This is a genomic window from Rhizobium sp. ZX09 (assembly GCF_017357485.1).
GTDB classification, from domain to species: domain Bacteria; phylum Pseudomonadota; class Alphaproteobacteria; order Rhizobiales; family Rhizobiaceae; genus Agrobacterium; species Agrobacterium pusense.
This window is the reverse complement of record NZ_CP031364.1, coordinates 342,684-458,026: the sequence shown is the minus strand read 5'-3', so window position 1 is coordinate 458,026 and position 115,343 is coordinate 342,684. Positions and strand designations below refer to the sequence as shown.

Annotated in this window: 98 protein-coding genes (2 of these 98 cut by a window edge); 58 read left to right on the top strand and 40 right to left on the bottom strand. The window is 60.1% G+C overall.

The window, feature by feature from the left end; translation table 11 throughout:
• The 5 genes from BTN45_RS16700 to BTN45_RS16680 all read left to right on the top strand — a co-directional run.
• Window positions 1-972, top strand: partial view of a M20 aminoacylase family protein gene (locus BTN45_RS16700; RefSeq protein WP_207590087.1) — the 3' portion only. Its footprint begins 234 nt before the window's first position; 972 of the gene's 1,206 nt are visible here — the last part of the coding sequence; its start codon lies beyond the left edge, outside the window; its stop codon occupies window positions 970-972.
• A gap of 27 nt (window positions 973-999) precedes the next feature.
• On the top strand, window positions 1,000-2,589 hold the full coding sequence (locus BTN45_RS16695) for an ABC transporter substrate-binding protein (RefSeq protein WP_207590085.1): 1,590 nt from the start codon (window positions 1,000-1,002) through the stop codon (window positions 2,587-2,589).
• Between the two features lie 442 nt (window positions 2,590-3,031).
• Window positions 3,032-3,382 carry a DUF3088 domain-containing protein gene (locus BTN45_RS16690; RefSeq protein WP_125271251.1) on the top strand — a complete coding sequence of 117 codons (351 nt, stop codon included), beginning with the start codon at window positions 3,032-3,034 and terminating at the stop codon, window positions 3,380-3,382.
• Between the two features lie 39 nt (window positions 3,383-3,421).
• Window positions 3,422-5,017 carry an ABC transporter substrate-binding protein gene (locus BTN45_RS16685; RefSeq protein WP_207590084.1) on the top strand — a complete coding sequence of 532 codons (1,596 nt, stop codon included), beginning with the start codon at window positions 3,422-3,424 and terminating at the stop codon, window positions 5,015-5,017.
• Between the two features lie 39 nt (window positions 5,018-5,056).
• Entirely contained in the window at window positions 5,057-6,409 is a 1,353-nt protein-coding gene (locus tag BTN45_RS16680; RefSeq protein WP_173615203.1) for an LLM class flavin-dependent oxidoreductase, read from the top strand.
• A gap of 16 nt (window positions 6,410-6,425) precedes the next feature.
• Here BTN45_RS16680 and BTN45_RS16675 read toward each other — a convergent pair whose 3' ends face one another.
• From BTN45_RS16675 to BTN45_RS16645, 7 genes are all read right to left on the bottom strand, one after another.
• Window positions 6,426-7,397 (bottom strand): LysR substrate-binding domain-containing protein, encoded by a 972-nt coding sequence (locus tag BTN45_RS16675; RefSeq protein WP_207590083.1) that lies wholly within the window; start codon window positions 7,395-7,397, stop codon window positions 6,426-6,428.
• A gap of 37 nt (window positions 7,398-7,434) precedes the next feature.
• Window positions 7,435-8,673: an acyl-CoA dehydrogenase family protein gene (locus tag BTN45_RS16670; protein ID WP_207590082.1), complete on the bottom strand. Its 1,239-nt coding sequence runs from the start codon at window positions 8,671-8,673 to the stop codon at window positions 7,435-7,437.
• 68 nt (window positions 8,674-8,741) lie between these two features.
• A complete protein-coding gene (locus tag BTN45_RS16665) occupies window positions 8,742-9,797 on the bottom strand; it encodes an aldo/keto reductase (protein WP_035206891.1) in 1,056 nt (351 codons plus the stop codon).
• Between the two features lie 18 nt (window positions 9,798-9,815).
• On the bottom strand, window positions 9,816-10,751 hold the full coding sequence (locus BTN45_RS16660) for an oligopeptide/dipeptide ABC transporter ATP-binding protein (protein ID WP_006698435.1): 936 nt from the start codon (window positions 10,749-10,751) through the stop codon (window positions 9,816-9,818).
• Entirely contained in the window at window positions 10,729-11,727 is a 999-nt protein-coding gene (locus BTN45_RS16655; protein ID WP_004445479.1) for an ABC transporter ATP-binding protein, read from the bottom strand. Before BTN45_RS16655 ends, BTN45_RS16660 begins: the two co-directional genes overlap by 23 nt.
• Window positions 11,724-12,719 (bottom strand): ABC transporter permease, encoded by a 996-nt coding sequence (locus tag BTN45_RS16650; RefSeq protein ID WP_004445477.1) that lies wholly within the window; start codon window positions 12,717-12,719, stop codon window positions 11,724-11,726. The genes BTN45_RS16655 and BTN45_RS16650 overlap by 4 nt, the downstream gene beginning before the upstream one ends.
• On the bottom strand, window positions 12,716-13,705 hold the full coding sequence (locus tag BTN45_RS16645) for an ABC transporter permease (RefSeq protein ID WP_207590081.1): 990 nt from the start codon (window positions 13,703-13,705) through the stop codon (window positions 12,716-12,718). The genes BTN45_RS16650 and BTN45_RS16645 overlap by 4 nt, the downstream gene beginning before the upstream one ends.
• 269 nt (window positions 13,706-13,974) lie before the next feature.
• Here BTN45_RS16645 and BTN45_RS16640 point away from each other — a divergent pair, with 269 nt between their 5' ends.
• The 3 genes from BTN45_RS16640 to BTN45_RS16630 all read left to right on the top strand — a co-directional run bounded on the left by BTN45_RS16640 (window position 13,975) and on the right by BTN45_RS16630 (window position 17,898).
• The gene (locus tag BTN45_RS16640; protein WP_207590080.1) at window positions 13,975-15,582 is read left to right on the top strand and encodes an ABC transporter substrate-binding protein; all 1,608 of its coding nucleotides are present in this window, start codon (window positions 13,975-13,977) and stop codon (window positions 15,580-15,582) included.
• Window positions 15,583-15,691: 109 nt separating this feature from the next.
• Window positions 15,692-16,723, top strand: a complete 1,032-nt coding sequence (locus BTN45_RS16635) for an ABC transporter substrate-binding protein (protein ID WP_207590079.1) — start codon at window positions 15,692-15,694, stop codon at window positions 16,721-16,723.
• Window positions 16,720-17,898 carry an acyl-CoA dehydrogenase family protein gene (locus BTN45_RS16630; protein ID WP_207590078.1) on the top strand — a complete coding sequence of 393 codons (1,179 nt, stop codon included), beginning with the start codon at window positions 16,720-16,722 and terminating at the stop codon, window positions 17,896-17,898. Before BTN45_RS16635 ends, BTN45_RS16630 begins: the two co-directional genes overlap by 4 nt.
• Window positions 17,899-17,955: 57 nt before the next feature.
• Here BTN45_RS16630 and BTN45_RS16625 read toward each other — a convergent pair whose 3' ends face one another.
• The gene (locus BTN45_RS16625) at window positions 17,956-19,026 is read right to left on the bottom strand and encodes an LLM class flavin-dependent oxidoreductase (protein ID WP_207590076.1); all 1,071 of its coding nucleotides are present in this window, start codon (window positions 19,024-19,026) and stop codon (window positions 17,956-17,958) included.
• A 396-nt stretch (window positions 19,027-19,422) separates the two neighbouring features.
• Between BTN45_RS16625 and BTN45_RS16620 the strand changes: the two genes are divergently transcribed.
• The 5 genes from BTN45_RS16620 (at window position 19,423) to BTN45_RS16600 (ending at window position 23,469) form a co-directional block, all read left to right on the top strand.
• Window positions 19,423-20,025 (top strand): alpha/beta hydrolase, encoded by a 603-nt coding sequence (locus tag BTN45_RS16620; RefSeq protein WP_064263464.1) that lies wholly within the window; start codon window positions 19,423-19,425, stop codon window positions 20,023-20,025.
• Between the two features lie 189 nt (window positions 20,026-20,214).
• Entirely contained in the window at window positions 20,215-20,412 is a 198-nt protein-coding gene (locus BTN45_RS16615; protein ID WP_004445462.1) for a hypothetical protein, read from the top strand.
• 168 nt (window positions 20,413-20,580) lie between these two features.
• A complete protein-coding gene (gene ssuD, locus BTN45_RS16610) occupies window positions 20,581-21,750 on the top strand; it encodes an FMNH2-dependent alkanesulfonate monooxygenase (protein WP_064263547.1) in 1,170 nt (389 codons plus the stop codon).
• Window positions 21,751-21,930: 180 nt separating this feature from the next.
• Window positions 21,931-22,476, top strand: coding sequence for a flavin reductase family protein (locus tag BTN45_RS16605; RefSeq protein WP_004445459.1), 546 nt, complete (start codon window positions 21,931-21,933; stop codon window positions 22,474-22,476).
• A 48-nt stretch (window positions 22,477-22,524) separates the two neighbouring features.
• Window positions 22,525-23,469, top strand: coding sequence for an acyl-CoA dehydrogenase family protein (locus tag BTN45_RS16600; protein ID WP_207590075.1), 945 nt, complete (start codon window positions 22,525-22,527; stop codon window positions 23,467-23,469).
• Window positions 23,470-23,499: 30 nt separating this feature from the next.
• Here BTN45_RS16600 and BTN45_RS16595 read toward each other — a convergent pair whose 3' ends face one another.
• A complete protein-coding gene (locus BTN45_RS16595; protein ID WP_207590071.1) occupies window positions 23,500-23,949 on the bottom strand; it encodes an Rrf2 family transcriptional regulator in 450 nt (149 codons plus the stop codon).
• A gap of 302 nt (window positions 23,950-24,251) precedes the next feature.
• On the opposite strand from BTN45_RS16595, the gene BTN45_RS16590 reads away from it, so the two are divergent.
• The 7 genes from BTN45_RS16590 (at window position 24,252) to BTN45_RS16560 (ending at window position 32,306) form a co-directional block, all read left to right on the top strand.
• On the top strand, window positions 24,252-25,256 hold the full coding sequence (locus BTN45_RS16590) for an LLM class flavin-dependent oxidoreductase (RefSeq protein WP_207590070.1): 1,005 nt from the start codon (window positions 24,252-24,254) through the stop codon (window positions 25,254-25,256).
• 23 nt (window positions 25,257-25,279) lie between these two features.
• Window positions 25,280-26,620 (top strand): LLM class flavin-dependent oxidoreductase, encoded by a 1,341-nt coding sequence (locus BTN45_RS16585; RefSeq protein WP_004445454.1) that lies wholly within the window; start codon window positions 25,280-25,282, stop codon window positions 26,618-26,620.
• A 78-nt stretch (window positions 26,621-26,698) separates the two neighbouring features.
• On the top strand, window positions 26,699-27,886 hold the full coding sequence (locus BTN45_RS16580) for a M20 aminoacylase family protein (protein WP_207590069.1): 1,188 nt from the start codon (window positions 26,699-26,701) through the stop codon (window positions 27,884-27,886).
• A 21-nt stretch (window positions 27,887-27,907) separates the two neighbouring features.
• Window positions 27,908-28,462, top strand: a complete 555-nt coding sequence (locus tag BTN45_RS16575; protein WP_037091330.1) for a GNAT family N-acetyltransferase — start codon at window positions 27,908-27,910, stop codon at window positions 28,460-28,462.
• A gap of 13 nt (window positions 28,463-28,475) precedes the next feature.
• Complete coding sequence (locus tag BTN45_RS26655) at window positions 28,476-30,281, top strand: amino acid ABC transporter permease/ATP-binding protein (RefSeq protein WP_113381780.1); 1,806 nt, start codon at window positions 28,476-28,478, stop codon at window positions 30,279-30,281.
• Between the two features lie 22 nt (window positions 30,282-30,303).
• Window positions 30,304-31,242 carry an ABC transporter substrate-binding protein gene (locus tag BTN45_RS16565; protein WP_004445450.1) on the top strand — a complete coding sequence of 313 codons (939 nt, stop codon included), beginning with the start codon at window positions 30,304-30,306 and terminating at the stop codon, window positions 31,240-31,242.
• Between the two features lie 128 nt (window positions 31,243-31,370).
• Complete coding sequence (locus BTN45_RS16560) at window positions 31,371-32,306, top strand: ABC transporter substrate-binding protein (RefSeq protein WP_004445449.1); 936 nt, start codon at window positions 31,371-31,373, stop codon at window positions 32,304-32,306.
• Between the two features lie 62 nt (window positions 32,307-32,368).
• On the opposite strand, the gene BTN45_RS16555 is transcribed toward BTN45_RS16560, so the two are convergent.
• Window positions 32,369-33,694, bottom strand: a complete 1,326-nt coding sequence (locus BTN45_RS16555; protein WP_207590068.1) for an FAD-binding oxidoreductase — start codon at window positions 33,692-33,694, stop codon at window positions 32,369-32,371.
• Window positions 33,695-33,923: 229 nt separating this feature from the next.
• On the opposite strand from BTN45_RS16555, the gene BTN45_RS16550 reads away from it, so the two are divergent.
• The gene (locus BTN45_RS16550) at window positions 33,924-34,400 is read left to right on the top strand and encodes an Lrp/AsnC family transcriptional regulator (RefSeq protein WP_004445447.1); all 477 of its coding nucleotides are present in this window, start codon (window positions 33,924-33,926) and stop codon (window positions 34,398-34,400) included.
• Window positions 34,401-34,648: 248 nt separating this feature from the next.
• Here the strand turns inward: BTN45_RS16550 and BTN45_RS16545 are convergent, their stop codons facing one another.
• The 7 genes from BTN45_RS16545 to BTN45_RS16515 form a co-directional block, all read right to left on the bottom strand.
• Window positions 34,649-36,304 (bottom strand): ABC transporter ATP-binding protein, encoded by a 1,656-nt coding sequence (locus BTN45_RS16545; protein ID WP_207590067.1) that lies wholly within the window; start codon window positions 36,302-36,304, stop codon window positions 34,649-34,651.
• Window positions 36,301-37,155, bottom strand: a complete 855-nt coding sequence (locus BTN45_RS16540) for an ABC transporter permease (protein WP_004445444.1) — start codon at window positions 37,153-37,155, stop codon at window positions 36,301-36,303. Before BTN45_RS16540 ends, BTN45_RS16545 begins: the two co-directional genes overlap by 4 nt.
• Window positions 37,155-38,105, bottom strand: a complete 951-nt coding sequence (locus BTN45_RS16535; protein WP_004445443.1) for an ABC transporter permease — start codon at window positions 38,103-38,105, stop codon at window positions 37,155-37,157. The genes BTN45_RS16540 and BTN45_RS16535 overlap by 1 nt, the downstream gene beginning before the upstream one ends.
• Window positions 38,106-38,198: 93 nt before the next feature.
• The gene (locus tag BTN45_RS16530) at window positions 38,199-39,809 is read right to left on the bottom strand and encodes an ABC transporter substrate-binding protein (protein WP_137069449.1); all 1,611 of its coding nucleotides are present in this window, start codon (window positions 39,807-39,809) and stop codon (window positions 38,199-38,201) included.
• A 93-nt stretch (window positions 39,810-39,902) separates the two neighbouring features.
• Complete coding sequence (locus tag BTN45_RS16525; protein ID WP_137069448.1) at window positions 39,903-40,616, bottom strand: HAD-IA family hydrolase; 714 nt, start codon at window positions 40,614-40,616, stop codon at window positions 39,903-39,905.
• 259 nt (window positions 40,617-40,875) lie between these two features.
• Window positions 40,876-42,249 carry an aspartate aminotransferase family protein gene (locus tag BTN45_RS16520; protein WP_184286698.1) on the bottom strand — a complete coding sequence of 458 codons (1,374 nt, stop codon included), beginning with the start codon at window positions 42,247-42,249 and terminating at the stop codon, window positions 40,876-40,878.
• A 16-nt stretch (window positions 42,250-42,265) separates the two neighbouring features.
• The gene (locus tag BTN45_RS16515; protein ID WP_064263545.1) at window positions 42,266-43,102 is read right to left on the bottom strand and encodes a GNAT family N-acetyltransferase; all 837 of its coding nucleotides are present in this window, start codon (window positions 43,100-43,102) and stop codon (window positions 42,266-42,268) included.
• Window positions 43,103-43,426: 324 nt separating this feature from the next.
• Here BTN45_RS16515 and BTN45_RS16510 point away from each other — a divergent pair, with 324 nt between their 5' ends.
• Window positions 43,427-44,095, top strand: a complete 669-nt coding sequence (locus tag BTN45_RS16510; protein ID WP_022562868.1) for a haloacid dehalogenase type II — start codon at window positions 43,427-43,429, stop codon at window positions 44,093-44,095.
• 15 nt (window positions 44,096-44,110) lie between these two features.
• Window positions 44,111-45,385, top strand: a complete 1,275-nt coding sequence (locus BTN45_RS16505) for an FAD-binding oxidoreductase (RefSeq protein WP_207590066.1) — start codon at window positions 44,111-44,113, stop codon at window positions 45,383-45,385.
• A 64-nt stretch (window positions 45,386-45,449) separates the two neighbouring features.
• Here the strand turns inward: BTN45_RS16505 and BTN45_RS16500 are convergent, their stop codons facing one another.
• The 4 genes from BTN45_RS16500 to BTN45_RS16485 all read right to left on the bottom strand — a co-directional run bounded on the left by BTN45_RS16500 (window position 45,450) and on the right by BTN45_RS16485 (window position 48,105).
• Window positions 45,450-45,956, bottom strand: a complete 507-nt coding sequence (locus BTN45_RS16500; protein ID WP_072493123.1) for a DUF992 domain-containing protein — start codon at window positions 45,954-45,956, stop codon at window positions 45,450-45,452.
• Window positions 45,953-46,300, bottom strand: coding sequence for a BON domain-containing protein (locus tag BTN45_RS16495; RefSeq protein WP_113381738.1), 348 nt, complete (start codon window positions 46,298-46,300; stop codon window positions 45,953-45,955). Before BTN45_RS16495 ends, BTN45_RS16500 begins: the two co-directional genes overlap by 4 nt.
• A gap of 7 nt (window positions 46,301-46,307) precedes the next feature.
• Complete coding sequence (locus BTN45_RS16490; RefSeq protein WP_004445431.1) at window positions 46,308-46,487, bottom strand: CsbD family protein; 180 nt, start codon at window positions 46,485-46,487, stop codon at window positions 46,308-46,310.
• A gap of 118 nt (window positions 46,488-46,605) precedes the next feature.
• Window positions 46,606-48,105, bottom strand: a complete 1,500-nt coding sequence (locus BTN45_RS16485; protein ID WP_207591655.1) for a helix-turn-helix transcriptional regulator — start codon at window positions 48,103-48,105, stop codon at window positions 46,606-46,608.
• A 314-nt stretch (window positions 48,106-48,419) separates the two neighbouring features.
• On the opposite strand from BTN45_RS16485, the gene BTN45_RS16480 reads away from it, so the two are divergent.
• The 11 genes from BTN45_RS16480 (at window position 48,420) to BTN45_RS16430 (ending at window position 60,211) form a co-directional block, all read left to right on the top strand.
• Complete coding sequence (locus BTN45_RS16480) at window positions 48,420-49,328, top strand: LysR family transcriptional regulator (protein WP_004445429.1); 909 nt, start codon at window positions 48,420-48,422, stop codon at window positions 49,326-49,328.
• A 147-nt stretch (window positions 49,329-49,475) separates the two neighbouring features.
• Entirely contained in the window at window positions 49,476-50,258 is a 783-nt protein-coding gene (locus tag BTN45_RS16475; RefSeq protein ID WP_037091354.1) for a carbon-nitrogen hydrolase family protein, read from the top strand.
• Between the two features lie 15 nt (window positions 50,259-50,273).
• Window positions 50,274-50,939: a 4-hydroxy-4-methyl-2-oxoglutarate aldolase gene (locus BTN45_RS16470; protein ID WP_004445424.1), complete on the top strand. Its 666-nt coding sequence runs from the start codon at window positions 50,274-50,276 to the stop codon at window positions 50,937-50,939.
• A gap of 62 nt (window positions 50,940-51,001) precedes the next feature.
• The gene (locus BTN45_RS16465; RefSeq protein ID WP_022562860.1) at window positions 51,002-52,042 is read left to right on the top strand and encodes an ABC transporter substrate-binding protein; all 1,041 of its coding nucleotides are present in this window, start codon (window positions 51,002-51,004) and stop codon (window positions 52,040-52,042) included.
• Between the two features lie 214 nt (window positions 52,043-52,256).
• Window positions 52,257-53,330: an ABC transporter ATP-binding protein gene (locus BTN45_RS16460; protein WP_004445420.1), complete on the top strand. Its 1,074-nt coding sequence runs from the start codon at window positions 52,257-52,259 to the stop codon at window positions 53,328-53,330.
• Window positions 53,327-54,205 carry an ABC transporter permease gene (locus tag BTN45_RS16455; protein ID WP_207590064.1) on the top strand — a complete coding sequence of 293 codons (879 nt, stop codon included), beginning with the start codon at window positions 53,327-53,329 and terminating at the stop codon, window positions 54,203-54,205. The genes BTN45_RS16460 and BTN45_RS16455 overlap by 4 nt, the downstream gene beginning before the upstream one ends.
• Window positions 54,206-54,217: 12 nt before the next feature.
• The gene (locus BTN45_RS16450) at window positions 54,218-55,012 is read left to right on the top strand and encodes an ABC transporter permease (RefSeq protein ID WP_112766208.1); all 795 of its coding nucleotides are present in this window, start codon (window positions 54,218-54,220) and stop codon (window positions 55,010-55,012) included.
• Window positions 55,013-55,158: 146 nt separating this feature from the next.
• Window positions 55,159-56,556, top strand: a complete 1,398-nt coding sequence (locus tag BTN45_RS16445) for an NAD(P)/FAD-dependent oxidoreductase (RefSeq protein ID WP_207590062.1) — start codon at window positions 55,159-55,161, stop codon at window positions 56,554-56,556.
• Window positions 56,553-57,815 (top strand): FAD/NAD(P)-binding oxidoreductase, encoded by a 1,263-nt coding sequence (locus BTN45_RS16440; protein ID WP_207590061.1) that lies wholly within the window; start codon window positions 56,553-56,555, stop codon window positions 57,813-57,815. The genes BTN45_RS16445 and BTN45_RS16440 overlap by 4 nt, the downstream gene beginning before the upstream one ends.
• Window positions 57,815-59,209 (top strand): FGGY family carbohydrate kinase, encoded by a 1,395-nt coding sequence (locus BTN45_RS16435; protein WP_184286714.1) that lies wholly within the window; start codon window positions 57,815-57,817, stop codon window positions 59,207-59,209. The genes BTN45_RS16440 and BTN45_RS16435 overlap by 1 nt, the downstream gene beginning before the upstream one ends.
• Window positions 59,210-59,395: 186 nt before the next feature.
• Window positions 59,396-60,211 (top strand): DUF2189 domain-containing protein, encoded by an 816-nt coding sequence (locus BTN45_RS16430; RefSeq protein ID WP_184286716.1) that lies wholly within the window; start codon window positions 59,396-59,398, stop codon window positions 60,209-60,211.
• Window positions 60,212-60,299: 88 nt separating this feature from the next.
• Here BTN45_RS16430 and BTN45_RS16425 read toward each other — a convergent pair whose 3' ends face one another.
• Window positions 60,300-61,346, bottom strand: coding sequence for a GlxA family transcriptional regulator (locus BTN45_RS16425; RefSeq protein ID WP_207590060.1), 1,047 nt, complete (start codon window positions 61,344-61,346; stop codon window positions 60,300-60,302).
• 85 nt (window positions 61,347-61,431) lie between these two features.
• Here BTN45_RS16425 and BTN45_RS16420 point away from each other — a divergent pair, with 85 nt between their 5' ends.
• From BTN45_RS16420 to purU, 5 genes are read left to right on the top strand one after another with little or no spacing between them, the layout of a single operon-like run.
• On the top strand, window positions 61,432-62,685 hold the full coding sequence (locus tag BTN45_RS16420; protein WP_006698400.1) for a sarcosine oxidase subunit beta family protein: 1,254 nt from the start codon (window positions 61,432-61,434) through the stop codon (window positions 62,683-62,685).
• A gap of 11 nt (window positions 62,686-62,696) precedes the next feature.
• On the top strand, window positions 62,697-63,017 hold the full coding sequence (locus tag BTN45_RS16415; RefSeq protein WP_004445406.1) for a sarcosine oxidase subunit delta: 321 nt from the start codon (window positions 62,697-62,699) through the stop codon (window positions 63,015-63,017).
• Window positions 63,014-66,004 (top strand): sarcosine oxidase subunit alpha, encoded by a 2,991-nt coding sequence (locus tag BTN45_RS16410; RefSeq protein WP_207590059.1) that lies wholly within the window; start codon window positions 63,014-63,016, stop codon window positions 66,002-66,004. The genes BTN45_RS16415 and BTN45_RS16410 overlap by 4 nt, the downstream gene beginning before the upstream one ends.
• 13 nt (window positions 66,005-66,017) lie before the next feature.
• Window positions 66,018-66,572 carry a sarcosine oxidase subunit gamma family protein gene (soxG, locus tag BTN45_RS16405; protein ID WP_207590058.1) on the top strand — a complete coding sequence of 185 codons (555 nt, stop codon included), beginning with the start codon at window positions 66,018-66,020 and terminating at the stop codon, window positions 66,570-66,572.
• 54 nt (window positions 66,573-66,626) lie between these two features.
• Window positions 66,627-67,511: a formyltetrahydrofolate deformylase gene (gene purU, locus BTN45_RS16400; protein ID WP_207590057.1), complete on the top strand. Its 885-nt coding sequence runs from the start codon at window positions 66,627-66,629 to the stop codon at window positions 67,509-67,511.
• Window positions 67,512-67,597: 86 nt separating this feature from the next.
• Here the strand turns inward: purU and BTN45_RS16395 are convergent, their stop codons facing one another.
• Window positions 67,598-67,993, bottom strand: coding sequence for a cupin domain-containing protein (locus BTN45_RS16395; RefSeq protein WP_006698396.1), 396 nt, complete (start codon window positions 67,991-67,993; stop codon window positions 67,598-67,600).
• Window positions 67,994-68,277: 284 nt separating this feature from the next.
• On the opposite strand from BTN45_RS16395, the gene BTN45_RS16390 reads away from it, so the two are divergent.
• The 11 genes from BTN45_RS16390 (at window position 68,278) to BTN45_RS16340 (ending at window position 79,910) form a co-directional block, all read left to right on the top strand.
• The gene (locus BTN45_RS16390; RefSeq protein ID WP_004445399.1) at window positions 68,278-69,300 is read left to right on the top strand and encodes a substrate-binding domain-containing protein; all 1,023 of its coding nucleotides are present in this window, start codon (window positions 68,278-68,280) and stop codon (window positions 69,298-69,300) included.
• A 102-nt stretch (window positions 69,301-69,402) separates the two neighbouring features.
• Entirely contained in the window at window positions 69,403-70,896 is a 1,494-nt protein-coding gene (locus BTN45_RS16385) for a sugar ABC transporter ATP-binding protein (RefSeq protein WP_207590056.1), read from the top strand.
• Window positions 70,893-71,837, top strand: a complete 945-nt coding sequence (locus tag BTN45_RS16380) for an ABC transporter permease (protein ID WP_006698394.1) — start codon at window positions 70,893-70,895, stop codon at window positions 71,835-71,837. Before BTN45_RS16385 ends, BTN45_RS16380 begins: the two co-directional genes overlap by 4 nt.
• 1 nt (window position 71,838) lies before the next feature.
• The gene (locus BTN45_RS16375; protein WP_153775807.1) at window positions 71,839-72,807 is read left to right on the top strand and encodes an ABC transporter permease; all 969 of its coding nucleotides are present in this window, start codon (window positions 71,839-71,841) and stop codon (window positions 72,805-72,807) included.
• Window positions 72,808-72,810: 3 nt separating this feature from the next.
• A complete protein-coding gene (locus tag BTN45_RS16370) occupies window positions 72,811-73,833 on the top strand; it encodes a LacI family DNA-binding transcriptional regulator (protein ID WP_207590054.1) in 1,023 nt (340 codons plus the stop codon).
• A 33-nt stretch (window positions 73,834-73,866) separates the two neighbouring features.
• Window positions 73,867-74,916, top strand: coding sequence for a sugar phosphate isomerase/epimerase (locus BTN45_RS16365; protein WP_107339498.1), 1,050 nt, complete (start codon window positions 73,867-73,869; stop codon window positions 74,914-74,916).
• Window positions 74,917-74,927: 11 nt separating this feature from the next.
• On the top strand, window positions 74,928-76,097 hold the full coding sequence (locus tag BTN45_RS16360) for a Gfo/Idh/MocA family oxidoreductase (RefSeq protein ID WP_207590052.1): 1,170 nt from the start codon (window positions 74,928-74,930) through the stop codon (window positions 76,095-76,097).
• Between the two features lie 100 nt (window positions 76,098-76,197).
• Window positions 76,198-77,052 carry a sugar phosphate isomerase/epimerase gene (locus BTN45_RS16355; RefSeq protein WP_207590050.1) on the top strand — a complete coding sequence of 285 codons (855 nt, stop codon included), beginning with the start codon at window positions 76,198-76,200 and terminating at the stop codon, window positions 77,050-77,052.
• 149 nt (window positions 77,053-77,201) lie between these two features.
• Window positions 77,202-78,887 carry a GMC family oxidoreductase gene (locus tag BTN45_RS16350; protein WP_207590048.1) on the top strand — a complete coding sequence of 562 codons (1,686 nt, stop codon included), beginning with the start codon at window positions 77,202-77,204 and terminating at the stop codon, window positions 78,885-78,887.
• Window positions 78,887-79,447 carry a gluconate 2-dehydrogenase subunit 3 family protein gene (locus BTN45_RS16345; protein ID WP_072493108.1) on the top strand — a complete coding sequence of 187 codons (561 nt, stop codon included), beginning with the start codon at window positions 78,887-78,889 and terminating at the stop codon, window positions 79,445-79,447. The genes BTN45_RS16350 and BTN45_RS16345 overlap by 1 nt, the downstream gene beginning before the upstream one ends.
• A gap of 67 nt (window positions 79,448-79,514) precedes the next feature.
• A complete protein-coding gene (locus tag BTN45_RS16340; RefSeq protein ID WP_022562837.1) occupies window positions 79,515-79,910 on the top strand; it encodes a cytochrome c family protein in 396 nt (131 codons plus the stop codon).
• A 68-nt stretch (window positions 79,911-79,978) separates the two neighbouring features.
• Here the strand turns inward: BTN45_RS16340 and BTN45_RS16335 are convergent, their stop codons facing one another.
• A complete protein-coding gene (locus BTN45_RS16335) occupies window positions 79,979-80,842 on the bottom strand; it encodes a LysR substrate-binding domain-containing protein (protein ID WP_035206959.1) in 864 nt (287 codons plus the stop codon).
• Window positions 80,843-81,096: 254 nt separating this feature from the next.
• Between BTN45_RS16335 and BTN45_RS16330 the strand changes: the two genes are divergently transcribed.
• The 5 genes from BTN45_RS16330 to BTN45_RS16310 all read left to right on the top strand — a co-directional run bounded on the left by BTN45_RS16330 (window position 81,097) and on the right by BTN45_RS16310 (window position 93,148).
• Window positions 81,097-87,030, top strand: a complete 5,934-nt coding sequence (locus tag BTN45_RS16330; protein ID WP_207590047.1) for an Ig-like domain-containing protein — start codon at window positions 81,097-81,099, stop codon at window positions 87,028-87,030.
• Between the two features lie 543 nt (window positions 87,031-87,573).
• On the top strand, window positions 87,574-89,004 hold the full coding sequence (locus BTN45_RS16325; protein ID WP_246751740.1) for an NAD-dependent succinate-semialdehyde dehydrogenase: 1,431 nt from the start codon (window positions 87,574-87,576) through the stop codon (window positions 89,002-89,004).
• A 396-nt stretch (window positions 89,005-89,400) separates the two neighbouring features.
• On the top strand, window positions 89,401-91,152 hold the full coding sequence (locus BTN45_RS16320; RefSeq protein ID WP_207590045.1) for a type I secretion system permease/ATPase: 1,752 nt from the start codon (window positions 89,401-89,403) through the stop codon (window positions 91,150-91,152).
• Between the two features lie 2 nt (window positions 91,153-91,154).
• Window positions 91,155-92,459 carry an HlyD family type I secretion periplasmic adaptor subunit gene (locus tag BTN45_RS16315; RefSeq protein WP_207590044.1) on the top strand — a complete coding sequence of 435 codons (1,305 nt, stop codon included), beginning with the start codon at window positions 91,155-91,157 and terminating at the stop codon, window positions 92,457-92,459.
• A 389-nt stretch (window positions 92,460-92,848) separates the two neighbouring features.
• Window positions 92,849-93,148, top strand: coding sequence for a hypothetical protein (locus tag BTN45_RS16310; RefSeq protein WP_004445373.1), 300 nt, complete (start codon window positions 92,849-92,851; stop codon window positions 93,146-93,148).
• A gap of 104 nt (window positions 93,149-93,252) precedes the next feature.
• On the opposite strand, the gene BTN45_RS16305 is transcribed toward BTN45_RS16310, so the two are convergent.
• The gene (locus tag BTN45_RS16305; RefSeq protein ID WP_207590043.1) at window positions 93,253-93,975 is read right to left on the bottom strand and encodes a DUF72 domain-containing protein; all 723 of its coding nucleotides are present in this window, start codon (window positions 93,973-93,975) and stop codon (window positions 93,253-93,255) included.
• Between the two features lie 426 nt (window positions 93,976-94,401).
• Here BTN45_RS16305 and BTN45_RS16300 point away from each other — a divergent pair, with 426 nt between their 5' ends.
• On the top strand, window positions 94,402-94,854 hold the full coding sequence (locus BTN45_RS16300; protein WP_035206970.1) for a hypothetical protein: 453 nt from the start codon (window positions 94,402-94,404) through the stop codon (window positions 94,852-94,854).
• 116 nt (window positions 94,855-94,970) lie between these two features.
• On the opposite strand, the gene BTN45_RS16295 is transcribed toward BTN45_RS16300, so the two are convergent.
• Entirely contained in the window at window positions 94,971-95,588 is a 618-nt protein-coding gene (locus BTN45_RS16295) for a TetR/AcrR family transcriptional regulator (RefSeq protein WP_207590042.1), read from the bottom strand.
• 87 nt (window positions 95,589-95,675) lie between these two features.
• On the opposite strand from BTN45_RS16295, the gene BTN45_RS16290 reads away from it, so the two are divergent.
• Window positions 95,676-96,449, top strand: a complete 774-nt coding sequence (locus tag BTN45_RS16290) for an SDR family oxidoreductase (protein WP_112766226.1) — start codon at window positions 95,676-95,678, stop codon at window positions 96,447-96,449.
• 361 nt (window positions 96,450-96,810) lie between these two features.
• Here BTN45_RS16290 and BTN45_RS16285 read toward each other — a convergent pair whose 3' ends face one another.
• The 14 genes from BTN45_RS16285 to BTN45_RS16220 all read right to left on the bottom strand — a co-directional run bounded on the left by BTN45_RS16285 (window position 96,811) and on the right by BTN45_RS16220 (window position 113,973).
• Entirely contained in the window at window positions 96,811-97,371 is a 561-nt protein-coding gene (locus BTN45_RS16285) for an NAD(P)H-dependent oxidoreductase (protein ID WP_112766227.1), read from the bottom strand.
• Window positions 97,372-97,422: 51 nt separating this feature from the next.
• A complete protein-coding gene (locus BTN45_RS16280) occupies window positions 97,423-98,604 on the bottom strand; it encodes an acyl-CoA dehydrogenase family protein (protein WP_048902886.1) in 1,182 nt (393 codons plus the stop codon).
• Between the two features lie 111 nt (window positions 98,605-98,715).
• Window positions 98,716-99,819 carry an LLM class flavin-dependent oxidoreductase gene (locus tag BTN45_RS16275; protein WP_004445361.1) on the bottom strand — a complete coding sequence of 368 codons (1,104 nt, stop codon included), beginning with the start codon at window positions 99,817-99,819 and terminating at the stop codon, window positions 98,716-98,718.
• A 107-nt stretch (window positions 99,820-99,926) separates the two neighbouring features.
• A complete protein-coding gene (locus BTN45_RS16270) occupies window positions 99,927-101,060 on the bottom strand; it encodes an LLM class flavin-dependent oxidoreductase (RefSeq protein WP_207590040.1) in 1,134 nt (377 codons plus the stop codon).
• The gene (locus BTN45_RS16265) at window positions 101,057-102,775 is read right to left on the bottom strand and encodes an ABC transporter ATP-binding protein (RefSeq protein ID WP_153775798.1); all 1,719 of its coding nucleotides are present in this window, start codon (window positions 102,773-102,775) and stop codon (window positions 101,057-101,059) included. The genes BTN45_RS16270 and BTN45_RS16265 overlap by 4 nt, the downstream gene beginning before the upstream one ends.
• Window positions 102,754-103,599: an ABC transporter permease gene (locus BTN45_RS16260; RefSeq protein WP_207590033.1), complete on the bottom strand. Its 846-nt coding sequence runs from the start codon at window positions 103,597-103,599 to the stop codon at window positions 102,754-102,756. The genes BTN45_RS16265 and BTN45_RS16260 overlap by 22 nt, the downstream gene beginning before the upstream one ends.
• The gene (locus tag BTN45_RS16255; RefSeq protein WP_035206981.1) at window positions 103,596-104,606 is read right to left on the bottom strand and encodes an ABC transporter permease; all 1,011 of its coding nucleotides are present in this window, start codon (window positions 104,604-104,606) and stop codon (window positions 103,596-103,598) included. Before BTN45_RS16255 ends, BTN45_RS16260 begins: the two co-directional genes overlap by 4 nt.
• Before the next feature lie 38 nt (window positions 104,607-104,644).
• Window positions 104,645-106,300, bottom strand: coding sequence for an ABC transporter substrate-binding protein (locus tag BTN45_RS16250; RefSeq protein WP_035206982.1), 1,656 nt, complete (start codon window positions 106,298-106,300; stop codon window positions 104,645-104,647).
• Between the two features lie 373 nt (window positions 106,301-106,673).
• Window positions 106,674-109,040, bottom strand: a complete 2,367-nt coding sequence (locus BTN45_RS16245) for a molybdopterin guanine dinucleotide-containing S/N-oxide reductase (RefSeq protein ID WP_246751699.1) — start codon at window positions 109,038-109,040, stop codon at window positions 106,674-106,676.
• A gap of 38 nt (window positions 109,041-109,078) precedes the next feature.
• Window positions 109,079-110,455 (bottom strand): FAD-linked oxidase C-terminal domain-containing protein, encoded by a 1,377-nt coding sequence (locus BTN45_RS16240; RefSeq protein ID WP_207590032.1) that lies wholly within the window; start codon window positions 110,453-110,455, stop codon window positions 109,079-109,081.
• 110 nt (window positions 110,456-110,565) lie between these two features.
• On the bottom strand, window positions 110,566-111,168 hold the full coding sequence (locus BTN45_RS16235; RefSeq protein ID WP_004445352.1) for a DsbA family protein: 603 nt from the start codon (window positions 111,166-111,168) through the stop codon (window positions 110,566-110,568).
• A 12-nt stretch (window positions 111,169-111,180) separates the two neighbouring features.
• A complete protein-coding gene (locus BTN45_RS16230) occupies window positions 111,181-111,753 on the bottom strand; it encodes a TetR/AcrR family transcriptional regulator (protein WP_022562817.1) in 573 nt (190 codons plus the stop codon).
• A 50-nt stretch (window positions 111,754-111,803) separates the two neighbouring features.
• On the bottom strand, window positions 111,804-112,829 hold the full coding sequence (locus BTN45_RS16225; protein ID WP_112766235.1) for a 2-dehydropantoate 2-reductase N-terminal domain-containing protein: 1,026 nt from the start codon (window positions 112,827-112,829) through the stop codon (window positions 111,804-111,806).
• Window positions 112,830-113,130: 301 nt separating this feature from the next.
• Complete coding sequence (locus BTN45_RS16220; protein WP_112766273.1) at window positions 113,131-113,973, bottom strand: NADPH-dependent oxidoreductase; 843 nt, start codon at window positions 113,971-113,973, stop codon at window positions 113,131-113,133.
• 392 nt (window positions 113,974-114,365) lie between these two features.
• On the opposite strand from BTN45_RS16220, the gene BTN45_RS16215 reads away from it, so the two are divergent.
• On the top strand, window positions 114,366-115,343 hold the 5' portion of the coding sequence (locus BTN45_RS16215; protein WP_113381774.1) for an ABC transporter substrate-binding protein. The gene runs 630 nt beyond the window's last position; 978 of the gene's 1,608 nt are visible here — the first part of the coding sequence; it begins with the start codon at window positions 114,366-114,368; its stop codon lies off the right edge, out of view.

Here is a 115,343-nt window from a genome sequence, read left to right as displayed (position 1 = left end):
GCGGGCAATCGCTCCATCGGGCTCCGGGCCGATATGGATGCCCTGCCGATGCCCGAGGAAACCGGTCTGCCCTATGCGTCCGTCTACCCCGGAAAGTTCCATGGCTGCGGGCATGATGTGCACACCACCATCCTGCTCGGCACCGCCCGTTATCTGGCGGAAACCCGCGATTTCGCCGGCACGGTGGTGTTCATTTTCCAGCCTGCCGAAGAGGGGCTGGGCGGCGCGCGCGCCATGATTGCCGATGGGCTGTTCAAGGATTTTCCGGTCGACGAGATTTACGGGCTCCACAATTCCACCCATGCCGCGCCCAATCACCTCAAGGTTTCGCCGGGCACCATTCTGGCTGGTGCGGATTTCTTTGACATCCGGCTCAAGGGCCGGGGTGCTCACGCCGCGCATCCCGATGTCTCCCGCGACCCGGTGCCGGCAACGGGTGAACTGATCCAGGCGCTGCAGACCATCGTCAGCCGCAACGTATCGCCCACCGATCCCGCCGTGCTGTCGATCACGCGCATCGAAGCTGGATCAGCCTATAACGTCATTCCCGAAACGGCCGCGATTGCCGGAACAGTGCGAGCCTTCTCCGACAGCGTGCGCGAAACCATAAGGGGCCGCATCCGCACCATCTCGGATCACATCGCTGCTGCCTATGGCCTGACTGCTGAGGTGGATATTCGCGACATATTCTCGGTCCTCACCAATGATGACGTGTCAGTGGAAATCGTTGCCGGCGTGGCGCGCGAGGTTCTGGGAGACGAGCGCGTTTCCACCGAGCCCGGCCGCTTCATGGGCAGCGAGGATTTCGCCGATCTTTTGAAACACGCACCGGGTGCGTTTTTCACCCTTGGCCATTCCGGCACGGTACCTGCCCACAATCCCGGTTTCATCGTTGACGACGACATCCTGCCCGTCGGCGCGACCCTGTTCGCACGGCTGGTGGAAACTCGGCTGAAACCTGCTGAAATTTAAAAAACAAGTCTGTAAGAGGAAACATCCATGGATATTACAAGACGTAAGACATTGCTTCTGAGTGCCGCCCTGGCCGGAGCCACATTGCTGCCATCCCTGCCGACGCTGGCGGCGGAAACGCCGAAAAAGGGCGGGATCGTCACTTTTGCAGGTCTTGGTGAGCCAACGACGCTGGTGCCGCTTTCCGATTCCAATACGCGCACCCGCGCCATTTCCACGAAAATCCTTGAGGGTCTGGTGCGGTTCGACAGCGAGTTCAAACCGCATCCGGTTCTGGCCGAAAGCTGGGAAACATCGGCCGACGGGCTGCGCTATACTTTCAAATTGCGCAAGGGTGTCAAATGGCATGATGGCAAGGATTTCACATCGCAGGACGTCAAATTTTCGTTGCTTGCCTTCAAGAAGGTCGGACCGCGGGGGCGCATCACCTTCGCCAATGTTGCCGATATCGAAACGCCTGATCCGCTGACGGCCGTGGTAGTGCTTTCCAAACCCGCGCCTTATCTTCTGCGCGCGCTGACGGGCGGCGAAACGCCCATATTGCCGGCCCATGCCTATGCTTCGGAAAACTACAATGAAAGCCCGAACGGCAATGCGCCAATCGGCACAGGCCCTTTCGTGTTCGAGGAATGGAAACGCGGCAGCTACGTGAAGCTGAAGAAGAACCCGGATTACTGGCAGGCCGATCTGCCCTACCTCGATGGTTTCGTGGCACGGTTCGTCGCTGACACGGCTTCCACCACCATTTCCGTGGAGACGGGTGAGGCGGATTACACCGCCGACGTCTCCTACAGCGATCTTGAGCGCCTGCGGCAAAATCCGAAACTGGCTGTGGAGGTCTATACCGACGCTTATCTCAACAATGCGGCCGTGTTCGAGTTCAATCTGGAGAACCCAATCCTGGCGAAGAAGGAGGTGCGTCACGCGCTGGCCCACGCCATCGACCGCGATTTCATCAATGACGCCATCTTCTTCGGGACGGCGAAACCTGCCGGTTCCAACATCCCGGCGGTCTTCACCGCCTATAACGACGAAAAGCCTTTCACTTATCCCTTCGATCTCGCCAAGGCGAATGAGTTGCTGGACAAGGCCGGTTACCCGAAGGGCGCGGATGGCACCCGCTTTTCGCTGCGGCTCGCTTTTCTGCCGTCCGACGTCTTCCGTAAAACGTCCGAATATCTCCGCTCATCCTTCGGCAAACTCGGCGTGAAGGTGGATATCGTCGAAGGCGATCTCGCCACCTTCATCAAGCGCGTTTATACGGAGCGCGGTTTCGACCTGACGGTGAACGGCATCAGCCGGTTGTTCGATCCGACGGCGGGGGTGCAGCGTCTTTACTGGTCCGATGGCATCAAGAACCCCGCGCCTTATGTCAACGCCGCCCACTATAACAATCCCACGGTGGACAATCTTTTCCGGGCGGCCGCCATCGAGGTTGATGAAACGAAGCGGGCCGGGCAGTTCCGTGAGATCCAGAAAGTCGTCGGCGATGACCTGCCGAATTTCTCGATCGTTGCTTTGCCGACCGTCATTCTACGCAACACCAGCCTGAAATCGCTCGTGACGACCATCGACATTGCCTATGGCGATCTGGCGACGGCCTGGAAAAGCGAGTGAGGACAGAAATCCGATCACCCTGCGGCGCGAGATTTATGACGAACTTTTCTCCGCATTCAACGTCATCCTCGGTCTTGCACAGAGGATCTGCCACGGCATCCTACGCCTTGCAGGTTGCAGATGCTGGGGACAGGCCTCAGCATGACGAAGGAGAGGTTTTACGCCAACAGCATCTCACCAGAACCCGGCAATTCTGCCGGGTTTTTTATTGCCGAAACCCACCCTCCATCCTGTTTGCACCTTCGCGCGGCAAGCCTGTTTCAGGGAAAAACTTTGCGCATGAGACAGATCGGGTGAAACAGCGATGCCATCCACGAAAACTTCGAAAAAATCAATTTCATCAATAATTTAGCGCAAAGCTTTTCTTCGTTTCCAAGCAAGAATTGCTTTCTGGACCCGCGCTATGGCCACCTGCACTGTGAGCTGGAAATCTCACCCTTACATGATGGATGCCATGGCCAAGGATACGCTTTTTTTGATCGCTCCCGGTTTCGAGGACCCCAAGCACCCCGGTGTCCGGTTCGTCTGTCCGCATTGTAACCAGATCGAGGGTCTGCTCGCCGCGTTTCCTGACCTTGCCGCTGGGATCGACGTCCACCGCGTGGGGTTCCAGCGCCCACGTGAGGCGGTTATCGCCGCCGTGGGGGAGGAAAATCAGTCGCTGCCGCTGTTCATCTTCGCCGGTGACGCGCCTGCCGACGTCACGGTCAAGGGCGAGACGCATTTCATTCAGGACACCAAACGCATTTTGCAAATCCTCGCCGAGCGCCACGGGTTCCCGCAGCTGCACTGAGTTGCCGCACCCCGCCTATCGGATTTTTCGGAGACAGATATGACCATTTCCAGACGCCAGTTTCATAAGATCGCACTTGCTGCCGGCGCATTCGTGGCACTTCCGGGCGGGTCTTTCGCCGCGGCCGAAGAGCCGGTTTCGGGCGGCACACTGAAGATCGTGTATTTCCCTGAGCCGACCCAGCTCGTGGCCATCAACACCAGCGCGGGTGGCCCGCAGTTCATCGGCTCGAAGATTTATGACGGGCTTCTGACCTATGACTACGAGCTTTCGCCCAAGCCGAGCCTTGCCAGGGAATGGAGCGTTTCGGCGGACGGGCTGGAATATGTTTTCCACCTCCAGCCCACGGCCAAATTCCATGACGGCAAACCGGTAACATCGGCGGATGTGGAATTTTCCATCCTGCGACTGAAAGAGGCCCATCCGCGCGGTCGGGCGACGTTCGCGAATGTCGAAAGCGTCGATACTTCCGATCCGCTGGCCGCAAAGGTGAAGCTCTCCAAGCCGGCGCCGGGCCTGATCACCGCGCTCGCGTCCTCTGAATCGCCCATCGTGCCGAAGCACATCTTCGAAACCTTCAAACCGACCGACAATCCCAAGCCTGCACAGATCATCGGCAGCGGCCCCTTCGTGCTCAAGGAATGGGTGCCCGGCAGCCATATCCTGCTGGAGAAAAACGCCGACTACTGGGATGCGCCGCGCCCCTATCTGGAGCGCGTTATTATTCGCCTCATCAACGATGCGGGCGCCCGCGCGGCGGCGCTGGAAACCGGGGAAGGGGATATTGGCCCTAACCCTGTGGCGCTCGCCGATCTGGAGCGGCTGAAAGCAATCCCGACGTTGAAGGTGGATGACCGCATCTATGCCTATGCCGGCCAGCAGAACCAGCTGGTCATCAATCTTGAGAACGAATATCTGAAGGAACTGAAGGTCAGGCAGGCCATTGCCCACGCCATCGATGTTCCGGCGCTCATCGATACCGTGCTTTACGGTTACGCCGTGCCATCGCCGACGCCGATCAGCCCCGGCCTTGCGAAGTTCCACAATCCCGATATCGGGTTTGCCAAGTTCGACGTCGCGCAGGCGGAAAAATTGCTGGACGAGGCCGGTTTCCCGCGCAAGGATGGCGGCAAGCGTTTCAAGCTCCGCGTCACCACCAACCCGTTCAATCCGCAGACCTATTCGGATTTCATCGCGCAGGCGCTGTCGAAGATCGGGATTGAGGCCGATATCCAGAAATTCGATTTCGGCACCTATGTGAAGGTGGTCTACACTGACCGCGCCTGGGACCTTTCGGTGGAATCCTTGTCCAACACTTTCGATCCGACGGCCGGCGTCCAGCGCGTCTACTGGAGCAAGAACTTCAAGATCGGCCTGCCATTCTCAAATGCCAGCCACTACGCCAATCCGGAGGTGGACCGGCTGCTGGAAGCGGCGGCGGTGGAGCCTGACATCGAGAAACGCGCTGCCTTCTTCAAGGAATTTCAGGCCGTTGTCGCGAAAGATCTTCCTGTCATCAATCTCGTCGCTCCCATCCAGCCGGTCGTCGGCAGCGTGCGCATCAAGGATTATGCGACGGGGGCCGAAGGTCTCGGCGGTAATCTGGCCAGGGCATGGCTGACGAAGGAGGCGTGAGCCGCCGCAGTTGGTTCTTAGAGCAGTGAGGTCATTTCCATGAGCAGAAAATCCGAAAAGCTTGTTCTCAACGCCTTCATCTATCCGGGCGGACATCACGAAGCCGCCTGGCGGCATCCGGATTCGGAGCCGCACCGCGTCACCGATATCAGGCTTTATCAGGATATCGCCCGCAAGGCCGAGGCGGCGAAGCTGGATGCTATCTTCTTTGCGGATGCGCCGGTACTGGATGCCAATATCCGCTATGCCGCCCGCCACCGGCTGGAGCCGATCACCATGCTGGCGGCGCTCGCCGCCGTCACCGAAAAAATCGGCTTCATCGCCACGGCGTCGACCACCTATTATGAGCCTTACAATCTCGCCCGGCTGTTTGCCTCTGTTGATCATATCAGCGGCGGCCGCGTAGGCTGGAACATCGTCACGACCTCGGCCGATGCCGCGGCCGGCAACTTCAATCTTCAGAAGCACCCGCCGCATGCCGATCGTTACCGTCAGGCCATCGAGTTCGTCGATGTGGTGACGAAGCTCTGGGACAGCTGGGAAGACGATGCCATCGTCGCCGACAAGGAAAGCGGACTGTTTGCCGAAACAGATCGCATCCATCCCGCCAATCACGATGGCGAATTTTATCGGGTGCGGGGCGCATTGAATGTGCCTCGTTCACCGCAGGGACGGCCAGTCTATGTTCAGGCAGGCTCCTCGGAAGAAGGGCGCGGCTTTGCCGCCCATTATGCTGAGGCAATCTTTACCGCGCATCAGACTCTGGAGAGTGCGCGGTCTTTTTATTCCGATATCAAGCGGCGTGTCGCGGCCACGGGGCGCAATCCCGCCCATGTGAAAATCTTGCCAGGCATCAGCCCCTTCATCGCATCAACCGAAGCGGAGGCGCGAAACCTTGAGGCCTCTTTCAACGATCTCATCCAGCCGGCATTTTCGCTTGGGCAATTGCAGCGCATCACCGGCATAGACCTCTCATCAGCCGATCTCGACCGGCCGCTGCCGCAGGAAGCCGTGGAAGCGACGCGCGCGCAGGCGAACAGCAGCCGCCATCAGCTGGTTCTAGATGTCATCGACCGGGAAAACCCGACGATCCGGCAATTGCTGCACCGGCTTGCCGGCGGGCGTGGTCACAAGGTCATATCAGGCACACCGGAACAGGTGGCGGACTGGATAGAGACCTGGTTTCGCGAGGGTGCTGCCGACGGCTTCAATATCATGCCGCCATGGCTGAATGGCGGGTTTGATCTCTTCGTGGACGAGGTGGTGCCGATCCTCAAACAACGAGGCCTCTTCCGTGAGGATTATGAGGGCGACACGTTGCGTGATCACTACGGCCTGCCACGGCCTGACAATATTTACGTGGCGAAAGAGCCGCAAAAGGAACGCGCCTGAGGTGGGACGGGCGTGTTCAGGCGGCGGCCTCAAGAGCGCGCATATCCTCGCGCAACAGAGCGAGTAGAGATGCGACCTCCGGCAGCCGCCGCCTGTCAGGACTGGTCAGCAGGTGATAGCGGCTGGCGGTCGGCTGCGGCGAACCAAAGGGAGCGATCAGTCGGCCGCTTTTCAGTTCTTCCGAAATCAGCGAATGACGCACGAGGCCTATGCCGTGGCCGGATGAGATCGCTTCTATCAGCGCGGTCTGGCGTGAAAAACGTGGACCCGTCGCAGAAAGCCTGAGCGGAATGCGGCAGGCGCGAAGCCAGTTCGCCCACTCGAATGCCGGGTCAAGGCCATTGCCACGCAGCAGCGCAAAGCCGATATCACGCAATCGCTCCGGTTCGCCTGCAAGGCCGTGGCGGGCTGCAAATTCCGGGGTGCAGACGGCGCTGACGGTATCGGGAAATAGCGGTTCATGAATGAAGCCCGGAATTTGGGCGGCGGTGGCCACGATGGCGCAATCGGCATCGAAATGGGTGAGATCGACGGTATCGCCCTCGATGGATTCGATCGAAAGTTCGACGTCTCCGAGCGCCGGAACGATGCTGCCCAGCCGCGGCGCCAGCCAACGGGCTGCAAAGCAACCTTCCGCCAGAACTTTCAACTGCGGCCGTGCATTCGAAACCATCAGGTCGGAAAGACTGCCGATCATGGTCTCGAAAGCATCCGCCAGACCGGGATAAAGCGCGCTGCCGGCATCGGTCAGCACCAACTCTCCGCGCTGGCGGCTGAAAAGCGGCTGGCCGAGATGGGTTTCGAGAATGCGGACCTGCTGGCCGATGGCAGCGGTCGAAACATGCAGCTCCTCCGCCGCGCGTGAGAAGCTGGCGTGGCGGGCAGCCACGACAAAGGCGCGCAGGGCCGTCAACGGCGGCAGCCGGGAAAGCGTGGGCAGGCGAAAAGCTGTCCGGCCCCCGGCGGGAGCGATAAACTCCGTTCTCATTGCTGCTTCTCCTTTGTCGCCTGCATCTTCCGCACAGTCAGAACACCCGGCCTTCCCTGAGATGTGTCGTGGTGCCGTTGAGATAATAATCACCGATCACTCGCGCTTTGTGGGCAAGCGGATTGTGATTGTAGACGGTGCGGATATTGCGCCAGTGGCGGTCGAAATTCCGGTCGCTGGATGTCGCCGAGCCGCCGCCCAGTTCATAAAGGTTGGTGGCAACGGTCAGCGACAGCTGCGAGGCAATGATCTGGGTGCGGGCGGTGGCGAGCGAGCCTTCCAGCAAGGCCGCCTCGATCGCCTCTTCATCGCCGGTGGCGAAGGCGGCCGCGGTACGGTCAAGTGTTCGGGCTGCTTCGCGGATGAGGGTTTTCACCGCGAAGGCGCCTGCACTGATTTCGCCGAGCATCTTCTGCACGAAGGGGTCTTGATTGGCGGTTTCGGCGCTGCTGTGAAGCGTGGTGCGCGCCTGGCGCAAAACATACTCCACGCCATCATTCAGCGCCCCCTGAACGGCGCCAGCGGCCGAAGCGGCGAGGTGCAGCTGCCGCATGGCCGAACTGTGCCGGCCGATCTGGCTGCCGAGCTTGCGGGTCGTCAATTCATGCGGCAGCACCTCGACATTCTCTAGCAGAACACCGCCGCTCGCCGTCATGCGCTGGCCCATGCTGTCCCAGTCATCGAGGATGGTGATGCCGGCGCGATCAAGCGGAATGAGCACGCCGATCGGTTGCTCGTCATCGCCGATAGCGCTGAAAGTGCCAAAATCGGCAAAGGCGGTGCCGGTCGCATACCATTTGCGACCGTTCAGCCGGTAACGGTCGCCATCGGCGCTGAGCCGTGTGGTGATTTCGCCGGGGCGCTTGGTGCCCTGTTCGGTGCTGGCACCGGCGAAAAGCTTGCCCGCAAGCACGTGTTCGAGATGCCGCCGGTCTTCCAGCTCGATGGGTGCGAGAGCGAGGTTTTCGGTAAAATTGAAATGGCTGCGAAGCGCGTGCGGAATATTACTGTCGGCTTCGCCGAGGATCATCAGCACCTCGATATAGTCCGCAATCGAGCCGCCCGGTCCGCCCTTGGCTTCGGGAATACGCAATGTACCGATCTTCTCCTCCTTGATGAGGGCGAAGATATCGTAAGGAAGTTCCCGCTGGCGTTCGCGGCGGGCGGCATCCTTTCCTGCGATAGCCGCAATGTCCTTTGCCCGGGCCAGAATCTCGTCACGGCTCGGTACGCCGGAATTGTCGGTGGTGGTTGTCTGTAGTTTCGGAGTGGACATTGCGGTTTTCCCTGAGCGGATGTGAGGGCCTGCGGCACGGCGCGCCGCAGGCATGGTCTTCTGGACGATCAGGCGACCGCGCGCGGCTTGAGCGCCGGGCGGTGCGCGGCTTCAAGATTGCGCGGCACACGGCCTTCAACAGGGTGGCTCGGATCGTTGAAACCGGGTGTTGAGGGGTGGCCTGTCGTGACGAGGCTATCGACCAGCGCTTCATCTTCAGCATCGATCTTCACATCGAGTGCGCGAATATATCCGTCCCAGTGCTCTTCGGTGCGCGGGCCGGTGATGGCGGCGGTGACGAACTTGTTGTTCAGCACCCAGGCGAGTGCAAAATCGGCTGCCGAAACACCCTTCGAAGCGGCATGGGCCGCGACCTTCTGGGCGATCTCGACCGATTCCGGACGCCATTCGGTTTCCAAAACGCGCTTGTCGCCACGGCCGACGCGGGTATCGGCGCCCGGCTGTTCGCCCGGCTGGTATTTGCCGGTCAGCACGCCGCGGGCGAGCGGCGAATAGGAGACTACGCCAAGGCCGTAATGATTGGCCGCCGGCAACTGTTCGGCTTCGGCCGTGCGGTTGACGATGTTGTAGAGCGGTTGGCTGGCAACCGGCCGGTCGATGCCGAGCTGGTCGGCCAGATGCGAAATTTCGGCGATGCGCCAGCCGCGGAAATTCGACACGCCGAAATAACGCAGCTTGCCGGCGCGGATGAGGTCGGCAATGGCGCGCACCGGCTCTTCCAGCGGCGCATCGAAAACGGCGCGGTGGAAATAGAGGATGTCAATATAATCGGTGTTGAGGCGGCGCAGCGAATTTTCGACCGTTTCGATCACCCATTTGCGCGAATGGCCGCCAAGGTTCGGGCCCTTGGTATGGGAGTTGACGAATTTCGTCGCCAGCACCCAATGGTCGCGACTGGACTTGATACCGCGACCGACGACCTCTTCCGACTTTCCGTCATGATAGACATCGGCGGTGTCGATGAAATTGATGCCCTGTTCGCGAGCCTTGTCGATGATGCGGAAGGCCACGTCATCCGGCGTCGGGCCTCCGAACATCATCGTGCCGAGGCTCAGCGGTGAAACTTTCAGCGCGCTGCGTCCGAGATAGCGATAGTCGACCATTATGGTTGCTCCTTCAGTTTATTGGGCATGGTGGCAGGCCACGGCGTGGTTCTTGCCGAAAAGGGTATAGTCAGGTGCTTTTTCGCGACAGAGATCGGTGGCGAGCGGGCAGCGTGTATGGAACCGGCAGCCGGATGGCGGATTGTGCGGGCTCGGCAGATCGCCCGAAATGGGGGCCGCCTGCTTGCGGCGGGCGGGATCCGGAACGGCGGCGAGAAGCGCGCGGGTATAGGGGTGTTTCGGGGATGCCCAGAGTTCCGATGTGGGCGCGCTTTCGACGATCTTGCCAAGATACATGACCAGCACGCGATCGGAAAAATAACGCACCACGGAAAGGTCGTGCGAGACGAAGAGATAGGACAGCGAAAGCCGCTTCTTCATCTCCACCAGAAGATTGAGAATCTGCGCCTGTATCGAAAGATCGAGCGCCGAGACCGGCTCGTCACAGACGACCAGTTCCGGTTCCAGAACAAGTGCGCGGGCAATGCCGATACGCTGGCGCTGGCCGCCCGAGAATTCATGCGGATAACGGTCGAGTGAATCCGCCGGCAGGCCCACCTGCGCGACGATGGCTTCAACGATCTCCCGCTGGCGCGCCCGGTCTCCTATGCCGTGCACCTTCAACGGCCCGGTAAGGATGGTGCGCACCGTCTGGCGGGGATTGAGCGAGGCAAAGGGATCCTGAAAGATCATCTGGATGCGGCGGCGAATGCCGCGCAGTTCGGACGATGTCATTGCGGTCACATCCGCACCCTTGAAGGTGATCCTGCCGGAAGACGGTTCGACCAGTCGCATCAGGGACTTGCCGAGCGAAGACTTGCCGCAACCGGATTCGCCCACCAGGGCAACGGTTTCACCCGCCTCGATATCGAGCGACACGTCATCGACGGCGCGCACCGTGCCGCGTCCGCCCGTATAATGGGTGGAAAGACTATGCACCGACAAGAGCGCCATTGGGTATCTCCTGAGATGTTGGAGCAACGAAGGGGCAGGCGGCGTAACGGCCGTCTGAAATCTGCCTCAGCGGTGGTACATATTGCCCGCAGAAACCGCGGGCGCTCGGACAACGCGGCCGGAAGGCGCAGCCGCGTTCCCCCGTGGCGGAAACGATGGAGCCGGGAATTTCGATGAGCGGCCCATCGCGATAATGCTGGCCGTCTTCGGCGCGCGGCGAGGCGGCAAGCAGGCCGCGCGTATAGGGGTGGTAGGGAGTGGAGAAAACCGGTTCCGGCAAGCCTTCCTCCACCTTGCGTCCGGCATACATGACCATCACCCGGTCCGCCCATTGCGCCACGATGCCGAGATCGTGGGTGATGAGGATGACGGCCATGTTGAGATCACGGCGCAGATTGTCGAGCAGCTGGAGTATCTGCGCCTGTATCGTCACGTCGAGCGCCGTCGTTGCCTCGTCGGCAATCAGCAGTTTCGGATTGCAGGCAACGCCGATGGCGATCATCACGCGCTGTCGCATGCCGCCGGACAGCTGGTGCGGATAATCATCCACTCTACGGCTGGCATCGGGAATGTTGACGAGGTCGAGGAGCTCAATGGCCCGTTTGCGGGCCTGATGTCGATCGATCTTCTCATGGATGCGCAGCACCTCGATGATCTGTTCGCCAACAGTCAGAACCGGGTTCAGCGAGGTCATAGGCTCCTGAAAGATCATGCCGATATCGCGACCGCGAATGCCGCGCCATTGTTTTTCCGAAAGCGGCAGCAGATCGCGCCCTTCGAGCAGAACCCGCCCGCCCGTCTTGGCGTGGGAGGGCAGGAGGCCGATCAGGCCAAGTGCCGTCAGGGATTTGCCCGAGCCGCTCTCTCCGACGATCGCGAGCATTTCACCGGGGCTGACATCGAAACTGACGCCTTTGACGGGCTGGGCAGAGCCGAAGCTGACGGAGAGATCATGGACTTCAATCAGTTTGCTCATCGGCGTTCTTCCGAAAAACGGGGGTTGAGCGCATCGTTGAGGCCATCGCTGATGAGGTTCAGCGAAATGACGGTGAAGACGATGGCGAGGCCGGGAAGGGCGGTCAGATACCAGGCGGTGCGGATGACATCACGGCCGGACCCGATCATCGACCCCCAGGAAACGCGGTTGGGGTCACCAAGGCCCATGAAGGAAAGTGCTGCTTCCATGAGGATTGCGCCCGCCACCATGACCGAGGAGGTGACGATGATCGGCGGCAGCGCGTTGGGCAGGATTTCCTGAAACACGATGCGCGCATGGCCGTAACCGAGGCTGCGCGCGGCAAGCACGTAGTCCTTCTCGCGGATGGCGCGGAATTCGGCGCGGGTGAGGCGTGCCACCAGTGGCCAGGTGATGATGCCGATCGCCGAGGTGACCGTGGTGACTGAAGGCTGGGCGATGGCGACGAGCACGACCAGCAGCACAAAGTTGGGCAAGGTCTGGAAGATTTCGATCAGCTTGACGAGGATATCGTCAATGATGCCGCCGAAATAACCGGCGAAAGCGCCAACGGCGATGCCGATGGTGAGCCCGATCAGTGTCGCCACGACACCGACGGTGAGTGAGATGCGCGCACCATGCACGATGCCCGCCAGAACATCCCGGCCCATGGAATCTGTGCCAAGCGGGTAGGCCGCGTTCTGGCCGGGCCACAGGAACGGGCGGGCCACCATTTCCAGCGGATCGCCGGGATAGATCAAGGGGGCGATCAGCGCGGTAACGATGACGGTCGCGAGAAACAGCAGCCCTACGATGGCGTTGGGATTGGTGAGGAAGATTTTCAGTTCCCGCCGCAGGCCGCGCCGGGGCACGGAAACGGAGCGGGCCGAGAGCGCATCCGGCGCATGGATATAGGGCCAGGTCTTTTCTTCGGGCTTCTTCGGTTTGGGGCTGGTTTCTTCAGCGCCGAGTTCGGCCGTGTCGAGAACCGCTGATGTATGGGAGGAATTCATCGGCTTTCTCCAATGCGGGGGTCAAGCCATGCCTGCAACAGGTCCACGGCGGCATTGACGATGATAACGACGAGGGAGGAGAGAAGCAGAATGCCGAGCAGAACGCTGAAATCCCGCGCCATGACGGCTTCGAAAGCAAGGCGGCCAAGGCCGGGCCAGCTGAATACGGTTTCGACCACGACAGCACCACCAAGCAGGCCGCCAATATGCATGCCGGCCATGGTTGTGATGGGGATCAGCGCATTGCGCAGAATGTGGCGTGTGGTCAGCCTGATCGGTGAAACACCCTTGGCCCGGGCCGTGCGCACATAGTCCTGCGATTTCACTTCCAGCATCGCCGCGCGGGTGAGGCGGGCGTAGATCGCCAGAAAATAAAGCGCCAGCGACAGGGCAGGAAGCACGATGTAACGCAGCCGGTCCAGGATGGCGGAAAACCCGGTGAGGCTGCTGCCAATGGTGCTGTCGCCGCCCGAGGGAAGCCAGCCGAGCTTCACCGAAAAGGTAAGGATCAGCATCAACCCGATCCAGAAACCGGGTACGGAATAAAAGATCAGCGAGCCGATGGAAATGATCCGATCCGGCAGCTTGCCGGAGAAAAGCGCCATGATGGAGCCGAGAAACACGCCGACGAAAATCGCAATGCCGAGCGCCGCGCCCATCAAGGCAAGCGTGCCCGGCAGGCGCTGCCCGATGAGATCAGCCACCGGCATGCCGTAGCGCGGCGAAAATCCGAGGCTGAACTGGGCGAGATTGCCGAGATAATTCATCAGCTGGTGCAGGACCGGCAGGTCCAGCCCGAAACGATTGCGGATTTCCGCCATGGTTTCGACGGTCGCCGAACCCGCTTCCGCAGCCAGCACATCTGCGGCATCGCCCGGCGCCAACTGCAGCAGGAAGAAGTTCAGAATGACGATACCGAGAACCGTCGGGACGGCCTGAATGGCCACCCGTTTCGCCTGCGATAAAATCCTTTTCGAATTTGACATCGGCTCCAGTCCGCAATCGTTAAAACACAAATCCGCCGGTCAAGGCACGGACATTAGTTGACTAATTTTATGGAATTTGTCAAAGAGTAATAGAATTATTTTCTGAAATTTACGGAAAATCGCGCCTTAAAGAAAAGATAATTCCTATTTGTGAGAATGGTTGGTTCACTATCCCAATCTCGTTCTCGTCCGAGGAACAAACTTCTTCCCAAGCGCAAGAGTCCAGTTTCGCCGGTTTTTTGCCGGTTCAATCAAGAAGAGGGTATCGCATGACTGTTTTCAACCAGACGACGCGGCGGGGATTTCTGCTGGCGTCGGTCGCCCTTGGCGTGGTGTCTTTGCCTGGGCTGAAGCTTCGCGCGGCAGAGCCTGCCAGTGGCGGAACAGCCACGTTGCTTATCTCGTCGGAACCGCCGGTGCTGACGACGATTGCGCACACGGCCTATAATTCCGTCTATATATCACCGAAGGTCACCGAGGGTCTGCTGACCTATGATTTCGATCTCAATCCCAAGCCGCTGCTGGCAAAATCATGGGATGTGAGCGCGGATGGCCTGCGTTACACCTTCAAGCTGAGACCCGGCGTTAAATGGCATGACGGCAAGCCCTTCACATCCGCCGATGTGGCGTTCTCCATCAACGCCATCAAGGAAGTGCATCCGCGCGGCCGCAACACATTCCTCAATTTGACTGCCGTCGAGACGCCGGACGAGCTGACGGCGGTGCTGGTGCTTTCCAAGCCCGCGCCCTACCTCATTACGGCGCTCGCCGCCGCTGAAACGCCGATCGTGCCGAAACACCTCTATGAAGGGACGAAAGTGACCGAAAACCCGGTCAATCTCGCACCCGTTGGCACCGGCCCGTTCAAGTTCAAGGAATGGGTACGCGGCAGCCATATCGTTTTCGAGCGCAATGCCGATTATTGGGATGCGCCGCGCCCCTATCTCGACAAGCTCATCGTTCGCTTCATTCCTGATGCTTCCGCCCGCGCGATTGCCATTGAAACCGGCGAAATCGATCTCGCGCCCAGCACGCCGGTTGCCTATAGCGATCTCGACCGTTTGAAGGAGCTTCCGAGCCTCGGCTTCGAGACCAATGGCTATCAATATACCAACTCGATCAGCCGCGTGGAGTTCAACCTTGAAAAGGATGTCTTCAAGGATGTCCGTGTCCGTCGCGCCTTCGCGCATGTCATTGACCGCAACGTCATCTTCAACACCGTCAACTATGGTTACGGCGCGACGATCACCGGGCCAATCAATCCGAAGCTCACGAAATGGTTCGTGGATGATCTGAAGACCTATCCGATCGATCTGAAGGCCGCCGAAGCGCTGCTCGATGAGGCCGGATACAAGCGCGGTGCCGATGGCATCCGTTTCAAGCTCAATCTGGATTACGTGCCGAGCACCGAGGCCTATCCGCGCGGCGCAGATTATATTCGCCAGGCGCTGGCGAAAGTCGGCGTTGATGTGACGGTACGCACGCAGGACTTCGCCACCTACACCAAGCGTATCTACACGGACCGCGACTTCGATTTTGCCTATGAGGGCATGAGCAATCTCTTTGATCCGACCGTGGGTGTGCAGCGGCTTTATTGGTCAAAGAACTTCAAGAAGGGCGTGCCTTTCTCCAATGGCGCGGCTTACAGCAATCATAAGGTGGATGCACTTCTTGAAGCCGCAGCCATCGAGATCGATCCCGACAAGCGCGTTGCGCAATGGAAGGAGATCCAGCAGATCCTCGTCGAGGACGTGCCGGCCATCGACATCGTCGCAGCACCTGAAATCACCATCTACAACAAGCGTATCGCCGATCACACCATCGGTGCCGAAGGTGTGGCGGGAAGCCTCGCCTTCGCGCATATCGCCGCATCCTGATCGTCTCACCAGACCCGGCTCGCCCTTGCGGCGGGCCGGGATGTCTCCCTTCAGCCGACGGGCGCCGCAGCTTCGCTTTCCGGTGCCATCGTTTCATTGAGGCCATTCCATGAGCACGACACTTTCTGAAATCTGGTACACACGCTGCCCGGTGCCCACGCCAGTGGGGCTCGCGGCGCAGCTGGGTTATCTCGAGCAGACCTTCAAAGAGGCCGGCATAGCGCTGAAATCCATCATCGACTCACCTGACCGCTCCGTTCGCCAGAGCCATTTCAACCACACGCTGGAATGGTCGTTCCGCCATGGCGGCAATGTGCCGCCCATCCGTGCCCGCTCGGAAGGGCGCAATACGCGTCTCGTCGGGGTGACGTGGACGGATGAGTTTCAGGCGATCATTACCCTGCCGGAAACCGGTATCCGTTCGCTTGCCGATCTCGTCGGTCGCCGTTTCGGCGTGCCGCGCCGGCCGGAGGGCATCGTCGATTTCATGCGGGCGACGGCGCTGAAGGGCATCGTTTCGGCGCTCTCGCTGGAAGGGCTGAAGGTCGAGGATATCGAACTCAAGGATATTGTCATCAAGGATTCGGTGCTCGCCTCGCAGGAAGGGCCGTCGCTGTTCGGCCTGAAGCGCCGGCAATCCTTCGGCGAGGAGATCATCGCGCTCCTGCGGGGCGAGGTCGATGCGATTTTTGTCAAGGGAACGGCTGGCATTGCCGCCGCCAATCTGATCGGCGCCGTGCAGGTGGCGGAGTTCGGTTTTCACCCCGATCCGAAGATACGCATCAATTCCGGTTCACCCCGGGTGTTGACGGTGGATGGGCGGCTTGCCGATGAGCGTCCCGATCTGGTCGAGCGGCTGGTTGCTGCCATCGGCAAAGCCTCGCTCTGGGCGGAGCAGCACCCCGAGGAGACGCGCCGTTTCATTGCGCGTGAGGCTGGCGCGACCGAAGAGCAGGTTCTGGCCGCAAACGGCCCGGAGGTTCACCGCCATCTTGGCCTTGGCCTCGATGCCGACCTTGTCGGTGCCGTGGGCCATTACAAAGACTTCCTGCACCAGTGGGGCTTTCTCGAAAACGACTTCAATCTTGAGGACTGGATCGATGATCGTTTCGTTACGGCGAATGAAAGGGCGGTGGCATGAGCGTCGCACTTTCCGCCGTTCCGAACGCGCCGGCGCAGCGAGCCGATCCGGTCGCCGTGGCAACCGCGCTGGCCGAAGATTTCAGCCTGACGGCTGCGGACCATGACAAAAGCGGTGAATTCGCTGCGGATAATTTCGAGGCGCTTTTCAAGTCCGGACTGCTGGGTCTTGTCACGGCCGAGAAGGATGGCGGCTGGGGCGAGGGCATGGAAACGACCCATGCCGTCATCACAGCCATCGCCAAGGGCGATCCGTCGACCGCTCTCATCCTCGCCATGCATTATAGCGTCCATGCCGCGATCCGGCGCGGCAAGTGGCCGGCGGCACTGGCCGCAAGGGTGCTGGCCGCCAATGGCCGGGAATTGGCACTCCTCAACAACGCGCAGGCAGAGCCGGGTGTCGGTTCGCCGGCCCATGGCGGCCTGCCGGAAACAACGGCGCGAATTGAGGGCGATGTCTGGGTCGTCAACGGCCGCAAGAGCTTCGTGACTGGCCTGCCGGGCCTGAAATGGGCGATCGTGCTCGCCGTGACGACGGAAGAGACGCCGCGCCTCATCCAGCTCCTGGTTCCTCTCGACGCGACTGGAATCACCCAGGAAAAGGCATGGGAAGCGACCGGCATGTACGCCACCGCCAGTCATGATCTGGTGTTGGAGGACGTCAGGGTGCCACTTGCCGATATCGTGGCCGAGCAACCGGCGGATGAGCCGCTGCGGCGCGATGAAGTGGACGGTTACAATTTCTTCGTGCTGCTGGCTTCCGTCTATCACGGCGTCGCGCTCTCGGCGCGGGACGATCTGCTGCGCCATCTTAATGGCCATGTTCCGGCGAGTCTCGGGGCACCGCTGTCCTCCATCCCCCGCATTCAGGAAGGTCTCGGTCAGATCGAAGTATTGCTGGCGGCGAACAGACGCCTGCTTGCGTCCGTCGCCCGGGATATCGATGTCGGGGAGAGAGTGGGAACCGATGCACTGGCCGTTCGCCATGTCGTGATTGACAATGCGGTGGCGGTGACGGATCTGGCTTTGGAACTGGGCGGCAACCGCGGCCTGCGCCGGGACTACAATCTTGAGCGCCATCACCGCGATGCCATCACGGCACGGGCGCATGCGCCGCAGAGCCATATGATCCGCACGATCCTTGGCCGCCAGAGCATCAAGGCAGCCGGCGGCTGACCGGAGAAGGCATTGGGCGGCCCTGTTCCAGCAGGGTCGCCCGGCAGCGTCACCGCATCAATCCCGCAGCAGCGGCAGCAGCCTGTCGCCCTGCCGCTCAATTTCTTTCAGATAGGGCGTATCGGACAGCACGAAATGGGTGATCCCCAACGCACGATACTTCTTGAGCGACGTTGCGACATCTTCCGCTGATCCTACAAGCCAGGTCGTCCCGGCGCCGCCGCCACCGAATTTGCCCGGAGCGGTGTAAAGATTGTCGTCCAGCACGTCGCTCTGCCGGTGCAAGTCCAGAAGGCGGCGCTGGCCGACTGCGACTGCCTGAAGATGGTCGTTCCAGCGCACGCCATTGTTTGCGGCCATCTCGGCAACCTTTGCTTCCGCATCGCGCCACGCCTCGGCGGTGGTTTCGCGCACCAGTGTGGTGATCCGCAGGCCGAATTGCAGCGGCGGCAGATCGCGGCCGAGCCTTTCACTGAGGTACCTGAGCCGTTCTATCCGCTCACGCACACCGGCGAGCGGCTCTCCCCAGAAAAGCTGCACGTCGGCCTCGGTTGCGGCAACCTGCTCGGCTGCTTCGGAAGCGCCGCCGAAATAGAGTTTGGGATGCGGCCTGCCTTCGCGCGGCGCGATGCGCGGCAGGACAGTGGAGTTCTTCACCCGGAAATGCTCACCTTCGAACGAGACGTTTTCCTCTGTCCAGAGCCGCCGCACCAGCCGCATGAATTCTTTCGTGCGGGCATAACGCTGCGCCTGATCGCCTTCTTCGTCGCCATAGGCCGCAAGCTCATCCCTGCCGGAGACGATGTTGATCCTGACCCTGCCACCCGAAAGCTGGTCGAGGGTGGCGGCTGCCGATGCGAGGTTGGCCGGTTTCCAGTAGCCGGGGCGGATGGCGATCAGCGGTTCGAATGTGGTGGTGCGCGCAGTAAGCGCCGCCGCCACCGTGAAAGTGTCGGGTCTTCCCCAACCCGTGCCGACCAGCGCGCCTTTCCAGCCATGGGTTTCAAGCGCCCTGGCATGGCCCGTCAACGTGTCGAGACTGTTGTGATTATCGCTGACGGCATCGCCACGGTGACCGGGTTTGACGTCATTGGGGATGTACCAGAGAAATTCGCTCGTGCTGCTCACATTATCCGCCTGAATTTTCGTTTGTGGTGCGGCGGAGCGGCTCTGCCAAAGCCCGGCCTCTGCCACTTGGGCTACGGGAAGCGCAAGCCTACCCACGTGCGAGAATGGCAAAGCGGCGACGGCCCGGCGAAGCAGCGACGTTTCTTTTGTTGTCGGGCAGAGGAAAAGCTTTCCGTCTGGGAAGCCTAAATTGCACATATTTTCTACATAAAAAATTTGAGGAAATGATTTCCTCTGACGGACATTATCTTGGGGACCGAGAACGTATTTTCTGAACTATCGGATTTGTCTGGATCGTTTTTCCTCGTGTATCCAAAAGGCGAGCAAGGCCATAGTCGACTGGAATCATAAAATTCACCATGCTTGGTGCACTCGCACACAACCTACGGAGCAGGCATGTGTACCACCTTGATTGTTCCTGGCCTGAATGGTTCGGATGAAGGGCACTGGCAGCGACATTGGTTGCTGGATGATCCCGATGCCCAACTGGTTGATCAGGACAATTGGCAATGCCCGGTTCTCGACGACTGGCTTGACCGTCTGGAGGCAGCGCTGGCGACCGTCGAAAGTGCTTATATCGTCGCCCACAGCCTCGGTTGCCTGTTGGTGGCGAATATGGCGTCTCGACCCTCCGCCGCAAAGATCAGGGGCGCGCTTCTGGTTGCACCCGCTCATCTCGACCGCGTGGAGGCGATGCATCCCTGTATTGTGCGGTTCGGCGCATTTCCGCAGCAGCCGCTTGCTTTTCCGAGCCTCGTCGTGGGCAGTATGAACGATCCCTACATGGATGCCGAAGAGCTCTCGCGCAGTGCCAGCCTGTGGGGGAGCGATCTCATCAATCTCGGCGCCGTCGGGCATATCAATATTGCCAGCGGCTACGGACGATGGCCCGAGGGTTATGCTCTGCTCGAACGGCTGAAGATGGGTAACGCACCCGCAAAGGCGGGGACCCGATCGAGGTCCAACACACTGAGTGCGCTCAGTGATGCGTATTTTTGAAGAGAAGAGTGGCCGTTTGCGGTCCATGTACTGCCATTGGCCGTCGGAAACGGATTTTTTCCCTCACGCCGCAAGCTTGGTCCACATTTGCCGATGATCCTCTAATTATAGAATAGTAATTTTATCGAAAATATTGACGATTTTGGATGATCGCCGGAGGATGGAGTGAGTAGAGCAAAGGAGGCGCACATGCCACAGGGACTTCATGCGTTTACTTTCGATCTGTTCGGTTTGACCCGGCGTCAGCCGCGTGACGAGGAACAGGTCAGCCTTCATCCCTTGGACCATTCCGGACGTATCAGGCGAGAAAAAAGCGATCTCGAACTCGAGCGGGAAGAGATCTGCGAAATGAATTTTGCAATGCTCGGCCTTTACCCGGTCTTCTGACGGCTATTGGCGGAGGCTTCGTTTCGCTTCGCAGGGCGGGTTATCCGGGAGAGAAACTCTCCATGCCGAATGGAAATTGGAACAAAATTTCTTAAACGCGCCGGGGAATTGGCTACCCTTTATCATCAGAACGCATTGCCCGAAGGGCGGATTGCAAAGGACCAGCCGATGAGCACAGCCGACAAACCCCTCGATTTTCTTTGGTTCATTCCCTCGTCGGGCGACGGTAGTTATCTGGGCTCCGACGATCTCGCGCGTCCTGCCGATCCCAGCTATTTTCGCGAAATCGCGCAGGCTGCCGATCGGCTGGGTTATTCCGGCGTGCTCATTCCAACCGGCGTCGCCTGCGAGGAATCCTTTATTCTCGCGGCCAATCTTGCGGCTTATACAGAGAAGCTGAAATTCCTCGTTGCCATCCGTCCGGGCGTTGCGTCACCCGCCTATTATGCCCGGCTGGCCTCCACGCTTGATCGTGTTTCCCATGGACGGCTGCTTCTCAACATCGTGGTTGGCGGCAGCGCGCAGGAACTGGGCGGCGACGGCATTTTCCTGCCGCATGACGAACGTTACGACCATGCCGACGAGTTCTTCCAGGTTTTCAATTCACTGATCGAAACCGGCAAGGGGAGCCTGGACGGCAAATATATCAAGGCGGTGGACGCAAGGCTCGGCCTGCCGCCGGTTCAGGAGCCGCGCCCGCCGCTTTATTTCGGCGGCTCTTCCGATGCCGGCATCGAGTTTTCGGCTGGTATCACCGACAAATATCTCACCTGGGGCGAGCCGCCGGCACAGGTCGCTGAAAAAATCGCCAAGGTACGTGCGGCCGCCGCCAAAAAGGGCCGCGAGGTAACCTTCGGCATTCGCCTGCATTTCATCGTGCGTGAAACCGACGAGGAGGCCTGGGCCGATGCCGACAGGCTGATTTCGAAGCTCTCCGACGAGACCATTGCGTCTGCTCAGGAAGTATTCTCCAAAGCGTCGGATTCCGTCGGGCAAGCGCGAATGCAGGCGTTGCACAACGGCCGACGCGACCGGCTCGAGGTTTCCCCGAACCTGTGGGCGGGCATCGGGCTCGTCCGTTCGGGCGCCGGCACGGCGCTGGTCGGTTCGCCTAAGACGGTTGCGGCGAGACTGCGGGAATATCAGGCGCTCGGCATCGATACCGTCATTGCGTCCGGCTATCCTCATCTCGAGGAAGCCTATCGCGTTTCCGAACTGTTGTTCCCGGAAATCGGGCTCGGCGGACCGCGCGATCAGATCCGCTCGTCATTCGGAACGAAGCAGGTCTTTGGCGGCGGTGGCCATGGCGGCAACGTCAAGCTTGTATCCGGGTCCTGAATGGCCTGCGAAAGGCAGGCCATCCTCCCTCCGCCTCGTATCCTGCGGCAGGCTGCAACGGTGCAGAAGCATATAAAACATTATTTCTATAGAATTTTGTCATTATGGAAAAAGGTGCCTGTTTCCCACCCCATCGCCGCTGTTAGCTATTGAACAAATCAGCTTTTTCAGGAGCCACCGATGACATTGCAATATGCGGCCAAGGATCAACAATTCATCAATCTCCGTGACCCCGTTGCCGGCAAGGCTCCGGATGCCGACAGCCTCAAGGCGGCGCTGAGAACACTGGGCGGCGGCGTCAGCGTGATCACGGCGGGGGAAGGGGAGGCCCGAACGGGTGCGACCGTAACCTCGGCCACGGCGCTGTCGGTCGATCCCCCCAGAATTCTTGTCGCGCTCAATCGCTCCTCGTCCACATGGCCGGTCGTGCAGCGTTTCGGCCATCTCGCCGTGAACATTATCGGCCCCAACCATCAGTTCATCGCCAACCAGTTCGCCGGCATCGGCGGCCTGAAGGGTGCGGATCGTTATCGCGGTGCTGAATGGACCCGGCTGGCGAGCGGCGCGCCCATTCTCGAGGATGCTGTCGCGGCGATCGACTGCACCATTGAGGAAGCGATCGAACGGCATAGCCATGTCATCGTGATCGGCAAGGTGGAGGCGATCCGCGTCGGCTCCGGCTACTCGCTGGTCTATCAGAACGGGCGTTATCATTCGCTGGGTTAAGCGTCGGCCGCCGGCGCGTTACTTTGTCATTGTTTGAGGGAGTTGAGCATGGGATCCGTCACGCCTCTCGGCGAAAGACTTCGTTTCGTTCCTCCACGCCTCGGCGCGGATATTGATGTGCTGACCGTCGCACGGGCAATCGCCGCGAACTGCGGCGTTGAAAGTCCAGGACACATCCACGCTCGGATTGCCCGTTCCGGCCTTCTCGCTCTTTCCGTTCCAACGGAGCTCGGTGGAGCGGATATCACCAATGACATTCTGTCACAGGCGCTTGCCATTATTTCAGCAGCCGATGCCGAGGCGGCGCAGGGCCTCGTTGAACATTTCACTGCCCTTGAGTTCATCAGGAATGCGGGCAGCGAAGAGCAGCGCAGGGCGCTTTTCGCCCGTCTCGATCTTGGCGAGACATTCGGACTGGCAACGTCTGCCGCGAATCTGGACCAAGCGGTTACGGTGACGGAAGACGACTACGCCCTGCGGCTTCCCGACGACGTTGTTGGGTCGGTGAGGGGCGACGCGGACTGGATCGTCGTGCCAGCGGTCAATACGTCCGGGCAGCCCTTGCTTATCGTCTCGCGCAATCGCCCCAATACGTCGTGGGAGGGTCTGTTGCGTGCCGATCAGGTTGTGTTCCTGGCTCAGGGCGCCGGAAATCTGGCCACTTCCGTTTCAACTCTTTTGAGGGCCGCAGTGGCGTTAGGACAAAAGCAGGGTGAGCTTTCGTCCCTGCTGATCGACAGGCTGGCGGATAAGGGTGCGGCACGACCCGTCATAGGGGAAGTATTTCTCGCCATCGAACTCCTGAGGGCGCAGATAGCAAGCCTTGCGGCCAATATCGATGCGGCACAGGTTGGTGCAGAAAACGTCACCTTTCGCTCGGTTCGCAACAATGCCATCACGCTTGAAATCCTGATGGCGCGCCTCGGTCTTGTCGAAGGCGTCAGCGAAGACGGATTGATCGCTTCGCTGGAGGACGATCTGCGCAGGCAATGAGTAGATCGCGAATGACCGACCGTTCGAAATCTATTGACCGGCCGGAATGGCGTGGGCGTGCGGCCCGTCCTTCTCCACGAATTGCGCAAGCGTCATATTGTCCAGAATCGTTGCGATGGCGTCACGCACGTCCGTCATCGAAAGTCTGACCTGACAGGTCTCCGGATCATCGCAGTCGTCACAGGCTTCAAAGGCTGTGCGACTTGCGCAGCGGATGGGCGCCAGAGGACCGTCCAGCGTGCGGATAACCTGGCCGATCATGATTTCCGACGGCATTTTCGACAGTGAATAACCGCCATTGGGCCCCTTCTTGGAGCGCAGGATCCCGCTATTGCGCAGTTCCAGAAGAATGGTGTCGAGAAATTTTTTCGGGATGTTGTTACGGCTCGCAATCTCTGTCACGAAGGCGGTTTCGCCCTGGGGCAACCGCGCCAGATCGACAAGTGCCTTTAGTCCGTATTTGCCTTTTTTGGTCAACATCACATGATCCGAAAGAGAGATGGCACGTTTTACAGCGCCTCGCCATATTGTTCCTGAGTTACTAAGTAGTTTTTACCGAATTTCGGCGCAAGCCCGTTTCGCCTTCGTTTGGTGCTGAAAGCGGCCAGTTGCCACGTTATTTTGAGGTGACCTCCGCGTTGCGGATGCCTCCCGCCTGCGCCGGCTTTCCTCGACACCACTGAAAACAATATTTTCTCTCATCGCGCCGCAACGTGGAACGATCATCCTTTATTAGTATATAAAATCCGTAGACAAAGTATGCATCAAAGACACGCGAGGTGATGATGTATACGCTCAGTTTGCTGGACAAGAGCCCTGTTCCAACGGGTGAGGACGCGGCGAGTGCTTTCCGCGACACGATCAATCTCGCCAGACGTGCCGAAGAGCTGGGCTACCGCCGTTTCTGGGTGGCCGAGCATCACAATTCGCCGGAACTAGCCGGGTCCGCGCCGGAAGCGCTGGTTGCGTGGATATTGGCGAAGACCTCCCACATCCGCGTCGGCTCAGGCGGCGTCATGCTGCAGCACTACAGCCCTTACAAGGTTGCCGAGATTTTCAACGTTCTGTCGTCGCTCGCGCCTGGCCGGGTTGATCTCGGCATCGGTAAGACACCGGGCGGGCTGCCGCTAGCGACGTCAGCCTTGCAGCAGGCCTATGATCCTGCCCGCAAACCGGATTTTGAAGCGGCCTTCGGCGAGCTTACCACATTCCTGTCCGGCGCCGCGCCGCACGAACACGCGCAGGCCGGATTGCGGGCAACTCCCGTACCGCCGGTCGCTGCGGAACGATTCCTGCTCGGCGCCAGCCCGGAAAGCGCAAGGCTTGCCGCTTCACGCGGATGGAATTTCGTTTTTGCCGGCCATCTCAATGGCGACGTGGAGGTTCTCCGCCGCAGCCTTTCGGCTTTCCGTGAAGAAAGCGGCGGAGTTGCCCCGGTCCTTGCACTGTCAGCGTTTGCTGCGAGCGACCCCGCCCATGCCGCGCGGCAGGTCGAAGGTCAGCGCATTTACCGGGTGTTCCTCAGTGATGGCAGGGCCTTCAATCTGGGCCGGCGTGAACAGGCGGAGGAATTTGCCCGCCAGTCCGGCGATGCCGATTACCGCATCGAGGAGCGCAAGCCCAATGTCCTGCATGGCGGGCCGGAGGATATTCACAAGGCGCTTCGCGCGCTTTCCGAAGAGCACGGCATCGAGGAATTCATCATCGAGCCGCCGCATGTCGGGGCCGATCAGCGGCTTGCCTCGATCGAACTCTTGGCCACGCACCGCCTTTCCCGGGCGGCGTGATTTAGTCCTCAGGAGGAAATGACATGACGAGAAAGAAAATCCGTTTCGGCATCATGCTTCAGGGCCCCGGCGGGCATATGAACGCCTGGCGGCATCCCAAAAGCCCAGTTGACGCCAGCGTCAATTTCGAGTTTTTCAGGAAGAATGCGTTGAAGGCGGAGGCGGCCGGTATCGCCTTCGCTTTCGTGGCGGACGGGCTTTACATCAACGAAAAGTCGATCCCTCATTTCCTCAACCGGTTCGAGCCGCTGACGATCCTTTCAGCGCTGGCCGCGGTGACCTCGAAGATCGGTCTCGCCGGAACCGTTTCGACCTCCTATAGCGACCCCTTCACCATCGCCCGCCAGTTTGCTTCGCTCGATCTCCTGAGCGGTGGCCGCGCCGGATGGAATGCGGTGACGACACCTCTCGAAGGCACGGCGAAGAACTACAGCCGCAATCATCCTGAACATGCGCTGCGTTATGAGATTGCCGACGAATATCTCGAAGTCATCAAGGGTCTGTGGGACAGCTGGGACGATGATGCCTTTGTGCGCAACCGTGAGACGGGACAATTTTTCGACCGCACCAAACTTCACACCCTCGGCCATAAGGGCCGCTTTTTCCAGGTGGAAGGCCCCTTGAACATCCAGCGTTCGCCGCAGGGGCAGCCGGTAGTGTTTCAGGCTGGCTCATCCGATGCCGGCATCGGTCTTGCGGGCAAGCACGCTGATGCGGTCTTCACCAATTCCGCTTCACTTGAGGAAAACCAGACCTTCCTGAAGCGAGTCAAGCAGAGTGCCGTCGCACAGGGCAGGTCTGCTGCCGATGTGAAGATCTTCCCAGGCATCGGACCGATTGTCGGCGAGACCCAGGAAGAAGCGGAGGCGAAATACGACGTTATCCGCAACCTCATCACAATCGAGGAGGCGCTCGCCTATCTCGGCCGCTTCTTCGATCATCATGATTTCAGCGTCTATCCGCTGGATGAGCCTTTCCCTGACCTGGGCGATATCGGCAAGAACAGTTTCCGTTCAACGACCGACCGCATCAAGCGTCGCGCCAAGGAAAAGAACCAGACGCTGCGCGAGGCGGCACTGGAGGCGGCGACCCCGCGTGAGGGTTTCATCGGCACACCGGACAAGGTGGCTGACGAAATCATCCGCTGGGTGGAGCACGACGCTGCGGACGGCTTCATTCTCGGTTTTCCCGTGATCGCCGAAGGGCTGGATGATTTCATCCGCCTTGTCATTCCTGTGCTGCAGCGGCGGGGCTATTTCGATCCGCATCTGGACGGGGCGACGCTGCGCGACCATCTCGGGCTGCCTTTCCGGGAAAGCGTCTACACCCGGGGCGAAAGCGGTTCGGACAAGGCCATCGCATAAGATCGCGGCCGGAGGGCGACCCGGCCGGCGCAGACTTTCAGGACGCGGCGCGTAAAGGGTCGTGCAGGAGATAGAACCATGAACATCCACATTGACGGCGCGCGTCCGCAGGACGACGCCGAACGGGGAATCCTTGCCTTCATCGAGGAGAGCATCGCCATCCGGCGCGATCTCCACCGGCATCCGGAGCTCTCGCTGAAGGAGAAACGCACGGCCGCTCTCATCGCCCGTTATCTTCTGTCCTTCGGATATGAGGTGACGGAGGGCGTCGGCGGCCATGGCGTTGTGGCGACCCTCAAGCGCGGCCATGGCGAAAAACGCCTCGGTATTCGCGCCGATATCGACGCGCTGCCCATTGCCGAGGAAACCGGCCTTGCCTATGCCAGCGACACGCCGGGTGTCATGCATGCCTGCGGTCACGACGGCCATACGACCATCCTGCTCGCAGCAGCCCGTTATCTTGCCGAAACCTCGAGTTTTTCCGGCACGTTGACACTGATCTTCCAGCCCGCTGAGGAAATCGGCGCCGGCGCAAGGGCGATGATAAAGGACCGGCTGTTCGAACGCTTTCCGGTCGACGCCGTCTTTGGCCTGCATAACTGGCCGGGTGTCGAGGCGGGCCAGTTCGGTTTCGTTGAAGGTCCTGCAATGGCCTCCGTCGACAAGGCGAAGGTGCGGATTGTCGGCAGGGGCGGACACGGGGCAGCGCCGCACGAAACGGTCGACCCGGTTCTCGCCTCGGCAAGCTTCGTCACCGCGCTGCAAAGCATCGTTTCACGCAATGTCGATCCGCGCGAGATGGCGGTGCTGACGGTTGGTTCCATTCATGGCGGGACGGCTTCGAATGTCATTCCCGAGAGCGTCGAACTGCAGATCACTGCACGCGCCTTCTCGCCGGTCGTGCGCGACAGGCTGGAGGAGCGGCTTCCGGCGCTGGCAAAGGCGCAGGCGGAAAGCTTTGGCGCAAAGGCCGAGGTTGCTTATTCACGGGGTTTTCCACCCGTCATCAATCATGCCGTGCAGACGGCTTTCGCCCAAGATGTCGCCAGACGGAACTTCCCGCCAGGACAGATCGCCGAGAGCTTTCAGCCGAGAACGGCGAGCGAGGATTTCGCCTTCATGCTGCAGGAGCGGCCTGGTTCCTATCTCTTCGTCGGCAATGGCGACAGCGCGCCGCTGCACAGCCCTCACTACGATTTCAACGATACGATCATCGCGCCTGCGGCGCGCTTCTGGGTGCGTCTGGCGGAAGACTACCTCTCCTGACGCAAAATTTGGGACAAGGACATGAGCGACAGTTTTTTCTACACATCGGTCAAGGATCCGCTCGCGACGCCGCTTCTTGAGGAGTTGCTGTTCGAATATGACAGCCGCTACGGCACATTTTTCAATGCGGAAGGGGCCAAGGCGGAGCTCAACAAATATCCGCCTGAGGCCTTCAGCCCGCCATCTGGCAACTTCCTGCTGCTCCTGCGTGACGGCAAGGCGATTGCGGGTGGGGCTTTCATGCGCTACGACGACGAGACGGCAGAATTCAAGCGCGTCTGGACACACTCCGCCCATCGCAGGCAGGGGCTCGCGAAACTTGTGCTGCGGGAACTGGAGCTGCAGGCGATCCGTCAGGGCTACGCCCGCGTTTATCTGACCACCGGCTTCCGTCAGCCAGAAGCGGTCGGTCTTTATCTGACCAACGGCTACCGCGCCCTGTTCGACACCGCGGCCGATCCCGAGACGATCAAGTCCCTGCCTTTTGAAAAATGGCTGTCTGAAGCTTCTGCGCCCATCAGGGATGGCGCATCGCTTTCGGCCGCGCGGCCGCAACTCTCTCCAGTTCATCCGTGAAAGGCCTTTTCCGATGACGATAGCTTCCGATTTTCCGAATGTCTCGGTGAGTGAACACAAGGGCGAGCCGGTCAGGGACGGTTACGCGCATTTCCGCGTCGTTCCTGCCCGCTATCCGCTGCGTACGGCGGGCACCGTCCTTGCGGTTCTCATCATCGCGGCCGTCCTGCATTCCGTCTTCGGTAACCCACGCTGGGGCTGGAATGTATTTGCGGAATGGTTTTTCGCCGAACCGGTGCTTGTGGGGCTAGGCCGGACGCTGCTGCTGACGGCGCTTGGGGCTTTTCTGGGTTTCGTGCTCGGCACCGTTCTCGCCCTTGCCCGCGTTTCGGGGTCTCCCCTGCTTGTCGCGATCTCCTGGACCTATATCTGGATATTCCGTTCCATTCCGCTGATTGTGCTGCTGCTGATCCTCAATAATCTCGGTTATCTCTACGAGACCGTCACGATCGGCGTTCCCTATACCGGTATCAACTTCTTCAGCTGGAACACGACGCAGCTCATGACGCCCTTTGCGGCTGCGGTGCTCGGACTGACGTTACATGCTGCGGCTTTCTCATCGGAGATCGTGCGCGGCGGCATCCTATCGGTCGAACAAGGTCAGCTCGAAGCGGCGGCCTCGCTTGGCCTGCCGCGCCGCCGGCAGTTTTCGCGCATCGTGCTACCGCAGGCGATGAGAACCATTCTGCCCAATGGTTTCAACGAGATCATTCTCCTCGCAAAGGGAACGTCGCAGGTCTATATCCTCGCGCTGCCCGAGCTATTCTATACGATCCAGATCATCTATCGCCGCAATCTGGAAGTGATCCCGCTGCTGATGGTTGCCACCGTCTGGTATCTGGTGATCCTGACCGCGCTTTCCATCGTCCAGCATCACATCGAGCGGCACTTTTCGCGTGGCGCGCTGCGCAACCCTCCGCCCTCACTATTTGCAACGCTCTACCGCACAGTCCGGCCGCGCCGGCCCTTGCCTGAAGCGGTGGAGGCACCAGCGCCTGCGGACGCTAGAGCCGAACGGCCGGCCGCCGTCAGGACCGGTAGTTTCCAGCTCGGAAATCGCGGTGGGTCGGTCAATATTCACGGTGTTTCGAAGTCTTTCGGCTCGCTGAAAGTCCTTGATGATGTCACCGTTTCCATTCCGGCGGGCAGTGTCACCACCATTCTCGGCCAGTCCGGGTCCGGCAAGTCCACCCTGCTGCGCTCCATCAATCACCTGGAACGCGTGGATGATGGCTTCATTGCCATCGACGGGGAACTGGTCGGATATCGCCAGCAAGGCGACACGCTCTACGAGCTGAAGGAGCGGGAGATCCTCAAGCGACGCGTTGAAGTGGGTATGGTTTTTCAGAGCTTCAACCTCTTCCCCCATCTTACCGCACTGGAAAATATAGCCGAAGCGCCGGTCGTGGTTCGCGGCATCAAGAAGGAGCAGGCCGAGGCGGAGGCGAGGGATCTTCTGGCTCGCGTCGGTCTTGCCGAAAAGTCCGGAGCCTATCCGCGTCAGCTTTCAGGCGGCCAGCAGCAGCGCGTGGCGATTGCGCGGGCGCTTGCCCTGCGGCCAAAGGTGCTGTTGTTCGATGAGCCGACCTCGGCGCTTGATCCCGAACTCGTCAACGAGGTGCTTGACGTCATCAAGGAACTGTCCCGGTCGGGTGTCACCCTCATCATCGTCACGCACGAGATCGGTTTTGCCCGCGAAGTTTCCGACAGGGTGATCTTCATGGAGCAGGGGCGGATTCTCGAAACGGGCACGCCTGACAAGGTGTTCAATAATCCCGAGCATCCGCGCACAGCCGAATTCCTCGCCAAAGTTCTCTAATCAACAAAAAGGAAACACTCACATGGCTTTTTCATCGAAATTATTATCCCTGCTCGCCGGTGGTCTTTTCACGGCCACTGCCGCGCTCATCCCGGCAGCGCATGCGCAGGAGGTTGACCTGTCGCCGGAGCAGAAGGGTCGCGTTCGCGCAGAAAAGGTGGAGGAGGCGATCAAGCTCCTGCCTGCCGGCCACAAGTTCGTCGCCGATGGAAAGCTGACGGTTGCGACCGTACCTTTCCGGTTGCCGCTGGTGGATTACGCGAGCGACACGAAGACGCCGATTGGCGTGGAGCCGGATATTGCCCAGCTCGTCGCCGACAGCCTTGGACTTGAACTTCAGCTTGTCCCCATCGCCTGGGCTGACTGGCCGCTCGGTCTCACATCAGGCAAATATGACGCCGTGACGTCTAATATAACGGTGACGGAGGCCCGCAAGGAAAAGTTCGATTTCTCCAGCTATCGCAATGACCTGCTTGGCTTTTACGTGGGCAACAACAGCAAGGTCACGTCAATCGGCAAGCCCGAGGATGTCGCCGGGCTGAAGGTGATTGTCGGCGCGGCCACCAATCAGGAGCAGATACTCTTGAAGTGGATCAAGGACAACAAAGCCAAGGGTCTGGCCGACACCGAGGTACAATATTACGACGACCAGGCGGTGCTTGATGTCGCCCTGCAATCCGGCCGCGCGGATGCCTATCTTGGCCCCAATGCCACCTCTGCCTTCCAGGCGGCAAGCCAGAAGAAGACGAAGCTCGTCGGCACCTTCTCCGGCGGCTGGCCCGAAGCGGCGGAAATCGCCGTCGCTTCGAAAAAGGACGCCGGTATTGCCGAAGCCATCACTGCCGCACTGAATGCCCAGATCAAGAACGGCAACTACGGCAAGGTTCTCGCCCGCTGGAATCTGGGCTCGGAGGCCATCACCGAATCCCGTACAAACCCGCCCGGCCTGCCCAAGAGCTGAGAAGGCATATCGCTGACGGCTAAGTTGCCGAAAAAGCTGAGTTGAAGGTGGGACATCACTCAGCCGGTAGCGCGGGCCTCCTCCCGCCCGCGCTACCTCCGTCCCGCGATCAATATCGGGAAACACCAATGACTTTCACCTTTCGCCTGACCTCCGTCACGCTCGGCGCCTTTCTTTCCTTTGCCGGCTTCGCGTCTGCTTTCGCAGATGATGTCTTCGATCTGTCGCCGGATCAGCCTGGGCGTGTCAGGGTCGAGAAGGATGCCGGCGCCATTGCCGCCATCCCGAAGGATTTCCGGTTCGTCTCACCAGGCAAATTCACCGTGGCCGTTTCACCGGGCGGCCCGCCGCTGGCCACTTACGCAACCGACGCGAAGACTGTCGTAGGGGCCGATCCCGATTATGCGCTCGCCGTTGCCGACAGTCTCGGGCTTGAGCTGGAACTGGTGGCGGTCGCCTGGGCGGACTGGCCGCTGGGGCTCGCGTCGGGCAAATACGATGCGGTGATCTCGAATGTAGGTGTCACGGAGCAGCGCAAGGAAAAGTTCGACTTCTCCACCTACCGGCAGGGTCTCCACGGCTTCTTCGTCAAGTCCGACAGTGGCATAAGCGCTATCAGGGAGCCGAAGGATGCGGCGGGGCTGCGTATCATCGTCGGCGCCGGCACCAATCAGGAGCGTATTCTGCTGAAATGGAGCGACGAGAACGTTGCCGCCGGTTTGAAGCCGATCGAGCTGCAATATTACGACGATGAAGCAACGCGGCTTGTAGCCCTTTCGGCAGGGCGGGCGGATGTAATCGTTCAGCCGCATGCCCAGCTGGTTTTCATCGCAGCGCGAGACAAGACAATCAAGCGTGTCGGGACCCTTTCCGCCGGATGGCCGGAACGTTCCGACGTTGCAATCACCACCCGCAAGGGTTCGGGACTGGCCGATGCATTGACACTCGCCACCAACGATCTGATCAAGAGTGGTGCCTATGCAAAAATTCTCGACCGCTGGCAGCTTTCCGAAGAGGCGCTGCCGGAATCGCGGACCAATCCTCCCGGACTGCCGAAAAGCTGACCTGCAGATGAGATGCGGCGGACTGCAATACCCGCTGGGTCAGCCCCGCGGGTGTTTGTCCGTCAGAAATCCGCGACCTTGCCCCAGGCCGAGCTGTTAAAGCGCCTGGGATGATAAGGCGCGGGATCGACGATCGGGCAGGCGCCAGTGACGATATCGGCAATGAGGTGGCCCGCTCCCGGACCTATGCCGAAACCATGGCCGCTGAAGCCCGCGGCGAGGATGAAGCCGGGCAATTCGCTGGTTTCACCAATGGCGGGTACGCCATCCGGCGTGCTGTCGATAAAGCCGGCCCATGTGGTCGAAACCTGCGTTTTGCGTAGAGCAGGCAGCAGCTGCAAAGCTCTTTCATGGGTTTCGCGGATCGCTGCCGCATTCGGTCTCGGATCCAGAATGCGAACCCGTTCCATGGGGGTCGGCGCATCGAGCCGCCAGTTTTTCAGCGACTCGTGGCCACCGCTAACGCCTTCCAGGCCGCCCGGCCTGAGACTGCGCCAGCGCTTGAGGAACATCGGCACGAACTCACGCGCAAACCGCGCCTGCTGCGCAGTCGGGTCAATGCGTCCAAGCCCGCTGATTGCGAGCGTATAGCCCCCATTATTCCGCTTCGTTACCGAGACGGCGGCAGTGTGCAGCGCATCCGGCAGACCTTCCGCGCCGGGCGTAACGGCGAGAATAGAGGACCGAACCGAAGCCTGCGGAAAACGGATGCCCAGCTGGCGGCAGAATGAAGAGGCCCAGGCGCCGCCGGACATGATCGCCGTTTTCGTGCGGATGGTTCCTTTTTCGGTAACGACGGCGCTGACGCGACCATTTTCCGTCTCGAGGCCCCGCGCGGCGCAGTTCTGATGCACCGTGCCGCCCAGCTTCATGATGGCACGCGCTACGGCGGGGGCCGCCATGGAAGGATCGGCTGTTCCGTCGGTAGGTGAAAATACGCCCCCCCTCCAGCGTTTTCCGGTCGCATGCCCACGCTCGCTCGCCTCATCTGCGCTCAACATATGGGTCGTCACGCCGGCAGTAAGGGCAAAGTCGCGCCAGCGCGCCCATCCAGCAAGCTCTGCCTCGTTGTCGCTCAGGTAAAGCAGCCCGCAGCGGCGAAAGCCGGTGTTCTCGCCGCTTTCGGCCGCAAATCGTTCCCAGAGCGTAAGGCTCTGCGTCGAAATCGGCAATTCCCTTGCGTCGCGGTTCTGCTGCCGGCACCAGCCCCAGTTCCGGCTGGATTGCTCCGCGCCGATAAGACCTTTTTCGACAAGGGCGACTTTCAGGCCGCGCTGCGCGAGGTAATAAGCAGCGAATACGCCGACGATGCCGCCGCCGATGATGACGGCGTCAGCCGCTTTCGGCAGGTCCGGCGATGTCGTTATCTGTTGCAGCGGGGCGGGCATGGTCTGGCTCCTTATAGTCGTCCTAATTTACCTTGGCCGGCGCGCAAACGTTGCCAGACTGGGCTCTCTGCCGGAATTTCCTGCTGTTCGCAGACCTCTCTGCAACTCTTTCTGCTGAATGAAAAAAACATCGTTGCGTCGACAGCGCGCGTCCATGTGGTAAGATTTCAATTGCCGCGCCAGAATTTTATGCCGCGTGTCTGAAAAAACAAAAGGGGTTCCGCACGTGATGAAACTTGACCGGATCGATATCAAGATTCTCTATGAACTTCAGAAAAACGGTCGCATCACCAATGTCGAGCTGGCGGAACTTGTCAATCTTTCGCCAAGCCCCTGCCTGATGCGGGTGAAGAAGCTCCAGTCGGAAGGTTATATCGAGGGGTATTCGGCGCAGATCAACATCAACAAACTCGGCCAGACGCTGACGGTCTTCACCGAGATCACACTCAAGAATCATCGCCAGATCGATTTCGCCCGCTTCCTCGGGGTCGTCGAAAAAATCGACCAGGTGGTGGAATGCCATCTCGTTTCCGGCGGTTACGACTACCTCCTGAAATTCGTCACGTCGGGCATTGTCGAATATCAGTCGATCATGGAAAGGCTGACCGATATGGACGTGGGCATCGACAAATATTTCAGCTTCGTGGTGCTGAAATCGCCGATTATCAAATCGCATATGCCGCTGACCAGCCTGTTTCCGCTTTGAAGTGAGAAGGAGTGCGTCTGACGTCCGCAGAACCGACGGGTTTGACAGGAGGTTGCACTTACACCCCGTCACCCCGGACTTGATCCGGGGTCCAGCGCGATCAAGTCCTTGATCGCAAGAGACTCTTCTCACGGCGCAGACGCGCCGTGGCTGGGTGCCGGATCAAGTTCGGCATGACGGAGGACAGCGTCTCAATCCTCTTTGGTAATCACCCAGGTTTTTGCAACGCCTTACTGTTTTTCAGCGGCTCACCGCTTGGAAAACGCCCGCACCAGCTCTGCATCCTGCTGAAGATTGTCGAGCCATGTCGGGTCGAGTTTGGGTACCGAAGAGAAGAGCAGCTTTGAATAGGGATGCGTCGGCGATTTGATGGCTTCCGTCTCCAGATGCTCCACCTTCTTGCCGGCGTACATCACCACGATTTCGTCGCAGATGGTCTCCACCACCGAGAGATCGTGGCTGATGAAGATGTAAGAGAGGTTCAGCTCCCGCTGCAATTCGCCGAGAAGATCGATGATGGCGGCGGCAACCACGGTGTCCAGCGCCGAGGTGATTTCGTCGCAGATGATGAGTGATGGTTCGGCGGCCAGCGCCCGGGCGAAATTGACGCGCTGCTTCTGCCCGCCTGACAGGCCTGAGGGATGACGGTGGCGCACCGAGCGCGGCAGCTTCACCATGTCGAGAAGCTGATCGACCCGCGCATCCCGGGCCTTGCCCTTCATGCCGTGATAAAAGGTCAACGGCCGGCCGAGAATATCCTCGATCGGTTTTGAAGGGTTGAGCGCGGTATCGGCATATTGGAAAACGATCTGCATGCGGCGCAGCTGGTCGCTTGTCCGATGGCGGGCATCGGCGTCCAGTTCCTTGCCTTCGAAAATGACATGGCCGCCTGCCGCCGGAAGAATGCCGGCAATGGCGCGTGCCAGTGTCGATTTTCCGCAGCCGGATTCGCCGATGATACCGAGATTGCGACCGGGATAGACCGAAAGGCTGACGGAATCCACGGCGCGCACGAGCGGCATCCTGTCGTCGCCCTTGGTGCCATATCCAGCGATCAGATTTTCAATATCCAGCAACGGTGCTGCCCGCTCCTGCGTTGGCGGGGCGACCGCGCGGACCTTGTCATGAAATGCCGTCAGCAATTCCTTTGTGTAAGGATGCTGCGCATTTTCGAGAATATCCCTGGTGGTGCCGGTTTCCTGTACCTCGCCGCCTTTCAGCACCACGATCCGGTCGGAGATCTGGGCAACGACGGCGAGATCGTGTGACACATAGACACCTCCGATGCCGCCCTTACGCATTGCCGATTTGAAGGCGCGCAGGACCTCGATCTGGGTCGTCACGTCGAGTGCGGTGGTCGGTTCGTCGAAGATCACCAGCTTCGGATTGCCGATCAGCGCCATGGCCGCGGAGAGGCGCTGAAGCTGACCGCCGGAGACCTGATGCGGATAACGGTCACCGATGGTTTCCGGGTTGGGCAATGAGAGCGCCTTGAAGAGCTCAACCGCGCGTGCACGGGCTTCCTGCGGCGGCATCAGGTGATGGATGCGGGTGACTTCGATGACCTGATCGATGATCTTCTGTGCCGGGTTGAAGGCGGCAGCAGCGCTTTGCGGGACATAAGTGACTTGTGTGCCGCGAACCCTTTCGCGCTCTGTTTCGGAAAGCTGCACCATATCCTGACCCGCCACCTTGACGCTGCCGCCGGAAATGCGGCAACCGGGGCGGGCATAACCCATCAGCGTCAGGGCGATGGTGGTCTTGCCGGAGCCGCTTTCGCCGATCAGTGCGACGATTTCGCCATCGGCGATATCGATGTCGACGCCCTTGATGATATCGATGCGACGGCCTGAATCGGTGGTCGCCTCGACCTTCAATCCGCGGATTTCAACGAGATTGTTCATGCTTCGCTCCTGTCGCGAATTTTCTGCGGCAGATTGTCGATCAGCAGGTTCACGCTGATCGTCAGGCTTGCAATGGCCAGTGACGGAAAAATGACCGCGGGGGCCGCGAAAGGCAGGCCGCCGATGTTTTCGCGCACCAGCGCACCCCAGTCGGCATTGGGTGGCTGCAGGCCGAGGCCAAGGAAGGAAAGGCCAGAAAGAAGCAGGACGATAAACACGAACCGCACGCCGAGATCGGCAAGCACGGGCCGGATGATGTTCGGCAGAATTTCGGAGCCGATGAGATAAAAGAGGCTCTCGCCGCGAACACGCGCCACTGTGACGAAATCCATTGTGTTGACATTGACTGCAAGCGCGCGGGCAAAACGATAGGCGCCGGGCGTGTAGATGACCGAGAGCGTGACGATCAATACCGGAATGGACGAACCGACAGCGGCGACGACCACGAGGCCGAAAAGCTTGCTTGGAATGGAATTCACCGCATCGAGAAACCGGCTGAGCGCGGCGTCGAACCAGCCGCCGATGACGGCGGCGCACATGCCGAGCACAACGCCGCAGGTGCAGGCGATGGCGACCGCTGCCAGCGAAATGCCGACCGTGAAACGTGCGCCCATGAGAATACGGGAAAGCACGTCACGACCGAGATAGTCCGAACCGAGCCAGAGCTCCGATGTCATCGGCCCGAAATAATCGAAATCGACGATTTCACCGACCGGATGCGGAATGAGATATGGCGCGAAGATCGCAACCATGGCCCAGAGAAAGATGACGAGAAAGCCGAAAACGCCGACTGCGTTGATCTTGTAACCCAAACGCGAGGTCCCCGAAGTTGTTTTGACATGATCGGCCATCAGCGCAGCCTCGGATTGGACATGATGGCGATGATGTCTGCCGTCGTGATGAGGAGGAGATAACCGACGCAGAAGATCATTGCGCAGGTCTGGATCAGCGGCAGGTCGCGGGTGGCGACGCCATCGACCATCAGCTTGGCGATGCCGGGATAATTGAAGATCGTCTCGACGATGATAACACCGCCGACAAGATAGGAGAGCGAGAGCGCCACCGCGTTGACAATGGGGCCGAGCGCGTTTGGCAGCGCGTGGCGCAGCACGATGCGCATGCGCGGCGCACCTTTCAGCAGCGCCATTTCGACATAGGGCGTGTCGAGTGTCTCGATAACGGCGGCGCGGCTCATGCGGATCATTTGGGCGGAGACAACGAAGGTCAGGGTGATGACGGGCATGGCGTAAACACGCAGCACATCGAAAAGCGTGTGCACTTCGCTGACGAGCGATAGCGCCGGCAGCCATTTCAGGTAAACGGCAAAAAGCAGCACCGCGAGCGTCGCGATCATGAATTCCGGCACCGAAATGACGCCGATGGTCAGCACGGTGACGGCCCGGTCATAAAGCGTTCCGCGCAGCATGGCGGAACTGATGCCGAGCGTCAGCGCCAGCGGCACGGCGATGATGGTCGTGATGCCGGCCAGCTTCATGGAGTTGATGAAACGCGGGCCGATGAGATCGGCAATCGCCATGTTATTGGCATAGGACGTGCCGAGATCACCCTGCACCAGGCCGAAAAGCCAACGGATGAAACGCAGCAGGGCGGGATCGTCGAGATGCATGGCGGTACGCAGGCCGGCAACGGCTTCAGGCGTCGCCGCCTGGCCGAGGAGGATCGTCGCGGTGTCGCCGGGTAACAGGCTGGTGGCTGAAAAGACGATAAATGAGACGATAAGCAGCGTCGTCAGCATGACGACCAGCCGCCTGGCGACAAGGGATAATATCCGGCTGTTCATTCACATGCTCCTGCAACCTGCCTGATGGTGGAGGCTTCCCGCATCTTGGGGAAAGCTTGCCGGGCGCTGTTTCACGCCCGGCACCATGGTTTATCAGGCTTCGAGCCAGACGTATTCCGCGAAGGCGTAACCCATCATGCCGCCGAGTGGATTGGCTTCCAGCCCCTTCAGCTTGGAGGAGATTGCGTCCACATTGGTGAGATAGGCGGGAATGATGGTGCCTGCTTCGTCGGCGATCATCGTCTGCATCTCGAAGTAGATCTGCTTGCGCTTCTCCATGTCGAGCAGGCCGCGCGCCTCCAGCATCAACTTGTCGAATTTTTCCGACTTGTACTGGCTTTCGTTCCACGGCGCGTCCGATGCATAAAGCAGCGAGAACAGGATGTCGGGCGTCGGACGCGGGTTGATGTTGCCGAAATGGATCGGGGCCTTCAGCCAGTAATTGCTCCAGTAGCCGTCGGCGGGAACGCGCTGCACGTCCAGCTTGACGCCGATTTCCGCAGCCGAAGCCTGGATGATCATCGCCATGTCGATGGCCGAGTTCGCCGCGTCGGAGGTAATGACCGGGATGGACTGGCCAAAGACGCCGGCTTTTTCGAAGTGGAACTTCGCCTTCTCGGGATCGAAGGCTTTCGGCTTCAGATCCGGATTGTGATAGGGGCTCATGGGCGGCACCGGCTGGTCGTTCCCCACTTCCCCAAGTCCGCGCAGGGCCGCCTTGACGATCTGCTCGCGATTGACGATCGACTTCATGCCGGCAATGAAATCGGCCTTGTTACCGGGTGCCTGATCAAGACGGATGTTGAGATTGGTGTAGTTGCCGGACGTTCCCTTCGACAGGACAACGCCCTCCTGCTTGTCGAGCAGACGGAGCGCGCGCGGGTTGATGGCGGCGGCGAGCTGGATATCACCGGAGAGAAGCGCGTTGACACGGGCGTTATCGTCCGAGATCGCGAAGAACTCGAAGCTGTCGACGTGCGGTCCGCCGGATTTCCAGTAATTGGTATTCTTCGCCATGATCGAGCGTACCCCCGGCTCGAATTTTTCCAGCTTGAAGGCACCGGTGCCATTGCCCTTGGAGAAATCGGTGGTGCCGTCGGCCACGATCATGAAGTGGTGCATGGCAAGGATCGTCGGCAGGTCGGCATTGGCGCTGGCCAGCGTAATCTCGACGGTGCTCTTGTCGACGGCCTTGAAGCCGGTCATCTGTGCCGCGATCTTGGCAACCTTGGAGCCGACGGCTGGATCGAGATGGCGCTTCAGCGAATAGACCACGTCGTCGGCGGTCAGCGCCTTGCCGTCGTGGAAGGTCACTCCTGAGCGGAGTTTCACGGTCCAGGTCTTGGCGTCCTTGGATTCGATCGATTCGGCCAGCTCCATCTGCGGCGTGCCGGAAATGTCGAGAAAGCTCAGGCGGTTGTAGAGCGCGCAGCAGCGGACATAATCCGTCGAGAGCGAGGCTTTGGCCGGATCCAGCGTATCGGCAGTGGAGGCCGACCAGCCCGCCGCCTTCAGCGTGCCGCCGGAAACCGGGGTAGCCGCCACGGCCTGCGAGGCGCGGCCGAGGATTGCCGAGCCGGCGGAAAGGGCCACGCCGCCCGCCAGCATCATGTGAAGCAGTTCGCGCCGTGTGGCGCCGCGGCGTATCGCCTGTTCAACGGCAGCATCGTCGGAGCGGGTCCAGTTTGAAATCCTGTCACTCATGGTCTTCCCCTTTTGTATGATTTCTTGAAATGCGTCTGTAGAAATTATCTGCGGCTGGGCACGGGTGTGCGCCACGCCGACAGCAGGGGCGGCTCAGCCGCCCGTTTGTCTGGCGGCTTCGGCAAGGCCGGCCATGGACGTGAAGTGATAATCCGGTTCGGTGAAGTTTTCCGGCTCGATCGTGCCGCCATATCCCTTCTGGGCATGGCGACGCTCTATCCAGCAATTGGTCATGCCGAGTTTTCGGGAAATGCCGATATCGTGGTACTGGCTCTGCGCCACGTGCAGAATGTCCTCCTTCGACGCTCCTTCGCTTTCCACGAAGGAGAAGACCTTCTCGAAGAAGGCAGGGTCGGGCTTTTCAGTGCCGGTGTCATCGGCGGTGAAAGCGGCGTGGAAGGGGTTGCCGAGTTCCTTCGAGAAATAGTCGAAGGCCCAGCGTCGGGCGTTGGTCATAGCTATCAGGCGGTGGGTCTTTGAAAGTTCGGCCATCGCGGCGCGGCTGTCGGAAAAGCCTTTCCAGTCCTTTGCCGCGTCGCGCAGACGCTCACCATAGGCGCGCTCCACCGGCAGGCCGAGCTCAGGGGCAATGATGAGGTAGACGCGCACGAGATCATCGGGAAAAAGGTCGGTCGCGTCGGAGTAGCGGGCCGCACGGTAGAGCGCGAGCGCCTTTTCACCATCGACCTCAACACCGTTTTCCGCACCGATTGCGGCCAGCGTCGATGTCAGACCCCGTTCGAAATCGATGAGGGTTCCCACCACGTCGAAGCTCATATATTTGAAGTCGCTCAGTTTTTTGGGCAATGTCGGTCTCCGCTCTGCCGCCACGTCCTTTTTAGGGGAGGGTTGCGGCATTTTATTTCGTTCCCGGACGGAATCCTTGTCCCGTTCCCATTTTTGAAAACGCCTGTTTTAGTGGCGTTTTGTGCTTTTTCTTAGGGATAGTTTGGCAGTTCCGGCGCATCGGATTCTCCGAAATGGATCGGCTCTTCGGCAGAATATTGCGAATATGCGCTGTGTGGCGACATTTCGCGAAGGTGCCGGGAAAGAGCCGGTCGCCGCTTCAGGCCATTGCCGCCCGCACGGTCGGGTCCTCTAACGTCTGATCGAGGGTTTTAAGCGTCCGTTCGATTATCGCATCGATCTCGCCATCCGTACAGCAGAGCGGCGGCGCGTAGCCGAGGATGCCGTTCGCGAAGGCGCGTACGATGAGGCCGTTCTCCCAGGCGCGGTCAAAAACCCTGCGGGCCGGTATGGCCGCTGCCGGAAGCGGGGTTTTCTTCTCCTTGTCGGTCACAAGCTCGACGGCGGCAAGCATGCCGCGGCCGCGCACATCGCCGACCAGCGGATGGCTTCTCAGTCCTTCCAGCCCCGCCATGAGGCGCGCGCCGGCGCGGCGGCCATTCTCCAGAAGGCCGCCTTCGTAAAGCTTCAGCACTTCCAGACCCACGGCTGCGCTGACCGGATGAGCGGAATAGGTATAGCCATGGCCGACCGCCGCTTCGCCTGCGAAATCGGCAATCGTGTCGTAGACATGGTCGGCCATGAATACCGCGCCCATCGGCACGTAGCCGGACGTGAGGCCCTTCGCCGCGGTGATGAAGTCGGGCACGATATCTTCGTCGGCGCAGGCAAAAAGCGGGCCGGTACGCCCGAAGCCGGTGATGACTTCGTCGGCGACGAAAAGGATGCCGTATGACTTGCAGAGGTCCCGCATGGCCTTGATCCAGCCGGGTGGCGGCACGAGCACCCCGCCGGAACCCTGAATGGGCTCCGCATAAAAGGCGGCGACGCGCTCCGGACCGATCGTCTCGATCTTGTCCTTCAGAATTTGCAGGGAGGAGGCGATGATGGCGGCGGGATCGCTTCCGGCCGGGTTGCGATAGGCGTAATGCGACGGGATTTTGTGCTGCCAGTCGTAAGGCACGCCGAAACCAGCATGGAACGCGGGCAGGGCGGTGAGGCCCGAACCGGCGGTGGTGGAGCCGTGATAACCCTGTTCGATGGAGATGAACTGGTCACGCTGCGGCTCACCCCTGGCGTGCCAGTAATAGCGGATGAAACGGATGGTGCTGTCCACGGCATCGGAGCCGCCAAGCGTGAAATAGACATGGTTCAGGTCGCCGGGCGCTCGGTCGGCGAGTTCCGACGCAAGCCGGATGGCCGGCTCGCTGCCAATGTCGAAATAGGCGGTGGCATAGGGCAATTCCCGCATCTGTCTGGCCGCGGCCTCAACGATGCTGTCATGACCATAACCGGCATTCACGCACCACAGACCGGCAAAGCCATCGATGAGCTGGTGGCCGGTGATGTCGGTGACGGTGGCGCCGCTTGCCGATTTCAGCACCCGCACGCCCAGCTTCTCATGGCCGCGGAAGGAGGAGACGGGGTGCACCAGATGGGCGCGGTCCAGTTCGATCAGGGAATTGCTTAACATGGGTCTCTCTCCGGATTCAGCCGAGTGCCTGGCTGGTCAATGCAAATGTTCTGAATTTTCTGCCGGGGGCGATATCGGTCTTCGGTCGGCGCATGGCGATGCCGCCGCCGACATGGGCAAGACCATTTTCGACGAGCCATGGGGCGAGACCCGTATCGGCGGTGGTGTCCACCCGCAGGAACATGCCGGGGCGCTCGGCAATGACGAAAGCGATGAGGGCCTTTGCAGTTTCAGCATTTTCTGCCACGACCGGGCCTATTACCTCACCGCGCCCGAAGGCGCGCAGGGCTGCAAAGCCCTTGAGGACGCCCTCCTGCCGGACTTCGGCAAAACGCGCTCTCGCGACAAGCGCTGCAAAGAGCGGGGTGCGGTCCGCGCCGAACGCCTGCGCATCGAGCACCGCAAGCTCCCCTGGAACGACGGTCTCGAGCCAGGCGACACCCGCCGGCTTTTCGCCAGGAACAGGAACACCCTGATGCTGGAGCACTTCCCCCGAGGCGACGAAGCCCATTTTTTCATAGAGGGGAAGGCCATCGGCCGTGGCGACCAGGCGGCATTCGCGCTTTTCGGTGGCGCCGATCGCCGCATCCATCAGACGGCGGCCAAGACCGCGCCCGCGCATTGCCTCATCCACGATCACCATATTGACGGTGGCGCAGCCATCTCCCAGCAACGTCGCCATTGCGGTTCCGACGACACGGCCGTTTTCGAGCGCGACGAAGCCATTGCTGATTGAAAGGACAAGCGCCCAGTCTTCCTTGCGATGCGGCCAACCGGCCTGGCGCGAGAGTTCGACGGCGGCGTCAAGATGGTCAGGTTGAAAGGACTGGATGTCGATGGGGCTGGCGTGCATGCCGAAACTCCGTTTGCTCTGCTGGTTCATTGATAGACTGAGGTTTGAAGAAGATTGTCCCGACAAATGGGAAGGTTCGATATGTTTCGCTGTTGCTTTTATCCGTTGCCGCATCTTATGCCGCCTGTCGTGCGCGCCTGGCGGCAAACCGGGCCGGGCGAGGGCATCCGGGTTTCTCCGCGCGCAACTCTCTGCCAAACTGGCAGCTACATACGCAACAATCTGCTTTCGCGACGGGCAATTGCGGTGCGCCGACGGGACAAAGGCTTTCTATGATCTCATTATTCCGGCCACACTCGATCCCCAATCAAGGATGACGACGACATGACCATCTTCCGCCCGAAATACATCACTTTCGATTGCTACGGTACGTTGATTAACTTTCAGATGGCCGAGGCCGCCCGCGATCTTTACGGCGACCGCCTGGATGAAGCGCAGATGCAGGAATTCATCAAGAATTTCTCCGCTTATCGTCTGGACGAGGTCATGCATGACTGGAAGCCTTACGCTGAAGTCGTTCACAACGCGCTGTCACGGACATGCAAGCGCAACGGCGTATCCTTCAAGGACGAGGATGCCATCATGACCTATGAGCGCGTTCCGACCTGGGGTCCGCACGCGGATGTCCCCGCTGGTCTGGCGAAGGTCGCCAACGAAATTCCGCTCGTCATCCTGTCCAACGCCATGGATTCGCAGATCATGTCGAATGTCGCAAAGCTCGGTGCGCCGTTCCATGCCGTCTATACGGCCGAGCAGGCGCAGGCCTACAAACCGCATTTCAAGGCTTTCGAATATTTGTTCGACATGCTCGGCTGTGGTCCGGAAGACATTCTCCACGTCTCGTCCTCATTCCGTTACGACCTGATGTCGGCCCATGATCTCGGCATCAAGAACAAGGTCTGGGTCAATCGCGGCCACGAACCGGCAAACCCTTATTATGGTTATGTCGAGATCGCCGATATTTCCGGTCTCGCGGGTGTTGTCGGACTGTAAGGAAAGGACCAGGCCATGAAGCTCGTCTCCTACTGGCACGATACTGCCCCCTCTTTCGCGGGGGCGGCGGAAGGTCCTGTAGAGGGTCACTATGATGTGGCCGTCATCGGCGGCGGCTTTACCGGTCTTGGTGCCGCGCGCCAGCTCGCAAAAGCGGGCGCGCGCGTCGTTGTTCTGGAAGGGCAGCGGGTCGGCTGGGGCGCTTCCGGCCGCAATGGCGGGCACCTCAATAACGGCCTTGCCCATTCCTATGTTTCCGCCAAGGCGGAGCTTGGCAAGGAACGGGCCATTGCGCTCTACAAAGCGCTGGACGCGTCAATCGACACGCTGGAGAGCCTGATCGCCGAGGAAGGTATCGACTGTAATTTCCGCCGGGCGGGCAAACTGAAAATGGCCTCGAAGCCGCAGCATTTCGAAGGGCTGGCGAGGAATTTCGACGCTGTCCACGCCGAGGTCGATCCCGATACGGAGCTTCTGTCCGCCGCCGATCTTACGGCGGAAATAGGATCGCCCTTTCATGGCGCCATGCTCTCGAAGAAGAGCGCCATGATGCATATGGGCCGTTATGTGGCAGGGCTCGCCGAAGCTGCCAGCCGTCATGGCGCGGTGATCTTCGAAAATGCGTCGGTGACGAAACACATCCAGAACGGCGGGCTTCACGAACTTGAAACTGCGCGCGGCAAGGTGACCGCGGACAATGTTCTCATTGCGACTGGCGCTTACACGCCCTCTGGTTTCGGTTATTTTCGCCGGCGCATCATCGCCGTCGGCAGTTTCATCATCGCAACGCGGCCGCTGACGGATGCAGAAGTGAAGGCGTCGGTTCCGGGCAACCGCACCTATGTCAACTCCATGAACATCGGCAACTACTTCCGGCTGGCTCCGGATAACCGGCTGATCTTTGGCGGCCGTGCGCGCTTCTCCGCCACGTCGGACCAGCGTTCTGACGCCAAGAGCGGAGCGATCCTGACGGAAAGCCTCCATCGCATTTTTCCCCAGCTTTCGCATGTGCCGATAGACTATTGCTGGGGCGGACTGGTGGACATGACCAAGGACCGCTATCCGCGGGCCGGCTATCACGATGGCGTCTGGTATGCCATGGGCTATTCCGGTCACGGGGCGCAGCTTTCCACACATCTCGGTATGGTGGTTGCGGACGCCATTCTGGGGCGGCCGGACAACAACCCGCTAAAGGGGCTTGAGTGGCCGGCGGTGCCAGGTCATTTCGGCAAGCCCTGGTTCCTGCCGCTTGTGGGTTTATATTACAAGATGCTGGACAAGATACAGTAGCCGGCCGCAATTTGTGGCCGCGCCAGCCAGGCGCGGCCTCTCCTCGGATGCCCCGGATGAACGGTCAACCCGCGCGCTTCAGTTGAAGGTGGGATACACCCGCTGCAACATTCACGCCGGTTCCCACTTCGGCGCTGATCGGCTGCAGGGCAAAGTTCTTGGCATTGCCGCCGATCAGCGCATTGGCGCCGAGACCGACCCCGACCGACGCTCCTGCGGAAGCGCCGACATAATCACCGCTCAGCGCGCCGTCACCCACACGGCTTGCCGCCGTGTTCAGCACGATCCAGCTCATATAGGTCTTGCCGGTCACGCCGATGTCGAGACCGAGCTTGCCGATCTTTCCCGTGTAGCGCTCAGTCTTTCCTGAGCGCTGGCGGAATTCGCAGTTCACCGCCTTGCTGGATCCGACGACGAGGCCGACGCCGCCGGCGATTTCACACGACAGCGTGCCGACACGCTCCTTCTGCGCGGTTTCCGTAGCGCGCTTGCCGTTGTGCTTCGTCTCGGCGGAAGCGAGTGGGGCAATGGCCAGCGTTGCAATTGCAGTTGCGAGAACGAGTTTTTTCATTGTCTGTCACTCCTGTTATCATTCACGAGGCGGATGCGTGGGGAAGAGGCATCCAGATAGGTATAGGGCGGCTGCCGGATCGCGAGATCCGCAATGATCGGCCGCGATGCGAAACATTCCGCGATGATCACCGCACGTTCGAAGGCAGAGAGCGTTTCAACCTCGCCCGAGAGCACAATACGGCCCTCGACCGACGTGACGGAGATTGAGCTTTTCTCCTGTCCGTCAGCATAGGCGATTACGGCCTGCAAGGCGGCGCAGAGGCTGACCTCCTGCGGAAGGCAGCTTGCCGCCGGGTTTGCTTCGCACGCAAGCATCATGGTGAAACCTCCTGCCTTGAACATGGACGGTTCACTTGAATGCTTTTTTGACGGTATCCTTCGTCTGGCCCAGCTTTTCCTGCGCCTGGCCGGCCAGTTTTTCGGCCTTGCCTTCAGCCTGAAGCTTGTCATTGCCGGTGATCTTGCCGGCTGCTTCCTTGATCGTGCCCTTTGCCTGACGGGCGATACCTTCGATACGGTTATTGTCCATGACGAACTCCTTCCATCGTTTGAGCGTGCCGCGGTTGGTAACGGCATGATGGAAAGGTAGCCCTGGAACAGTGCTCCTTGCAGAGCATTAGCTACTAGTTCAACTGGTACAAATTGACCTATTTTGCGGGTGGCGAATGTTGTTTTTCCCGGCGGCCGGCAAAACCGCGCTCCCTAGCCCAGATGACCGCCGCCGTGCGGCGGTTGACGCCGATCTTGCCGTATAGCGACGCAATATGATTGCGGATGGTATGTCTGGACAGGTTCAACCGGTCGCTCATTTCCTTATCGCTGCATCCGTCGCAGATCAGAGACAATATCTGCTCTTCACGCTCTGTGAGATCCTTGAGCGAAGCGGAGGATGACGCCCCGCGGGAATTCTGCCTGAGTCCTGCCAGCCGTTCCACCACAGTGCGACTGAACCATGATGTATCGGCCATGACGCTCTCGATCGCCTCGATCAGTTCGTTCTCGGAGCGGCGTCGTTCCGTCACATCCTGTATCGCCCAGATGACACAGAGCTGGTCATTGATCTCGGCGCGTTCTGCAGAAACGATACATTCGGCCGCGCTGCCATCGGCAAGGTTCATGCGCAGGTTTTCGTTGCGGATCGGGATATTGTCCTTCAGCCGCTTTTCGACATCGCGCCGTGCTGCCACATCGTCCCACAATTTCAGTTCGCTCGCCGTCTTGCCCACCACCTCGGCTTCCTTGCGTCCGCACAGCGTCAGAAATGCATCGTTGACTTCTGTCAGCACGAAATCTTCAAGCCTCGAAATCGCAGCCGGTGCGGGCGAGAGTCGGAAGGATTTGAAAAAGCGCTCCTCGCTCTGGCGAAGTGCATTTTGTGCTTTCCGGCGGCCGTCGAGATCGGCGAAGGTAAAAAGCATGCACGGCTCTTCGGCAACGGCGATGGTTTCTCCCGCCACGATCACCAGCCGGTCGCCGCCGGGAATGGGGATGAGCGCCTCACGCTGGCGTATGACACGTCCTTCATGCAGGCGTTTCAGCGCATCCTCGCCGGTATCGCATTCGGAAAACAGGCCGAGTTCCTCGACGCTGATGCCGATAATATCCTCCCGGCTGAAGCCGGTCATTTCCAGAAAGCCCTGGTTGACGCGAATGAAGCGCTGGTCTTCAAGCCTGCAGATGAGACCAGGTGCGGGATTTGCGTTAAAAGCACTCTCGAAACGTGCCTCCGCTTCGTAGCGCGGCGTCTCGTCACGAATGATCAGCACCAGCACATCCGGTTTCGCGCCGGCATCTTCCAGGATAAGGCCACGCACGGTGTGCACCCAGCATTCGGTTTCATCGTCACTCGGCGATATTTCCACCGTGACGTCTTCAAAGGTCTCGCCGGCAAGAAGCCGCTCAAGCGGATACTGCCCTGCGTCTAGAAGGTGATTATTGCGATACCGAAGCGTGAAATTCCGCCGGTAGCTTTCGGTATCGTTGCCGAATTCGGATACCGATTCTATGCGGTGCATCACAAGCGCCGCCCTGTTGGCCCAGGCGATTGTTCCGTCGTTTTCGAGAAGGATCAGCCCGTCGCTCAGCCCGGTTACGAGATTTTGCAATACGAGCCGGTTGATCTTGGGAATGGTCACGCTGTCGTCCATGTCGCCCCTGGCATCTAGAAACTTTATGCCTTTATAACGCCAAGTTCCGCCAAGTGTTGCAAGGCACGGATAGACGACACGATAACGCGCCGCTTGACCGCGATAAGCGCGCCCGAATCGGATGGTGCGGATTTGTTGGCTGTCCGTCATCCCGTCACCTCAAGGTTCATTTTCGCCCCCTGCAAACGCGGCGGTGATCACTTGCTTATGGGCGCGCGCATCGGACATACTGCCTCTTGAACCACAGATGCCAAGGGCGAGACGACGCCAGAGACTTGAAGCTGGATCGCGCAGCCATCCGAGAAGATTGAGCCATGAATACCCGATTCCTCGAAACCTTTCTCTGGGCTGCCCGATTGAGCAGCTTTTCGGCAGCCGCGGAACGCTTGCATACGACCCAGGCATCTGTTTCAAACCGCATCGCCGCGCTGGAGCGGGAGCTTGGCGTCGTGCTGTTCACGCGTGATGTGCGCTGCGTCAACCTGACGCCCGCCGGTCGTCTGGCGCTGCAACATGCCGAAAAGATCGTCAACCTCACCGGCGAATTCCGGCAAATCGTCAGCAATCGGGAAGCGCTGAGGGGGACTGTGCGGATCGGTGCTGCCGATACGATCGTGTATGCCTGGCTGCCGCTTCTCATCCGCCGCATGAACGAGCAATATCCCGGCGTCAGTCTGGATCTGACAATCGATACCAGCCTGAAACTCTCCCAGCGTATCCAGAACGGCGAGGTGGATGTCGGCTTCATCATGGGGCCGATCATGGCTGCTGACATCTATAACTCACCGCTTTGCACCTTCGAATCCTGCTGGGTGGGCGCGGTCGAACTGCCGCTGCCGGAAACCGGCGTGACGCTTGAAGATATCGCGCATTTTCCGTTGCTTACCTTCTCCACCGGCTCGCAGCCGCACCAGGCGTTGCGGGCACTTCTGGATTCGCACGGCCTGTCCGACAGCCGCATTTATAATTCGAATTCGCTGTCGATCATGACACGCCTCGTGGCCACGGCCGTCGGCGTCGGTGCGCTGCCGCGTGTCTTGGTGGACGGCATCATCAAATCTGGGGAAGCGCGTATTCTCGACATCACGCCATCGGTGCCGCCCCTGACCTTTCACACGGTTTACCAGGAGCGAGGCGATAATGCGCTCGCCCGCGCGATCGCCGACATGGCGACGGAGATCGTCAGTGAAACCACGATTCAATGGATGACCGCCGCAGCTTAATTTTTATGCTGCATTGCAAGATGATTAATCTATAAGCTTATCTTATGGGTTTCGATAGAGTTTTTCCGTTTGTCACGAAAACAGTTCCCGTTCTTAATTCTCCTCGCAACATGAGAGGAGAGCAACGTGAAAGTCTCACTTGTTCAAATGAATACCCAGAATGACAAGGCAGAGAACCTGAAGGTTGCTGCCGATTTGATTGAGAAGGCAGTCAAGGCGGACAATCCTGACCTTGTTGTTCTTCCTGAATACTTTGCATTTCTTGGAGATAATCCTCAGGAGATGCATGAAAGCGGCGAGGAATTTCCGGGCGGCGAAATCTATACGCTGCTTTCCGGGCTCGCGAAGAAGCATGCCATAACGCTCCATGCCGGCTCCATCGTCGAGAAGGAAGGCAACCGCTTCTATAACTCGACCCTCGTTTTCGGCCCTGATGGCAAGCAGATCGCCCGTTATCGCAAGATTCACCTGTTCGACGTCGATACGCCGAACGGCATCAGCTACCGCGAATCCGATTCCGTCGCCCGCGGCGAAGAGGTCGTAACCTATAAGGTTGGCGACAAGACGGTCGGTTGCGGCATCTGCTACGATATCCGCTTCCCGGAACTGTTCCGTGCGCTGCGGGACAAGGGCGCGGATGTCATCGTTCTGCCGGCTGCATTCACGCTGATGACGGGGAAGGACCATTGGGAAGTGCTGGCCCGCGCCCGCGCCGTCGAGACGCAGACCTATTTCCTCGCCGTGGGACAGATCGGCACCCATGCGGGTGGAAAGAAAGCCTGCTGGGGACATTCCATGGTCATCGATCCGTGGGGTCACATCGTCGCGCAATGCTCCGACACTGTCGGGACAGCCGGCGCCGCTCTCGACTTCGACTATTCGGCCAAGGTGCGCGCCAACGTGCCGGTGGCGAACCACCACGTTCTCTGATCGGAGAAAGACCCAATGTTTATCGTCAACCCCATGCCGGAACAGATCGGCCCCGACGTCATCGAACTTCTTGAAAAGGTCGAAGTCGCCACGATTGGCCATGTGCTCCATTCCGGTTTCGTCGATCCTGAAATCCGGGCGGTCCTTCCGGGCAAGCGCGTGGCGGGCACCGCCGTCACGCTTCGCATCCCGAATGCGGATTCGACCATGCTGCACTACCTGACGCAACTCGTGCGTCCGGGCGATATCGTTCTCATCGACCGTTGCGGTGATACTCGCCACGCCTGCTGGGGCGGCGTCATCACCAACACCATGAAGATGGCCGGTGTCAAAGCCGGTGTCGTCGATGGTCCGGCGACCGATTTCTCGGAGTTCACGAAGGTGGACATGCCCATGTGGTGCCGCGGTCCGTCGCCGATCACCACGAAGATCCTCGGTCTGGAAGGCGCGATCAATATTCCAATCAGCGTTGGCGGCCAGGTGATCAATCCGGGTGATGCGATCCTGTGCGATGAGAGCGGCGTGGTCGCCCTTCATCCGAGCCAGGCTCGCGCCATGGCGGAGCGCGCCATCGGCATGCAGGAAGCCGAGATCGTGCTTCTGGAGCGCCTGCGCAACGGCGAGAAGCTGCCGGATATTTCGGGCGCCAATAAATTCGTCCAGGCCAAGCTCAGCGCCTGACACAGGCTTACGGGTGGCGGATCCGTTCGCCACTCCCAATAACAATAGAGGAGAACAGGACAATGAAGAAAACGATACTTCTGAGTGGGATTCTCATGCTCGGTGCGGCTGCCCTGCCGGCGCAGGCCCAGCAGACCGTGACGTTCCTCGGCTATAGCGGCCTTTTCCAGGAGCGTTACACGAAGGCCGTCATCGAGCCTTTCATGGCCGCCAACCCTGACATCAAGGTCGAATATTTCCCGCAGCAGGGTTCTGCCGCCATGCTCGGCTCGCTGCGCGCCCAGAAAGCTGCACCGCAATCCGATATCGCGCTGATGGATGTCTCTGTTGCCAAAACCGGCACGGATGAAGGCCTGTTCGACAAGATCGATGAAAGCGTGACGAAGAATGTCGCCGACCTTTATCCGAACGCGCGCTTCGAAGGTGTGGCCGGTGTTGGCGTGACTTTCGACAACCTGGTTCTCATCTACAATACCGATGCGGTCAAGACCGCCCCGGACAGCTGGAATGCCCTGAAAGACAGCGCCTTCAAGGGCAAGGTCGCCATGCTGAGCGCCCCTGACATCGTCGGTATCGGCACGACGATCATCATGGATCACATGAATGGCGGCAAAGACTTCATCAAGAATATCGACGCCGGCATCAATGCGATGGCCGAAGTCGCGCCGAACGTCCAGACCTGGGAACCGAAACCGGAAGTCTATCCGAATGTCGTCAATGGCCAGGTATCGCTGGGCGTGGGCTGGAACGCCCGCAGCCAGGTGAATGCCGATGGTTCCAAGGGCAAGATGAAGGTCGTTCTTCCGAAGGAAGGTACGATCCTCCAGATCAATACGCTCAACCTTGTCAAAGGAGGCCCTTCGTCCGAGGCGGCCCGCAAGTTCGTCGATTATGCATTGAGCCCGGAAGCCCAGGCCGCCTTCACCGCCGCCATGTATTATGCGCCGACCAATGCCAAGGCCACGGTGGCTGCCGATGTCAGCGATCGCACGGTCGTCAAGGCGATGGACAAGGTCATTCCGGTTGACTGGATCGGCCTCTCGAAGGTTCGTGACCAGATCACGCAGGACTGGCGTCGCAAGGTCATTCCGCTCAGCCGCTGAGGCTTTTCGCGCCTGGCGTGAGAAATGGCAAGACTTCCGCACCCCTTGTCGGCTGCGGAAGCAGCATACCAAACCTCTCGGCTCATCTTCCCCACCGACGCTCGGATCGGTGGCGAGGTGGGTCGGCGCGCAAGGGACAGGACATGTTCAAGACGCCAAGTGTCTGACATGCTCTGGAGAAAGGCAAAAAGCCAGAATGGGAACTTCAGACATCATGCAGCCAGGATTTCTCTCAATTCGTTCGCTGACCAAGCGCTATGAAACCATGGTCGCCGTGGATAATCTCAATCTCGAGATACCCAAGGGCGAACTGGTCGCCTTTCTCGGTCCGTCCGGCTGCGGCAAGTCGACGTCGCTGCGCATGATTGCCGGGCTTGCCCCGGTGACGTCGGGCTCGATCCTGATCGATGGCAAGGACGTAACCCGGCTAGCGCCCTATAAGCGCGATATTGGCCTTGTCTTTCAGAGCTATGCGCTGTTCCCGCATATGACGGTTCTCAAGAACGTCATGTTCGGTCTTGAAATGCGCAAGGTGCCGGCTGCGGAAGCGGAACGGCGTGCCCGTGAGGCAATCGCCATGGTTCGTCTGGAAGGGCGCGAGGACCGCCGACCGGCCCAGCTTTCCGGCGGCCAGCAGCAGCGTGTCGCACTGGCACGTGCTCTCGTCATCCAGCCCTCCATTCTCCTGTTCGACGAGCCTCTTTCCAATCTCGACGCCAAGCTGCGCGACGAGATGCGCTCTGAAATCCGCCGTATCCAGAAACAGCTCGGCATCACTTCAATCTTCGTCACCCATGATCAAGTGGAGGCGCTCAGCATGTGCGACAAGGTCGCCGTCCTCAATGGCGGGCGTCTGGAACAGCTCGGCACGCCGCACGACCTCTACGAGCGCCCGGCGACGGCATTCGTCGCCTCTTTCGTCGGCCGCACCAACCGCCTGGTCGGAAACGCGGTCGGCGATCACATCACGGTCGGTGATGCGGTATTGCGGGCGCCCGGTTCGCACAATGGCAAGATCGACCTTATGGTCCGGCCGCATCGCATGGCCATGACGGTGGCCGGTGACGTCGCGCCCGATTTCGAGGGAGCGCCGGTCAATCGTATCGCCGGTGAAGTCCGCGATGTCTATTATGCCGGTGACATCCTCCATTACGAGATCGCCGCGGGCGGCCAGACGCTGTCCGTAGAGCGTGCCACATCAGGCGGCGAAACGCCGGTGGCGGCGGGCAGCGCGGTAAGCCTCGTCTGGCGCGTGGAGGACACGCTGGTCTTCGGAGCAAATCAATGACAGCGGCGGTCATGATCACGGCTCCCGGCAGCCGTACATCCTCCATGGTGTTTCTCGCAACGCTTCTTCTCGGGCCGATCATCGCGGTCAACGGCCTTGCCTTTGTGATGCCGGTCTTCAACCTGCTCCTGCTTTCCTTCCGCGAAAGCCTCGGCGGCGGCGGCCTTGGCGAAGCCCACACACTCGACAACTGGACATCGGCGCTGACCGACGGTTTTTATATCGAACTGATCGGCCAGAGCATTCTGACCAGCCTCTTGATCACTGTCCTCACGCTTATCGCTTCCTATCCCATCGCGCTCTATCTTCACCGGGCGCAGGGTCGCTGGAAGACGCTGCTGCTGGTGCTGGTCATCTCACCGCTTTTGACCTCGGCCGTGGTGCGTACCTATGGCTGGATCGCGATCCTTGCCGATGACGGCCTCATCAACAATATTCTCTTCGCATTCGGTGCGGAAAGCGGTGTGCGGCTGCTGTTCAACAAGGTCGGCGTTGTCATCGGTCTCACCGAAATCCTGATGCCCTATATGATCCTGGCGCTGCTTGCCGGTTTCGGCAGGCTCGATCCGCGTGTCGAGGAGGCGGCCGAAACACTTGGCGCATCGCCCTGGAAGGTGTTCTGGCGCATCATCGTGCCGCTCACCATGCCCGGTGTCGCGCTCGGTTGCCTGCTCTCATTCGTCCTCGCCGTCAGTTCGTTCATCACCCCCAAGCTGCTTGGCGGCGGGCGTGTCTTTCTTCTCGCGACGGAAATTTACGATCAGGCCATCGTGACGCTCAACTGGCCGCTCGCTGCGACGTTGTCGATGATCATTCTCGTGATCTTCGGTGCGGCTCTGGTGCTTTATTCCCGGCTTCTGCGGGCCATTCTTTAGGGGAGATCAAAGATGGAAGAACGTCCCGTTCCGCTGGCGCTGAAAATCGTCGCCTTCATCATGTTCGTTTTTCTGCTGGCGCCCGTGGTGCTCGTGGTGCCGATCTCGTTTTCGGGCGATAGCTACATGGCTTTCCCGCCTTCGGGCTGGAGCCTGCGCTGGTATGTGGATCTCATGCATAATTCGAAGATGATGGGAGCGCTGGGCACCAGCACCCTTCTCGCCATCATCGTCACCGTGCTGTCCATGCTGATCGCGCTGCCGGCCTCCTATGCCATCGTTCGCATGCGGGTCATCGGCGCGGACGCGCTTCTCGCCTTCTTCACCGCGCCGCTGCTGCTGCCGACAATCGTTCTCGGCCTTGCGATCCTCATCGTCTTTGCCGGTGCCGGTCTGCTCGGCACCTTCACCGGTCTGGTGATCGCGCATCTCATCATCGTGCTGCCTTATGCGCTGCGTGTGCTTACCACCTCGCTTGCCGGCCTGCCGCTGATCTTCGAAGAGGCCGCCTCCACCCTGGGCGCATCGCCGCTCACGGTTTTCCGCCGCGTGACCATGCCGATGATTGCGCCGGGTGTCGTGGCGACGGCGGCGCTTTCCTTTTTGGTGTCGTTCGATGAAGCCGTGATTTCGCTGTTCCTCACGGGTCCGCGCATCACCACGCTTCCAGTCGCGATGTATCAGCATGTGGAGACGCAGGCGGATCCGCTTGTTGCGGCCATTTCCGTTCTCTTGATCGTGCTCACACTTGCCGTCGTCTTCATCGTTGACCGCACGGCGGGCCTGACAAAGACTTTTGTGAAGTAAAGTCGCGGGGGTCGCCGGCCGGTGCCGGCTGCCCCTGACTGGCAAAGGCGAAGATTTCATTCCCGTTTATCAACACCGCTGCTGCATCGGTGCGACTCGTCGCGCCTGTTGATCTCGCTTGGAACGACGAAGGCAAAGGTAAGCCCATGGCCGAGACCCCCTCCACGGAATTTGATGTCGCCGTCATTGGCGCCGGTGTCGTCGGTTGCGCGGTCGCCCGCCGTTTCGCACTGGCCGGTGCGAAGGTGGTGGTGATCGAAAAAGGTCCCGACATCCTCTCCGGCGCTTCCAAGGCCAATAGCGCCATCCTCCATACCGGTTTCGATGCGCCGGAAGGCAGCCTGGAGCTGGAACTGGTGAAGGCAGGCCGGGCGGAATATCTCTCCATTCATGGCCGGATGGGTCTCAGCATCGTCGAAACGGGCGCACTGGTCTGCGCCTGGAACCCGGGCGAAGCGGAAAAACTGCAGGCGATCGCCGAACAGGGGCGGCGCAACGGCATTGCCGGGCTTGAGTTACGCACGGCCGAGCAGGCCCGTGAAGCCATGCCGGGCCTGTCCGGCCGCCTTGTCGCCGCACTTGACGTTCCGGGCGAACATATCATCGATCCCTGGTCCGCGCCGCTCGGCTATCTCACGCAGGCGGTGGCGCTGGGTGCCCAGCTGCTGCGCAACGCGGAGGTCCTGTCCGGTGCATTCGACGGCGTGTGGCAGATAGAGACGACGGCAGGCACTATATTTGCCGCCAGCGTCGTCAATGCCGCCGGGCTGTTCGGAGATATCGTCGACGCACGTCTGGGATTTCCGCCCGACTTCACCATCAAGCCCCGCAAGGGGCAGTTCGTGGTGCTTGATAAAGCTGCCCGTCGGCATGTGCCGCGCATTGTTTTGCCCGTTCCGACCGAAATCACCAAGGGCATCGTGGTGTGCCCGACCGCCTTCGGCAACGTTCTTGTCGGTCCGACGGCGGAAGAGCAGGAAGATCGCGAACGCGCGACGGTCGAGACGGCGACGCTGGAAGGACTGCTGGAACGCGGTGCGGAGATCGTTCCCGCGCTGGCCTCCGTTTCCGTGACCGCTGTTTATGCCGGTCTGCGCCCGGCATCTGAAAAAAAGCACTACCGGATTTCCACCCGGCCAGACCGGCGGGCGATCACGCTCGGCGGCATTCGCTCCACGGGCCTCAGTGCCGCGCTCGGACTGGCGCAGCATGCGCTGAGGCTTCACGAAGGTTTCGGTATGCGTTTTAACCCGCCATCCTCAATCCCCGAAGTGACGATGCCCAATCTGACCGAAACCTGCGGGCGGGACTGGCAGCGTGCCGATCACGGCGAAATCGTCTGTCATTGCGAACTCGTCACCCGCAGGGAAATCGAGGCGACATTTTTGAGCCCGGTGCCACCCGGCGATTTCGGAGGCCTGCGGCGGCGTACCCGCGCCGGGATGGGGCGCTGTCAGGGCTTTTATTGCAACGCGCGGTTGGCCGCGATGACCGGCGACCGTCTGGCAACGCCGCTTTCCGTCCGGGAGGGAGCGGACCTATGAGCGCCGGGGAGCCGTTTCCGCGCGTGCATCAAAACCTTGAGAATGCAGATGTCATCGTGGTCGGCGGCGGTCCGGCGGGCGTGGCTGCGGCGCTGGAGCTGAAAGCGCGCGGTATCCCCCGCGTGATGATCCTCGAACGTGAACCCGCTCTCGGTGGCGCCACCCGGCATTGCGTGCATTCACCTTTTGGCATGCGCGAATTCGGACGCGTCTATTTAGGCCCGGCTTATGCGCAACGCCTGCAGCGACAGGCGCAGGAAGCGGGTATCGATATCCGCACCGGTCATTCCGTGGTCGAACTGCGGCAGGATGGCACGCTGCTGGTGACATCGGCACACGGCGTCGAGACACTGAAGGCCCGGCGCATCGTGCTGGCCACGGGCGCGCGGGAAAAACCACGCTCCGCGCGGCTTCTGCCTGGTGACAGGCCGGTGGGCGTCCTCACCACCGGCACGCTGCAAGCCTATGTCGCCTTTCACGGCATCATGCCATTTCGCCGGCCGCTGATCGTCGGTTCGGAACTTGTTTCCTTTTCTGCGCTTTTGACCTGCCTTACGCATCATGCCCGGCCGGTGGCGATGATCGAGCCGGAACCTTACGCATTCGCGCGGTGGCCTTTTCAATGCTTCCCGCCGGTTGTTGGGGTGCCCTTTCATTGTGGCGCCGCACTCACGGATATCCGCGGACGCGGCCGGGTCGAGGAGGCGGATATCCGTCTGGTGGATGGTCGTATCCTGACAGTTCAATGCGATGGTGTTCTGCTCACCGGGCGGTTCACGCCGGAGGCGGCGCTTCTCGATGCATCCGCGGTGGAGGTGGCGGCAGGCAGTGCCGGGCCGTTGATCGACCAGGACGGGCGAATGGCCAATCCGATCTTCTTCGCCGGCGGAAATGTCTTGCGGGCCGTGGAAACGGGCGGCTGGGCGTTTCGCGAAGGCCGTCGGGTTGGCGCGGCGGTGGCAAACGATCTCGCCCGGGCACCCTGCAGCGCGCCGGGGGTGCCCGTCACCTTCGCCGATCCGCTCAAGCTGGTAGTCCCCGCCATGCTGCGGCCTGGCGGGTTTAAACGACCGGCTTTTCGCGACTTCCAGCTTCGTTTCACCAGACGTGTTCGAGGCCTGCTTTCGCTTCATCTCGATGGAAAGGAAGTGTGGAGCAAGACCGGCCAGTGGTTCCCTGAACGCCGTGTGCTTGTGCCCATTCCCGCTGCGGCGTTTGAAGCGGCTCAGATTTCCTTTCATTTTCAGGAGACCAGTTGATGCGCGTTGCGGCGATCGACCAGGGGACGACGTCAACCCGGTGCCTTGTGGTGACCGATGGCGGCACGGCGGAGGTTGTGGCCAGCCGGCGTCACGCACAATTTTACCCCGCCGCCAATCATGTGGAGCATGATCCGGAAGAACTGCTTGTTAATATCCGCGCGGTGCTCGCCGCCGCCGGGCCGGTGGACGCCATCGCCATTGCCAATCAGGGCGAAAGTTGTCTGGCGTGGGATGCCGTCAGCGGTGAGGCGCTCTCGCCAGTCATCGTCTGGCAGGATGCCCGCACCGCCCAAACGCTGGCCGCCCTGCCGCCCTCGGCAACACATCTTTCGAAAGAGATTTGCGGGCTGCCGCTCGATCCGTATTTTTCGGCCAGCAAACTGGCCTGGCTGGTCAGGCACAATCCGGCAGTGGCAGAGGCGAAGGCAGCCGGGCGTTTGCGGCTGGGCACCACCGACGCGTTCTTTCTGGACCGGCTGACGGGCTGTTTCCGCACCGACCTTGCGACGGCGTCGCGCACGGGGCTGCTGGATCTTTCAACCGGAGACTGGAGTCCGGAGCTCTGCGCGCTGCATGGCGTGACGATGGATTGCCTGCCCATGGTTGGCCCTGTCGATAGCGGCTTCGGCTCGATCGAGGGAACGCCGATCCGCGTTTCCATCGTTGATCAGCAGGCCGCACTTTATGGCCACGGCTGCCGCACGGCAGGCGATTGCAAGATAACTTTCGGAACGGGGGCGTTTCTGTTGTCCGTTGCCGGTAACGGGCGCCCATCGACGGGAGAGCTTCTGCCAACAATTGCCTGGCAGATGCAGGGCGCGCCTGCCGTTTTCGCCATTGATGGCGGCGTCTATGATGCCGGCGCGGCGGTCGAATGGGCGAGAAAGATTGGCCTCTACGCTGAAAATGCCGAAATCGATTGTTTTCAGGGGCCATCGGCCATTCGCCGTGGTCTCGCGTTCGTACCCGCGTTTTCGGGCCTTGCCGCGCCTTATTGGGACAGACACGCCGCGCCGCTGTTCATCGGTATGAACCACGCCACCGAGCGGAGTGACATGGTGCGCGCGGTGCTGGAAGGCATTGCCCTGCTGACGGCGCGGCTGATCGACGCTGCATCGGCGGTTGCTCCTATAGGCGACACGATCTCCATCGATGGCGGCCTGTCGAACAGCCGCTATTTTGTCCGTTTTCTGGCAGCAGCCAGCGGCCGGACCATTTGCGTGCCGGCCATGCGCGAGTTGACGGCGCTCGGTCTGGCCGAACTGTGCGGCATAGATGTCGCCGCCATGCGGCGCGAGACCGAGATATTCGCGCCCGATGGATCGGTCGGCGCCGAAGATCACGCCCGGTTCGCACGCGCCATAGACAATGCCCGCTGCTGGGGGCGGTAAGGCGCCTCGGCAACAGCTGTCACACCTCCCTTGGCGTAGAGGGACCAGTGGGTGGAATTGAACAGGCGACAAAGGCGACGAAATTTGATAAATTACAAGTCGGCCGGTTGCTGTTTGACGCACGGGTGAAAGTCGCCGGGCGTTCCCATACTGCCAGCCGGATCATGGCGCAGGAGGAGAAGTGCTATGACGGCATTCCATGTCATGGCCGGTGCGAGTGGCGAATTTGCCCGCCCGGAAGTCCGCAAGATTGGTATTGCAGATATAGCCGACGCGTTAAGGCTGGGACTGGAGGACTTTAAAGAAAAGCCGTCCCATTATTTTTTTCTCTGTCTCATGTATCCGATCGCCGGTGTTTTCATGGTGATGTGGAGTGCCGGCGCTAATATGCTGCCGCTGATCTATCCTCTGATGTCGGGTTTTGCACTGATTGGCCCAGTCGCGGCGATCGGCCTCTATGAAATCAGTCGACGGCGCGAACAGGGGTTGGATAGTTCGTGGCGGCACGCGCTGGCGGTTCGTCACTCTCCGGCACTGCCGTCGATCATCGCGGTCGCCGTCATGCTGCTTGCGCTTTTCGCCGTCTGGCTGATTGTTGCGCAGCGCATATACTCCGTGAATTTCGAGGCGACGGCACCGGTTTCGCTTTCCACCTTCCTCTCCGATGTATTGATGACCCCGCAAGGACTCTCTCTCGTCATCTGGGGCAATCTGGCTGGCTGCGTTTTTGCCGTCATCGTGCTGGCGACAACGGTGGTAACGTTTCCTCTGCTGCTTGATCGGGATGTCGGCGCGGTCGCGGCGGTGGATGCAAGCATCCGTGCCACGCTTGCCAACCCGGTTCCGGTGGCGCTGTGGGGCTTGATTGTCGCTGCGCTGCTCGTTCTCGGGACGATCCCGGCATTCGTCGGTTTAGCGGTTGTCGTGCCCGTTCTCGGCCATTCTACATGGCACCTTTATCGGAAAATGATCGTCCCCGATTATTCCAGCCGTATGCCTTGAATTTATCGAGCAAACCTGTCGTGCCGTTCTTGCGGTGATGACGGGTAACCTTCGAAAGCGGCGGTTCGTAAGATCGGCGCAACCACATTCAGGATTGTGGAAGCAGCACGCCGACGGCAAATTCTTCCTCGGTTGCCGTGTGGCCAGCCTGTGTCTTGCGATATTCGCTGGGCGTAAAACCGCGCTCGGTTCGAAGCGTACGGGAAAGGTGGGGTGCGTCGCAAAAGCCGGTGGCAAGCGCGATCTGGGTGATGGGGTCGCGCGTGGTGCGCAGGAGCGAGAGCGCCCGGTCGAGACGGAGCTCCAGATAGACCTTGGATGGTGCCGCCTTCAGATCATTGAGGAAACGCCGCTCGAGGCTGCGGCGGCCAAGGCCGAGGTCGCTTGCCAGTTCCAGCACGGTCTTGGGAACCTCGATATTCTGCTGCATCCGCAGGATCGCTTTTTTGACAAGGGGATCGCTGGCCTTACGTGTGCTCTGCTGGCCCGGCTGGGGTTTCTCACCGCTCAACGCGCCGTCGATCATCATGATGTTTAGGCTCTTGATGGCGGCGGATTGGCCGACATGGCGCTCGACGAGGAAAGCCGCCAGATGCGCGGCACCATGGCCGCCCGAACAGGTCAGCCGGTCGCGGTCGATGACGAAGATCTGGTCGGAGATCATCTGAACCGTATCGAAACGGTCGAGAAAATCCTGGTGGTGGAACCAGCTTACGCAACAGCGATAGCCATCGAGCAGGCCCGCTTCGTGGAGGATGAAGACGCCGGTGCAGAGGCCGACAATCGGAATGCCTGCCGTTGCGCGGTCTTTCAGGAAGCGCAGTGCTTCCGGCGGCAGGGCGCTGTGATCGCTGATCAATCCGCCGACAACGACGATGTAGTCGTAGTGACCGGCATCGCTCAGCCGCGTATCCGGCTGCACTTTCACGCCGCAGCTCGACTGCACGCTGCCGAGCGTTGCGGAGAGCACCGACCATTCGCAGAGGATGGGTCGGGAGCGGTCCGCCTCGTCCGCGGCTAAGCGCAGCACGTCGACGAAATTCGCAAAGGCTGACAGCGTGAAGCGGTCGGCAAGCAGGAAGGCGACGCTGAGGCGTTTTTTGGCGGCGGGCGATTTCATGACGCAAATATTCATGCAAACAGACGCGATTGTCCAGCCGGGCGATGGCAAATGATCCTAGCTTTTACGACAACAGATTTTCCAACCGTCGGGTCCGATCATGACGCGTTTTAATGCTTTCAGTCTTTTGAAGAATGCCCTGACGGGCAATAAAAACTGGGAAGAACAATGGCCCGACAGCCAGCCGAAGGCCGAATATGACGTGATCATCGTCGGTGCCGGCGGCCATGGTCTTGGGGCGGCCTATTATCTGGCCAGCCAGCACGGCATCACCAATGTTGCTGTCATCGACAAGGGCTGGCTCGGCGGCGGCAATACTGGCCGCAACACGACGATCATCCGCTCCAACTATCTCTATGACGAAAGCGCCCGCCTTTACGATCACGCCGTCGATCTCTGGGAAAATCTCAGCCAGGAACTGAACTACAACGTCATGTATTCGCGGCGCGGCGTGCTGATGCTGGCCCATAATGTTCACGACGTGCAGAGCTTCAAGCGTCATATCCACTCCAACCGTCTGAACGGCGTCGACAATCGCTGGCTCACGCCTGAGGAATGCAAGGAATATTGCCCGCCCTTGAGCCTTTCGCCTAATGCGCGTTACCCTGTCATGGGGGGCGCATTGCAGGAGCGTGCGGGCACGGCGCGCCACGATGCGGTCGCCTGGGGCTATGCGCGCGGTGCCGCCGCCCGCGGTGTCGATATCATCCAGAATTGCCCGGTCACCGCCATTCGCCGCAACGCCGACGGTTCCGTTGCCGGTGTCGAGACGGCGAGGGGCTTCATCAAGGCAAAGAAGGTCGCAGTCTCCGCCGCCGGCCACACCTCTGTCGTCATGGATACGGCCGGTGTCCGCCTGCCGCTCGAAAGCTATCCGCTGCAGGCGCTGGTATCGGAGCCGATCAAGCCTATTTTCCCCTGTGTTGTCATGTCGAACGCCGTGCACGCCTATATCAGCCAGTCGGACAAGGGCGAACTGGTGATCGGTTCGGGCACGGACCAGTATACGTCCTATTCGCAGCGCGGTGGCCTGCCGCTGATCGAGCATACGATCGCCGCCATCGTTGAAATCTTCCCGATCTTCAACCGCATGCGGATGTTGCGCAAATGGGGCGGCATCGTTGATGTCACGCCGGATCGCTCGGCCATCCTCGGCAAGACCCCTGTCGCTGGTCTTTATGTGAATTGCGGCTGGGGCACTGGCGGGTTCAAGGCCACGCCGGGTGCTGCCCACACCTTCGCCTGGACCATCGCCAAAAACGAACCGCACCCGATCAATGCGCCGTTCACGCTGGAACGCTTCCGCTCCGGCCGCCTGATCGATGAGGCCGCCGCCGCCGCCGTGGCGCACTGAGGATAACGACCATGCTTTTGATCCGCTGCCCCTATTGCAACGAAACGCTGCCCGAAGCCGAGTTTACCTATGCCGGGCAGGCCCATGTCGTCCGCGCTGCTGATCCCTCGTCGCAGAGTGATGAGCAATGGGAAGAATTCCTGTTCATCCGCGAAAACGTCAAAGGTCCGCATTTCGAGCGCTGGCGGCACCTGCATGGTTGCGGCCGCTTCTTCAACGCCGTGCGCGACACGGTAAGTGACCGTTTCCTCACGACCTATCGTGCGGGTGAGCCGCGCCCTGAACTGTCCTCCCTGACACGCTTGACCGCAAGCTCCGAGGTGTCGAAATGAACTCCTATCGCGTTTCCGGCCGGGGCCGGGTGGATGCTTCCCGCTCGGTCAGCTTTACCTTCGACGGCAAGACCTATCGCGGCGTCAAGGGCGATACCGTCGCCTCCGCGCTTCTCGCCAATGGCGTGCATCTCATGGGCCGCTCGTTCAAATACCACCGCCCGCGCGGCCCGGTGGCGGCGGGTTCCGAGGAGCCGAATGCGCTGATCGGCACCCGCCGCGGCGGCGGCCGGTTCGAGCCCAATACCCGCGCCACGGTGCAGGAAATCTGGAACGGGCTGGAAACCACCTCGCAGAACAAATATCCGAGCCTGAAATTCGATATCGGCGCTGTCAACGACATGGCCTATATGCTGTTTTCGGCCGGGTTCTACTACAAGACCTTCATGTGGCCGAAGAGCTTCTGGAACAAGGTCTATGAGCCCTTCATCCGCGCAGCCGCGGGTCTTGGCGTCTCCCCAAAAGAAGAAGACCCTGACACCTATGCCTCGCGTAACCTGCATTGTGATGTGCTGATTGTCGGTGCCGGTCCCGCCGGTCTCGCTGCCGCACGGGTGGCGGCGGTGGATGGCCGCAAGGTCGTGCTGGTCGATGAAAATGCCGAAGCCGGCGGCACGCTGCTGTCCGAACCCCAGGCAAAGATCGATGGCAAGCCCGCATGGACCTGGCTTGCTGATGAATTGAAGGCCCTGAAGGATCAGGGCGTCAAGGTGATGACACGCACCACGGCGATTGCCTATTACCATCAGAACATGATCGGCCTTTGCGAAAAGCTGACCGACCATCTCGAAACCGTGCCGAAGGATGTGCCGCGCGAACGCCTGTGGCGCGTTCGGGCGCGTCAGGTGGTGCTGGCGCAGGGCGCACTGGAAAAGCCGCTGGTTTTCCACGGCAATGACCGGCCGGGCGTGATGCTCGCGGGTTCCGCCCAGACCTATCTCAACCGCTATGGCGTCAAGGTCGGTAACCGGCCGGTGGTGGTGACGAGCCATGACAGCGCCTGGTATGCCGCTTTCGATCTTCACGGTGCTGGCGCACCGGTTCAGGCCATCGTCGATACCCGCGCCAAGGTGCGCGAGGAGCTGGTAAACGAGGCGCGTGCGCTCGGCATTCCGGTCAAGCTCTCACATACGGTCACGGCGACGTCGGGGCGGTTGCGCGTCAAGTCGGTTCGCGTCAATCCGGTGAATGGTTCCACTGTCGGCGCAGGTCAGGAAATTGCCTGCGATGCCGTGTTGATGTCTGGCGGCTGGACGCCGTCGCTGCATCTCTTTTCCCACACGCAGGGCAAGATTGCCTGGGATGACGAGCGCACGACCTTCCTGCCAGCGCTCACCAATGAGGATTGCGTGATAGCGGGCGCCGGTCGCGGGCTCTGGGGCATCGAGGCCGCACTGAAGGACGGTGCGGAGCGGGGCCGTGAAGTCGTTGCAGCCCTTGGCAAGAACGCCAATGTTTCCAGCCATGCGGTCGACCATGACCGTATCGGCAGCGGTGTATCGCACACGGAACTACCAAGCGACCGCGATGCCGGCAAGGCCAAGGCCTTTGTCGATTACCAGAACGATGTGACCGCCAAGGACCTGCGGCTTGCCGTGCGCGAGGGCATGCGCTCCATCGAGCATGTCAAACGCTACACCACCAATGGCATGGCCACCGATCAGGGCAAGATGTCCAACATCAACGGCCTCAACATCGCTGCGGAAGCGCTGGGCAAACGCCAGCCGGAAGTTGGGCTCACCACCTTCCGTCCGCCCTATACGCCGACAACCTTTGGTGCCTTCGCCGGTTATCACCGCGGCGCGCATTTCGAAGTGACGCGCAAGACGCAGATCGACAGTTGGGCTGAGGCCCATGGCGCGGTTTACGAGCCGGTCGGGCAATGGCGTCGCGCCTGGTATTTTCCAAAGCCTGGCGAGGATATGGATGCCGCCGTTCGCCGCGAATGCCGGGCGGTGCGCCAGAGTGTGGGCATTTTCGACGCTTCGACGCTCGGCAAGATCGAGGTCGTCGGCCCTGGTGCGGTCGAGTTCATGAACCGCATGTATACCAATCCCTGGACAAAGCTGGCTGCCGGTCGCTGCCGTTATGGCCTGCTGCTCGGCGATGACGGCTTCATCCGTGATGATGGCGTTATCGGCCGCATGACCGAAGACCGTTTCCATGTCACCACCACCACGGGCGGTGCCGCCCGGGTGCTGAACATGATGGAGGATTACCTCCAGACGGAATGGCCCGATCTCAATGTCTGGCTGACATCGACCACGGAGCAATGGTCCACCATCGCTCTCAACGGCCCGAATGCGGCAAAGCTGCTCGCGCCGCTGGTGGAAGGTGTCGAGCTGACCGAAGAGGCCTTCCCGCATATGTCCTGCGTGGAATGCACCGTTGCCGGCATGCCGGCGCGGCTGTTCCGCGTCAGCTTCACGGGCGAGATCGGCTTCGAGGTCAATGTGCCGGCACCGCTCGGTCGCAAGCTCTGGGAAATCCTGTGGGAGGCCGGTCAGCAATATGGGATCACGCCTTATGGCACCGAGACCATGCATGTGTTGCGCGCGGAAAAGGGCTACATCATCGTTGGCCAGGATACTGACGGCACGGTGACGCCCTATGATGCGGCGATGGGCTGGGCCGTTGGCAAAAACAAGCCCGATTTCGTCGGCAAGCGCGGTCTTGCGCGACCCGATCTCGTCGCCAAGGGGCGCCGCCATCTCGTCGGTCTACTGACGGAAGACCGTTCGAAGCTGGAAGAGGGCGCGCAGATCGTCTTCGACCCGAAACAGCCGATCCCGATGAAGATGGTTGGCCACGTAACGTCATCCTACCATTCGGATGCCGTTGGCCAGCCGATCGCGCTGGCTCTCGTGGAAGGCGGCCATGAGCGGATGGGCGAGACCGTCTACATTCCCATGCTGGACCGCACCATTGCCGCAAAAATCACCGGGATGGTCTTTGTCGATCCCGAAAACACCCGCCTTAAAATCTGACCCGGAGCCGACAATGAACATGCGCGTTTCCTCCTCCGTTTCCGGCGTGCTTGCCGAAAGCAAAGCGGCACGGGTCAGCATCTCGGCCGCACAAGCCCGGTTTTCGCTGCGTGCGCGCGGCGATCTGGCGCCGCTCAACGCTGCCCTCGGCCTCGACTTGCCCGACCGGATCGGCGCCCGCGCCGCTTCCGGTGAGATTGAAGTTCTGCGCCTTGGTCCCGACGAGTGGACCGTCGTTGCACCGACGGCCGAAATCAACAGGCTGATCGCGGCCTGCGCAGACGTTTATGCCGACCTTCCGCACAGTCTTGTCGACATTTCCGGCCGTGAAGTGACGATGTTAATCGAAGGTCCGCGGGCTGCTGAGTTGCTGACATTGGGCTGCGCCCGCGACATCGACACGATTGCCGTTGGCGAGGGACGCCGGACGATTTTCGACGGCGTGACCGTGGTGCTTTGGCGAGATGCCGGACACCGGTTCCGCATGGATGTCTGGAACAGTTTCGCGTCGCATCTCGGCCATCTGCTTGAAACCGGCTGCAGGGAGTTCGCCGCCGAAACCGCCTGAACGCGTTGCAGTTTCAGAACCGTCCAGGAGCTGATCCACCAAGGGGAGCAGGATTTGACCACCTATGTCATGAAAGTCTCGTGCCCGGCGCGCAGCGGCATCGTTGCGGCCGTATCCGGATATCTCGCGCGGTCCGGCTGCAATATCAATGACAGCTCGCAATTCACCGATCAGGAAACCGGCCGTTTTTTCATGCGGTTGAGCTTCGTGTCGGAGCAGGGGCTGGAGCGGGACGCTCTCGCCGAGGGTTTTGGTCCGGTCGCCGTCGACTTCGACATGCAATACGACATCCACGACCTTTCCCGCAAAACCAGAGTGGTGATCATGGTGTCGCGCTTCGGTCATTGTCTCAACGATCTGCTTTATCGCTCCCGCATCGGCGCATTGCCGGTGAAGATCGTCGCGGTGATATCCAATCATCTCGATTATCAGAAGCAGGTCGTGAACGACGACATTCCGTTTCATCATATCCGCGTCACGCCTGAGACAAAACCGGAGGCCGAAGCGGAAATCCTGCAGGTGGTGCAGGATACTGGCGCGGAACTCGTCGTTCTCGCCCGTTACATGCAGGTTCTGTCGGACCGGCTGTGCCAGGAAATGTCGGGCCGCATCATCAACATCCACCATTCCTTCCTGCCATCATTCAAGGGCGCAAATCCCTACAAGCAGGCCTATGAGCGCGGGGTACGGCTGATTGGAGCAACCGCCCACTACGTCACCGCCGATCTCGATGAAGGGCCGATCATCGAGCAGGACACGATCAGGGTAACCCATGCACAGAGCGCGATGGATTATGTGTCACTCGGCCGCGACGTGGAGAGCCAAGTGTTGGCGCGCGCGATACATGCCCATATCCACCACCGGGTTTTCCTGAATGGCAACGGGACCGTGGTTTTCCCCGCCTCGCCGGGAGAATATGTCTCGGAGCGGATGGGCTGAGCGCGGCGCTGCCGTAGCCCCGGCTCCGCCATCCCCTTGAACAGGCGCGGGCTGCTGAACGGCAGCCGCCCTCGTCCGGTGCCGGGTCAACCGTCATACTCATCGTCGGTGACCTGTTCCAGCCAGTCCACCACCTTGCCGTCCTTGACCTCCTGAAGCGCGATATGGGTCATGGCCACATCAGGTGCGGCCCCGTGCCAGTGCCTCTCGCCCGGTGCGAACCAGACGATATCACCGGGGCGGATTTCCTCCACCGGGCCACCGTCACGCTGCGCCCGGCCGAGACCGGAAACCACGATCAGCGTCTGACCGAGGGGATGGGTGTGCCATGCCGTTCGCGCCCCGGGTTCAAAGGTAACCTGAGCGCCCTGCACCCGCTCTGCATCGAAGGGGTTGAAAAGCGGATCGATGCGGACCGTGCCCGTGAACCAGGCCGCGGGGCCTGTTGCCGATGCCCGTGTTCCTGCGCGCAATATTTCCATGGTCATTCTCCTGACTGATGTTCCAGGCCGGTGGGAAGCGCGGGGCCTGCCGTCGCCCACAGGGCGGGGTCATCGCTTTCCGCATTCTGTGAAGCCCTGCCTCCGGTCTCCGCCACGCGCTTCATTCTCGCGCGTTTCCGAGAGTTGCGCCGGCCGCTTCCGCGACCTTTTCAGACCGCTCGACAAAAATCAATCTCGGGATTGACTCACTTATGAAAACGGTTACATTCGCTGATGTAAACGGTTTCATAGTCGATATCCGTTGCTTGGAGGAGCAAGTTTTCATGTTTAGACATTTGTTGGCTGCTGCCGCGATGGTGCTGGCGGCGGGCACGTCCGTGCACGCGCAGGAACAGAGTTTCAAGATCGGTCTTTCCAATTCTTTCGTCGGCAGCGAATGGCGCACGCAGATGATCGAGGAAGCTCAGGCTGCCGCGAAGGCGTGGGGCGAAAAGGGCGTCAAGGTCGAGGTTGTCGTCCAGAGCGGCAATGTCGACGTGCAGGGGCAGATCGGTCATATCCGCAATTTCATGAACCAGGGCGTTGATGCGATCCTCATCAATCCCGGCAGCCCGACCGCCTTCGATCCAATCTTCGCGCAGGCCAAGGCGCGCAACATCCTCGTTATCGCAACCGACGCCGAAGTGTCCTCCAAGGATGCGATTTATGTCGGTATCGACCAGAAGGCATGGGCTGCGCAGTCGGCGCAATGGCTGGCGGATGCGCTGAAGGGCAAGGGTAGCGTCGTCGCCATCAACGGTATCGCGGGCAATCCGGCAAACGAAGCCCGCGTCGCCGGTTATCGCGAAGTGTTCAAGAAATATCCTGACATCAAGGTGCTGAACGAAGCCAATGCGAGCTGGGATCAGGCGCAGGGGCAGCAGGCCATGCAGAACCTGCTTGCCACTTATCCCGACATCAGCGGTGTCTGGGTGCAGGACGGCATGGCCGACGGCGCATGGCGCGCCATCGAAGCCGCCGGCAAGACGAAGGACATTGCTGCGACCGGTGAAATCCGCAAGGACTTCATGACACGCTGGGAAAAGGAAAAATTCAACTCCGGCGCCTCGGTCAATCCGCCCGGCGTGATGGCCAGTGCGCTCAATGTCGCTGTCCTGAAGCTTCAGGGCAAGGAATTCAAGGACGGTATCTTTGGCGGCACCTATGGCAACGCCATTTATATTCCGATCCCCTTCGTCAGCAACGAAAACCTTGCTGACAATATCAAGGCTGCAGAAGGCAAGCCCGGTTACTGGTCCGTCACGGCGACCGTGACGCCGGAACAGGCCGGCGAGTTCTTCAAATAAGAACCGTCCCGGGCCGGCGGAAGCGCCGGCCCGAACCGGAATTTCGAGTGCGGACCGCGCGTTGGCTGGCCGCCTGTGACAAGCATTATTCGGGGACATGCGATGGCGAACGCTTTGGAAGCGGCCGGCATAACGAAGAATTTTGGCGCCGTACGTGCGCTTTCCGACGGCAGGCTGACTGTCGGTCGCGGTGAAATTCACGCGCTTCTGGGCGCCAATGGCTGCGGCAAGAGCACGCTCTGCAAAATCGTTGCGGGCGCGGTGGCGCCGACGAGCGGCACGATCAAATTCAAGGGCGAAGATGTGCGCTTCAAGAGCCCGCGTGACGCCGAAGACGCCGGTATTGCGCTGTTTTACCAGGAACTCAGCCTTGTTCCGCAGCTTTCGGTTGCTGATAACATCTTTCTCGGCCGGGAGCCGAAACGTGGCATTTTTGTTGACCGTAAGGTGCTGAAAGCCGAGGCGGCAAGGCTGATCGCCCTGTTTGACGGCGTGGCCGGCGAAGGACTGGAGCCGGATGCGATCGTTGGCACTCTGCCGCCCGATCAGCGCCAGCTCGTCGAAATCCTCAAGGTCTTTGCCCAGAATGCCAGCCTCATGATTATGGATGAGGCTACGGCAGCGCTCGATGGCCGCCAGTCCCAGCGCTTTTTTGAGATACTCCGGGCCAAGAAGGCCGATGGCGTCTCGACCATCATGATTTCCCACCGTCTCGACGAGGTTTTTGCCGTCTGCGACCGCATTACCGTGATGCGGAACGGCGCAACGATTTCCGAGCTCGATACGGCGGCAACCACGCGTGAAGCTGTGGTGCACGATATGGTCGGCGATGTCCGCGCAGCACCTGCCCGCCAGCAGGGACGCGCTGCCGCAACTCCCAGCCTCAAGGTGACGGATGTTACAGGCGAAGGCGTGCGCGGTGTCAGTATTGACGCCTATCCGGGTGAAATCGTCGGTCTGGCCGGCCTGCAGGGGCAGGGACAGTCGGCGCTTTTGAAGGGGCTGTTCGGCGCGACGCCCTTTGCGACGGGCCAGACATGGTTCGATGGCCGTGAAATTACCATCGGCAAGCCATCGCACGCGGTTCACAACGGTTTTGCCTATGTCTCGGGCGACCGCGGGCGTGACGCTTCCCTTCAGGGCCGGTCGATCTTCGAAAATCTCGTCGCGGCCCTGATGGTGCGCGAAAAGATGCGGCTGGTCCGGCCCGCCACGCTGAAGCCGCGGGTGCAAAAGGTCGCGGATGATATGAAGACGAAGTTTGCCGGCCTGGATATGGCGATCGGCACGCTTTCCGGCGGCAATCAGCAGAAGATCTTCATTTCCCGCTGGCTCGCCACAGCGCCGAAACTGCTTCTGCTGGATGATCCGACCAAGGGTATCGATCTCGGCGCCAAGGCCGATCTTTTTGCGCTGATGCGTCAGCAGGCCGATGCCGGCGCGACCATCCTTCTTTATTCCTCGGAAGATGCGGAAATCCTCGAATATGCCGACCGCATTCTTGTGTTCAACGGCGGACGCATCTCTGCGGAACTGACCGGAGCCGACATGACATCTGTAAACATGACCCGCGCCGCTTATGGAGATGCCGCATGAGCGTCTCCGGTTTCCTGCGCAGGCAGCCATGGGTCATCACCCTCGTCGTTCTGGCCGTTCTTGTCGCCGTGAATACGTTTCTGCAACCGTCCTTCGTTCAGCCCTCGGTGCTGCAATCGAACCTGACGACGTTCCTGCCGCTGATCCTGGTCGCCATCGGCCAGACCTATGTCATTCTTGCGGGCGATATAGATTTGTCGGTTGGCAGCATCGTGGCGCTCGCCAATGTCGTCACCGTCAGCGTCATTGCTGCTCTTGGCGGCACGACTGGCGCTGTCTTCGCCGGCATGGCAGCGGGTGTAACCGTTGGGCTACTCTGCGGCCTGGTCAACGGCCTCTTCATTTCGGGCCTGCGTTTCCAGCCGATCGTGACCACCTTCGCGACGGGTATCATCTTTGCCGGGATGGCGATCTGGGTTCTGCCGCAGGCTGGCCTGCCGGTGCCGGAGGCCTATTGGCAGACCTATTCCGGCAGCTTCGTCGGCCTGCCCTTCGTGCTTTGGGTGCTGATTGCCGGCATCGCCTTCACGCTTATCGTGTCGCGTATTCCTTTTCACACGCATCTGCTTGCGGTGGGTGGCAATCGCACCGGCGCCTTCCAGACGGGGCTACGCCTCTCCGGCATCCGTATCGGCGCTTACATGATCTCTGGTCTTTTCTCCGCGCTGGCGGCGCTCTGCCTGACGGGTGAGACGGCCTCGGGCGATCCGCTTCTCGGCGCAAGTCTGGCGCTATCTTCCATCTCTGCGGTGGTCTTGGGCGGTACGGCGCTTTCCGGCGGCTTCGGCAGTTCGACCGGGTCGATCGCGGGCGCGCTGGTGCTGGGCATGATCGGCAATGTGATCTTCTTTGCGGGCCTGCCCTTCGAGTACCAGACACTGGTGCAGGGTCTGATCGTGCTGACGGCTCTGGCCGGTGGCGTTCTGGTGACGAGGCGTTGATATGACCAATCCCGGCTTGCAACTCAAAACCCTTCTCACCGATCCCCTGACCATCGCCATTGGCGCATCGGCTTTCCTGCTGCTTGTCGGCGAATTGTTGTCGCCCGGCTTCGCACAGGGATCGCAGATCGTGCGGCTGCTGACGATTGCCGCCATTCTCGGTATCGTCGCGGCGGGCCAGAATCTCGTCATCCTCGGCGGACGCGAAGGCATCGATCTTTCCGTCGGCGCGATGATCTCCCTCGGCGCGGTGCTTGCCGGCAATATGATGAACGGGCAGAATGCCGGTATTCCCCTTGCCATTGTGGTTGCGGGCGGCATTCCGTTCCTGATCGGCCTCATCAACGGTCTCGGCATCACCTTCGTGCGCATTCCGCCGCTGGTAATGACGCTCGGCATGACGGCGGTCATCCAGGGCGGGCTGGTGGTTTATTCGCAGGGCGTTCCGTCAGGTGCGGCGGCTCCGCTGCTCGCAGGTTTCATCAACCGCCCCCTCATCTTCGGCATTCCCGGTGTACTCTTCGTCTGGCTGGGCATCGCCGCGATCATGCTCTTCGTCCTCCGCCGCACGGCTTTCGGCTTCGCCATTTACGCCATCGGCTCCAACGAGCGGGCGGCGACGCTGGTAGGTCTTCCTGTTCCGCTGATCCGCACGCTGCTTTATGGCCTTTCCGGCCTGTTCGCTGGCCTGACCGGGGTTTGCGTCATCGGCTATACCGGCACGTCCTTCATCTCTGTCGGCGACCAGTATGTTCTTCCGTCGATCATAGCAGTGGTCATTGGTGGCACCTCGCTGGCCGGCGGGGCTGGCGGATATGTCGGAACCATGGCCGGCGCAGTTGCGCTCACCATTCTGCAAAGCGTACTGATAACGCTCAACCTCGATGTATGGGCACGGCAGATCATATTCGGTGTCACGTTGCTAGCGCTGATGCTGCTTTATGGCCGCCAAAAGCAGTTGCGTGTGTGACAGATGAGCAAAGACCACAGTTCGAATATCAGGGAAGTTGCAGCTCTCGCGGGTGTCTCCATCGCGACAGTATCGCGCGCGCTGCAGCAACCCGACAAGGTTCGCCCGGAAACCCGCAAGAAGGTTTTCGATGCCGTTCGGCAAGCGAACTTCGTTCCCAATGCGCAGGCGGCCAGTTTCCGCCGCCAATCCAACAACACCGTCATCCTTCTCGTTCGCGATATCGGCAACCCCTTCTATCTCGAAATCTACAGGGGTGTTGAGGAAGCGGCGGGCGAAGCGGGCTTCAAGGTGCTTATGGGCGATGCCCGCAATGACGAGCACCGTGTGGCGACCCACATCGATATGGTACGGCAGAAACATGCCGACGGCCTCATCCTGATGACCGGGCAGTTCCCGTCCGAGCTTCTCGATCAGGGCGATGCGCTGCCGCCGATCGTCATCGCGTCGGAGACGGTGCCCGGCCTCGCATTGCCGACCGTCAAGGTGGATAACCGCGCCGCATCGATGAACGCCGTGCGTCACCTCATGGAAGCGGGACATGAAAGGATCGTGCATCTGGCCGGTCCCGTACCGGAAAGTCTGGCGCAGGAACGTTTCGACGGTTACCGCGCGGCACTTGCGGAGGCCGGCATAGCTTATGCCGACGAACTGGTGGTGACGGGTGATTACAGCATTGAGGCCGGCCGGCAGGCGATTGCGGGTCTTCTCGAAGGCGGCATTGTCTTTACCGCGATCTTCGCATCGAGCGACCAGATGGCGATTGGCGCGATCAGCGAGTTGCGGGGCAGGGGTCTGTCGGTCCCGGGTGACGTCTCCGTCATCGGCTTCGACGATATCATCTTCGCCAATGCCTTTGAGCCGCCGCTGACGACGGTGCGTCAGCCCCGGCAGGAAATGGGCCGAAGGGCCATGGCGCTGATGGTGGACAGGCTGAATGGCAAACGCACCGCCGAGACCATCGTGTTGGATACTGAACTGGTGGTGCGCGGCTCGGTCGCGCCGTGCCGACCGCCGCACCGGTAGCGGCCAGACTGTGAATGCAAGGAGTGTAAGGACATGAAGACGATCAAAGGCCCGGCGATTTTCCTCGCGCAATTTGCCGGAAACGAGGCCCCTTTCGATACGCTCGACAATCTCGGCCAATGGGCGGCTTCGCTCGGCTACAAGGGCATCCAGGTGCCGACCGACCCCAAGCTCTTCGATCTGGAAAAGGCTGCGAAATCCAAGGACTATTGCGACGAGATCAAGGGCCGTCTGGCCGAGATCGGTGTCGAGATCACCGAGCTTTCGACGCATATTCAGGGCCAGCTCGTTGCCGTTCATCCCGCCTATGACGAGATGTTCGACGGTTTCGCTCCGGCCGAACTGCGCGGAAAGCCGCAGGCGCGGCAGGAATGGGCGGTCAATCAGCTGATATGCGCAGCGAAGGCGTCGCGGCATCTCGGCCTCAAGAGCCATGCGACCTTCTCCGGCGCGCTCGCCTGGCCGTTCGTTTATCCGTGGCCGCAGCGCCCGGCGGGTCTTGTCGAAATGGCCTTTGCCGAGCTCGGCAAGCGCTGGACACCCATTCTCGATGCCTTCGAGGAAAATGGCGTGGATCTCTGCTACGAGCTGCATCCGGGTGAGGACCTGCATGACGGCGTCACCTTCGAGCGATTTCTCGAAGCCACCGGCGACCACGCGCGCGCCAACATCCTCTACGATCCCTCGCATTTCGTGCTGCAGGCGATGGATTATCTCGGCTTCATCGATATCTACCACGAGCGTATCCGCGCCTTCCACGTCAAGGATGCCGAGTTCAATCCAACCGGCCGTTCCGGCGTTTATGGCGGGTATCAAAGCTGGGTCGATCGGCCGGGCCGTTTCCGTTCGCTGGGCGACGGGCATGTCGATTTCGGCGCGGTTTTCTCGAAGCTCACCCAATATGATTTCGATGGCTGGGCGGTGCTGGAATGGGAATGTGCGCTGAAGCACCCGGAAGACGGCGCGCGCGAAGGCGTCGCCTTCATTGAAAACCACATTATCCGTGTGACCGAGCGGGCCTTCGACGATTTCGCCAAGAGCGGCGTCGATGATGCCGCCAATCGTCGCCTTCTCGGCCTCTGAAAGGGATAGCCATGTCTTCCGCACCAAAAAAATTCGACAGCCGCCGTATCCGTCTCGGAATGGTCGGCGGCGGTCAGGGCGCCTTTATCGGTGCGGTGCACCGCATCGCGGCCCGGCTGGATGACCGTTACGAGCTCGTGGCCGGAGCGCTTTCCTCCGATCCCGCGCGTGCGGCCGCTTCGGCAATCCTGCTCGGCATCGCGCCGGAGCGTTCCTATGCCTCGTTCGAGGAGATGGCTGCGGCAGAGGCCGGTCGAGACGACGGTATCGAGGCAGTCGCCATCGTGACACCTAATCACCTCCATTTTGCGCCCTCAAAGGCCTTTCTCGAGGCCGGTATTCACGTCATCTGCGACAAGCCTGTGACCGCGACGCTTGAGGAAGCAAAGGCGCTGGCCGAGATCGTCAGGGCGTCCGACAGCCTGTTTGTCCTGACGCATAATTACACCGGCTACGCCATGCTGCGGCAGATGCGGCAGATGGTGGCTGATGGAGCCATTGGCAAGCTGCGCCACATTCAGGCCGAATATGCTCAGGACTGGCTGACCGAGGCGGTTGAGAAGACCGGTGCGAAGGGGGCGGAATGGCGCACCGATCCCAGCCGCTCCGGCGCGGGCGGCGCCATCGGCGATATCGGCACCCACGCCTTCAACGCCGCCGCCTTCGTTACCGGTGAAATCCCGAAGAGTCTTTATGCCGACCTGACCTCTTTTGTGCCGGGCCGGCAGCTGGATGACAGCGCCAATATTCTTTTGCGTTACGAAAGCGGCGCCAAGGGCATGCTTTGGGCAAGCCAGATCGCAGTCGGTAATGAAAACGCGCTGTCGCTACGGGTCTACGGCGAAAAGGGCGGGCTTGAATGGCACCACCGCGTGCCGGATGAGCTGTGGTTCACCCCTTACGGGGAGCCAAAGCGGCTCATAACCCGCAACGGCGCAGGCGCAGGAGCCGCGGCCAACCGTGTCAGCCGCGTGCCATCGGGGCACCCGGAAGGATATCTCGAGGGTTTTGCGACGATCTACCGCGAAGCCGCAGATGCAATCATTGCCAAAAGGGAGGGAAAAGCAGCCGCCGGGGAGGTGATTTACCCCGGCATGGAGGACGGCCTTGCGGGTCTCGCATTCATCGATGCCGCCGTTCGCTCCAGCCAGACCTCGACCTGGATCAATATCGATATCTAGGTCGCAGCCTATCGGAGGAGACGACACAGGGCGCCGAAGGTGATGCCCAGCAAAGGTACACGTGTCGTCACATTGATCAAACGGAAAGGGAGTTACGCGTTTGAAAACGTTCAAGTCAAAATTCGCAGGCATGGCAGTCGTCGCAGCATTGGCGGCCGGTTTCGCAAATCCGGTTTTTGCCGATGACAGCAAGACCCTGCCGATTGCCGCGCAGATGTATACGCTGCGCAATTCCGGAACGCTGGAGGAGCAGCTGACGATCCTCAACCGCGCGGGCGTTTCCGCGGTCGAAACCGTGGACATGCAGAAGGTCAGCGCCAGCGAATTGAACACGCTTCTCGAAAAGCACAAGATCAAGGTCATTTCCTCGCATGTGCCGATCGACAAGCTGCGCGGCAACCTCGACGAGGTCATCACCGAACAGAAGGCTGTCGGCAACCCTGTCGTGACCGTACCTTTCCTGAAGCCGGAAGACCGACCAAAGGACGCGGCTAGCTGGACCGCCTTCGGCAAGGAACTGGGCGGCTATGCGGACAAGCTGTCCGCTGCGGGCCTTTCCATGGCCTATCACAACCACGACTTTGAAATGGCCAAGTTCGACGGCAAGACGGCGCTGGAACTGTTGCTCGACGCCGCCGGCCCGAAACTGCAGGCCGAAGTCGACGTCGCCTGGGTGGCGCGCAGCGGCAATGATCCCGCAGAATTCCTTGGTACATTGAAGGGCAAGGTTTTTGCCATCCACGCCAAGGACAATGCACCGGCGGGCACGGCGGAAAACGAACGCGGCTTCGCCATACTCGGCACCGGCACGCTTGACTGGAAGACGATCCTGCCGGCGGCCAAACATGCCGGCGCAAAATGGTTCATCCTTGAGCACGACCTTCCGCTCGATGCCGAAGCGGTCGTAACCAAGGGCAACGCGTTCCTCAACGAACACCTGCCGACGATTCAGTAAACACTGCCAGTAAAACCAGAACCGCTCCCCGGCGGCCGGTTTCGGCGGGGAGCATGAGGTTCGACAGACGCTTATCCATTTTCCGCCGCGCCGCGGCGGGAAGTGCTTTGCCCTGTCGTTTTTTCCAAGCTCACATCGGAGGAGTTATCATGGCAAACAATCATTACGATGCGATTGTTGTCGGCTCGGGCATCAGTGGAGGCTGGGCCGCAAAGGAACTCACGCAGAAGGGCCTGAAGGTTCTGATGCTGGAGCGTGGCCGCAATATCGAACACGTCACCGACTATCAGAATGCCGACAAGGAAGCCTGGGATTACCCCCATCGCAACCGCGCCACGCAGGAAATGAAGGCGAAATATCCCGTTCTCAGCCGCGATTATCTGCTGGAAGAGGCGACGCTTGGCATGTGGGCCGATGAGCAGGAAACGCCCTATGTCGAGGAGAAGCGGTTCGACTGGTTCCGCGGTTATCATGTCGGCGGCCGTTCGCTGCTGTGGGGACGCCAGACCTATCGCTGGTCGCAGACCGATTTCGAGGCCAATGCGAAAGAAGGCATCGCCGTTGACTGGCCGATCCGTTATGAGGACGTGTCCCCCTGGTATGACTACGTCGAGCGCTTCGCCGGCATTTCAGGCAGCCGCGCGGGGTTGGACATCCTTCCTGACGGGGAATTCCTGCCGCCCATTCCGCTCAATTTCGTGGAGCAGGATGTCGCAAGCCGGCTGAAGAAGGCGTTCAAGGGCACGCGCCACCTCATCAATTCGCGCTGCGCCAACATCACCCAGGAACTTCCCGATCAGGAACGCACGCGCTGTCAGTTCCGCAACAAATGCAGGCTGGGGTGTCCTTTCGGCGGCTATTTCAGTACGCAGGCATCCACCCTGCCGGCAGCGGTCGCTACGGGAAATCTCACGCTTCGTCCCTTCTCCATCGTCAAGGAAATCCTGTATGATAGGGACAAGAAGAAGGCGCGCGGCGTCGAGATCATCGATGCCGAGACAAACCTGACCTATGAATATACCGCCGACATCATCTTCCTGAACGCATCGACGTTGAACTCGACCTGGGTGCTGATGAACTCGGCCACCGATGTCTGGGAAGGCGGGCTTGGCAGCAGCTCCGGCGAACTCGGCCATAATGTTATGGATCACCATTTCCGCATGGGCGCCACCGGCCAGGTGGAAGGTTTCGAGGACTTCTACTTCAAGGGTCGCCGTCCGGCGGGCTTCTACATTCCCCGGTTCCGCAATACCGGTGACGACAAGCGCAAATATCTGCGCGGTTTCGGTTATCAGGGCTCCGCCAGCCGGTCGCGCTGGGAGCGGGAGATCGCGGAACTGAATATCGGCGCCGATTACAAGGAAGCGCTGACCGAGCCGGGCGGCTGGACCATCGGCATGACCGCCTTCGGTGAAATGCTGCCCTATCATGAGAACCGCGTGAAGCTGGATCATGAGAAGAAGGACAAGTGGGGCCTGCCGGTCCTTTCCATGAATGTCGAGATGAAGCAGAACGAACTCGACATGCGCGAAGACATGGTCAATGACGCCGTCGAGATGTTCGAGGCGGTCGGCATCAAGAACGTCAAGCCCAGTCGTGGCAGCTATGCGCCGGGCATGGGCATTCACGAAATGGGAACGGCCCGCATGGGACGCGACCCGAAAACCTCTGTCCTTAACGGCAACAACCAGGTCTGGGATGCGCAGAACGTCTTCGTCACCGATGGCGCCTGCATGACTTCGGCCTCCTGCGTCAACCCGTCCTTGACCTATATGGCGCTGACCGCGCGTGCGGCCGATTTCGCCGTTTCCGAACTGAAGAAGGGGAACCTGTGATGAACAGACGCGAACTGCTGAAACTCATAGCCGTTGCGACCGGCCTGCCGCTGATCGGTGCGGATATCCTGACAGCCGCCGAAAACGCTGCCAGGCCCGCCGGGGGTGCCCATGTCTTTACGCCCGAGGAAATCCGCTTTCTGGACGAGGTGGCGGAAACCATCATTCCGCGGACCTCCACGCCGGGCGCGAAGGACGCGGAAGTCGGTGCATTCATGGCCGTCTATGCGGCCGATTGCTACACTGACGAACAGCGGACACTCTTCCTTTCGGCCATTTCCGATATCGAGAAACGCAGTCAGGCCGAACACGGGAAGGCCTTTGTGGATTTGACCGCCGAACAGCGCCAGGCGCTGCTTTCTGTGCTGGACAAACAGGCCAAAGCGGAACAGTCGCCGGCAAAACCGCATGCTTTCACGCTGGTCAAGCAGCTGACACTGCTTGGTTTCTTCACCTCGAAGATCGGCGCCACGGAAGTTCTCGTCTATGACGAGATTCCCGGTGGCTTCGAGGATCGCGTTCCCTACAAGAAGGGCACGCCTGCCTGGGGCACGACCTGAAGAAAATCGCCGACCCGTCTGCTTCCGCGGACGGGTCGTACTCAAGCGGCAAGACAAGGATGACACGATGCACAAAATAACAATCATCGCGGCGGCAATGTTTGCCGCAAGCGCCATTCCTGCTTTTTCGGAGGGCGATGTTGCCAAGGGCGAGGCCGTCTTCAAGCGGTGTTCCGCCTGTCACGCCATCGGTGAGGGCGCTAAAAACAGGGTCGGCCCGCAGCTTAACGGGATTATCGGCCGCGCGGCGGGCGGCGTGCCGGACTATACTTACTCGGCCGCAATGAAAAAAGCGGGCGAGGAAGGCCTCGTCTGGACGCCGGAAGAATTGCGGGCATTCCTGAGCGCGCCCAAAAAGAAAATCCCTGGCAACAAGATGGCGCTGGCCGGCATCAGCAAGCCGGAAGATCTGGACAATCTCATTGCCTATATTGAAAGCGCGGCTTCGAAACCTGCAGAGTGATGGCGGCGGAGGCGAGGGAGGGTAGGCTGATCCTCCTTCCGGCTGCTGCCGGGAGAGGACGGCCGATGTCATAGAACCCGCCCCGCTTCCTCGATGAATCTTCGCACCAGCGGCAGATGCCGTCTTTCGGCAAGGCAGATCGCATATTCATCGATGAGTTCGGTGGCATCGCAGAGCGGCACGAAGGAAAGGCGCGCGTCGTGACCGAATTCCAGATCGGCCACCACGCCGCATCCCACACCGTTGGCGATGGCTTCTCGCACGCCCTCGCGGGAGGAGATTTCTATGACGGGCTGGATGGAGATACCGTGATCGGCAAGGTTCTTTTCGAAGATTTCGCGGGTGCGCGATCCCCGCTCTCGCATGACGAAGGACAGGCCTTCAAGCTCTGCCACGAAGACGCTCTCCCGCGCCGCCAGCGGGTGAAAGACGGGCACGCACAGGCCAAGCCGCATGCTGAGGAATTTGACGCCATAGAGGCGCGGATCATCAGGTGCACGGGCGGTAATGGCGACATCGGCGCGATAATCGATGATCTGTTCCATCACCCGCGCCGAGTTGTCGACCGAAAGCGAAAAGGTTAGCTGCGGCCGCTCTGCCTTCAGCCGCGAAAGAATAGGCAGCGGCAGCACGGGGCCATCGGCAGCGACGCGCAGATGCCCGCCCGCAGAACCCGTATCGCCGCGCAGGAAGGCCTTGGCCTCGTTTTCGGCCTGAAACAGGCGTGCGGTTATCTCAAAAAGGCGTTCGCCCTGCGGGCTGAGGCTCACCCCCCGCGGTTTTCTTTCCAGAAGGTTCACACCGCTGATCGCCTCCAGCTCGCGCACATGGGCTGAAAGGGTGGATTGGCTGATCGCCATGTCCCGCGCGGCCTGAGAAAAACCGCCCGATTGCGCGACGATGTGAAAGGCCTTCAGCTGGGTGGTCGACATGAGATCCTGTTCTGCCGGCGCTAGCGCCGTGTGCGCCTTCCTTCTGCCGTGCGATTATCGGCGAAAACGCTGACAACACCATGACGCCCGCGGGAAGGCTTCGTTTACCCTGTGGCGTAACCGATGGCGGCCGTGGGAAATCGCTATGGCGCGTTTACACTTTGTTAGGAATTCGTCATCCGGGCGTTAGCCCCTGCCTCTAATCGTGCCGCCATGGCCTCGGCCAATCCGTTTCACGCAAAAAGGCCCAAGAGATGACGACTTCGCAAAACTCGATCGCCAACCCCATCGAAACCTCTTCCGATTGGCTGCTGAAGATCCCGGACCTCTCGCAGCAGCAAAGCATTCTCGTTTCGCCTGGTGGCACCGGCACGGTAACGTCCTACAGCCTGGTATATGACGTCTATTTCCCTTCGGGCGGCTACACCGAATGGATACCCTTCCTTCAGACGGATCTTACCAACAGCAACGACGGTGACATTTTTGGCTCTGCAAGCAGTGCCAGCTACGGTATCGGCATCGGCGGTAATTATCGCGGCACGGCCAAACTGGATGCCTGGAACCGTATTGGTGTCACGATCGAAAAGAATTCGAACGGCACCGTTTCGATGAATAAATACGTCAATGGCGACTATATCGCGACCCAGCAGATATCGTCCAATCCGGGACGCTTCGCCATCGACCTGTCCAAAGGCTTCCTGATCTTCTCGGATGAGGATGGCGAAACATCTCCCGGCTATCTCAGCAATTTCCTTTTTCTCCAGAAAGTGCTGACGAAGGCCGAAATGTCCTATCTGGGCGCAGCAAAAGCATCGGGTATTCTGCCGGATGTAATGAAGCAGGCGGCAGAGCAGACAGGCGCTCTCGAAGTCCGTTTCTCGGAAGGCTCGGCCGCACCTGCAATCGGCACGGGAACGATTACCGCAAAGGGCACCACGCTCGAATTCACGACGCCTGCAAAGGCTAACGTCCTGGGAATTGGCGAGACGGCCCCTGTCGATCCGTCGGCCGTGGCAAAAACCGCCATGATCAAGGACATGATGGTGACGCCCGACGCGGCAAACGTGACGATCGATCTGTCGAAGTACTTCTCCGGCGAAAAGCTTACCTTCACCGTGCAGAACAGCGAAAACAAGGTCGTGAATGCGGTCCTTGCGGAAGGCAACAAGCTGACGCTTGACTTTGCCGAACTCGGCCATTCCGACATTCGTGTGACCGCGACGGACGCTGCCGGCAAAAGCATGGCCGACGACTTTCGTGTGCGTGTGGCCGGCCCGAACGCCTATACGATTGCGGTTTTTCCAGACACGCAGGACTATACCTCGAACGATGGCATCAAGCATCTCTTCGGCGACATGACGCAGTGGCTGGTCGATAACCGCCAGAGCCACAACATCGTCTTCATGAGCCATGTGGGCGATATCACCCAGAACAACCAGTCGTCCGAATGGGATATTGCCGAAGCTGCGCTGCGCAAGCTCGATGGCAAGCTGCCCTATGCGCTGCTTCCCGGCAATCACGATCAGGGCTCGTCCGGCAACGCCGCAGACCATTCTTCCGACCAGCTGGACAGCCGTTTCTCGGCAGCAAAGCAGGCGGCGACCAATGCCGGCACCTTCGGGGGCGCTTACGATCAGGAACAGGCCGCCGCCCGCAACACCTACAGCACCTTCACCGCGCCTGATGGGACCAAGTGGTTGTCCATCTCGCTCGAATTCGGCCCGCGCGACGACGTGATCCGCTGGGCGGGCGATGTGATCGAGAAGTTTCCCGACCATCGCGTGATGCTCGCAACGCATTCGCTGACGAGCTATGCCGGGCGTCAGGACAATCTGGCAGCGCCGCTCTATGACGAAGGCGCCGGCTATGATTACGGCATGCGCACCGACCAGCGCGGCGCAAACGACGGAGAATATGTCGCCCGCGTCTTGTTGTCCCGCTATCCGAACATCGTCATGACCTTCTCCGGTCACATCTTCGGCGATGGCGCAGAAACCGACATCACCTACAACCAGTATGGCGAGCCGGTCTTCCAGTTCCTGGTCAACTACCAGAACGGCGTATCCCGCGAAATCACCGGTAACGGCATCGAGTCGCGCGGCAATAACGGCGGCAACGGCGCGATACGCCTGATCACCATTGATCCGGACAATAACCGCATCTCCACCGAAACCTACTTCACCGCCTTCGACGATTACCTCGACGGTTACCGCAGCAAGCCGGAAATCGATCGCAACGGCCTGACCGGTTATTATCGCGGCCATCAGGAAGTGTTCGAAAACGTCTATGTCGGTGCAGGCAGGGCGCGCGCCATGGCCGATGCCGGTGACGACATCGTCGCCAATGCAGCAACCGGCGCATCGAAGGCAAGCGTTAACCTCTCCGCGGCCAAATCACTGCTGTCGGCAGACATCAAGAAGTTCGTCTGGACGGACAAGAACGGCGATGTGGTTGCCGAAGGCAAGGAAGCGGTTGCCGATCTTTCGCTCGGCAAGCACAAGCTGACGCTGACGGCAACCGACGCCAACGGCGTCAAGACCACGGATACGATTGACGTTCTCGTTCGCGGCGACCGCACCCTGCTGATTGAAAATTTCAATGACGGCAAGGCAGATGGCTGGGCCACCAATTTCGGCGCAACCGATGGCAACACCGGTAACTTCCTGCTCAAGGGCACAGTATTTTCGCGCTCAAGCACAACGGACGGTCTCGAAGCTCCGGAGGCAGCGCTCTTCGACCAGAGCGATGCGACCGGCAACAAGCTTGTTTATATTGGCGGGCAATCGGCCGGCTGGAGCGACTACGTCCTGGAAGCGACGCTCATCCAGCTCGATAATGACGCGATCGGCGTCTACTTCTATTACAAGGACGCGAACAACTACTACCGCTTCTCGATGGATGGTGAAACGAACCGCCGTCAGCTGATCAAGGTTTCCGGCGGCAATGAAGTTCTGCTCGCCTCGGTCAATGAGGGCGTTCAATATAATATGGAGCTTCCGCTGACCGTCTCGGTCGTCGGCGGCGTCATCAACGTCTTCCTGGGCGACAAGAACGTCTTTGGCGGCCCCGTCGTGGATGCGACGTCGCCGCTCTCCGGCGGTACCGTTGGCGCCTATTCCAGCGGTCAGCGCGCCTCGGTTTTCGATGACATCGTCGTCACGCGCGCGGTCACGACCGCCAAGGCCGGGATCGACCAGCGGGTCTACGACCTGGATGGCGATGGCAAGGCTTCCGTCACGCTCGATGCATCCGGCTCCTTTGGCCCTGAGCATCTGACTGGCTTCGTCTGGACGGACCTCGACGGCAATGTCGTCGCCACAGGCAAAAAGGTCGACGTCGCGCTCGATACCGGCATCAACAGGCTGATCCTGAAGGTCACCTCCGCCAACGGTGCCGTTTCGACCGATCGCGTTGATGTTACGGTCGTGGAGAAGGCGAAAATTCTCGTTGCCGAGGATTTCTCCTCCGCTGGGGCCATGGCGCGCTTCAAGATTGTTGACGAGGGTGAGTTCGGCGGTATCGGGCCGGATGGGAAGTCCTCTGAGTGGTTGATTTCCAACGGCAGGCTGGTTCAGACGACCGAGCTTGCAAGCCGGGAGCTGACCTGGAGCGGCGCAACCAACTCCGACTACTGGAAGCGTGGCTGGAGCCCGATGGGGGACGGCGTCAACGTGCTGCGCCTTGGCACTTATGCGCTCTTCAACGACCCGGCAGCGCTGGCATGGACCGACTACGCCATCGAAACAACGTTCCAGACACCTGACAAGGACGGTCTCGGCTTCCTGTTCCGCTACAAGGACAGCAAAAACTATTACAAGCTCGAACTGGATGCCGACGGCATTCTTGATCGTACCCCGAGCAATGGCGCCGGCAGCATCTTCAATCTCGTCCGGATGCGAAACGGCATCGAGGAAATCCTCGTTCAGGTGCCGGGCAAATATGAGCCTGGCCAGGATGCGAAGCTGCGCGTCGAGGTCATCGGCGACAAGATCACCGCTTTCCTCAACGAAGAGGCGCTGTTTGCCTATCCGATCGGCGATCGCGAACTCGACGCCGGTACTTTCGGCCTCTATTCCTGGGGTAATAAGGGTCTGGCCTTCGACAATCTGACGGTGGTCAATCTGAAATCCGGCCTCGAGGCGGGCACAACCATCAACGGCACGGAAGCGCGCGACACCCTCGTGGGCGCAGATGCCGATGAAACGATCTTCGGCCACGGGGGCGATGACCGGTTGATCGGCAACGCCGGCAACGACCGCCTAGCCGGCGGCGATGGCAACGACGTGCTGATGGGCGGGGCAGGGCGTGACGCGCTGTCCGGCGGCAACGGTGACGACGTGCTGTTTGGCAATGAGGGCAACGATATCGTCTCCGGCGGTCTGGGTGACGATGTCATCGAAGGCGGCACCGGCAACGATCTGCTGCTGGGCGGTGATGGCTCCGACACCTATGTCTATGGCCGCGGAGACGGCTCCGACGACATCGTCGAGACCGTTGGTGCGACGGGCGACAAGGACGTTCTCGTTCTGCACGATATTGCCAGAAACGAAGCCGTCCTGCACAAGTTCGGCGACATCGTCGAAATCGAATTCGGCAACGGTGAAAAAATCTCGCTGCGCAACCAGCTCGCGGGCGGCGGTGTGGAACTGGTGACCTTCGCCGACGGAACGCTTCTCAACCGCGATGCGATCGTCAAGGGTCTTGTCAACCGTGGCCCGGTTGCTGCTGCCGATACGCTGGCTGCAGTCGATGAAGATGCGGCATCCTTCCTTATTTCCTTCGCCACATTGCTGGCGAATGACAAGGACGCCGATCTCGACCAGCTGGCGGTGACGGGTGTCTCCCTTGTCGCGGGTGGAACAGCGGTTCTGGAGGAGAACGGCATCCGCTTCACCACGGCTGCCGATTTCAACGGCACGGCGTCCTTCAGCTACAGGATCACTGACGGTCGCGGCGGTTCGAGCGAGACGACGGCAAGCTTCACAGTCAAGCCTGTCAATGACGCACCTGTTGCCGCCTCCATCGCCGTCAAAACGGATGAGGATGTTGTCCTGAAGGGCAAGGTCGTTGCGTCCGATATCGATGGCGATACGCTGACCTTCGCCATCAAGGCCGATGCCGGCGCGGCGAAGGGCGAAGTCAAGATCGACGCGGCGACCGGTGAGTGGGTCTATGCGCCGAACGCCAATGTGAACGGAACCGACAGCTTCACGGTCGTCGTTTCCGATGGCATGGGCGGCAGTGCCGAGAGCGTCGTCTCCGTCACGATCGATCCCGTCAACGATGCGCCCGTGGCTGTAGACGACAGGATCACCGTGTCGGAAAAGGATAACGCCAGCTTCGATCTGGTCGCCAATGATACGGATGTGGAAGGTGACCGCCTGACGCTCGTCAGCGTCGCAGTGGCAGGCGTCGCGGGCCTTGCCCTGACCAGCGAACAGGCAGCTGCTGCCTTCTCCGTGGTCGATGGCAAGCTGGTTGTTGATCCTTCCTCTGCCTTTGCGGCCCTGGAAGATGACCAGCAGGCGGTCGTGACGCTCACCTATACGGTTCGCGACGCCAATGGCGGCGAAGCGCACGGCACGACAACCGTGACTGTGGACGGCTACACCGAGTACACCATCGTCAGCGGTACTGATGGCAACGACGTCCTGGTGGCCGGCGATGGCAAGGACATGCTGGAAGGCGGTGACGGCAACGACACGCTGCTGGCCGGTGCCGGCAACGACATGGTGGATGCGGGCGCTGGCAACGACCGTGTGGTTGCTGGTGACGGCAACGACATCGTCGAGGGCGGCGCCGGTAACGACGTGCTGATGGGCGGCGCCGGCAATGATGTTCTTCACGGCGGTGCTGGCAATGACCAGCTGAACGGCGGATCGGGCGATGACACGCTGATCGGCGGGGCGGGCAACGATGTGCTGACCGGTGGCAGTGGTGCGGATACCTTCGTTTTCGCGGCCGGCAGCGGCCGGGATGTGGTGACGGACTTCCAGGCCGGGGCTGACGGCAAGGATGTCGTCGAACTCTCGAAGGACGTCTTTGCGGATTATCAGGCGTTTATCGCCTCCGGGGTCTTCACGGATGGCGACCACGGTGCCGAGATCGCCTTCAAGGACGGGTCGACGATTACCTTCGATGGTGTGAAGACCGAGCAATTCGTCATCGACGACTTCCGCTTCGCGTAAACCACAAGGGCGCATCCATCCGGGTCCCCTTCAAATCGCGCCAAACCCGCCGATTTCGGCGGGTTTGTGCTTGAGGGAGCCTGGCATGAGTGGCCCACCCTGTCGGCAAAGACGAAGTAAGAAAACGTCTTCGTCATTGGCCCCCCGGGGGGCGGAGAGCACGCTGTCGCTAATATTGCTGCAGCGGACGTGCTGACCGGCGCTGGCGCTGGACGGGACCGCCCATATTCGGACGGCGACCTGTTGGATGGCCAGCGTCGAACCAGCTGCCGGGGGATATCTCAAATCATAATCGATGTAGGGGAGTGCGGTTTTCATCGCCGATGCGTGTGATGACTCATGAATTTTCTTGATCGATTGTCGCAAATGCACGCGCAAGATTGACGTTCTTCCGGTGCGGCGCTACCACCTGTGCCGGTGCCCGTCAGCCGACGGTCATTCGCTGAAATAGCGGCTGGTCGGCGTGCTCGGGTTGTCGTGTCAAAGGGGGAACCGTCCTTGTCGCTTTATCCTGTTCTCCTCGGCAGGCTCGCCCGACCGGATCTGTTTTCCGATCTTGCAGGCATCGCTCTCGGCGGCAAGGCTTGGTCGGGCGCGGAATTCGATGTTTTAAATCCTTCGACCGGTGCGCTGCTCGCGCGGCTGCCGGATATGGGGCCCTTGGAAACCCGGGACGCGATCGACCGCGCGGCTGAAGCACAAGGCGTGTGGCAGAGCCTGCCGGCCAAGGATAAGAGCGCGGTGATGCGCCGCTGGCACCAACTGATTGTTCTCCATTCGGACGATCTCGCAACGATCCTGACGGCAGAAATGGGTAAACCGCTGACGGAGGCAAAATCCGAAGTCGCCCATGCCGCTGCTTACGTGCAATGGTATGCCGAGGAGGCGAACCGCATCTATGGCGAAACGATTTCCGCCCCTTCCAACGATCGGCGGATGCTCGTTATCAAGCAGCCGGTGGGCGTGGTCGGCACCATCACGCCGTGGAATTTCCCAGCATCCATGGTCGCCCGGAAGATTTCGCCCGCACTTGCCGCCGGCTGTGCCATCGTATTGAAACCAGCGGAACAGACGCCGCTAGTGGCAGGGGCAATGTTCGTGCTCGCGCGGCTTGCCGGTTTTCCGGAGGGGGCGCTCAACCTTATCTATGCCAGTCACGGTGCCGATGTCGGTGCGGAATTGTGTACCAATGCCAGGATACGCAAGATCAGCTTCACCGGCTCAACCGAAGTCGGGCGGCTGCTGATGAGCCAATGCGCGCCGCAGATAAAGAAGCTCAACCTCGAATTGGGCGGCAATGCACCCTTCATCGTTTTTGACGATGCCGATATTGATGAAGCCGTGGAAGGCGCCATTCAGGCGAAATTCCGCAATGGCGGCCAAACCTGTGTTTCGGCCAACCGCATCTATGTCCAGTCGGCGGTTCACGATGAGTTTTCGGAAAAATTTGTTGCGCGGGTGGCAGAATTGAAGGTTGGCGACGGCTTCGATCCCGAGGTGACCATCGGTCCGATGATCGACAGCCACGCCATCGACAAGATCGAGGCACATCTGGCCGACGCCGGCGCAAGAGGCGGCACAATAAGGTGCGGCGGCAAGCGTGTCGGCAATGGCGGAACCTTTTTCGAACCAACGGTCCTCACCGGCGTCACCAGCGCGATGCGGGTGGCGCAGGAAGAGACTTTCGGACCTTTAGCGCCGATCATCCGTTTCAACGATGCGGAGCAGGTTGTGCGTGAGGCCAATGACACGATCTACGGTCTGGCTGCCTATTTCTACGCCTCCAATCTCAAGCGCGTGTGGCGTGTTGCCGAAGCCCTGGAATATGGCATGGTCGGTATCAATACCGGCCGCATGTCGTCGGAAGCAGCTCCTTTCGGCGGTGTCAAACAATCCGGCATCGGCCGCGAAGGTTCGCGCCACGGCATGGAGGATTATCTTGAAATGAAATATCTCTGCATGGGCGGCATATAGCGGCCGGCCGTCACGGGTTCCCGTGGATCATCGCCCTCAGTAACATTTGTGCGCCAGCGACGCTGGCTGCGATCAGCCTGTCGTTCATCAACGAGAAATGCAGGGTGGGCGGGTGAAGCAGCAGCCCTTTACGAAACCGATGGCCGCCATGGGAAATCCCTATGGCGCGTTTACGATTTTTCAGGTCTCCGTCATCCGCACGTTAGCCTTTGCCGCTAGGCGTGCCGACATGGCTCTCGGGCCACTCCCGTGTCGCGAAGGAAGGGCAGGAGATGACGACCTCTTCAAACATGATCGCCGGCCCGCTCGCGATGCGCTTTTTCCCGTTCGCGGAAGATTGTCACAGGCGTATTGCCGCCGGCTGACCCCACCGCCGCGATTTCAATGGACAGTAAAATGCGTTTCCAATCCGCCAATAGTAATGTTCGTAAGATCAAGGGTGTATTTGCGGGCTGCGCCGTCGCTTTCATCGGCGTCGGTCTCATGAGCGCCCTGGTCAATATTCTTTATCTCACCGGCTCGCTGTTCATGATGGAGGTCTATGACCGCGTCCTGCCCAGCCGCAGCCTGCCGACGCTGGTGGCGCTGTTCGCCATCGTGGTGGCGCTTTACGTATTTCAGGGCCTGTTCGATGCCCTGCGCGGGCGCCTTCTGGTGCGCATCTCCGATCGTCTCGATCAGGTTCTCTCCTCGAGGGTCTACGAGGCGGTGATCGGATTGCAATTGCGCCTGCCGGTCAGCGGCGCCCAGGCACAGCCGCTTCGTGATCTCGATACAATCCGCTCTTTCCTGTCGGGAAGCGGGCCGACGGCCTTGTTCGACCTGCCCTGGCTGCCTTTTTATATTGCCATCTGTTTTGCCTTTCATTTCTGGCTTGGCGCCACCGCGCTTGCCGGTGCCGCAATTCTCACCGCGTTCACGCTGATGACCGAGCTTGTCTCCAGACGCCCCGTCGAGGAGGCCGCACGACACGCCTCCCAGCGCAATCGGTTGATTGAAAGCGTGCGCCGGAACGCCGACATCGTCGCCGTCATGGGTATGGTGCCGCCCCTGCGCGATCGTTGGCAGACGGGCAACCGCGCTTATGTGCGCGAACAGCGCGCTGCAAGCGATATAGCCTCCGGTTTCGGCGTGGCAAGCAAGGTGCTGCGCATGCTGCTGCAATCCGGCATTCTGGCGGTTGGGGCGTGGCTGGTCATCAATGAGCAGGCGACACCCGGCATCATCATCGCCGGCTCCATCCTGTCGGCGCGGGCGCTCGCGCCGGTGGATCTCGCCATCGCCAACTGGAAGGGCTTCATCGCTGCCCGGCAGAGCCGCCGCCGTCTCGAAAAGACGCTTGCGCTGTTGCCGGATGCCGCCATGCGCATGGACCTCCCGGCGCCCCGCTCCCTTCTCTCCGTCGAACGTGTCGGCGCCATTCCACCGGAAGCGACCGAGCCGGTTCTGCAGGATGTCGCCTTCACGCTGGCGGCAGGCAGCGCCCTTGGCGTGATCGGCGCGAGCGGTTCGGGGAAAAGTTCGCTCGCACGGTTGCTGGTCGGCCTCTGGCGCCCGCTCAAAGGCTCGATCCGGCTGGATGGCGCAACGCTGGACCAATGGCCGGCAGAGGCGCTGGCGCGCCACATCGGCTACATGCCGCAGGCAATCGACTTGCTGGACGGCACCATTGCGGAAAACATCGCCTCTTTCGACCGGCAGGCGAGTTCGGAAAAAATCATCGCGGCCGCCCGTGCTGCGCGCATCCACGACCTCGTTGTGAGCCTGCCCGATGGCTATTCCACTATGGTAGGCGAAACCGGCCGGCAGTTGTCGGCGGGGCAAAAACAGAGGATAGCGCTGGCGCGTGCCCTTTATGGCGAGCCGTTTTTCGTTGTGCTCGACGAACCCAATTCCAACCTCGATTCCGAAGGCGAAGAGGCGCTGACGGCTGCCATTCTCGGCATTCGCGAGCGTGGCGGCGTGGCCGTCATCATCGCCCATCGTCCAAGCGCGCTTCTGGCCGTGGACAAGGTGCTCATGCTCGCTGACGGACGGCAACAGGCCTTCGGCGCCAAGGAGGAAGTACTCGCCAAGGTGCTGCGTCCGGTCGGTGGTGCGGCAGGCGCCCTCAAGGTCGTGCAGGCCACGGAAGCAGGAAAGATCTGAATATGGATGAATGGCAGACACTCAGACGCTCGATCCGCAACCATATTTTCGTTGGTGGACTGGGTTTTCTAACCCTCGTCGGCGTCTTCGGCGGCTGGGCCGTCGGTACCGAGATTGTGGGTGCGGTCATCGCGCAGGGTTCTCTGGTGGTGGAAACCAGCCTGAAGAAAGTCCAGCATCCCGTGGGCGGCGTTGTCAGCGAACTGGCCGTGCGGGACGGAGACCGGGTCAAGGCAGGCGATGTGGTCATGCGTATCGATGCGACGATGACCAAGGCCAATCTCGCCATCATCGTCAAGAGCCTCGATCAATTCACCGCCCGCAAGGCGCGGCTGGAGAGCGAGCGTGATCGGGCCGCCCGGGTGATTTTTCCGCAAACGCTGCTCGATCGCGCCGGCGATGGCGAGGTTCTGGCCATGATGAATGCCGAACAGCGCCTGTATGAAAACCGCAAGGCGGTTCGCGAAAGTAAAAAACGCCAGCTCGAACAACGCGTGCGACAGCTTCGCGATGAGATAAGCGGCATGGAAGCCGAGCGCGCGGCGAATTTCCGCGAGCAGGGCATGGTCGATGAAGAGCTCATACGCTTTCGCTCCCTGCATGAAAGGGGGCTGATGGAAAAAAGCCGCCTCAGCACACTGGAGCGTCAGGCCACGGATATCGACGGTGATATTGGCCGGCTGATGGCCGGCATTGCCGGGGTCGAAGCGAAGATCAGCGAAACCGCGCTACAAATCCTGCAAATCGACGAACAATGGTCGGAAGAGGTGGGTTCCGATCTGCGCGAAATGGATGCGCGCATCGGTGAATATATCGAGCGCCGGGTGGCGGCCGAAGACCAGCTGAAACGCGTCGATATCCTGGCGCCGCAGGATGGAGTGGTGCACCAGCTTTCAGTGCACACCATCGGCGGTGTTGTGGCGCCCGGCGAGCAGATCATGATGATCGTGCCGGAAGTCGACAAACTGGTGGTCGAGGTCAAGGTCGCGCCGCAGGATATCGATCAGATCTATTACGGTCAGCTGACCAACCTGCGCTTCTCCGCCTTCAACCAGAAAACGACGCCGGAAATAACCGGAACGGTGGAGCGCATCTCCGCTGATGTGACGGTGGATCAGCGAACGGGCACCAGCTTTTATCTGGTACGTGTTGCCACGTCGCAAGAGCAGATAAAGCGTCTTGGCGAATTCAGCCTCATGCCCGGCATGCCGGTGGAAGCTTTCATCACGACAGGTGAGCGAAGCGTCTGGTCCTATTTCCTCAAGCCATTGATTGATCAGGCGAACCGCACATTCAGAGAGGCCTGAAGGCAATGGGCGAGGGGCGTAGCTAGCGAAATGGTTTGCTCAATTCTGCGATGTCATGCGCTTTCATTGGCGCGTGGCGTTGCAGTTTTCATAGGGCGCTCGGAATTCTGAGCGGTTGATGTTCGTAACGCCCCCTCCGCTAATCGTTGTCCGACAAACCCTCCAGGGGGTAGCTTCCCTTTGCAACCGCATCGCGTTCGTCGAGGCAGGTCCAACCTGGGACAGGCAGCTCATGCTGTGCCGTGTTTTTGCTTTGCGGAGAAATTGAACGGCCGTGTTGAAGCCGGGACTGGAAGCGACGCGTTTGCATTGTGTGAGTTTCAAAAAGTTTGAATTGACCACCTCTCACGGCGAGGCAAAACTTGGGGGATTGGCAAGGGAGAGCAAAAATGGACCAGCCGTGGCGTCACATGACAAGCGCACCGAAAGACGGTACCCGGATTCTCGTGACGATCCGCTCGTCGGAGCAAGGCCCGGCACAGGTGGATCTTGTTTATTGGTCCAATGGCGACCGGCTCGGAGCAGAAGGCTGGCGAGCTTCGGATTCCTCACCGGGTCGGATAATTGAATATGCGGAACCGGAGCTGAAGTGCTGGATGCCGGTTCCGGCGGCGAATACCGGTGGGCTATCGGCGCCCTCTCCCTGGGAAGGGGATGATGACCGCGAGCTTTTCGGATCCGGAATATGACGGGAGGAATTGCAGTGAATTTGCGGGAACGCCGCGGGGTATGATCAAGTATCAAGGCCGCCCCCTGCCTCGTCCGCGGAACTGATATCGCAAGTGCACCTGCATCATCCTGATGCCCTGCGCGCAGGATCGCGTGCGGGTATGGATGTCATGCTCAGAGCATTCTCGATTGCAGCGCCTGAGGCGGTGTTGTCGAAGACGCACCAACCGTCAGGCGCAACGAGTTCGCAAAAGTGCCTGATCTCATCGTCGCTATAAGTGGAATAATAGATCTTTGGTTTTCCGTGCAGGCGAACATATCGCGGGGGTTCGTTGAAGGTTTCCGCAGGCCACACGAGCGCCGGATCGGCGAAAACGCGGTCAATCTTGTATGTTTTCAGCAAATCAATCGCGTCCTGCGACGCCCAGCTCTCGTGCCGGGCTTCAATGACAATCTGCCCTTTATCAGACCCACGCATCGCCTCGAACGCCCTGTCTGACGTCCGGATATCAAAGGCAAGCGATGGCGGAAGCTGACACAGAAGCGGTCCACGCTTTCGACCCAGTGGCGCAAGGTCTTCTATGAAAGTTTCAAACGGCTCGGCTATATCGTTCATTCTGCGCGTATGCGAAATCTCTTTGGGCATCTTTGCAGAGAAACGGAAGGTGTCGGGCACTGATTCAGCCCACCGCGCGAAGGTGGACGCCTTGTGCCGACGGTAGAATGTGGAGTTGATTTCGACTCCATCAAAGACCGAGGCGTAACGTTGAAGGCCGCTCCCCTTGGCCGGGAACCGGTCGGCCACCTTTCTCGGGATGGACCAGGCCGCAGTGGCAATGATTGGCAAATCGTGTCTCCTTCCCCTCACCGGATCCAGTTCAACTCTTTAAAGCTCTATTTCAGCTCAAGAATTTGCTCCAGCCAAGTTCGTCTTAAAACCTCGTCGGCTGACAAGGTTCCGCGACGGTGATCCGGTCGGGGGTCCAGCCGGCTCTTTTCAGTGTCGCTTGCTGGTAAATAGCCGGTTGCAGCATCGAGACGGACCTGGGTGCTCGAATAGTATTCCCGTTACACCGTGTTGGGTGTTGGCGTCTGCGTCTTCCCGTGAGAGTAGCGATGAAACCGGACAATGACCCGGGAGCCGAGACTGACCGATGATTGAAATTTCCGCTGCTGCCAGTTGGCTAATGGCTGAGTTCCGACCGGGCTTGGAACACTTCGACAAGGTCCGCGGTTTGTACCAAGGGTCAAGGCGGAAAAGAGAGGAGATATCATGTCTAACTCAAAATCCACGGGTGGCGATTACGCCGAAAACACGGGTACGACCGACAATCGGTTCGGCTACTCGCTTGAAAGCCAGGCTCAGTTTGACGATGCCACCGAGATAGCGCGCGGAACGGCCGCCGGCGAAACCCTCAATGTTTATCGCCTTGAACCTGTTGCGGCGCCGGACGACCCACGCTGGCAGAATGCGCCTGCCCACGGAACCGTGGTCGTCGCAGCGCGGACGGCGGGTGATGCACGGATCGTCGCTGCAGGTGCGGAACTCGATTTCATGGAGATCGACGCCCTTCCCGCTGAAGACGTGTCGACGTTGAATGCAAGCGCCTTTAGAGATGAAAAACTCTATACGGTGATCGAAGTGGAACACGGTCGACAGGGTCTGACGCGAGGGGTGATGGACGGCGATGTCCGTATAGACACCATCAAGCCAGTGCAGATCTGAGAACGTGCCGACCCGAAGGGCTGCGGAATTTTCCGTTCTGCCGCAGGCTTTCAGTTATCAGCTTCGATCTGGGTAACGATATGATCGTCAGCTCCACCCGGCGGGCCTGCTCCCCGTCAGGGGGTACGCGTTCCGGGCCAAGCTGCGAGAGCAAGGTCGATAAGCCGCTTCAGCAAGGCGTTGCAGGCGCCGTCGCAGGCTTGGGCGGACATGCCCTGGATGATTGCACCATAAAAGCGGGCAAGCGTGTCGGTATCGGTTCGCGCCGGCAGTTCCCCTTCGTCGACTGCACGGTCGAAGCGGGTCTTGAGCGCCTGCATCGATGCCTCGCGCAATGTCGCCGTCAGACGCGCTACGGATGCATTTTCTTCCGCATGCTGCAGGACGGCCGTGGAGACCATGCATCCGCGCGGCTTGTCCGGCTGGGTGTCTCCATCGGCAATATCGTAGAGGTAAAGCCTCAGAGCTTCGTAAAGCGGCAGATCGGACTGCAATATGTCGGATCGACGGCTGTTTTCACGAGCAATGCTGAAATCCAGCGCCTGGCGGTACAACTCCTCCTTCGATCCGAACATCGAATAGAGCGTCGGGGGGTTGATGCCCATCGCTTTCGTCAGATCGGCGGTTGAGGTTCCTTCGTAGCCGCGCTCCCAAAACAGGCGTGCCGCGATGTCGAGCCCAACGTCGCGATCGAGCAGGCGGGGTCTGCCTCGTCTGCGGACTGGTGTCTCCATAAAATAGTGATCCCTATTATATTGTTGACAGATGCGCTTCGCTCCTTATTATAGGGGTCACTATTTATTTTGGCAACGGAGTGATCAATGTCCAGACGACTTGCAGACAAGACAGCCCTTATCACTGGAGGTTCACGCGGGATCGGCCGGGCGGTTGCCCTCGCCTTTGCCAGGGAGGGTGCCGCGCTGATTGGCGTGCATTATGCCGCTAACGCGGATGCGGCCAATGCCACAGTGCACGAGATCGAAGGGCTCGGCGTCAAGGCCGTCGCCGTGAAGGCCGATCTCAGACAGGGCAAGGACGCGGCCGACAGCCTGTGGGCGCGGTTCAGCGAAGCAGCGCAGATCGAGACGGGCTCGACCGCTCTCGACATTCTCGTGAACAATGCCGGTATCGCGCCCGCACTGCCATTGACGCAGACGAGCGAAGCCGCGTTCGATGAGGTGATGACGATCAACTACAAGGCGCCGTTTTTCCTGATCCAGGCCGTGGCCGATCACATCCGTGAAAACGGCCGTATTATCAACGTGTCGACCGGGTTTACGCGGATCGCAGCGCCGACTCATCCCGCTTACGCCGCGTCCAAGGGCGCGCTGGAAACGTTGACATTGGCGCTGGCACCGGAGTTTGCCACGCGCGGTATCACGGTCAATGCCGTGCTGCCGGGTGTCACGGAAACCGACATGAATGCAGAGTGGCTGTCGTCTCCGGAAGCGCGCGCTGGCGCCGAAGCCCTCTCTGTATTTTCGCGCGTCGGAAAGGCGGAGGATATCGCCGACGTGATTACCTTCCTCGCATCCAGCGATGCCCGCTGGACGACGGGCCAGATGATCGATGCAACGGGCGGCGCCCGCATCTAGGGGCACGTTGCTCTTGCTTTAGCTAAAGCTGTTCAAGCAAAAGCAGCCCACGAGGAGAGTCTGATTAAGTTCAGTTTGCTTGTCGTTTATCATCACATCCACGGGCGCTACGCATGTCCGTGGCGTCGTTATCCCCTTGTGCGGTGCCGTCGAGCTACGCGCAAACGTGGTCGCGGACATGTGACGCGCCGATCCCTGCAGATTGATCCTGCCGGCACGCCGTCTAAACGCTTTGCACTACCATCGAGCGGGATGCAGCCTAAGGCAAAGCCACCGGCGCTGTCGCGGCGGGTTCAGCCAAATTCCGATAGCTTTCGGTCGCGACTGCAGACTGCCTTGGCAAAAGCCGTCCATTTCTAAATTATTCTGCCGCGATTGTTACGTTTCCGAAACGAGCTTTGACGAGAAGCGCGGCTTCTGCGATTGCCTGATTTACCCGGGCGTTCACCACGGGAGAAACCTGCCCTTCCACGTAATCCCGGCCGGAGGTGTAGATTGCGGTCGGCGTCACGAAGGCTTCGAAAAAGGCAAATAGCGGCCTGAGTTGGTGTTCCACCACAAGCGAGTGCCGGTCTCCGCCGCCTGTCGCGGTCAAGATGACAGGTTTGCCCCTGAGGTCGGCGGGATCGAGAAGATCGATGACGTGTTTGAAGAGGCCCGTATAGCTTCCCTTGTAAGTCGGTGAACCGATCACCAGAGCTTCAGCGTCGATGATGGTCTGAATGACCTGCCGCGCGCTGCCTTCCAGGTCCGCTACGGATCGTGCCGAGCTTAGGGAGGAGCCGAGATCCTCAACGTCGAAAACCTGATGTTGCAGGCCCAGTTGGCCGGCCAGCGCCTCGCTGACGCTTTCGACGAAGCGCTTTGTGCTTGATGGCCGCGATGTGTTGCCGGAGAAACCGACGATCAGATTGTTGCTCATTGAACTTTCTTTCGGGTGATCCTGCATAAATGCGGTTTGTGTCTACGCGCCCTAGGCCGTCTTGAGAATCGACAGCCCGGCCGGGTGTGCCGATCGATCATTCTCGCCGGTCTTCCACTTCTCAAAGGCGGCGCGTCCGAGAATGGCGACGGACGTGTCTTCCTGAGGTGCATGGACGAGGACTGACTGGATATCCCGGAAATGACGCTCGAGCCCGAGATCGGCATTGAGACCGGGGTTGCCGATGCCGCGGACCGCCAGCTGGACAGCGTCGCGGATTTGCCTCCCGGCGAGAAGGCGGGCCCTTATCAGGTGTTCGGCATCGCCAATATGGTTTGCGAGCGCGCCAAAGATGATCTGGCGGGCGCCGGCAACCAGAAGGTCGATTTCACCCGAGAGTTCAACGAAACGTTCCGTTTGCGCAATCGGGCGGCCAAGATTAGCCGGCACGCGCTCATGCGCGAAGCGGATGAACGCTTCTTGGGCGGCTTCGGCCGCGCCCAGATAGATGGCAGTGAGTGCAAGCGTCATTGCCGCGTGGCCGCGATTATCCTGCTGGGCGACCGAGGGATCAACGAGCTCCAGCACATTTTCTGCCGGGATTTCAACTTCGGTGTACTCTACATCGTGCGAACCGGTCGCCCGCATGCCGAGGCTTTTCCAGTTCTCGATAATCTTGATGCCGGGCAGACCGTTGGGGACAACGAAGGTGCCGACTCGTGGCTGAACCTCATCGGTATGCGCCCAGACGAGAAAATGGGTGAGGCCATAGGCACCCGTTACGAAGCGCTTGCGGCCCGTGATCGACCAGCCATTTGCCGTCCGGTGCGCACGCGTGGACGGCAATCCGCCGCGGGCCGGCGACCCCAGCTCTGGTTCCACACGCGCGGCGTTCAGAAGAAGCGGCTGCTGCTTTGCCTGTGAAAGAAGTTCCCTGTAGAGACCGTCCGGCCAATGGCCCTTCGTGGCCTGCCCGAGATGTGTAAAAATCGTCATTGCGCTGATAAGCGCTACAGAAGGATCGCCTCGCCCGAGCGCCGCCAGAATATGGGCTGCGGTGCTCAAGGTTCCTCCCGGTCCGCCATAACGCGTGGCCACCGTGCTTTCGAGAAGTCCAGCCTTATGAACGGCGCGAATACCGGTCCAGGGAAACTGACCGGTCTGATCCGCATCCGGTGCGGCTTCGGAAAGGACGCGCGCGGCTGCGTCGAGTGCGGTGGGGTCATAGGACATGCGGATAGCGGCTTTCTCATGGTCGGCAGGCGGGATCATCCGTCACAGGGGGATGATCCCGGTCTTGGAAGAGAGGTGGATCGGTCCGACGGCGTGGTCGGACTGCCGTGATCAGGCGGCTGCCTTCTTCTTCGCCTCTTCGCGTTCGCGAATACCCTCGCGGACGAGGGGCAGGATGTATCGTCCGTAGTCTACGGCATCATTATAGTTGTCGTATCCACGGATCGAAATCAGATCGGCGCCAAGGTCGATATAGTCGAGAATGGAGTCGGCGATCGTGCGTGGCGACCCGACCAGGGCGGTAGTCGCGCCGCTGGCATTGGTGGCGGTAACTGTCGGATACCAGAGTGCGCGGTCATGGACGTCGCCGCGCTTGGCGATATCCAGCAGACGCTGGGACCCGATATTGGCAGGAGGTGCTGCATTGACCGGGGCACGAGACAGGCCCTTCTGGCGGTTCTCGTTCAGACGGTCGAGAACCCTGTGCGCCTTTTCCCAGGCCAGTTCATCCGTTTCGGCGACGATCGGCCGGAATGTCACCCAGATCCGGGGGCGGTCGGTGCGTCCGGCTTTTGCGGCTTCGGCGTAGATACGGTCAATCTGCTGTTTTGTTTCAGCCAGCGGTTCGCCCCAAAGGCCGAAAATGTCGCAAAGGGAGCCGCCGATACGATAAGCAGCATCCGAAGAGCCGCCGAGCGAAATCGGGATAAGGCCATTGGTCGGACGCACGGCGCTGCGGAACTGCTTGAACTGGTAATATTTGCCTTCGAAATCGAACGGCTCCGTCGAAGCCCATGCAAGGCGAAGAATGCGGATATATTCTTCCTGACGCTCGTAACGCTCTTCCTTGTTGAGGAAATCGCCTTCGCGTGCCTGCTCCTCGTCGCTCCCGCCCGCGATGAAGTGGACGACCACGCGTCCGCCGCTCAACTGGTCGAGTGTGGCGAGGGACTTGGCCGCAACCGTCGGATAAACCGTGTTGGGGCGGAGCGCGACAATGATCTTGATGTTCTTCGTGTGCGCAAGCACCGTCGCACCCAGCGTGAAAGGATCGAACGAAGAGGAGGAATAGGGAATGAGCGTGTAGTTGAACCCGTAGTCATCCAGTGCCCGCGCGTAACGTTCCAGAAACAGCGGATCGACCGGAGCATCAGGGATGGGGTTCAGATCATTGGATGCGTTGGGAAAGCTGACGCTGATGAATTCCGCAGCCATGGGAGCTCCTTGCTGTTTCTAATGTCGAGTGAAAGCTAAAGCCGACGTGGCATATGAGGAAGACAGGTCTTTCTATTTCTATGGAAAATGTAGAAAATATTGCCTGACTATTCTGGTGGCCTAGAACCGGCGATTGCCGCCGGGCCTGCATCTGCGTCATAAGGGCCGGGTTTCCACCCCAGGGAGGGAGCAACCGTCGTCGCAAGATCGGTGAGCAATCTTACGTTTTCGGTCAATCCGAAAGCCGGAGGCAAAAAGAGGACGAGCTCATCTGCGGCCGCCAGCCCGGGGTCGCTCAGTACCGCCTCAATGACCGTATCCGGTGCGCCCTGAAAAACGGGGGAAATCATGGCACCAGCCGGTTGGCCGGCAGGAGCCAGAGCACCCTTCGGGCGTGAGGCCGCAATGCCGACTGTGCGACGTTCAAGGTCATAGGCGGCATATTTTTCCCGCAGTTCCGGAGTGGTGCCGACCAGGATCGACGCTGCAACGGCGACCGGAGGCGGCGTTGTCTTCCAGATTCGCAGCCAGTGGGTGCGATAGGCATCGATGATACGCGCCTGATATTGGCCAAACGTCTCGCCTTCGTCCTGATCGTGAAGGACGGTACCGGAAATCAGGCCGATACCGAGTTCGGCGGCCTGAATCGCTGAATCGATACTGGCGGAGCCCTGTCGGATACGGCTGCGCAAGGTAGGGCTGTGTGGGGTCACCCGCAACTCGGCTCCCGGAGGCGCACCAACGTCGTTCGGCGTAACAACGTGCAGAACATCACCGGCAATGGCGGCAAGAAAACGCGACTGTCGCCGCTTTGCCTCTGTCCGGGCATCGGTATCCACGGATCCGAATACGGCATCGAACGCCCCATTTGCCCCGGTTGAAATCGCAAATTCAAGCCGGCCGTCGATCAGCAGGTCGGTCGTGCCCGCCGCTTCGGCCAGCAGAATAGGGTCCTGATAACGCATCGGAATGACGGCGGAGCCAAGCGTAATGTGCCGCGTATGCTCGCCGACCGCCGCAAAGAAGGGCAACGGGGAAGAAAGATAGTGGTCGAAATGGCGCTGATAGGCCCAGCCGGACTGATACCCCAGCCTTTCCGCCTGTCTGAACAATTCTATGCCCTGCCGGAGCCCCTGTGCCGGACCGTCATCGTCGTTGAATGATACCCGCGTATTGAAACCCAGCCGGCTTTTCGGCCGGAACAATGCGGGAAGGTCGCGCGACGCTGCTGCAATATTCATGCGAGTTGTTCCTTCCGCAGCGCGTGCGGGGCTGCATGGGTGCGGGCCGTTCCGGCGATGCCCGATGGGATGGAGTTCAGCAGCGACGCGGTGTATTCGTGTCGCGGATTGCCGAAAATCTCGGTGACGGTCCCATGTTCGACAATGCGGCCTCGCTGCATCACGGAAACGCTGTGCGCAAGTTGCCTGACGAGGGCGAGGTCATGCGAAACAAAGACATAGGTCAGGCCAAGCTTCGCCTGCAGCGACAGCAGAACCTCCACGATATCAGCCTGAACGCTGACATCGAGAGCGGATGTGGGTTCGTCCAACACGATCACATCAGGCTTGAGGACCAGCGAACGGGCAATTGCCACACGCTGACGCTGCCCGCCTGACAGGGCTGATGGCTTGCGTTCCATGAGGTGCTCGCTCAAGCCGACATTTGCGAGAGCTTCCCGCACCTGCTCGGATCGCTGCTTCGGAGTACCGATCTCGAATCTGTCGAGCGGCTCACGAACAAGCTGGCCCACCTTCCATGTCGGGTCGAGTGACGTGAACGGGTTCTGGTAAACCAGTTGCAGATGCCGCCATACCGACCGCAGGGAAGCGCGGCTCTTGCTTGTAACGCTCTCGTCGGCAACCGTGATGGTGCCGCTTTCCGGCTGCTCGAGCCCCAGCAGCAGGCGGATGGTCGTGGTTTTCCCGGAGCCGGATTCGCCGACAAGCGCGTGTGTCGTGCCTGCCGGAACCGTAAACGAAATATCATCCACAGCGGTCAGGGTTTTGCCATCGACGGTGAAGCGCTTGGTGACGCCGCTGACAGCGATCTTTGGCGATTTGTCACTATCGCGAAGGCCGAACCCCGGATCGCGAAGTTTGGCATAACGCTCCGGGTTGAGCGCGGGCACGTCGCCATGGAGTTTTTTGGCATAGGGAGAGGAGGGGGAGGAAAAAACAGCCGATGTCCTGCCCGCTTCCTGCACGACGCCGTTCTTCAGCACGACGAGATTGTCCGCCCTCTCCGCCGCTATTGCGAGATCATGGGTGATGAGAAGCAGGCTGATGTTCAGCTCATCGCGAAGACGGGAGAGGAGATCGAGAATGCGTTTCTGGATTGTGACGTCGAGCGCCGAAGTCGGCTCATCCGCCACCAGCAATGCGGGACGCGGTAATATTGCGAGCGCGATCAGCACGCGCTGCAGCATACCTCCGGACAGTTGGTGCGGATAGGAATCGTAAACCCGTTGCGGATTGTCGAGACCCACCTTCGCGAATGTTTCCAGAATGAGGAGCTTGCGGATTGCAGGGTTGGCCTCTTCCGTCAGCGCTGCCGCCTCCAGCGCCTGCGCGCCGATTGTTCTCACAGGATTGAGAGAGTTGCCCGGATCCTGCGGCACGAAGCCTATTTCGCGGCCACGAAAAGGCCTGAAGCGCCGTTCCGGCAATGCCAGAATGTCCTGCCTGTCGAAAACGACCCGGCCCGTGGCGTTTGCGCCGTTGGGAAGCAGTCTTAGTACAGCCTTTGCGATGGTCGACTTTCCCGAACCGGATTCTCCGATCAGCGCAAGACTTTCGCCACGCCCAAGCTCGAAGCTGACACCGTGCACGACCTCCTGCCGCCCGTAGGAGACGGCAAGATTTTCAACGCCGAGCAGGGGTATGGCGGGCTGCGGAGCCTCTGCCACTATCCGGGGAGGGGTCGGGGCTGTTTTCAATGCGATTTGCGAAGCCATCGGCTGATCCTGTTGACAGAGAGGACGGTCACGATCGTAACGAACGCGGGCGCATAAACGAGCCAGGGCCATTTGAGGTAGTCCTTGCCGATCGAGATCAGCAGGCCCCAGTCGGAAGAGGGCGGCGGATCGCCGTAGCCGAGGAAGGCGAGGCTGGCGATGACGAGAATGGACTCGCCGAATTGCAGGACGGCCAGCGGCAACATCGAGCGGGATGCGTTTGGCAGCACATGTCTCAGCACGATGTAGCCGCGTGAGCCACCCGAGAGAAACGATGCCTCCACGAAGGTCGCCTGACGCGTCTTGATGACCTCTGAGCGCGCCACACGGGCGAAGAAGGCGATCGCCGATATGCCTGTCGCAATGGCGGCGTTGATTGTCTCGAAGCCGATTGCCGTGACGATGATGACCGCCAGCAGGAACTTCGGGATGGATAACAGCACGTCGACAAAACGTGCAAAGACGATATCCACCCAGCCGCCGAAAAATCCGGCAAGCAGACCGATCACACCGCCGATGACGACGCCGATGACGACAGCGACCAAAGCGCTCGATACAGATGAAGCGGTGCCATAAACGACCCGTGTATAGAGATCGCGCCCGAGATGATCCGTGCCGAACCAATGGGCAAAACTTGGCGCAAGAAGCTTGTCAGCCGGGACGCCGTTGATCGGGCTTTGGGTGGTGAAAAGCTGCGGTGCAATCGACCAGGCGACGACGATTGCGATGACAAGCAGGGAGAGGCCGACCGTTACAGTTATGTTGAGAGTTTTCAGTCTCTCGAACGGATTGCTGATGGAAGCCGGGCTGGAAATAAGGCTCATGGTTTGGCCCCCGTTTCAAGGCCAAGCGACGTGTCATCGATCGTCGACAGGCGGCGTTTTCGGCCAACGATAATTTTTACCCTTGGATCGAGCAGCGGATAGAGGAGATCGGCGATGAGGTTGACGACGACGAACACCACGGCCCCCAGCGAGACGATCGCCTGCAGGACCGGCAGATCCTGAGTGCTGACGGAACGCTGGACGAGACTGCCGATACCGGTGCGGCCGAATACCGTCTCCGTAATCAGCGAGTTGCCCAGAAGTTCGCCGACGGTGAGGGCGATAACCGTCACCACAGGCAAGGAGGCAGGCTTGAGGAGATGTGTTGCAAAAAGCCGTCTTGGCCCGATGCCGCGACTGCGGGCAACCGCTGCGTAATCCTGCTCTGCCTCATGATCGAGATTGGCGATCAGGACCTCCGCGATCTGTGCGGAAAACGGTATGCCGATGGTGATCGCCGCAAACAGCGTGGCCCAGAAACTGTCGGGTTCGATGACCCGGAACAGCCTGAGCTGAAAACCGAAAAGGTGGATCAGAAACAGGCCGATGACGAAATTGGGTGTCGACAGGAACAGGGAAGGGAAGGCACGCAGCAATCCCTGTCCGTAACGCTTCGGCACGACCTGCGTGCCGTAGGCGACCGCAAAGGCGAGGATCAGCGCCACGGTCAGCCCGGCGGTGGCCAAGACCAGCGTCGATGGCAGCACCTCGGCGATGAGCGTCGAGACCGGTCGGTTGGAGCGCATCGAGATGCCCAGATCGCCTGTCAGGAAGGCCGACAGGGAGTGCCAGAGCTGCACGATGATCGGCTGGTCCAGCCCCTGTGCCGCAATGATTTCGGCGATCTCCTGCTCGGTAAAGCCGTTCTGCGGGTTGCGCAGAACGCTGGTGATCGGGTCGCCAGGCAGGACGCTGACGACCACGAAGGTGAAGACATAGGCCAGAAGGATGACGACGATCGCCTGGCCGAGCCGCTTTGCGGCGTAGGTTAGGTAGGCATTGCTCATGCCGTCACCTCCTTGACGTTACTCGGTGGGTGCTGGCGTCATTCGGCAATGAACGCTGTGTAATAGCTGGCATAAGCGACGCCGTTATAGACTTCGCCCTTCAGCTTCGGTGATTGCACGTAAATGCGCTGAACGATTTGCGTCCGCGGGATGAAGTAGCCCTGTTCCAGCACGTATTTTTGCAGGCCATCGAGCAGAGGCTTCCGATCCTCGACGGAACCTGCACCAGCGATCTTGTCGCGCAGGTCGTTGAGCGTCGCATCACGCTCGTCCAGCGCAAACCAGTTCTCGCCATTATTGGCGTTGGTCAGGATGCTTGCGACCGTGCCGGCGTCGATAAAGCTGCGGGTGACTTCATATGTCGGAACGGCGGCGCCACCGAATTTGACCTTCTCGCCAAAGGTCACGACATCATAAGCCCTGATATTGACCTTCCATCCAAGCCTGCCGAGCTGCTGGGCAATCAGCTCATCGACTGATTTCGAGGTTGCCAGATAAGGATTGGAATGGATCGTCAATTCCAGCGGCTTGCCGTCCTTCACGCGAACGCCGTCCGCACCCTTGACCCATCCGGCTTCGTCCAGAAGCTTTTCCGACTTGTCCGGGTTGTAGGCGAGGAGATCGCTGTGATCCGTGGCTCCCGGGACGTTGCTCTGGATGAAGGACGTCGCGAGCTTCCAGTCCTGCGTATAGACTGTGTCGATGATTTCCTGACGGTTGATACCTGCCTGAAGTGCCTGACGCACCTTCACATCATCATAGGGCTGAAGCTTGGTGTTGACGGCCCAGCCGTTGACGAAGCCGAGATAACGCGGGGTCGCGATGGTGAAGCCTTCCTCCTTGAGCGATTTCAGTTCCTGGGGCGAGGCGTTGTACGCGACATCCGCCTGACCGGACTGAACGGAGGCGACGCGAAGGGATGGCTCAGAGACCAGCTTGTAGGTGATGGTATCGAGATAGGCGGGGCCGGTGTGGCCGACTGCGGCGGGACCCCAATTATAGTCCTTGCGCTTGACCAGGGTGACGTGGTCGCCCTCTTTCCAGGACTCCACCACATAAGGTCCGCTGCCTGCGGTCTTGCTGAGGTCCGCCTGCTGGCCGGCAGGCTGGGCAATGGTCTTGGGAGAGATCAGGATGGAGCCGTGGTAGCCAAGCGTCGGAATGAACCCGAGCGTGGGCTTCTTGAAGAAAACCTTGACCGTCGTCGCATCAACCGCTTCGGCGTGATCATAGGTCTTGGGGAAGAGGCCGATCGGGTTGATGCCCTCGTTCTTGCGGCCGGCATACCAGATGTCGAGATTGGCAACGACGGCCTTGGCATCCAGTGGTTCGCCATCGGAGAAAGTCACGCCGCTTTTGAGGTGGAGGGTGAACTCCGTCGCGGTGTCGTTCTGCTCCCAGCGCTCGGCAATCCACGGGCTGACCTTGCCTTCGGCATCGACGTACAGCAGCTTATCCGTGACATGACCCCATATATGGCCCTGGAAACTGGAGATCGCGCTGTTATTGGGGATCCACGTGTCGCCCAGGGAATCGATCAGAAACGTGATGTCACCGCCATCATGTGGCGTGTCTGCGGCCACAGCACTCAAAGGTGCAGCCGTCGATAAAAACAGCGAGGCCGAAACAGCGAGCGAAGCCGTAAGAAGCAGGCGGCGACGCGAAAGAGACGACGAGAAAGGACGCTTTGTCATTGTATGATCCTGAAAATTCCAGAGTTTTTCGTTGCAATTTCGGCATCTCCTGGGATGCGCGTGCGTCTGCGGTGGCTGCTCAAACGCATGTCAAACCGTTGCCGCGCCGGCCTCTCGGCCGAGCAGGAGAATGCTTGAGTTCATTAGTGGCCTGATTGGGCGACGCGACGCTAGCGAGCGGTTCCCGAGAACCTGCGTGGCTGAGGAGCGCGCCCGCTTCTACATATTCCAGTCATGGCGCGATCCCCTTCTGCGCTGTCCGTCTTGCCCTTAACCTAGCAGTCAGGTGTGAGGGAGAAAGACTGGTTATTCTTTTTCTATGGATTTAGTGAATTATTTTATCGTCATTTCGGCGGCTGTTTGGATTGGTGTTTCAGGGCCCCTTGGAATGCGGGGTTCCGGCGTGGAGTGACGACGGCTCGGCGTCTGGGCCGACCTGGTCTCGCGATAGAAATCGCATGGCCTGGAAAATTGTCACGGGCGGCAGAGCCCCGGTGAAGCGCTCGATATCCACCTTCGCGATCTGGCCGGTCGATGCCTGCGACAGTTTCGATGTGCCGATATCGCGGGTCAGAATATTTGGATTTCCGTGGATGCATATCGAGTTTTCGGCAGTTGGATCCTCTGGTTCGAACCAGGCGCCGGTAGCGAGCTGCATTACCCCCGGCATGACGTCTTCACTGAGAAGGGCGCCCGCCAGGCAGCTGCCGCGCTGATTAAAAAGCCTCACGACATCGCCGTCAGATATTCCACGGGCCGAGGCGTCGGCTGGATGGATACGGACGGGCTCCCTGTCCATGATCTTGGTGGAACGGCTGAAATCGCCATAGTCCAGCTGACTGTGCAGGCGTTGATATGGTTGATTGCAGACGAGATGCAGCGGATAGAGGTGCGCATCGTCTGGAGTTTCCACTCTGGGTGGATACCAGCGCGGATGACCCTTGCAGTCATCATAACCGAAACCCTCGACGGTCCCGGAAAAAATCTCGATCTTTCCTGAGGGGGTCGCCAGCGGTTTCGTTGCGGGATTCTCAAGGAAAGCGCGCGCCGGTCCACCGTCGTCCGGCTTGACTGGAAGGGGCATTTCTCCGCGTTTCCAGAAGGTTTCAAAGTCCGGCGCCTCATGGCCCGACGCGGCAAGTGCCTGACGGGTCGTTTCGTATAGAAAGGCAAGCCATTCTCCGCTGCTGCGGTTTTCGGTGAAGGCCTCGAACCTGCCGAGTTCGCGGGCAATGCCGGCGAATATTTCGTAATCGTCGCGTGCTTCGCCGACGGGGGCGATCAGGCGCTTCATGGCGATCATCAGCGGATCGCGATCGGCGGCGCCGATGTCGTCACGCTCAAGCGTGGTCGTGGCGGGCAGCACGATATCGGCGTGTCTGGCGGTGGAGGTCCAAGCGGACTCGTGGACGATGATCGTTTCCGGCCGCCTGAAAGCGGCTCGCAACCGGTTGATATCCTGATGATGGTGAAATGGATTTCCGCCCGCCCAATAGACAAGCCGGATGTCAGGATAAAGAAGCGTGCGCCCGTTGTAATGGAACTCGGCGCCGGGATTGAGCAGCATATCGGAGATGCGTGCGCAGGGAATGTAGTCCGGCACAGGGTTTTTGAATTGCTGCAGCGTTGGCAGGGGAACGGCGAGCAGGTTCTTGCCGATATTGCCCAGCGCGCCAAGGGAATAAGAAAATCCGCCGCCGTCCGATCCGATCTGGCCGAGCATGGCGGCAAGCACAATGCCCATCCACACCGGCTGCTCTCCGTAATCGGCCCGCTGCAGCGAATGACTGACGGTGATCAGGGTTCTCCAACCGGCCATCCTGCGCGCCAGCTTGCGTATTGTGTCCGGCGCGATGTTGCAGATTTCGGCCGCCCATTCCGGGCTTTTGTGCTGGCCGTCCTCCCTGCCGAGAAGATAGTTTTCGAACCGGTCATATCCGACCGTATAACGCTCCAGAAACGTCCGGTCGTGCAGCCCTTCCGTAACGAGGACGTGCGCCAGCCCGAGCATCATCGCCACGTCGGTGCCCGGGATGATGGGAAGCCACTCGGCATCCGCCTCAGCGGGGAAATCGTCTGCCAGAGGGCTGATGAATGTGAAATGCGCACCGCGAGCCTTCGCGCCGGCAAGTTTTTGCCGGACCGTGTGCGTGCTGATCCCTCCGCCGTGGACATCGGCATTCTTGATCGCCATCCCGCCAAAGGCGAGCACCAGCTCGCTGCTGCGTTCGATGGCATCCCAGGTCACGCTCTTTCGGTCGAAGCTGTCATAAGGGCCCAGGACATGGGGGATTATGACCATGGCCGCACCGGAACTATAGGTGTTGACCGACCGGACATATCCGCCGAGGACATTCAAGAAGCGGTGAATCTGGCTTTGCGCGTGATGAAAGCGACCGGCACTGGACCAGCCGTAGGAGCCGCCGAACACGGCGCTTGGACCGTGACTGTCGTAGACCCGCCTCAGTTCGTCGGCGACCAGTGTCGTCGCTTCGGCCCAGCTGACCTCGACATAGTCGTCAGCGCCCCGTCGCTGTGCATGGTCGGTTTCGCGCTCAAGCCACCCCCGCCGGACAGCGGGCCGTCGGATGCGGACGGGGCTGTCGGCGATCGCCGGAAGATTGCCCAGTAGCGGGGATGGATGGGGGTCGCCGGAGTGAGGCTTTATCTCCAGTCGCCCATTTGTGAGCCGCCCGGAGAAGGCCCCCCAGTGAGAACTGTGAGTCTTGAAGGAATTCATGGTGTCGCCCCAGCGGTCGCGGATCGCAAAGTAACATTCTATCTCGGCAGGATTTTGCCGGGATTCATGATGCCGGCTGGATCGACTGCATGTTTGATGAGCGCCATAAGATCGACCGCGTCACCATGTTCTTCACGCAGGTAGGCGATCTTGCCGGTGCCCACGCCATGTTCGCCGGTCGAGGTGCCGCCGACCGAGAGGGCGTATTGCACCATCTTCTTGTTGATGGCCGCCACCTCGCCGAGCTCTTCCGCATTGCCGGGATCGACCGCGAAGACGACATGATAATTGCCATCGCCGACATGGCCGAGAATGGCAGCCGGTACGCTGCAATCCTGCAGGAGCTCGCGGGTCTTCAATATGCAGTTGCTGAGCTGCGAGACCGGAACACAGACATCCGAAGACCAGCCTTTGGCGTTTGGCCTTTGCGATACGACAGCATAAAACGCGTTGTGGCGCGCTTTCCAGAGGCGATTGCGTTCTTCAGGGGCGTTGGCCCACTCGAAATCCTTGCCGCCATGGTCTTCCACAATGGCGGACACCATATCGACCTGCTCCTGAACGCCGGCGGGCGAGCCGTGAAACTCGAAAGCCAAGGCGTCCTGGATCTTCAGCTCCAGCCCGGAATAGGCATTGACGGCCGTGATCAGGCCACGGTCCATGAGCTCCATGCGGGCGACGGGGATGCCGAGTTGAACGACCTGAATGGCCGCCGCGACTGCCTGTTCGACGCTCTCGAAAGAGCAGAGCGCCGCCGAGATGGTTTCGGGTATTCCATAGAGGCGAAGGGTTATTTCGGTGATGATCCCCAGCGTTCCTTCCGAACCCACGAAAAGCCGCGTCAGGTCGTATCCGGCAGAAGACTTTCTGGCGCGACCGCCGGTTTTGATAACCTGGCCGGTCGGCAGCACCACGGTCAGGCCCAGTACGTTTTCACGCATTGTTCCGTAGCGGACGGCGTTGGTGCCGGAAGCGCGGGTTGCAGCCATGCCGCCAATCGAAGCGTTTGCGCCGGGATCGATGGGAAAGAACAGTCCCATGTCTCGCAGATATGTGTTCAACTGCTCCCGCGTTACCCCGGCCTCGACCGTACAATCCAGATCTTCACTGCTGATACGGGTGATTTTCGACATGCGTGAAAGGTCGATCGAGACCCCGCCATTGACGGCTGTCAGATGTCCTTCCAGCGAAGTGCCGGCGCCAAAAGCGATGACGGGCACCCTTTCCACCGCACATAGCCGCACGACCTCGGACACTTCGGAGGTGGTTTCCGCGAAAGCGACCGCATCGGGAAAGGCGGCTGCGTGATGCGCCTCGCCGCGCCCGTGCTGCTCGCGCAGTGTCGGCGACGTTGAAAGACGCTCCCCGAGGAGGTCTCGCAGGGATCGGATGAGAGAAAGAGACAGGTCAGGCATAAAACATTCCGTGTAGGCGGGTCGCAAAACGCTGCGACAGACTTACAAACCTTGAGGGCGAGGCGCGCTGCTGGCGACGCCAGACCGTCTCCGCCATCTGGCGGTGAACATCAGGCGGCCAGTTTTTCGCCTCTGAGATGACGCTCGAGGAACGGAAGGCTGTCCTGCCCCCAGTAGAGTTCATCCTGATAGCGATAGGTCGGAACCCCGAACACACCGGCGGCCCTGGCAGCTTCGAAGCTCGCCTTCTGTAAGACAGCAACCGCGTCGCTTTTGCCATGTTCGTCGAGGGCCACAGCATCGAAACCTGCAGCCGTCGCGATGGCCTGGCGGATGTCGGCCTTGCCGATGTCTTCACGGCGGACCCAGAAAGCCTCCTGCAGTGCAACTGCAAGCTTCAGCCAGTCTTCACCCTTCTCGATTGCCGCCGCAACCATCAGGCCTGCCGGGGACGGATCCGAGAGCGCAGCGCGATTGTCGAAATTGAGCACTTTTCCGCGCAATGCCGCCCACCGCTTCAGATCCGTGATCCAGTAGGCGCGTCTGGCCTCCGGGCGATTTTTTGAGTAAATGCCACCGTTTTCCTCGATCAGCGGAATAAGGTGAGGGCGGATAGTGGCGCCCTGCTGTTTCGCCAGGGCAGCAAAGGGTTCAACACCTATGAAGGCCCAAGGTGAGCCGATGCTGAAGAAATAATCGATCGTCTTTGTCATTGTCTGCTGCTTTCAGTTCGGTTGATCGGTGGAGGCGGCGGCCGTGGCGAAAACGGAGAGAGCGCAGTCACGCGCGATCAGCACCGCCTTGGGGTCGCGTCCAACCGCGACGGTCGCCAGCGCCCCTTCGTAGAGAAGTGAGAGATGGGCGGCGGCGATCTCCACTGTGCTGCCGGCCCTCGCCAGGATAGCGGCGAACAGGTCCCTGACCTTCGCCTTATGGGTACGCGCAACGAACACGACCCGCTCGGATTCGCCATGTTCGGCAACCGCGAGAGCGAAGGCGCAGCCGCGAAAATCCGGGCTGTCGGCCTTTTCGTGGAGTTGCTCGAAAATCAGCCGGATCTGCTCCTTCGGAGCCATGTCCGCATCCACCACGTTCTGAAGCGCGTGGATCACCCGCTCATGACGCGCTTCCAGATAGGCTGCAACAAGATGATCCTTCGAAGGGAAATGCCGGTAGAGCGTCGCCTTCGCGACATTCGCTTCCTCGATGATCCGATCGATGCCGACAGCCCGGATGCCTTCGCGATAGAAGAGCGTGCCGGCGGCGGTGAGTATATGGTCTGATATGGCTTCTCTCATTATATCGTTTCACACTGTCGTTTGATAAATCGCACTGCTTGAGCCACCGGTCACGAAGGGCTGGCGGGATTGGGCGCCGGCCGGTCCGGGCCGGCGATGAGCGACGTGATTGCATCGAGCGGCAGCGGCTTTAAAAACCCGCCCTGTTGCGCCAGTTTGCCGGCCAGCGTCTGAACAGCGTCGTTATAGGGCGTTGGCACATTGTGAAGCCGGCCGAGCAATACGATCTCTCCGTTGAGGAAATCCACCTCACTTGAGGCTCCGCGCCTGAAACTCTGCCACGTCGATTGCTGGCCCGGGTGAATGCCGCTGTTCGGTGCTACTCGCCAGTTCGAGATGTCTAAGGTTCGCTCGGAGGGCGAGGCGAGGGTGTAACCTGCCGCGTCGAGCACATGGCGGGCTTCATCCACCAGCGCCGCGCTGATCTTGTCGTTCAGATCGGCCGGGCCGTCGAAGAGTTCGAGGACGTTGCGAACGTTGTGAAGGAGCTTTGCTGCTTTCCAGCGGCGGATATCGTCGCTTGCCTCGGCAAGATATCCCGCCCTGTTGAGGTCTGCCGTGACCTGCGTCGTCACGTCATCCTGTCCGAGCGGAAAACGCCCGACCGTCACGATGCCCAGTTGCGGCTCGCCGCCAACCACCACCTTCCCGGTTTCTGTGAACCGCGCCGGTGTCAGAATGCTTGCGCCATACACCCTGGAGAATGTTCTCAGGGCATTGGCTTCAGTCGCCAGTCCATTCTGAAAAGTCACTATAGGCAGCTGTGCAGCCGCCGGTGCCGTCGTGTTGGAGACGTTCTGCCAGGACCAGAAGGCGAGTGCGCTTATGGCATCCTGAGCCTTCACCGTGAGCAGGAGGATATCATCCCGTCTCAATTCCGGAAGATCCGTCAGGTCGAAGACCTTCAGATCGATCTGCCGCGTCTGTGCGGGTCGTTGAAAGGTGAGGCCATGCTGCCTGATATGGCTTATCTGGGCTCCCCGCCCGAAAAGTGCATAATCAATGCCGGAAAGTGCAAACTGTGCTGCAAGGCTCGCGCCCACCGCGCCGGCGCCAATGATAACATAACGTGGCATCTGTCGTTTCTCGTCCTGTCTCTTAACGCTCCGGATTTACGGAGATATTGGTGTGGTGATTGGTTCGGCGGTTTCGGCGGCGGTTGAGGACGGTGGCAGGATGCGTTCAGGAGCATTCTGAACGGATCGTAAGGCCTTCGAGCGGGGCAAAGGAAGACCGGTCATTCTATATCTACTAATTTTATAGAAAATAAGTTCCCGAAACCGGTGATTTCGGGAGAGATTGCGCCGCCCCGGCCCGCGCCTCGTATTGCCGGGGCAAGGGCGCGCCTTCGTTTGATACCGTCAGCCGCAATGGAATTTATTTGATAGCGAAACCGAGGCGACGCAACGTCCGGCTCAGTTCCGCACGGCCCTTCAGCGCGGCGGCGTTCTCCACACGCTGGGCAATGGGCCCTGTCCAGCCATTTTGGGGCAGGCCCTGTTTTTCCTGAAACACCTTTAATACCTCATCATAAGAATTGAGGTCATCGTGGGCGGGTTCCGAATAGGTTTCATGAAACAGAACGGATGATTGTGACAAGCGCGGTTTGACATCTGTTTTTACCGCCGGGTCAGGATAGCCGACCGTCAGGCCGAAGACCGCAACCGTCTCGGCAGGTAGGTTGAGTTCGCGGGCCACGTCCTCCGGCCTGTTGCGGATGCCGCCGACGTAGCAGGAGCCCAGGCCGACTGAATCAATCGCGGCTACAGCGTTCTGCGCTGCCAATGCAGCGTCGATGGCGCCGATCAGGAAGCTTTCCAGGTAATCCAGTCCTTCGCCCTCATTCCCCTGGCTTGAAGCGACCGTGCGCAGCCGCTTCAGGTCGATAAGCCAGATGAGGAAAAGGGGGGCATCCTTTATATGGGCGTTGCCGCCGGTGAAACCCGCCAGTCGTGCCTTGCGCTCCTTGTCCTGCACCGCAACCACACTCCACGCCTGAAGATTGGATGATGTGGGCGCTGATTGCGCGGCGGCGACCAGAAGCTCCAGGCTGCCCTCCGGCAGAGCCTTGGGCAGATAGGCGCGGGCGGTGCGATGGTTCAGCAAGGCGTCGATGGTGTCATTCCAGAAAGGCGGAGAAAAATCGGCCTGCGTTCCATAACGGGCCTCGACGCGCTGCTGTGGGATTTCCAGTTTGGTAATCGGACTGGGCGGGGTCATCGGATGAAACTCCATAATTGTGGGGGGCGGGCTCAATTGTGCGGATCAGAAAGGTGGCAAATTCCTGTGATTTGATATGGCCGGCCGAGGCATCTGCCGAGCAATGTCCTTCTCAATCGCGATTTTGAGATGAAACAACATTTCCACGGGAATGCTGAAACAAACGCCGGCGAGATTTCTTCGCATTCCACCATCTGCTCCGGATGCGCAACGAAGATCCCGATGGATGGGGCAATTCAGCGCGAGTTTTGGTGCCTGCTTGCGTAAGTATTGAAATAAAATTCCGCAAGGAATGATTTCTTCGACAAGGAGGAAGAATTTTATCCTTAGGAATGCGCTGCATTGCCCCGATGCTTTCGTCATCGAAACGACGTTTTCCAACGGGGATTTTCATGACGATCGGACGCCGGCAGTTCAATAAAATGCTTCTTTTGGCAACGGCAGGAACGGCCCTGCCTGGTTCGGTCTTCGCAGCGGGTGGCGATGCGAGCCGGCCCGTCTCCGGCGGCACGCTCAGGCTGCTTTATCGTGTCGATCCCGGCAACGCGCTTTTCGCCATCAACACATCGTCAGGCACGGGGCAGGCGATCGGCCCAAAGATTGTTGAAGGCCTCCTCACATTCGATTTCGACCTCAAGCCGCAGCCCTTGCTGGCAACGGAATGGTCCGTTTCCGATGACCACCTGCGTTATACGTTCAAACTCAGGCCAAATGTGAAATGGCATGACGGCAAAGATTTTACATCGGAAGACGTTGCCTTTTCGATTTTCCGCCTGAAAGAAGCACACCCGCGCGGCCGCATAACCTACCAGAACGTTCAGGCGGTGGAGACGCCTGATCCCCTCACTGCCATTATCGTTCTGTCCAAACCCGCACCGTTTCTCATTGCTGCGCAATCGAGTTCGGAATCGCCGATCGTGCCGAAGCATATTTTCGAAAAGCTGAAGCCCGCCGATGGCCAGACGCTGCAGACTGCTATTGGCACCGGCCCCTTCAAACTGACCGAATGGACGCCGGGGAGCCATCTGATCTTCGATCGAAATCCCGATTATTGGGATGCTGGCAAACCCTATCTTGATCGCATCATCCTGCGCATCATCACCGACCCGGCTGCGCGGGCAGTGGCGCTGGAGACGGGGGAAGTCGATCTTGGCGACAACCCCGTGCCGCTGGCGGATCTCGAACGGCTGAAGCAGAACCCCGATCTCGTTCTGGATACGAACACCTATGCCTATGCGGGTCCGCAGCAGCAGTTGTTCTTCAATTACGATAACGAAATCTTCCGCAAGAAAGATGTTCGCCTGGCCATTGCGAAGGCAATCAACCTCGATGAGATCGTCAATGTAGCGCTCTTCGGTTATGCGCAGATA

Bases quoted from the DNA above. Each gene is read 5' to 3' on its own strand.
- BTN45_RS16695 (WP_207590085.1), top strand. From the start codon at position 1,000: ATGGATATTACAAGACGTAAGACATTGCTTCTGAGTGCCGCCCTGGCC.
- BTN45_RS16690 (WP_125271251.1), top strand. From the start codon at position 3,032: ATGATGGATGCCATGGCCAAGGATACGCTTTTTTTGATCGCTCCCGGT.
- BTN45_RS16685 (WP_207590084.1), top strand. From the start codon at position 3,422: ATGACCATTTCCAGACGCCAGTTTCATAAGATCGCACTTGCTGCCGGC.
- BTN45_RS16680 (WP_173615203.1), top strand. From the start codon at position 5,057: ATGAGCAGAAAATCCGAAAAGCTTGTTCTCAACGCCTTCATCTATCCG.
- BTN45_RS16675 (WP_207590083.1), bottom strand. From the start codon at position 7,397: ATGAGAACGGAGTTTATCGCTCCCGCCGGGGGCCGGACAGCTTTTCGC.
- BTN45_RS16670 (WP_207590082.1), bottom strand. From the start codon at position 8,673: ATGTCCACTCCGAAACTACAGACAACCACCACCGACAATTCCGGCGTA.
- BTN45_RS16665 (WP_035206891.1), bottom strand. From the start codon at position 9,797: ATGGTCGACTATCGCTATCTCGGACGCAGCGCGCTGAAAGTTTCACCG.
- BTN45_RS16660 (WP_006698435.1), bottom strand. From the start codon at position 10,751: ATGGCGCTCTTGTCGGTGCATAGTCTTTCCACCCATTATACGGGCGGA.
- BTN45_RS16655 (WP_004445479.1), bottom strand. From the start codon at position 11,727: ATGAGCAAACTGATTGAAGTCCATGATCTCTCCGTCAGCTTCGGCTCT.
- BTN45_RS16650 (WP_004445477.1), bottom strand. From the start codon at position 12,719: ATGAATTCCTCCCATACATCAGCGGTTCTCGACACGGCCGAACTCGGC.
- BTN45_RS16645 (WP_207590081.1), bottom strand. From the start codon at position 13,705: ATGTCAAATTCGAAAAGGATTTTATCGCAGGCGAAACGGGTGGCCATT.
- BTN45_RS16640 (WP_207590080.1), top strand. From the start codon at position 13,975: ATGACTGTTTTCAACCAGACGACGCGGCGGGGATTTCTGCTGGCGTCG.
- BTN45_RS16635 (WP_207590079.1), top strand. From the start codon at position 15,692: ATGAGCACGACACTTTCTGAAATCTGGTACACACGCTGCCCGGTGCCC.
- BTN45_RS16630 (WP_207590078.1), top strand. From the start codon at position 16,720: ATGAGCGTCGCACTTTCCGCCGTTCCGAACGCGCCGGCGCAGCGAGCC.
- BTN45_RS16620 (WP_064263464.1), top strand. From the start codon at position 19,423: ATGTGTACCACCTTGATTGTTCCTGGCCTGAATGGTTCGGATGAAGGG.
- BTN45_RS16615 (WP_004445462.1), top strand. From the start codon at position 20,215: ATGCCACAGGGACTTCATGCGTTTACTTTCGATCTGTTCGGTTTGACC.
- ssuD (WP_064263547.1), top strand. From the start codon at position 20,581: ATGAGCACAGCCGACAAACCCCTCGATTTTCTTTGGTTCATTCCCTCG.
- BTN45_RS16605 (WP_004445459.1), top strand. From the start codon at position 21,931: ATGACATTGCAATATGCGGCCAAGGATCAACAATTCATCAATCTCCGT.
- BTN45_RS16600 (WP_207590075.1), top strand. From the start codon at position 22,525: ATGGGATCCGTCACGCCTCTCGGCGAAAGACTTCGTTTCGTTCCTCCA.
- BTN45_RS16595 (WP_207590071.1), bottom strand. From the start codon at position 23,949: ATGTTGACCAAAAAAGGCAAATACGGACTAAAGGCACTTGTCGATCTG.
- BTN45_RS16590 (WP_207590070.1), top strand. From the start codon at position 24,252: ATGATGTATACGCTCAGTTTGCTGGACAAGAGCCCTGTTCCAACGGGT.
- BTN45_RS16585 (WP_004445454.1), top strand. From the start codon at position 25,280: ATGACGAGAAAGAAAATCCGTTTCGGCATCATGCTTCAGGGCCCCGGC.
- BTN45_RS16580 (WP_207590069.1), top strand. From the start codon at position 26,699: ATGAACATCCACATTGACGGCGCGCGTCCGCAGGACGACGCCGAACGG.
- BTN45_RS16575 (WP_037091330.1), top strand. From the start codon at position 27,908: ATGAGCGACAGTTTTTTCTACACATCGGTCAAGGATCCGCTCGCGACG.
- BTN45_RS26655 (WP_113381780.1), top strand. From the start codon at position 28,476: ATGACGATAGCTTCCGATTTTCCGAATGTCTCGGTGAGTGAACACAAG.
- BTN45_RS16565 (WP_004445450.1), top strand. From the start codon at position 30,304: ATGGCTTTTTCATCGAAATTATTATCCCTGCTCGCCGGTGGTCTTTTC.
- BTN45_RS16560 (WP_004445449.1), top strand. From the start codon at position 31,371: ATGACTTTCACCTTTCGCCTGACCTCCGTCACGCTCGGCGCCTTTCTT.
- BTN45_RS16555 (WP_207590068.1), bottom strand. From the start codon at position 33,694: ATGCCCGCCCCGCTGCAACAGATAACGACATCGCCGGACCTGCCGAAA.
- BTN45_RS16550 (WP_004445447.1), top strand. From the start codon at position 33,924: ATGAAACTTGACCGGATCGATATCAAGATTCTCTATGAACTTCAGAAA.
- BTN45_RS16545 (WP_207590067.1), bottom strand. From the start codon at position 36,304: ATGAACAATCTCGTTGAAATCCGCGGATTGAAGGTCGAGGCGACCACC.
- BTN45_RS16540 (WP_004445444.1), bottom strand. From the start codon at position 37,155: ATGGCCGATCATGTCAAAACAACTTCGGGGACCTCGCGTTTGGGTTAC.
- BTN45_RS16535 (WP_004445443.1), bottom strand. From the start codon at position 38,105: ATGAACAGCCGGATATTATCCCTTGTCGCCAGGCGGCTGGTCGTCATG.
- BTN45_RS16530 (WP_137069449.1), bottom strand. From the start codon at position 39,809: ATGAGTGACAGGATTTCAAACTGGACCCGCTCCGACGATGCTGCCGTT.
- BTN45_RS16520 (WP_184286698.1), bottom strand. From the start codon at position 42,249: ATGTTAAGCAATTCCCTGATCGAACTGGACCGCGCCCATCTGGTGCAC.
- BTN45_RS16515 (WP_064263545.1), bottom strand. From the start codon at position 43,102: ATGCACGCCAGCCCCATCGACATCCAGTCCTTTCAACCTGACCATCTT.
- BTN45_RS16510 (WP_022562868.1), top strand. From the start codon at position 43,427: ATGACCATCTTCCGCCCGAAATACATCACTTTCGATTGCTACGGTACG.
- BTN45_RS16505 (WP_207590066.1), top strand. From the start codon at position 44,111: ATGAAGCTCGTCTCCTACTGGCACGATACTGCCCCCTCTTTCGCGGGG.
- BTN45_RS16500 (WP_072493123.1), bottom strand. From the start codon at position 45,956: ATGAAAAAACTCGTTCTCGCAACTGCAATTGCAACGCTGGCCATTGCC.
- BTN45_RS16495 (WP_113381738.1), bottom strand. From the start codon at position 46,300: ATGTTCAAGGCAGGAGGTTTCACCATGATGCTTGCGTGCGAAGCAAAC.
- BTN45_RS16490 (WP_004445431.1), bottom strand. From the start codon at position 46,487: ATGGACAATAACCGTATCGAAGGTATCGCCCGTCAGGCAAAGGGCACG.
- BTN45_RS16485 (WP_207591655.1), bottom strand. From the start codon at position 48,105: ATGGACGACAGCGTGACCATTCCCAAGATCAACCGGCTCGTATTGCAA.
- BTN45_RS16480 (WP_004445429.1), top strand. From the start codon at position 48,420: ATGAATACCCGATTCCTCGAAACCTTTCTCTGGGCTGCCCGATTGAGC.
- BTN45_RS16475 (WP_037091354.1), top strand. From the start codon at position 49,476: ATGAATACCCAGAATGACAAGGCAGAGAACCTGAAGGTTGCTGCCGAT.
- BTN45_RS16470 (WP_004445424.1), top strand. From the start codon at position 50,274: ATGTTTATCGTCAACCCCATGCCGGAACAGATCGGCCCCGACGTCATC.
- BTN45_RS16465 (WP_022562860.1), top strand. From the start codon at position 51,002: ATGAAGAAAACGATACTTCTGAGTGGGATTCTCATGCTCGGTGCGGCT.
- BTN45_RS16460 (WP_004445420.1), top strand. From the start codon at position 52,257: ATGCAGCCAGGATTTCTCTCAATTCGTTCGCTGACCAAGCGCTATGAA.
- BTN45_RS16455 (WP_207590064.1), top strand. From the start codon at position 53,327: ATGACAGCGGCGGTCATGATCACGGCTCCCGGCAGCCGTACATCCTCC.
- BTN45_RS16450 (WP_112766208.1), top strand. From the start codon at position 54,218: ATGGAAGAACGTCCCGTTCCGCTGGCGCTGAAAATCGTCGCCTTCATC.
- BTN45_RS16445 (WP_207590062.1), top strand. From the start codon at position 55,159: ATGGCCGAGACCCCCTCCACGGAATTTGATGTCGCCGTCATTGGCGCC.
- BTN45_RS16440 (WP_207590061.1), top strand. From the start codon at position 56,553: ATGAGCGCCGGGGAGCCGTTTCCGCGCGTGCATCAAAACCTTGAGAAT.
- BTN45_RS16435 (WP_184286714.1), top strand. From the start codon at position 57,815: ATGCGCGTTGCGGCGATCGACCAGGGGACGACGTCAACCCGGTGCCTT.
- BTN45_RS16430 (WP_184286716.1), top strand. From the start codon at position 59,396: ATGACGGCATTCCATGTCATGGCCGGTGCGAGTGGCGAATTTGCCCGC.
- BTN45_RS16425 (WP_207590060.1), bottom strand. From the start codon at position 61,346: ATGAATATTTGCGTCATGAAATCGCCCGCCGCCAAAAAACGCCTCAGC.
- BTN45_RS16420 (WP_006698400.1), top strand. From the start codon at position 61,432: ATGACGCGTTTTAATGCTTTCAGTCTTTTGAAGAATGCCCTGACGGGC.
- BTN45_RS16415 (WP_004445406.1), top strand. From the start codon at position 62,697: ATGCTTTTGATCCGCTGCCCCTATTGCAACGAAACGCTGCCCGAAGCC.
- BTN45_RS16410 (WP_207590059.1), top strand. From the start codon at position 63,014: ATGAACTCCTATCGCGTTTCCGGCCGGGGCCGGGTGGATGCTTCCCGC.
- soxG (WP_207590058.1), top strand. From the start codon at position 66,018: ATGAACATGCGCGTTTCCTCCTCCGTTTCCGGCGTGCTTGCCGAAAGC.
- BTN45_RS16395 (WP_006698396.1), bottom strand. From the start codon at position 67,993: ATGGAAATATTGCGCGCAGGAACACGGGCATCGGCAACAGGCCCCGCG.
- BTN45_RS16390 (WP_004445399.1), top strand. From the start codon at position 68,278: ATGTTTAGACATTTGTTGGCTGCTGCCGCGATGGTGCTGGCGGCGGGC.
- BTN45_RS16385 (WP_207590056.1), top strand. From the start codon at position 69,403: ATGGCGAACGCTTTGGAAGCGGCCGGCATAACGAAGAATTTTGGCGCC.
- BTN45_RS16380 (WP_006698394.1), top strand. From the start codon at position 70,893: ATGAGCGTCTCCGGTTTCCTGCGCAGGCAGCCATGGGTCATCACCCTC.
- BTN45_RS16375 (WP_153775807.1), top strand. From the start codon at position 71,839: ATGACCAATCCCGGCTTGCAACTCAAAACCCTTCTCACCGATCCCCTG.
- BTN45_RS16370 (WP_207590054.1), top strand. From the start codon at position 72,811: ATGAGCAAAGACCACAGTTCGAATATCAGGGAAGTTGCAGCTCTCGCG.
- BTN45_RS16365 (WP_107339498.1), top strand. From the start codon at position 73,867: ATGAAGACGATCAAAGGCCCGGCGATTTTCCTCGCGCAATTTGCCGGA.
- BTN45_RS16360 (WP_207590052.1), top strand. From the start codon at position 74,928: ATGTCTTCCGCACCAAAAAAATTCGACAGCCGCCGTATCCGTCTCGGA.
- BTN45_RS16350 (WP_207590048.1), top strand. From the start codon at position 77,202: ATGGCAAACAATCATTACGATGCGATTGTTGTCGGCTCGGGCATCAGT.
- BTN45_RS16345 (WP_072493108.1), top strand. From the start codon at position 78,887: ATGAACAGACGCGAACTGCTGAAACTCATAGCCGTTGCGACCGGCCTG.
- BTN45_RS16340 (WP_022562837.1), top strand. From the start codon at position 79,515: ATGCACAAAATAACAATCATCGCGGCGGCAATGTTTGCCGCAAGCGCC.
- BTN45_RS16335 (WP_035206959.1), bottom strand. From the start codon at position 80,842: ATGTCGACCACCCAGCTGAAGGCCTTTCACATCGTCGCGCAATCGGGC.
- BTN45_RS16330 (WP_207590047.1), top strand. From the start codon at position 81,097: ATGACGACTTCGCAAAACTCGATCGCCAACCCCATCGAAACCTCTTCC.
- BTN45_RS16320 (WP_207590045.1), top strand. From the start codon at position 89,401: ATGCGTTTCCAATCCGCCAATAGTAATGTTCGTAAGATCAAGGGTGTA.
- BTN45_RS16315 (WP_207590044.1), top strand. From the start codon at position 91,155: ATGGATGAATGGCAGACACTCAGACGCTCGATCCGCAACCATATTTTC.
- BTN45_RS16310 (WP_004445373.1), top strand. From the start codon at position 92,849: ATGGACCAGCCGTGGCGTCACATGACAAGCGCACCGAAAGACGGTACC.
- BTN45_RS16300 (WP_035206970.1), top strand. From the start codon at position 94,402: ATGTCTAACTCAAAATCCACGGGTGGCGATTACGCCGAAAACACGGGT.
- BTN45_RS16295 (WP_207590042.1), bottom strand. From the start codon at position 95,588: ATGGAGACACCAGTCCGCAGACGAGGCAGACCCCGCCTGCTCGATCGC.
- BTN45_RS16290 (WP_112766226.1), top strand. From the start codon at position 95,676: ATGTCCAGACGACTTGCAGACAAGACAGCCCTTATCACTGGAGGTTCA.
- BTN45_RS16285 (WP_112766227.1), bottom strand. From the start codon at position 97,371: ATGAGCAACAATCTGATCGTCGGTTTCTCCGGCAACACATCGCGGCCA.
- BTN45_RS16280 (WP_048902886.1), bottom strand. From the start codon at position 98,604: ATGTCCTATGACCCCACCGCACTCGACGCAGCCGCGCGCGTCCTTTCC.
- BTN45_RS16275 (WP_004445361.1), bottom strand. From the start codon at position 99,819: ATGGCTGCGGAATTCATCAGCGTCAGCTTTCCCAACGCATCCAATGAT.
- BTN45_RS16270 (WP_207590040.1), bottom strand. From the start codon at position 101,060: ATGAATATTGCAGCAGCGTCGCGCGACCTTCCCGCATTGTTCCGGCCG.
- BTN45_RS16265 (WP_153775798.1), bottom strand. From the start codon at position 102,775: ATGGCTTCGCAAATCGCATTGAAAACAGCCCCGACCCCTCCCCGGATA.
- BTN45_RS16260 (WP_207590033.1), bottom strand. From the start codon at position 103,599: ATGAGCCTTATTTCCAGCCCGGCTTCCATCAGCAATCCGTTCGAGAGA.
- BTN45_RS16255 (WP_035206981.1), bottom strand. From the start codon at position 104,606: ATGAGCAATGCCTACCTAACCTACGCCGCAAAGCGGCTCGGCCAGGCG.
- BTN45_RS16250 (WP_035206982.1), bottom strand. From the start codon at position 106,300: ATGACAAAGCGTCCTTTCTCGTCGTCTCTTTCGCGTCGCCGCCTGCTT.
- BTN45_RS16245 (WP_246751699.1), bottom strand. From the start codon at position 109,040: ATGAATTCCTTCAAGACTCACAGTTCTCACTGGGGGGCCTTCTCCGGG.
- BTN45_RS16240 (WP_207590032.1), bottom strand. From the start codon at position 110,455: ATGCCTGACCTGTCTCTTTCTCTCATCCGATCCCTGCGAGACCTCCTC.
- BTN45_RS16235 (WP_004445352.1), bottom strand. From the start codon at position 111,168: ATGACAAAGACGATCGATTATTTCTTCAGCATCGGCTCACCTTGGGCC.
- BTN45_RS16230 (WP_022562817.1), bottom strand. From the start codon at position 111,753: ATGAGAGAAGCCATATCAGACCATATACTCACCGCCGCCGGCACGCTC.
- BTN45_RS16225 (WP_112766235.1), bottom strand. From the start codon at position 112,829: ATGCCACGTTATGTTATCATTGGCGCCGGCGCGGTGGGCGCGAGCCTT.
- BTN45_RS16220 (WP_112766273.1), bottom strand. From the start codon at position 113,973: ATGACCCCGCCCAGTCCGATTACCAAACTGGAAATCCCACAGCAGCGC.